The sequence below is a fragment of the Thalassospira profundimaris genome (genome assembly GCF_003326755.1).
Taxonomy (GTDB): Bacteria; Pseudomonadota; Alphaproteobacteria; order Rhodospirillales; family Thalassospiraceae; genus Thalassospira; species Thalassospira profundimaris_B.
In genome coordinates, this window is the sequence record NZ_JPWH01000001.1 from 1 (window position 1) to 115,343 (window position 115,343).

Sequence of the window (115,343 nt, forward strand, 5' to 3'; positions counted from 1 at the left end):
GGAACACCCTTATTGGCATCCGTGCTTTCATTCACCGATTTCTGTTCACCGTGCTCAAGCCCAAAGCTGGGCGCGTCATTGCGCGGCTCGATATTCACCGTCACCGTTTTCGGCGTGGTATCAAACCCGTCCCGGCTGTCCTGCACCGAGAAGGTGAAAGCCGTCACCGCATCGCCATTGACATTTTCCGCCGGGCTGTACACCAGCTTGCCCGATGTAATATCGGCAACCGAAACCACCGTGCCTGCTGTGATCGCCGTGCCATTCAGCTTCAGCGTGCCACTGGCTGGCAGGGTATCAATCCGCACCGCCTTGAAGCTGTCGGTTTCTCCGCCGGGCTGGCTGTAATTGAAGTCCGTTACCTTCAGGGCATAGTCGGTATCTTCCGGCGTCGTCACCGTTTGATCCGCGCCCAGCGGCGGGTCGTTCTTTTCAACAACCGTGATCTTGGAGACCAGCGTTGCGGTCAACGGGTTCGGTCCCCCGGCATCCACATCGCCACTGCCCACTTTGGCAGCCTGCACGTTATTGCCATCACTCAGCGTCGTGGTGATGGTGCGTTCGCCGCCGGTAAAGGTATCCGATGTGGTGCTGTAACGAATGGCATCCAGGATCTGGTTGACCTCGGCGACCGTGGTGTCTTTATCGAGCGTGATGACAAGATTGCTGCCATCGGCACCGCCGCTCTGCGTCACACCGGTGGGCAGGGCGGAACTGTCTATCGTCAGCTGTTCGCTGCTATCGGCACTGCCAATCGATACCGTGATCGTCCCGGCCCCGAAGGTGCCATTGGTCAGCGCCTCCGTGGTCGACAGGTCAATATCGGCAATACTGGCACCGGTAATGATCGCTGTTGCCGGAACACCCTTATTGGCATCCGTGCTTTCATCAACCGAGGTTGTAACCGCCTTGGTGGTATCGAATGTAGGGGCATCGTTCTGCGGGGTGACATTGACGGTCAGATCGCTTGATGATGTCGCATCCAGACCGCGTGAGTCACGAACCGTAAAGGTAAATTTTGCCTTTGCATCACCGTTGTCATTGGCAACAGGTTCATACACCAGTTTGCCCGCATTGATATCGGCATAGCTGACAAATTGCGGCGTCGTGATGGCAGTACCATCAAGTTTTAACGTCCCCGCACCGGTAATGCTGTTAATGGTGACACCGCCCAGCGTATCGGTTTCCCCCCCCGGTTGGGTATATTTGAAATCCGCTGGCTTGATGACATAGGACGTGTCTTCCTTGGTGGTGACAGTATTGTCTGAGGAAGCAGGCGGATCATTCTTTTCGACAATCGTGATTTTGGAAACCAGATCCACCGACAGCGGGTTTGGCCCCCCGGCGTTACCCCCCGCCTGCGCATTACCGCCATCTGTCGAGCTGTGACCATCGCTGAGCGTGGTTGTAATCACCCGCTCGCCCGAAGCCGTATCCGACGTGCTGGCATATTTGATCGCATTCAAAATCGCGTTGACCTGTGCACGTGTCGTGTCCGCATCCAGCGTAATGACAAGGGCATTGCCATTATTGCCCCCTGTCACCGTCACACCGTCGGGCCGGTCGCCTGCCGCAAGGGTCAATTGGTCGGTACTGGTCGCACTACCGACAGAAACCGTAATTTTGCCCGCGCCAAAAATGTCGCCATCAAGCCCGCCGGTTGTTGACAGGTCAATATCACCGATATTGGCACCGGTGATGATCGCCACCGGCGAGGTGCCGGTATTGGCTGCGGTGCTTTCATCCACACTGGTTTCAATGCCTGTTGTATCATTGAAAGTCGGCGCGTCATTGAGCGGCGTGATATTCACCGTCATGGTATTGGACGAGGTCGCATACCCGTCGCGGCTGTCCTGTACCGTAAAGGTGAAGCTGGTCGCCGCATCGCCATTGACGTTTTCCGCCGGACGGAAAACCAGCTTTTTATCCGCAATGTCGCTGGCAGAAATAACATCATTGACCGACACAGCCTGCAGGGTCCCGCCGCTGTCTTTCAGATACAGCGTGCCCTTGCCCGATGCGGGCAGACTGTCAATCCGCACTGCCTTGAACGTATCGGTTTCGTCGCCCGGCTGGCTGTAATCAAAGTCTGCCACCTTGACGATATAATCGGTATCTTCGGGTGTTGTGACCGTCTTGTCCCCGCCAATCGGCGGATCGTTGACTTCGGTAATGGTGACGGTCGCGTTCAGCACGGCCTCAAGCGCGGACGGGCCGCCTGCAGTATTGCCGTTGGTCTGTTCGTTATTCCCATCATTAATGGTAAATTTGACCGTGCGATCACCGCTCAGGACGTCAGAATTTGTATGGTAGCGCAGATTTTCCATCAGGGTCTGGACTTCGGCGGCCGTGGTGTCGGCATCCAGGCTGAAGACCAGTTTGTGATCCCCCACCGTGTCGCTGGGCGTAATCGGATTCCCCGCAGCATCGACAACCGTAACGCCATCGGGCAGCGTATAGGTACCCTGGAAGGTGAGATATTCCTTGGTCGAGGCGGAGGCGCCAATAATTTCAACCGTCAGTGTGCCCTTGCCAAATTTCGGAAGGTCATCGGCTGTCGAAAGGCCATCGGTTGTTGAAAGGTCAATATCGCTCAGGGTAACACCGGAAACGATCTGAACCGGATCCGTCCCTGTATCGCTGGTTGAACTTTCGGTTGAGCTTGCCGTGGTATCGGTTGCCGTCAATACCGGCGCATCATTTTGCGGATCAACCGTAATCTGCATGGTGCCGGTTTCCGATTCGCGAATGGTGGTATCGGTGGCGTGGCCCTTGTCCCAGACGCTATAATTAAAACTGGTTGCTGCGTCGGACTGGTTCAGGTTGGTTTCGGAACGATAAATCAGCTTGCCTGCCGCAATGTCATCGGCTGATACATCAAGCGGGTCGTTTACATCGTCAACTTTGGTAAAAGTCCCATCCCCGTCCGCATCATAATACAGGCTGCCTTTGTTACTATCGGGCAGGGATTTTATCGTGATTTTATTCAGTTCGGTATCAAGAGTGCTTTCATCGCCCGTCTGGCTGAAATTGAAATCACCCACCTTGAAAACATAATCAATGTCTTCCTTTGCCGTGACAGCGGGCGTGCCGGAAATGCTGGGCGGGTCGTTCTGTTCCGTCACCTCGACCGTGGCAGTGATTGTCGCCATCTTGCGTGATGCCCCGGCATCGCCCCCACTTTGGATATTGCCGTGCTGACTGCTGGCCTGGGCGTCATAGAGCTTGACCGAAATATTGCGGGTACCAGAGACAATATCGCCAGTGGACTGATATTTGATCGCCTCGACAATGGCTTTCACCTGTTCAAGCGTCGCGCTGTCCGTCAGGTTAATTTTAAGATCCGTGCCATTTGTGCCGCCCGTTATCGTATCGATCCCGTCCATAGTCGCGACCGACAGAACCTCGCCACTTTGCGCCGAGGTCAGATGAACGACAATCTGGCCTTTACCAAAGATATTGGCATCAAGCCCGCCTGTCGTTGCAAGGTCCACATCTCCAATGGTGACATTATCAAGGATCGTGGTTGCCTCTGTTCCCTCGCCCAGAACATCGCTTTCGGTAATGCTGTGCGATGTGGTACCGGCTGAAATGGTCGGCGTATCGTTGGTGGGATCAACGGTAATGGTGATGGTGCGGGTCGTGATCAGTTCTGCCGACGAACCATCGGCATAAGCGTAATCGCCGGGATTAACCGTCGCATTATCCGTATCACCCGTCAAAGAGCCCGGACGCAAACCGGAATTACCCTCATCATTCACCGCAACGGTCAGGGTAATATCGCCGTTAAAGTTTGAATTGCTGCCTGTGTCACCGGTGGCAGCAGGGGCTTTTACAGTGATGTCCTTGATCAGGCTGTTCAGTTCGGCTTCGGTAAAGCCCGTCAAGACAATGGATTTATTGTCATCGGCAAAATCAACCGTTTTGCCGCCGGATGTATCATTCCCGCTATAAGACCCGATTTTGGTGAATGTGCCGTTTGACAGCGTCAAAGTCACAGACATCTTACCGCCAAGGTCATCAACATCATTGATGTTCAAATTGGCATTGCCGCTATCAACCTTGATAACGCCGTTGCTTTCAGGAACGTGGAAATCCGTTCCCGTGACTTTGGCCGGGGTGTTATAGGCGGTCAGGAAAACATCACGGGTGACAGCGGCAACGTTATACTGGAACCGGGTCTCCGAGATATCGGTTGCGTAAGGGTCAATCTCGGTCGCGTCGATATTGGGGGCAGAAGCATAGGGGATTTGATTAGGGTTCGGCCCGCCATTGGCCATGTCGGTATCTTCAAGCGTGCCGTTTGCACCGGGCATCCGGTCATCAACAATCACCTGGACCTTATAGGTTTTGTTCTGTTCGCCGAAATCGCCGAAATTGACCTGAAGCCCCTTGAGGTAATTATTGATATCCGCCTTCGTGCCCGAAATGCGCAAGGCTGAACCATTACCGTCATAGGTGTCATCAACCGTCACATTGCCACTGCTACTGATCACAATGTTCTGGCTGCCGGTCGTATAATCACTTTGCGCAAGCGGGCTGCCATTGGGGGCAAGGATGCGCACGGTCACGACAAAGGCATCTTGGCCAGCACCGCCATTAAGGTCAATATCGTCAATCACAAAGCCGTTGTCAGCATCGCCAAAGGTGTAGGTATCGTTATTGACAACATCAATGCGGCCCGTTGTGCCATTGGTAATGGTCGGCGCATCGTTGACGGATTTTACCGTGATATAGACCGTCGTGCTGGCCGTTTGCGCATCACCACCCGAATTGCCCTGGTCATCGACACCAATGCTAAGAACATCGGCACCGACATAGTTCTGATTCCCGGCATAGGATAGCTGGTCCATGATGCCATTAATCGCATCGACCGAGCCGGTCAGAACCACGGTGTCGCTGTTATTACCCGAAATCGCCACCTTGCCCGGGGCGGAAAATGACAGCGTGCCATGAACAACCGACAGCGTTACCTTGACATCCTTGCCAAAGGCATCGGCATCGCCAATACGAATGTCGGGCATGGTTTTGGTGGTATCTTCATAGGTAATGCGCGCATCGCCCGGATCGGGAACATCAATCGTCGGGGGTGTATTTTCAAGGGAAGAGCGCAACAGGATCGACGTTTTAACAATGTTATGGGCATCATTGATGGTCGAACCATCCTGGTTGACCGTTGCATTATCGGCGCCATTGGCACCCGTTGTCAGCGCGCCGCTGCTATCGCGCAAACGGTCATCCACACTGACATCGACGGTATAGGTCGTATCATGGTCGCCATTGGGCAGAATGACTTTCATCCCGTCCAGGGCGGCCTGAACGTCGGCCAGTTTGCCCTGAAAGGTGATAGACCCTGTGCTGGCATCGTCCGAGGTTACGGTAATGCCGGTCGTCGTATCAAGGCGCAAATCCCCCGAAGAGCTCAGATCGACAGCATTGTCATCCTTGTCCTTCAGCAAAACCGTTACAGAAACGAAATCCGTTTCACCAGGACTGTCAACGACCACCAGATCGGGATCACCAACGGTGAATTTGCCGTTCATATCAAAGGTATTGGTGCCATAGACATCGTAATCGGCACCCGCCCGCGAGATGGTGGGAATATCGTTGGCATATTGGTTCGCCGGAACGACAATATCGAACTGCGAGGCTGCCTTGGTGCCGCCCACAGTCCAGGTATGGTCGCTGACACTGTCAGAAACGATATATTTGAAATTATCGGCCCGAACTTCCGACCCGTTATGAATATAGGTCAGTCGGCCCGCATCAATATCGGCCTGGCTAAAGACAGAGCCAACCCCCAGGCGTTTGCCATTCAGATAAAGCGTGCCCGACGTCACATTTGACGTGATGCGATATTGCAGGGTGTCTGGCGTATTGTCCGGATCCACCGACACAAGATAGCTGTCATTGATCGTGCCGCTACCGCCTTCGGCAACTTCCAGCACCTCGTTGACCGTGGTGCGGCCATTTGCCTCTGTATGTGTATCGGCAGCAGCATTTTCATCGGAAATCGGCGCATCATTGAGCGGTGCGATGGTAAATGTGACCGTGGCGGTATTGGAAATATTGTTCGCCGCCGGTTCACCGGCACTTTGTTTGATGCCATCGGCATCATGCAGATCATCGCGCACGCGATACTGGAAACTGTCGGTGAAATTTTCCGTTCCATCGTGAATGTAGCGCAGTTTTGATGTGTTTTTATCGCCGGTCAGAAGCGACTTGGACAGCCAGTCCCCTGCCGAAACATCCACCCAGTTCCCGTCACCATCCTTGTATTGCAGGGTGCCGTTATCGGGCAGGTCAACAACCTGAAAATACAAATCATCCGTAACGGCTTCGCCCTTTGGCTCGTCAAATTCGTTTGCCGTATCCACATCCGCCATTTTCATGGTGTCCGAGGTGATTGTCACCGTCGCACCCTCGCCAATGGTCGGAACAGCCCCGCCCGATGCGGTCGGGGCATCATTTACCGGAATGGCGGTAATGGTAAATGTTCCCTTGGCACGACTATCGGCCAGATCGCCCGTACCAATCGAGATTGAAAAATTGAAGCTACCGTGATGGATTTCACCCCCGTCATGGGTGAATTGCAACAAACCGTTATTGATATCGGCCTGGGTGAAGGAATCATACACACCCAAAACCTTGCCATCGAGATACAGCGTACCATTCGTCGGCAGCACGGTCAGGCGGTAAACCGTGGCTTCTGGCGGCACGGTATATGTAGATGACCCCTGGGTCATTTTCAGGGTGTAGGACAGATTTTCGCTGGTAATGGTCGCCGTGTCTTTGTCGGTCCCGCCACGCTGGCCGTCGCCTTCATATACCTCGATACCGCTATTGACCGAACTTTGATCAATCACCACCGGATCCCCGCTGGGCGGAGTGTCGGGATCATAACTGCCCTGAATTTGCAAATGGAAGGTATTGGTGGCAATGCTGCCATCTGCGGGGTCAACCACACCACCGGCCTGACCGGCATTGTTAAACACACGGGTATGGGAATCCGTTACCTGAAAATCAAAGCTGTCGGCGGTAAAGTTCGTTCCCGCCGTTGTACCATCAGAATCGGTCACTGCCTTGGTCTGGACATAGGTCACCTTGCCCGCATCCAGATCGGCCTGGGTGAAGGTACTGTTAACCGTCATCAGATTGCCATTCAGGCGCAATTCCCCATAGGTCGGCAGGGACGTCAGACGATAAATGATTTCGGTGCCGTCGCTGGTATCATCAACATCGGAAACATGCAGGAAATTGCGTGTGATAACCGTTGAAACACCAGCCTGCACCGTTGCCGGTTTATTGGTATCAAGCACCGAATGGTCATCATTGGCAATCACGTCAATCTGGACGGTTTTTGTCGTTGTCAGTTCATGACCGGCCCCCGGTTCACCGCCCTTGTCGGTCACTTTCAGGGTAAATTCCGGCTTTGTGCCGTCCGGCTCCGTGCCGTTATGGGCGAATTTCAGGGTTTTGAATTCGGCCATCGTCAGGGTCATGGAGGATGCCGTGATTTCCTCGCCGCTACCAACCTGTCCGTCTCCGTTTGCATCCAAAAACAGGGTGCCAAGGCCGTGGGTGTTGATATTGGAAATTTCGATGGTCAGATTGCCGCTGTCGCTGGCATCCGCATCGGCAATCGTGATTTGTCCGCCAATATCGGCCGCATCGGTTTTGGTGCCGGGATTGTTATAAACATCCTCGGTGCCCTGGCCTTCATAAACACTTGGCGTGCCCTCAATCGTCGGCGCATGATTAACTGCCGCCACCAGATTCCAACTGATCTGTTTTTCAGCCGAAACATGGTTGCTATCCGGGTCTGACGCGCTCTGCTTAACTCCGTCTGCCGCTTTCAAATCATCACGGACAATGAATTTGAAACTGTCCGTGCTGGCACCGGTATCGGTATTCACATAGCGCAGCTTGGTCGAACCACCACTGTTTGTCAGCAAATCGGCCGACAGCCAGTCGGTTCCATCCACATCCACCCAGTTTGAACTGTCACCATCATAATATTGCAGTTTCCCGCCATCAGGCAGATCTGTCACCTTGAAGAACAGGTCATCCTTGCTGGCTTCGGGGTTGTTGTCCGGCTCGCCGCTTTCATTGGCAACATCGGCATCGTCCATGCCAAAGGCGCTTTTGATCACGCCAACCGTTGCCCCCCGGGTCACATTGCCCAGCGTCCCCCCCGTCGCGGTCGGAGCATCGTTCGTTGCGGTTGCCCGCAGGGCAAAACTGCCATCAACCACCTTTGTTGTGCCAACGGAAATGGTAAAATCAAAACTGCCCTGATGGATTTCCCCACCATTATGGACAAAAACCACCCGGCCATTGTCAATGTCATCCTGGGTGAAGGAATCAAAACGGCTATCCAGGGCCTTGCCATCCAGATAAAGGGTGCCGTTGGTCGGAAGTTCGCTGATGCGATACACCGTGGCATTGGCCGGAACCGTATATTCCGATCCATCCTGGGTATATTTCAACTGATAGGAAAGCTCGCCATTGGTCAGCGTATGGGTATCCCCATCGCTGCCGCCCATAACACCGTCCCCTTCGGTCACATCAATTCCGTTATTGGTTGACGTAACCACAGTTGCCGGTTCGCTGGGCTGCGCATCGCCGCCATCCCCGGCAAAATCACCCTGAATTTCGATATTGAAGGTATTGACCGCAATTTCGTGGTTATTATTCGGGTCAACCACACCGCCTTCAGCCCCGTCCTTGTTAAAGACACGCTGCTCGGAATCAAACACCTTGAAATTGAAGCTATCGGCGGTAAAGGCCGTGCCATCCGCCTTGGCATCGGGGTCATCCACGCCGCGATTTTGCACATAAATCAGCTTTCCGGCCGCAAGATCGTCCTGGCTGAAACGGTCGCCCACCGTCAGGCGCACACCATCCAGGCGCAATTCTCCGTGATCGGGCAGATCGGTCACTTCGTAAACCAGTTGCGCACCATTGATGGTGTCGACGTCCGACACGCTCAGATAGGATGTATCAATTACAAAAGATTCACCCGCATCGATTTGAGCCGTGCGATTGGTATCGAGCGACGAATAATCATCGTTGGCCTGAATATCGATCACGATATTTTTGCTGGTCGAAAGCGCCTTGTCTGTCCCGAATCCCCCCCCGCTATCGGTTACGGTGACAGTAAAGGACGGGTCCGTCGCATCCGTGGGCTCTGCCCCGTCATGGATGAATTTCAGCGTCTTGAACTCGGCAATTGTCAGGTCGCTGGTATCACCGGTAATTTCGGTGTCGCCCGTCCCAAAATAACCATCGCCATCCGCATCGAGAAACAGGGTTCCGACCCCGTGGGTATCAACATTGGTGAGCGATACCGTCAAACGCGACTCATCATCATAGCTGTCAAAGTCGGCAATGGTGATCTGGCCGCCAATGTCCGCAGCCTGGGTTTTGGTGGTATTATCGTTATAGAGGTTTTCACTGCCCTGGCCTTCAAAGGCCTTGGGGTTGCCCGTAATCGTCGGGGCATGGTTATCGACCGATGTAATGGTCAGATTAACGCTGGCCGTGCCCGAAACATGGTTGGCCCCCGGGTCACTCACGCCAGAGCGAACATCGTCACTATCGGTATTGCTGTCATCCCTGAAATCATCACGGACGCGATAATCGAAACTGTCGCTGGAAACCGCCTCAACTGTTTGTACATAGCGAATGCCGGTCGTATTGGCGTCCCCCGTCAACAACTTGGCCGAAATCCAGTCGCCGGTCTGAATATCAATCCAGTTGCCATTGCTGCGATATTGTAGCGTGCCGTTTTCCGGCAATGACGTGATCTGGATATACAAATCATCGGGCTGGGCTTCATCATTGGCATCTGCCGGTTCACCCGGTTCATTCGACGTATCAACATCATTCATGCCCAGGGCCGATGTGGTCAGGCCCACTGCCCCGCCTTCGGCAACGGTGGCCGTCCCGCCTGAAACCGTCGGGGCATCATTGGTGGCAATGGCGCGCAGGGAAAAGGTCGTTTTGACGATTTCCGTCACACCCACCGACAGGGAAAACCCAAAGCTGCTTTGATGATTTTCACTGCCGTCATGGACAAAAACCACCTTGTTGGCATCAATATCGGCCTGGGTAAAAGAATCAAAAACATGCAGTTCGACATCGTTCAGATAGAGCTTGCCATTGGTCGGAAGATCGGTCAGACGGTAAAGGGTATCACTTGCGGCGATATCATAGGTGTTGCCGCTGTCGGTCGCCTGTAAAATGTAATTCAGCATCGACGAGGTGATCGTTCCGGTATCCACCCCGCCCTTCACACCGTCTTCTTCCGTCACCTCGAGCCCGCTATTGACCGGGGTTCCCTTGATGGTCACGTCGCCATCCGGAGTTTGCCCGCCATCGCCCGTCCAGTCCCCCGTAATGCGGAAATCAAACTGGTTTGTCTTGATATCCCCCGTTGCCGGGTCCACCACACCGCCTTCGGCACCGGGGGCGTTATAGGATCGCAATTGTGAATCACGGACTTCAAAGCTAAAGCCGTCGGCAACATAGTTTTCGCCGGAAACCCGGTCCGCTGCCGTGACCTTTGCTGTCTGGAAAAACGTCACCCGGCCTTGATCCAGGTCGTCCTGGCTAAAACGGTCGCCAACAGCCAGAATGACACCATTCAGACGCAATTCGCCATAGGTCGGCAAAGCCGTGATCTTGTAAACAAGCTGTTTGCCGCCACTGGTGTCATCAACATCCGTTACCTTGAGATTGGCCGAGGACAAAACCGTCACCACGCCGGCATCCACGGTTTGCGGGCTGTTGGTGTCTATTTCAGGATTATCATCATTGCCGATCACACCAATGGTGATGGTCTTGCTGACAGTCAGCTTGGCCGCATCCCCGGCACCGCCACCGCCATCGGTAACGGTAATTTTAAAGGTGGGGTTATTGCCGTCCGGTTCGGTCCCGTTATGGGCAAATTTCAATTTGCCAAGATCCGCACCAGCAATGGTAACAGACCCGGTAATCACCTGGTCTTTGGACGAATCAAAAATGCCATCGCCATCGGTGTCGATAAACAGGGTTCCGTGGCCCTGATTATCCACATCGGAAATGGTGATGGACAGATTTGCAAGATCATCAGAACTATCGGCATCACCGCCGGAAATGGTTAAAAGCGACCCGATATCGGCTGCCTGTGTCACCGTGCCGGGCGCATTATAAACCGCTTCGGTACCCTGTCCTTCATATACCGTCGGGCTGCCATCAACTGTCGGAGCCTGGTTAACCGGCGCGATATTAACGGCAATATCAAACGGGCCAACATTGCCACTGCCGCCCCCGTCATTCACGGTAACTTTAAAAAGATCACTGTCATTATTACCGACGATAATGTCGGTGCCGTCATGCTGATAGCTCAGCTTGCCATCCATCACATCCTTGAGCGAAAAGGTACTGCCAACCAGCAGGTTATGCCCGTTCAGCTTCAGCACCCCGTCACTCGGAAGGGACGTAACCTGGAAAACTTCCTGGCTGGCCGTTTGACTGACGCCCAGTTCAGGATCGACAAGATTGAAAATATCCTGACCAATCGTCACAGATCCGCCTTCATCCACCGAAATCGGTGATGGCGAAAGATCCGGCGCATCGTTTACCGGCGAAAAGGCAACATCAATACTGTCACTAACCGCCGTTGTCGTGCCGTCACCGACCGTCAGTTTGACCTTTGCCAAACCGTTAAAGTTTTCCGATGGTGTCAGCACCATGTCGTTCAGGGCAGCATTGATCGCATCCTGCTTACCAGTCAGGGTGATTGTATTGCTGTTGTCGCCAGTAACGGAATCCAGCCCCGAAATATCATTCAGCTTGATCGCGCCGGTCGGGTTGGCGGAGCCATCCTCGACCGTGATTGTCACCGTTAGCGTATCACCAACGTTATTTTCATCATGGTCAATATCGCTTACCGAAATGCCGCTCAGGGTCACATCGGTATCTTCAACGCCGTCAACCGCCTGGGTGCCATCCATTCCGCTGATGGTCGGCTGATGGCCGGTCACAGGGTCTACCGGATCGGCCAGCAATTGCGAAATCGAATGCAGGGCGGATGAATCAGCGGGCAGGGCAGCCGTAATGTGGCCGGTGGCATATTCCAGATCCCAGTCACCACCAAGCTCGCCATTCCCCGTGACGTCATCGGAGGCGGCAATATCAGCCCCCGTCAGATGGGAAAATGTATCGACAAACTGTTTGCCGCTTTCGTCTTTCGCAATATTACAGCCATAAAGCAAAATATCGGCTCCCGCCGATAAATGACTGCTCCAGGCTGAAATCTCCGCACCTGTCTCACCGGCAAGTGCGGCCGTGTCAATATGGTCCGAGCCCAGGGTGAAACTACCATCCCCCCCATGCGAGATGATGTGCAAACCGGCAACATCATTGCCCGAAGCCAGGGCGTCGGCAATGGCCTTGGCACCAGATTCATCACTATCCACAATCAGGGTATCCGCCTTGCCTTGCAGGCTGGCGGCAAAATCCTGCGCACCCTCAACACGGCTGTCGATAACCACCAGCACTCGGCCGGTACCGGTTTCCGGGGTCAGGTTGGCAATCACGGCATCAAATTGCGACGCAGCATCCGACGAAGCGCCGGAATCCTTTTGCGCGTCAGACTGGTGTTTCGTTTCTGCCTGGTCATGATGGCTGACTTCAGATGCAACAGTTGCGACCGCCGCCGCATCGAGAAGAACGCGCGGTTCCAAGGCTGAAAAATACAGCTTCGTCATGATTTATTACCCTGATGGCCCGTCTATACGGAAGGATATGTAATTTACTATAGTTAGGTTTAGACCCTAATCATCTATAGTCAGAACCGCGCATCAGTTGGCAAGGCAATTTTCAAATGACTAAAAACAGAAAACAGTCAATACGCAATAATTAACAAAAATTAATACTATACTTGCGAATTAGAAAAGAATCTTTCTCCCGCCATCGCTTTTTTAATTCTTTGTGGAATTTCAATACTCTTTCCCCGATCACCAATCCCATCCTCAAGAAGGGTATTTCAGATAAACAAACATTATAAAAACTGGATATTCAAAATCTGACATTTTCTGACCTGGTAAAAACATCCCTCAATCAGTCGCCCAAAAGCCCTCAAACCATATCCGTATTTATCCGAATCTCTCTATCAATCGAATGTCTTTTACATAATCAGAACATATCCCAAAGGTTGTGCAGTTAATTAAAAGGTCTCATTTAAAACGGGATACAAACGGGAAATACTCTTTATATTAGATAAATATTCTTTTTAATTGCGGGTACCGCTTTATCATTATGGAAACTTTTGGTTGCTCTTTAATAACAAATAAAAACCAGTAGTTAATTTTACTTCCTCCCCTCAAATCGCGATAAAATGGTATCGCCTTCCCATTGACAGGTTCCTAAAAGACCCCCCGACTAAACGGGTTTGTCGATCTGTTACCGGAAAATCTTTCAATAAGTCACCCGCTTGCTCCGGGCAGTTTTCACATCACTTTTCCGTTCATGACTTGACCCGGACAGGGAAACAGGCGTAAGAGAGTCACGCAATCGCAAGTCAGTTGCAATTGCGTTATTCTATTGGCTGTCCAGCCCTCTTGCATCTTCCCTTCGCAAGTACCTTCAGGTTCCACCATGTCCAAATTCCCTGCCGTCGTCTTTGCCATGCTGATGGGTAGTGTCGTAACTACCGTGGCCCATGCCGCCCCCCAAACCATCGATATGGTGATCAAGGATCACAAATTTAACCCTGCCGAAATTACCATTCCTGCCAATACACCGGTCGTTTTGCAGGTCAAAAATGCCGATCACGCGGTCGAGGAATTTGACAGCCATGATCTGCGCCGCGAAAAAATCATCGCGCCGGGCATGACCGCCAAAATCAAACTCGATGGCCTTGCGCCGGGCGTTTACAGCTTTATGGGGGAATTTCATTCCAGCACGGCGCAAGGCAAGGTCCATGTCAAATAAAGGCCTGGTCAACGTCATCTGCCCGCAAAGCCCCTGGGCCCCTGATCTCCTGCCGCCTCTTTCATCCTTCTTTCTGATGCCATAACCGGGATTGATCCCATGACTGCCGCCCTGATCATTGTTTTTCGTGAAGTTCTCGAAGCCGCGCTGATTGTCGGCATTGTGCTGGCTGCCGTAAATGGTGTACGCGGTGCCAAGGCCTGGATTGCTGCCGGTATTGCCGGTGGGGTCGCCGGTGCGACGATGGTCGCCTATTTCGCCGGGGCCATTGCCGGGGCACTTGCCGGATACGGGCAGGAAATTTTCAATGCCAGCATTTTGCTGGTCGCTGTCCTGATGCTGGGCTGGCACAACGCCTGGATGTCGGTACATGGCCGGGAGATGGCAGTGGAAATGCGCGATGCCGGCAACGCCGTGCGCGATGGCAAAAAATCCCTGTCCGCGCTGGCAATTGTTGTCGGCGTTGCCGTGCTGCGCGAAGGTTCGGAAATTGTTTTGTTCCTGTATGGTCTGGCAACGGCCGATGGTGGCCTTTCCAGCACCCTGCTGGGCGGTGCCATTGGCCTTGGTGCCGGGGTTATTGTCGGGGCGGGGCTTTATTTGGGCCTGTTGCGCATTCCCACCCGTTACCTGTTTTCCGTCACCAGCATCATGATCACGCTGCTGGCCGCAGGCATGGCGGCGCAGGCGATGAATTTCCTCTCAGCGGCCGATATTGTCAATCTGGGTCCCGTCCTGTGGGACAGCTCGTGGCTGTTAAGCCAGGAAAGTCTGGCGGGCAAAACCCTGCATACCCTGGTAGGGTACATGGACAGGCCCACCCTGCTGCAAATCGTGGTTTACATCGGCACGGTCCTGGCAATCACCCTTGCCAGCAAAACCACACGGCGCTTGGCAAATCGCCGCCCGGCACGGGGGCAAAATCAGGCAAGTGCCGCCGAATAACCGGGATCGTACAAAAAAGGCGAGGCCAGAAGCCACCGCCTTTTTAAGCCTGCTGGTCATTCATACCGAACGGCCCGGCATTGATCATAACACCGCCCTAATGCAGGACAGCGACATTCTCGGAACCAAATTCCCCATCCCCGGCCATTGGCATCACAGTGCCCAGGCTCTGGATCATGCCGTCTGGCGTGATCCTGGCCTGTGCCACAACAATGCGCCCCATCACCGACATCCCTTTTTCCTGGCGCAAAACACCCTGCTGGTTTGACAGAACTTCCAGTCCGGCCTTTTTCAGCCAGTCGGCAATAATATCGGGGTGATGGCGAAACCGCTGGCCCGGTCCCAAATCAAACGGGAAAACATCACCTTCTTCCAGCGACATCACCAAAATACCCCCGGCAACCAGGCGCGAACGGATCATGGACAGCACCGCTTCCAGATCCCCCAGATAGTTCAAAACATCCGCCGCAATCACCATACCGTAATGCGCCGTTGCCATATCGGGCATGGCGGTAATGTCGGCTTCGCGCAAATCGCGATAAACACCCTTGGCCCGTGCGCGGTTCAACATGCGGGGCGACAGATCCACCCCGTCAAGCACATCCACCTGCCCGTTAAAAACATCGGCCACCAGCCCAGTGCCACAGCCAAGGTCCAGCACTTCAAGCGGACGCGGTAGATCCGCCATCAGGCTGCGCACCGCCTCATACATCAGTTCTGGTGCCCGATAGGTCAGCCTGTCACGCAAAGCGCGTTCAAAACGCGGCGCATAATCATCAAACAAAGCCCGGACATATTCCGGCGGCAAACGATCGCGCATCGCAACCGCCCCCAACAACATCAACCGGACTTCCGCCCCCATCCGGTCCGTTGCATCGCGCATCAGATACTGGCGATAAGCCTCGATCGCCTGTTCGCCATGACCAGCCTTTTCGTGCAATTCACCTAACGCAAAATAGGCTTCATCCCAATTGTCATCCGCCTCGATCGCCGCACGCGCCACCTCGATTGCAGCTTCATTGTCACCGCGCGCCGCCATCGCCAGCGCAACATCAAGACGCCGACTGGCCAAAAGCCGATCATTACTCATCTATATGAAATCCCGGAAAGTCATCCCGCAGGATGTCGTTAGTACCGGACGCTATATCTGCCTGTTTTCTGATTTTGGCAAGTCAGATTAAAACGTTCACAAACAATGGGTTAGGATAAAATTCGCGGCTATATAGGCAAAATACCCATTATAAATGGCGCAAAACCGCCATTTGCCCGCCGGGCAGGTGAAACCGGCACAAACAGCAAAACAGCCATGCAATTTTGAACCGGAAGATCTTGAATTAAATTATTACATCATAATATAAAGATTAAACGTCTTTTACAAGGAAACCGGAATGGAAAATTTCACCCCATTCACCGCCCTGGCAGGTGGCGCCCTGATCGGTCTGGCCGCCGGGCTTTATATTCTGCTCAATGGCCGCATTGCCGGGATCAGCGGCATCATTGGCGGCATTATCGGGGCCGCGTCTGCACAAAAGGCCGAAAGAATCGCCTTCATTTGCGGGCTGATTGCCGGACCGGTCATTCTCGCCCTGGTGGCAGGCTATCGCCCGGCGATTACGGTTGATGCCAGTTTGCCGGTTTTGCTGCTGGCGGGGTTGCTGGTTGGTTATGGCACCAGCCTGGGCAGCGGCTGCACCAGCGGGCACGGCATTTGCGGGCTGGCCCGGTTTTCGCCCCGGTCCCTGGCTGCAACCCTGGCCTTTATGGCAACCGGCTTTTTAACCACCTTTGTCATGCGCCATCTGATTGGATTTTAACATGCGTATTTTAGGTGCCCTTTTATGCGGTTGTCTGTTCGGGGCCGGTTTAGCCCTGTCAGGCATGATCAACCCGGAAAAAGTTCTGGGATTTCTCGATATTGCCGCCATTCCGGCACATGGCTGGGACCCCAGTCTGATTTTTGTCATGGCCGGGGGACTGATCATCGCCCTGCCGTTTTTTTGGTGGGCAAAATGGCACAATACCGCCCTTTTAGGTGGCAATATCTCCCTCCCCACCAAAAGAACCATCGACCGCCCCCTGATCATCGGTAGTCTGATTTTTGGTGTCGGTTGGGGGTTGGCCGGGTTATGTCCGGGACCCGCCATTTCCGCCCTGTCCTATTTGCAACTTGAACCATTTCTGTTTGTCGTCGCGATGCTGGCTGGCATGATCATCCAACGCCTGTCCAGCCGCCCGTGACACGGGCCCGCAGTCGGCAATCAATTTTCGCACCAGTTGCAAACATGGCAGGTATTCCTGCACATAATCGGCATATATCTTGTCTTTGGAATCCGTCTAGCCTACCTGTAAAGGCACCTCTCGCAGCCTTACAAGGTGGATAATGAAGATCGGCATTCTGGAAACAGGTTTTGTCCCCGACGAAATGCAGGACGAATTCAAAAGCTATCCCGTCATGTTTAAAAAGATGCTCGGTTCTGTCGATCCGTCACTGGAATTTCAAAGCTGGTCCGTTTTGATCGACCAGTTCCCCGATAGCATCCGCGATGCCGATGCCTGGGTCATTACCGGTTCCAAACACGGCGTTTATGAAAACCTGCCCTGGATGATCAGGCTCCAGGCCATGTTGCGTGACATTGTTGCGGCCGACATTCCGGTTTTTGGGGTTTGTTTTGGTCATCAAATTCTGGCCGCTGCCCTGGGCGGCACCGTTGTCAAATCAGACAAAGGCTGGGGGATTGGTGTGCATGAATACAAACTGGCACAAAACACCCCCAAATGGGTTGAAGATGCCCCGGCAACCATGAAACTGAATGCCTTTCACCAGGATCAGGTTGTGAAGCTGCCCGAAACCGCATCGGTTTGGGCCAGTTCGGAATTTTGCCCCTATGCCGGGCTGAATTACGGCGACAGGGCCGCATCGATCCAGCCGCATCCCGAATTTTCGTTTGAATATGAAAATGCCCTGTTGCAAGCCCGCCGTGGTGAACTGATCCCGGAAGATGTGGCCGAAATTGCCGAAGAATCGATGAAAAACCCGGTGGATGGCAACAGTTTCGCCCGATGGATTGTCGCCTTTTTAAAGGGTGAACGCCATATCAGGGCGGCCTGACAGACCCGATAAAACCGGCAAATCGCTGACCGGCTTTTCAAACGGCGACCGGAAATACTCCGGTCGCCGTAACTTTTATCCATTCCAGATCATTCACATCTTTGGCTTCACCCCAACCCCCGATACAGTAGCGACTTCAAACCGTCAAAACAGGCCATGTGATGCGCGAAGCCCCGTCCGCCCGCCCTCCGATCATCGCCAGACTGGCAAATTCCATTCCGTCTTTGCGCCTGTATGCAGGGCTGGTGCTGTTTGCCTATGTTCTGACGCATTTCATCAATCACGGTTTCGGACTTATTTCGCCCGAACTGATGGAAAGCGCGAATGATTTTCTGACATCGGTCTGGAAATTTCTGCCGCTGGAAATTCTGCTGATCACAGCCCTGATCACCCATTTCCTGCTGGCAACCGGGCGGCTTGCAAGGCGGCGCAGCCTGCGCCTGAAACCCAAGGAATGGCTGCAAATTACCCTGGGCCTGTCTATACCGGTTCTGATGTTTCAACACATCCTGGGCACACGCGTCGCCGAAATCGCCTTTAATGTCGAGCCCTTTTACGAACGCGTATTGGTGGATCTTGCGGTATTTCGCCCCGATATTGGTCTTTTGCAGGCCGTGGCATTGCTTGTTGTCTGGATACATGGCTGCATCGGCATTCATTACTGGCTATCGGTCAAACCCTTTTATGGCCGCATCCGGTCGGTGCTGGGGTTTTGTGCCATTGTCATTCCCACCGTCGCCCTGGCGGGCTATCTGGCGGCGGCCAACACCGTGATTGAACGCGCGGCCCTGGGGGGCTCGCCCTATCTGGCCCAAATCATCAGGGAAGCCGGGCGCACCGCGCAATCCTTTGCCTTTTACAGCCGCATGGCAAACAATCTGCTGTTTGTGACCATTGCCCTTGCCTTAAGCCCGTTTGTCGTCCGCCAGATACGCAAAATGATGGATCGGGTGCGAACCACCCCGGCCCTGAAACTGCCCGGAGGCCGAGCCGTGCGGATCATTCAGGGGGCCACCGCGCTTGAAGCCCTGCGCGATGCCAAGGTCCCCATTGCATCCGTATGCGGGGGGCGCGGGCGCTGCACCACATGCCGTTTATATTGCCGGTCCGGCCTGGCGGACCTGCCCGTCCCCAATGCCGTCGAAAGTGCCGCCCTTCGCAGCATCAACGCCCCGGAGGACTGGCGCCTTGCCTGTCAGATCCGACCCACGGCAGATTTGGAAATTACCCCGCTTCTACCTGCCAATGCCTCTGCCAGTGATGGACGGCGCCCGGGCGGCCTGACCGGAAGCGAAAGACAGGTCGTGACGATTTTCACCGATTTGCGCGACTCAACCAAATTGGGCGAAACCAAAATGCCCTATGATGTTTTGTTCATCCTCAACCAGTTTTTTGCTGAAATGACCGAAGCCCTGCACAAAACCGGCGGCCATTATGCCCAGTTTACCGGCGACGGCCTGATGGCGCTGTATGGCCTGGAGGATCGCAATATTCGCATCGCCATCGGCAAGGCCATTCGCGGGGCGGGTGAAATGCTGGCGCGAATCGAAAAACTGAACACCCAGCTTGAATCCGAATTGCCCTTCAAACTGCGCATTGGTCTGGGCATCCATGTTGGCGAGGCCATTGTCGGCGAAATGGGCCCGCCGCGCCGCGAACAGATCAGCGCCATTGGCGACAGCATCAACACAACCGCGCGGCTTGAATCCAAATGCAAGGAACATGGCGTTCCGCTGATCATCTCGCAGGACGTGATCACACGGGGAAAATTGCAAATTCCCGAGGGAACAAAACTGCATCGTGAATCGTTACGGGGAAAAGAACGCGAAATCGCCTATTACGCCCTGGCAACCCTGCCTGTCCTTGCCGGGCAGGCCGAAAAACAGATGGCCTGACTATGACATGGAAGGCTTGCCAGATATGACCGGTCCAGGGCAAAGGCCCGGCAAACACATAAAATCTGCTTGATCATTGCCAATGATACAATGAAGCGAGCCGTTTTTGACGCATGGATGATGTGCTGCAGTGCGGATGGGGCTTGACTATCGCGCCCAAAATAACATGTAATCATAAGGAAAGTGCGTCTTTGGTGCCGGTCTTCCGGGCCAGGACAGAGCAGATGCCGAAAGGATCTGATCCGTTGCACGCTCGCTCAGTCAGAGGAGGTGAAAGTTACCGCCATGTCGCGTATTTCTATGTTTAACAGCCCTCTCCTTCTTGGTTTCGATCAAATCGAACGCGTTCTTGATCAGGTCTCCAAAACCAAGGCAGAAGGGTATCCGCCCTATAATATCGAACAGATTGGCGACAACCATATCCGCATCACGGTTGCGGTTGCCGGTTTTTCCGATGACGATCTTTCGGTCACAACCGAAGACAACCAGTTGATCATTCGGGGCAAGCATCAGGAAGACGAAAGCAACCGCGTTTATATTCATCGGGGCATCGCATCCCGGCAGTTTCAGCGGTCTTTCGTTCTTGCCGAGGGTATTGAAGTCGTTGGTGCCCATCTCGATAACGGTTTGCTGCATATCGATTTGAATCGTCCGGTCCCGGAACCGGTCGTGCGCGAAATCGCCATCAACTCGAACCGTAAAAAAAGTGTTCCATCGCGCACCATTGAAATGCAGATGGATGACGACAGTTCCGAAACGAATAAACAATGAGCCGCAAGGCCAGTAGTGAGGAGTGGTTTAAATGAGCAATCGCATCACAGACCATGAAGACGCAGAAGGCGTCATCCCGGCCGAGCAGGATTTGCATATGCTGTCGTCAGGCGATTTTGCCATGCTGGGCATTCAGGATTTTGCCTATGTTCGCAAAATCGAAAACCCGGAAGAAAACGACGCGGCACGTATTTATGCGGTCTTTACCGCCGATGGTACCCATATCGCATCGTTTGAAAGCTATGCCGTGGCCTATGCCGCCATTCGCCAGCACGATATGGAACCGCGTTCGGTCCATTAATCGGGTCCTTACCCGCATGTGAGGGCCACAAAGCTGCGATTTCATCAATATTCAAAGGCAGCCCCTTGCGTGTAGCAGGGCTGCCTTTTGTATGTCTGCTTCCGCTCGGATTAGCGTGACATCACAATTTTCGTATCACCAAACATAACATCGCGGGTTGTTTGCCGTGCCAGAAATTCATGGGGGAAGCCCGGCTCAATGGCACTCGCTGCAGCCAGGCGATCACACTGCGCCTGGGTTAGAACAACAGCCAGAGCACCAAGGTTTTCCTCAAACTGTGCCTGTGTCCGTGCCCCCACAATCGGAGCAACAATCGCCGAATCCAGCATTGTCCAAGCCAGCGCCACCTGCGATGGCGTTATTCCCGTCTCGCGTGCGACATCACTTACGGCATCTACAATGGCAAGGTTGCGTTCCGTCAATGCGCCATTGGCAATGGCAAAATCGCGGCGCGTGTCATTGTTTCCCGACAATCCAGTTGTCACATCATCCCGCGTGTATTTCCCCGACAGAACCCCACTCGCCAAAGGCGACCAGGGAATGACACCAAGCCCCATCTCGCGCGCCATCGGAATCAGATCACGCTCCACAGTACGCTCAATCAAACTATATTCGATCTGCAAGGCAATCAGCGGCGACCAACCGCGAAGCTCGGTCATGGTCTGCATCCGCGAAACCTGCCAGGCCGGTGTATCGGATATGCCGACATAAAGCACCTTCCCGGCCCGCACCAGATCATCCATCGCGCGAAGCACCTCGTCGACGGGTGTGGTAAAATCCCACGCATGCAAATAAAGCAAATCAATATAATCGGTATTCAACCGGGCAAGGCTCTCTTCAACCGAACGGACCATGCTTTTACGATGATTACCCCCGGAATTAACGTTCCCCCGATCCATCGGAACAGCGTATTTCGTCGAAATCACCAATCGATCACGCTGGCCTTTTGCAAATGCCCCCAGAAACCGCTCTGACGCGCCATCGGTATAGCAATTGGCCGTATCGATAAAATTCCCACCTCGATCCACATACATATCAAAAATACGGCGCGCTTCTCTCTGATCAGCCCCCCAGCCCCAGTCGGTTCCGAAGGTCATTGTGCCAAGTGCGAGTGGCGAAACCCGCAAACCCGAACGCCCCAGCAGGCGATATGTATCAAGTGTCATGCTGTCCGACATGTCATCATCTCCGTTTATCCGTTCAATTTTTGGCTGGCCGGAATGATGAACCGTTCCGATAAAGATAAAAATATCCTATAATTTTCATATATTGTTTAAAAACCAAGGCATAATAAAACCATGAGAGGCCGCGACTTTGCCGAACTAAGAGCCTTTGCCTGCGTCGTTGAACATGGCAGCTTCCGCAGTGCAGCGGCCCATCTTGGCATGTCCGCTTCCGCGATCAGCCAGACCATTCGCAATCTGGAAGAACGGCTAGGTATGCGCCTGCTCCACCGCACCACACGCAGCGTCGCCCCAAGCCAGGCGGGAGAAAGGCTGATGGCGCGGCTTGCACCTGCCATTCATGATTTTGATAACGCGGTTGCCGAACTGACCGAAATGCGCGACACACCTGCAGGATGCGTCAGAATTAACGCCACCCGCGTTGCCGCCATGCACTATCTGGCCCCCAAAATCGCGGCTTTCCTGCAAGACTATCCAGACATCACGCTGGACATTACGCTTGATGAGAAACTGATCGATATCGTCGCCGACGGGTTCGACGCAGGCATACGCTTGGGGGAAAGCCTGGAAAAAAATATGGTTGCAGTTCGGCTGGGTGGCGATATGCGCATGATGGCGGTAGCAGCACCCTCTTACTTCGCACGCGCAGGAATACCGGCAACGCCCCGCGATCTTCGCACTCATCGCTGCTTTAGCTACAGATGGCCAACCAGCGGTCGCCTGTATCGATGGGAATTTGAACGCGGCACCGAAAAACTCGATATTGAGGTAGAAGGCCCCCTCATCACCGATGATCCGGAACTTGGGCTACATGCCGTACTTGAAGGCGCGGGCATCGCCTATCTTTTTGACTATCAGGTTCGCCACTATGTCGAATCAGGGCAACTGACCCACGTTCTGGCCGAATGGTCGCCCCCTTTTCCGGGGTTTTACCTCTATTACCCCAGCCGACGTCATATGGCCCGACCCTTGCGATGTTTCATCGATTTCATCACAAACCGCAACACGGGAGCGGCCCTTCCACCGCTCTCGCGTTAATCGATCCTGGAACAATATATCCACAAATATGCAACCAGCATTAACGGGCCAGAATTTCGGCCGCTTGACGGGTGCGATTGACCGCTGTTGCTACCGACCCGGCCGATTTCTGAATATCGCCAATATTGCGTGAAACCGCCTCGACCGTATCGCGCACGGATTGAATATTTTCCGAAACGCCGTCCGTCACCGCACTTTGTTCCTCTACGGCAGAGGAGATATTGGCAACACTGTCACGCACCATCTCAACCGACCCCCGGATCGTGCCCAGGGCATCGACCACCTCGGTCGTGATTGACTGAATGCCCGAAATTTCCTCGGCAATCTGGTCAGTTGCGCGGGCGGCCTGATTGGCGAGGTTTTTAACCTCGTTGGCAACCACGGCAAACCCTTTACCGGCATCGCCTGCACGGGCCGATTCAATGGTGGCATTCAATGCCAAAAGGTTAATCTGCCCGGCAATATTCTGAATAACCTCGACAATATTGCCCATTGCCGCCACGACCTCGGACATGCGCTGGGTCGAGGAATCGGCGGCGACCGTTTGCTCAAAGACCTGTTCGGTGGCACTGCGCGATTGCGCCATGCTGCGCGAAATTTCGGCAATCGAGGCTGCAAGCTGCTCGGCACTGGCCGCAACGGTATTGACAGTTTCCGACGTATTGGTTGCCGCACAGACAGCATCTGTCGCGGTATTCCCCAACACACCGATATTGGTGTCAATTTCCGAGAAATTGTTATCAATCATCGCCTTGAGCTCGATCAGCAGATTGACCTGCTCCGTCACATCGGTGGCAAATTTAATCACCTTGAAAGGTTTGCCCGCCGGATCAAGGATCGGGTTATAAGATGCCTCGATCCAGACAACCTTGCCATTTTTGCCGATGCGCTTGTATTGCCCCTGCTGATAGGTACCCTGCTTTAACGCCCGCCAGAAATCGGTATATTCGCGCGTGCCTTTCACGCCCACATCAACAAACATGCTGTGATGTTGGCCTTCAATATCCTTGAGGCGATAGTCAAACACATCAAGAAAGTTCTGGTTTGCGGTCAGGATTTTGCCTTCAAGGTCAAATTCAATAAGCGCCTGGGATTTGCTGATGGCGTTAAACACACCTTGCAAAACAGCCCGCTCATTGCGGCGATCGGTAATATCGGTGGCAAATTTAATGACTTTCGCCGGAACACCCCGCCGGTCCAAAACCGGATTGTAGCTGGCCTCCAGCCACACATCCTCTCCCGTCTTCGTGATGCGGCGAAAGGCGGAGCGCTGGAACTCTCCGTCCCGCAACTTTTTCCAGAAATTCCGGTATTCCGGTGTATCACGCTCTTCTTTTGGCACAAAAATGCTATGTGGCTTGCCAACAATCTCGGCAAGCGTATAGCCGGTAATCGACAGAAAATTTTCATTTGCCGTCAATATATGCCCGTCCATCGAAAACTCGATCGTCGCCATCGAAAGCGTCAGGGCGTCCAAGACCTGCGATGCGTCCTGGGCCTTGCTTGATCGGAAAATCTGCGAAAAAACCATATCTGCTCCACCTTATAGATAAGAAGGCCCTATTTACATACAGGATTACCTGCCCATTTTCCCTATACTTACTATATAAAAGTATAGTGGTCGAGTCAAAAAGGTACCGACAGTTGTTTTTTTTGACCTCTTTCTCGCACGCGTTTCAGGAAGGCCAGTCGACGATGTATTTTTCAAGATCGGGATGAGCATCAAGCTCGGAAATCACACGCCCGGATACCGACATTCCCGCTTTGACCGTCGATTTCGGGTCCCCAGTCACCAGGGGATGCCAGTTTGGCAGGTCTTTTCCATCGCGCAACAGCCGGTAAGCACAGCTTGACGGCATCCAGTCGATCTCTTCGATATTTTCATTTGAAAGCTGCACACAGTCGGGCACGTGCTGCTTGCGGTTCGTATAATCGCTGCACTGGCAGCTTTCGCAATCAAGCAGGCGACACGCGACCGACGTATAAAAAAGAACATCGGTGTCTTCGTCCAGCAATTTGTGCAAACAGCATTTGCCGCAGCCATCACACACCGATTCCCATTCGTCTCGCGACATATCCTGAAGACGTTTGGTTTTCCAGAAAGGCAAAGTCATATCAAAATCCAGTCTCAGGCACCGGGCCATCGGCACCTGCGCATTTTCAAAAATAAAGTCTCATATGGAAACCCGATCCGGGGCTTAACAGATCAGATGAAAAAAAGATCCAAACACCGATCCGTTTTGCAGGCCACACGGCCCCAAATCCTGCCCATCAGCGGTTCGCGCCATCAACCATCCCGGCCCGTCGGCCCGGATCGTGCTGGCATAATGGAATTCATGGCCGCGCAAAACCATGCCCGACCTTCCCAGGGGACAATCCTGACTGATTTCTACCTGTCGATAGCCAAGATGCAAGCGTCGCTGCTCAAAACTGGTTTCAAGCGGCAATAAACCAGCCATTTGGTGCCGCTTGCCCGCACCATCCACCAGAATATCCCCCAGCACCATATAGCCACCGCACTCGCCATACACCGGCAGACCGCGCCGGGCGGCATCGCGCAAGGCGGTCATAAACCGGTCCGCTTTTGCCAGATCTGCGGCATGAAGCTCGGGATAACCACCGGGCAGATAAATCGCATCGCAGTGCTGCGCGGGGGCCTGGTTTGCCAGGGGCGAAAAATAGTCGATCCGCGCTCCGGCAGCTTCCCAACCCGCAATCAAATGCGGATAACAAAAGGCAAAGGCCGCATCGCGCGCCACCGCAATATGCCGCCCCAAAGGCGCAATCAGCACCGGCGCATTATCCGATGCGCCATCAAACCACCCGTTCCGGTGCGGGTGATGTGACAACACATCAGATGACGAAGACACAGGCCGGGGCACAGACGTTTGCGGGCTGGCATCGCCCTGTTCTGGTATATTGGCCAGGTTCCGGGCCACAGGCGCGACACCGGCAAGCTGCAAAAACCGGTCCAGGTCAATATCGCGTTCAATGATCGTGCTGGCATGGTCCAGGAAGGCCTCCAGGGCGGGATGTTCACCCGCCTGCACCAGACCCAAATGCCGTTCGGGCAGGGACAAGGCATCCTCACGCATCACGGCCCCAATGATTGGAATATCGGGAATCGCCTGCGCACAGGCCGCCATGATCAAATCGCGATGGCGGGCACTTCCCACCCGGTTCAAAATCACTCCGGCAATGCGCACATCGGCACGAAACCGGACAAACCCCTGAATAATGGCCGCGGCCGATGCCGCCTGTCCGCGCACATCAATCACCAGCACCACCGGCCAGTCCATCAACGCCGCCAAATCGGCCGATGACCCCCCGCCCCCCGCAGCCCCGTCAAACAACCCCATTGCCCCTTCGCACAGCAAAAACCGGCCCCCATCAGGCGGGCCGACATGCCAGTCGGCCAGAGCCTTGATCGCGTGATCAGACATCGCCCACGGATCGAGATTGATGCAGAGCCTGCGGCTTGCCGCCTGCTGAAAGGCAGGATCAATATAATCCGGCCCGGCCTTGGCAGCGACTACCGGCTGCCCGCGATTGGCAAGCGCGCGTAAAATGCCCAGCGTGATAACGGTTTTGCCGCTATTGGAGGCAGGGGCCGCAATCAACAGACCCGGAACGGTTTTATTCCCGGGTTTCGACAACTTTTTCAATGCCTTCGGCAATTTTTTCTGGCGTTTCACCATAATTGAAATGGCGAATATAGGCCCCGTCTTTACCCATCAGGTAAATAAAGGACGAATGATCAACCAGATAACCGTCCGAATCCTTGGGTTCGCCCTCTTCAAAGGCTTTGACATAATAAACCCGATAGGCCTTGGCAGCAGCACTGGTTTGCTCCAGCGTGCCGGTCAGGCCAATCAGGCGCGGGTGAAAATGCGGCACATAATCGGCCATCGCGGCCACCGTATCACGTTCGGGATCCACCGAAATGAATATCGGCTGGACCTGCCGGGCAACATCCTCGGGCAGCAAATCCATCGCATTGGAAATCGCCTGCAATTCGGTCGGGCAGACATCCGGGCAATAGGTATAGCCAAAATAAATCAGCATATATTGCCCGCGAAAATCCTGTTCGGTGCGGGTTTTGCCGGTTTGGTCCACCAGGGTAAACGGGCCGCCAATGGTCGCAACACCCGAACCTTTGGTTTGCCCGCCATTTTCGACCGTAATATCACGGCCCATTTCATAAAGCCGATAGCCAAAACCAAATGACAGCACCAAAATAATGGCGATGATGATGACCCAGACTCTTCTATCCACGTTTCGCCGTCCTTACCTCACTGGGCTTTATTGTCTGCAACCTGATAGCTGCCATACGCAACAGCGCCATTGCCAGGGAAGCGATATTTGCCCGTCATTCAGATCAAGTTCTTTCAACCGGCATATCCTGTTGCCGACAAAATTGCCACCCCCAGCCGGTAAAACCGGCGTGATGGCGATCACGCCATCTGATGCCAGGCCAAAACGGCCAGCACCACGGCATTGGCCACCATCAAACCCCGGCCCACCGGGGTCATGACATTGCGAAATTTACGGGTTGCATATTGCCCGATCCAGCCGGTTGCAAACAACATCGGAATGGTGCCCAGCCCAAAGGCCGCCATCACCATCCCCCCCGTCAGGGCCGATCCCCCTGCCGCCGCCAGCACCAGGGCCCCATATATCAGGCCACAGGGAATAAAGCCCAGCAACAAACCCAGCACATAGCCACGCAAACCAAACGGCGCACTGAAAAACGGCCCCAGCCGTGCCGTTACCTTGCGATTCCACCATTGTGCCAGCCCCGCAGAGGTGCCCGTCGCCCGTGCCGGGCCCCCCGGCAGAACCCCTGCCAGATGCGGCACCAGCCCGGAAATACCATAGACCAGAAAAAACAGGGCCGCGATCCCCAGCAAAACCGGGCCAATCCACCAGACCCGTGCCAAAGCAGAGATGCTGTCGGTAAAGAATCCGGCCAGAACACCCAGGAAAATATATGTCGTTAACCGACCAAAATGATAAGGAAACAGCGCAGCACCCGTCAGACGCCGAAATTCCGACATTTTATCAAGCGGCATTTTTTCCATGCGCGCTGTCACCTGGCTGACCACAAAGGGCCCGCACATCCCGACACAATGGGTGGCACTGCCCACCAGGCCCGCCAGCAATGCCGTCACCATCACACCGCCATCCTGGCGCACCGCCGTACTGCACTGTGCCCAGCCGCTTTCAATAATGCGGATCAGAATTTGCTGTTCGTCCATTGCTCTACCTGCTTGTGGGGCCACGCCCGAGGGTGGCGTAATTGTGCCGGGGCCCACCACAAAGAACAACGATATAGATCAATTGGCCTGCAACAACAAAGCAACCCGTTTATGATGTGCCAGTCGGCCTGCCATCCGGAACAATCAGATCCAAAATCTGGTCCAGGGCAACATGGCGCACCGCATCCACATCATCCTGTGGCGACAGCCAGTTCAGGCGGTCGCGCAAATCAACAACCTTGCCCACAATGCAAATGGCCGGCGGTTCAAGCTGCGAATTGGCAATATCGCGGGCGGCATTTTTCAGAGTCGTAATCAGCAATTGCTGGTGGGGGGTGGTGGCGCGGCTGATCACGGCGACCGGTTCATCTGCCGGGCGGCCATGATCCATCAGGCGGTTGGCAATGCGCTCGATATGCTTCATCGCCATATACATCACCAGAACCTGGGATCCTTCGGCCAGCGACGCCCAGTGGATGTTATCGGGCACATCGCCACTGGCCCCGTGGCCGGTGACAAAGGTAACGGCAGAATTGCAATCCCGGTGGGTTGCGGGAATACCGGCATAGGCCGCCCCGGCAATGCCGGCGGTAATACCGGGCACGACACGAAACGGAATGCCATGTTCCACCAGGGTCAGGCCCTCTTCCCCACCGCGCCCGAACACAAACGGGTCCCCGCCTTTCAGGCGCAAGACACGCAATCCCTGCCGGGCCAGATCCACAAGTTCCAGCGAAATATCATTCTGTTTGGCCGAGGGACGACCGCCACGTTTGCCTGCGTAAATCTGTTTTGTATCGGGCCGCAGCAGGTTCAGAATCCGGTCATCAACCAGTGCGTCATATACCACCACATCGGCCTGCTGCATGGCGTTAACGGCATGCAGGGTCAATAATCCCGGATCGCCCGGCCCGGCACCAACCAGCCAGACCCAGCCTGCTTCAAATACCGGAAAATCAATACCAAGTGCTGTCATGCGCCCAACAAACCCGAATTTCAGAAAAACCCCACCTGCCACATCCGGTTGCGAAACCGAACCATGACGGACATCTTACACAGAAATAGTCATCGTATGGCAACAGATAAATCCAATTTTTTCAGGTATTATTTTAAATATATACAAAATTTAAGTGTTTTTATTGACATCATCCGGCAATGGCCTGTTATTGGCAAACCCGCTAGAATACGGCCGATAATATGGCAGCCCCCAGGATAACAGGAATTCAGCCCACCCCATGACCCGCAAACCCGACGGCCCGCTACGCAAAGGATGGACAACCGGGGCCTGTGCCACCGCGGCCACCCGTGCGGCCTGGCAGGCATTGCTGTCGGGCACCTTTCCCGATCCTGTCGGCATTACCCTGCCGCGCGGTGAAACCCCGCAATTTGCCTTGGTCAAACACGAAACCGGGCCGGGCTGGGCACGGGCAAGTGTCATCAAGGATGCGGGCGATGACCCCGATGTGACCCATCAGGCCGAAATCATTGCCACCCTGCGCCGGGCCAAACCGGGGGCGGGCATTTCGTTTCATGCCGGGGCGGGGGTTGGCACGGTAACAAAACCCGGCCTGCCGCTGCCGGTGGGGGAACCTGCTATCAATCCCAAACCGCGCGAAATGATGGTGGCCCAAATCACGGAACTTGCCGCTTCCTTTGGCGTGGCCCCCGATGTGGAAATTGAAATTTCCATTCCCGGCGGCGAAGATATTGCGCAAAAAACCTGGAATCCCCGCCTGGGCATTATCGGGGGCCTGTCGGTCTTGGGGACCACCGGCATTGTCATTCCGTTTAGCTGTTCGGCCTGGATTCATTCCATTCATCGCGGCATTGATGTGGCGCGCGCTACCGGGCGCGCCCATATCGCCGGTGCCACCGGCAAAACATCGGAAAGTGCCATCCGGGCCTTGTATGACCTGCCCGACGAGGCGCTGATTGATATGGGCGATTTTGTCGGCGGCATGTTAAAATATCTGCGCCGCAACCCGGTTGCCAATGTCACCATCGCCGGGGGATTTGGCAAACTGGTCAAACTGGCACAGGGCCATTTGGACCTGCACAGCAGCCGTTCGCAGGTTGACATGGCAAAACTGGCCCAAACCGCCGCGAATGCCGGGGCGGATGAAACATTATGTACGGCCATTCGCACGGCCAATACAGCGCGCCATGTGCTGGAACTTTGCGCACACGAAAACGTTGATATTGCAGAGATCATCGCCAGGCAGGCCCGCGAAACGGCAATGGCAACCCTTGACGGTGCCAGCGCAATAGAGGTTGTCATTTTTGACCGGCAGGGCAAAATGGTGGGGCGCGCCGGACAGCTTGCGCCGCCTTGCCGCCCCCAGGCACAGACCTGCCACCGGGACTGCTGAGACGGGGCACTGGATTTCAGCCTTATCGCTGTTTAACCGCCGGTAAAGATCCGTCCATTGATGCCAGACATAACCAGACCAAAGGAAACCGCTTGCCGATGTCCGATCCTGACCTGAGACTGAAACATCATCTTTCTCCGCTCAACGTGCTGGTTTTTGGTGGCACCGGTGACGCCAACCAGATCACCAGCGAGCTTCTGGTCAGGTTTGGATCCCATATCCGTTTGCAGCTTTCGATTGCCGGGCGCACCAGTGCGCCCAATTTGCCCGATGGCGTCCCGGTGCGCATTGGCGGTTTTGGCGGGCCGGAAGGCATTGTCAAAAACCTCAAAAAAGAAGGCATCGACCTGGTCATTGATGCCACCCACCCGTTTGCCACCCAAATTTCGGCCCATATTGCCAAGGCCTGCGAACAGGCTGGCACCCCGTGCATTCAGTACCATCGTGCCCCCTGGACACCGACCGAGGGTGATCACTGGATCACGGTGCCCAACCTCAAGGCGGCCGCCCAAAAACTGCCGTCAGTGGGCACACGCGCCCTGATTGCCATTGGTCGCAAGAACCTTCACTATTTCAACAACCTGCAGGATTGCTGGTTGCTGGTCCGCACGATCGAAGCCCCCAAACAGCCCTTTGACCTTGCCAATGGCGAATGGCTATCGGCACGCGGCCCGTTTTCGGCGGACCGCGAACGCGACCTTCTGGAACGCTACGAAATTGATGTTGTCGTCACCAAAAACAGTGGCGGCGAGGCCAGCGAAGGCAAACTGATTGCCGCACGCGAATTGGGCATTCCCGTCATCATGGTTGAACGCCCGCCGCTTCAGGATGTCGATTATGCCAGCACTACCGAAGAGGTCATGCAAAAGGTCGCCCATTACCACACAACCCAGTAAGCATTATTTCCCGGCTGGAAGGCGCCCCGAATCCGGCGTAACCGCCGTTTTTGCCCTGCCGGGATGATGTTTCAGTAAAGTGACATTTCCCCTGAAAAACCGCCGTTTTCGACACTATTTCCGCCGGATTTTATACCCTGAATTGTGGTTGTCCCCCGGCGCGCATCCCCGAACATGAAAATTGGTTAATCTCCTTGCCAGCGTTAATCTGACGCGGAATATTTTCGGGCTGTCATGTCTCTGTGGGCATCAAGAGGGAAAAATAACGGGAGTCCCCTTGTCGCAACATGCCCCTGACACGGCAACAGGGGGAATTTATCCATGTCGATAGAACGGTCAAAATCGCCGCACGATGACACCAACCAGCATATGGGGAACTTGGAATGACTGGTCGTATTGGTCTGCGCGGACGCCTGATGCTTGCCATCGTCCCGATCGCTCTGCTTGCCGCAAGTGCCGCAGGCATCGGCATTTTTTCATTTGAAACCACGCGCCAACAGCAAAAAACCGTCTCGGAAGAGGCAATTCCGGCTCTTGTCACCGCCCAGCAGCTTTATGCCAAAGGCAATTCCCTGACAACGATCGGTCGAATGGTTGCCGCGGCCAACAACGAAAACGCCGTCAAAAAAGCAACCGAAAAGCTTCAGGCCGTCGAAAATGCCATTCATGACGACATTTCCCATTTGTCCGAACTTGGGGTCAATGCCGACATTCTGGGCAATTTTTCCAGTAAAACCGGTCAACTTGGCAAAAACATCCGACGTCTCAGTGAAACGCGCCTGACGCTGTTCAGCCTCGGCACACAGTTGAACGAGCGCGCACAGGAAAATGCCAGTGCGGCCGCCGCCATCGAAAAACTTGCCAATAATCTGGGCATGAATGCCGCGATGAATCTGAATGACAATGCAAGTTCGCTCTATGCCTTGATCGGCGACCCGGCGCAAACCTCGCTTGCATCGGACAAGCTTAATGACCTGCTGGATGTCAATGCGATCAATATGCAGAACATGAGCGAACTGCGCGCCAACGCCTTCCAGATTCCGGCAACCGGCGACCAGATTCTGGCAACAACCAACAGCGAAGACCTGGATCGCATCAAATTTCAGGCTGACCCGATGCTGGTGCAATTGCAAAAAGGCATTGAACGCATCAGCGACAAGGCCGAAAAAACCAACGGTCAGAAGCAGTTTGACATCATTCGTGCAAACCTGAACCCCAATGCCGACCACAACCTGTTTGACCTGCAACACCAGCGCCTGGAAACCGGTGCCGAACTTGACAATATTCTCGATCAGAACAACAGCATTTCGGTCGATATCGCCCAAAGCGCCCAGCAGGTGCTCGAGCAAATGCAGGATAAAATCGACACCGCCAACCACGCTGTTGAAGGCACCATCGAGGCATCCCGAACCGTGATGATCGCCGTTATCATTGCTGTTATTGTCATCTCCGGCCTCATCCTGTGGTTTTACGTCCAGCGCAACCTTTTGCGCCGTCTGATCGGCCTGAACAGGGCCATGACACGTCTTGCCAGCGGCGATCTCGAAACACCAGTTCTTGACAAGGGACACGATGAAATCGCCGATATGGCCGTTGCGGTTGAAACCTTGCGCGAAAACGGCCTTGAAGCCCGGCGTCTGCGCGCGGAAAACAAAGAAGCCGAACAGCGCGCCGAACAATTGCGCCGCCAGACCCTGCTGGAAATGGCAGACGGGTTTGAAGCCACCATCAATGCCCTGGTGGCCGAACTGGTCAGGGCTGCGGGCGACATGGGCGACACCATGAGCAAAATGGCCGACAATGCCGGTAATAACGTCAGCCGGGCGATGGAAGTCACCAATGCCTCGCAGGAGGCCTCGCGCAATGTCAGTGCCGTCTCCTCGGCCACCGAACAGCTTTCGGCGTCGGTGCGCGAAATTGAACGCCAGATCGTCAAGGCCGAGGAAATTTCGCAAAATGCCGTCGGTCAGGCCCGGCGCTCCGATGAAACCGTGCGCCAAATGTCGGAAACCGCCTCTCGCATTGGCGAAGTCATTAACCTGATCACCAATATTGCCGATCAAACCAACCTTTTGGCATTAAATGCCACCATCGAGGCCGCCCGGGCCGGTGACGCCGGCAAAGGCTTTGCCGTTGTGGCAGGCGAAGTGAAAAACCTTGCCACCCAGACCCAGCGCGCGACCGACGATATTGGCCGCCAGATCGAAGAAATGCGTAACGTCAGCAACGATGCCGTTGAAATGATCTCCGCAATCGCGCATACCATTGGCGAAATGGATGTGATTTCGGCCTCGATCGGGGTGGCAATGCGCCAGCAGGGTGCGGCAACCGGCGAAATTGCAACGGGTTCCGAGGAAGCCGCAAATGGTGTGCGCCATATGTCGAGCAATATGGAAAGCGTTTCGCAAACCGCCAGCACGGTGCAAAACCTTGCCAGCCATGCCCGTGACATTGCCGCAGAGCTGCTGCGCAAAACGCAGAACCTGCAACTTGAGGCCAATAATTTTGTCAGCCGGGTTCGCGCCGACTGACATGCAAAAAGAAGCCGGACTGGTTTGCATTTGATGCCTGGTTTGCCCCAGCCCGGTTCGGCTTTGCCCTTTGGCGCAATCCAAAGGGCACCTACAACAAACCCCCGCCGGTTCTTCAAAACCGGCGGGGGTTTGTTTTGACATGGCGATCAACAGGTAATGTCGCGGGCCTTAACCCGCATAGCCAAACATGCGTGGCAACCACAAAACAATCGACGGAATAAGCGTCATTGCCAGAAGGGCCAGCAGCAGCACAAAAATAAACGGCCAGATTTCGCGGATAATATCGCGCAGCGGAATACCCGTAACCCCGTTAAGCACAAACAGCACCACCCCGTAAGGCGGTGTCACCAGGCCAATCATGATATTGACCGTCACCACCACACCAAAATGCACCAGATCAATGCCCAGCATTTTGGCAGCCGGCAAAAACAGCGGCACCACAATCAAAAGCAGAGTCGTGGCATCAAACAGGCAGCCCAAAAGCAGGATCAGAACATTGACACCCAGCAGGAAAACAATGGGCGACATTTCCAGCCCGGCCAGTGCGCCTGCCACCATCGAAGGCACGTTTTCGCTGGCAACCAGGTAATTCAGCACCAGGGCCGAGGCAATGATCAACCCGACAACCGAGGTTGAGCGCGCCCCATCCAGGACCAGCTTGTAAAAGTCTTTCCAGGTCAATGAACGATAGAAAACCACCGACAATATCAGGGCATAAACCGCGGCAACCGCCGCCGCCTCGGTCGGGGTGGTCACACCGCCATAAATGCCATAGAGCAAAATCACCGGCAGCATCAGGGCCGGGAAGGCCCGCATGGTCAGGCGCGGAATTTCGCGAACCGGTACCGCCTCGTCACGCGGGAAATTGCGGCGGCGCGCTGTAATGGCATTCAGAATCATTAACACCAGTGCCAACAAAAGCCCCGGCACAATCCCGCCCAAAAACAGATAACCGATCGAGGTATCGGAAATCAGCGCATAGAGGATCATGGGAATGGACGGCGGAATGATCGGACCGATCACGCTTGAGGCGGCCGTCAAGGCGGCGGCATAGCCCGGCAGATAACGGTTATTGCGACACATCAGGTCAATGATCACACGGCCAATACCGGCGGCATCGGCAATCGCAGAGCCCGACATGCCCGAAAAAATCAGGCTCGCCATCACATTGACATGGGCAAGACCACCCCGCATGCGGCCGACAATGGCAACACAGAAATTCAGCAACCGGTCGCTGATCGTTCCGGCATTCATGAAATTGGCCGCCAGAATGAACAACGGCACCGCCAGCAGGACATAACTGTTAAACAGGCCATTGAGCGCCTGCTCCGCCACCAGCCCCACATCCTGCCCGGTCATGAAAAGATAGGCAATGGAACTGGCCAGGGCCGCAAGTGAAATGGGCATACCAATGGCGCCCAGCAGCAAAAAGCCACCCAGGCTAAGCGTAAAGGCCAGGCTCATGGCTGTTCCCTTTGTTCTTCTTCGTCCCCGGCAATGGCCGCGACTTCATCCTGCCAGCGGCGAGTCAACAGCCGATACAGCGACACGACAGACCGAATAACCACCGCAATAATGAAAACCGGGAAAATCGCATAGATATAATTCAGCGGAATGCGCGTGACCGGGGCCTTTTCGATATGCATGAACTGCACATAATCAATAATCACCGGCAGACCGGCAGCAAAGGCTGCGCCAATGCAAAAAATGCCCAAAATCGCCATCACCCGTTTCTGGCGCGGACTGGCAACCAGAAACAGCATGTTGAACGACACATGTTCGCTATCGCGCAACAGGAAGGCAGATGTCCAGAACACCAGCCAGATATACAGAATAACGCAGACTTCCACCGTCCAGCCCAAGGGGGCATTCAGGACATAGCGGGAAAAAATCTGCACAAGAAAGGTTGCGAACATCACGATGAACAATGTCACCGCGATGCCCTCGCAACCTTTTTTCATCATGGATCCGAATGATCGCACAACTTGGCTCACTTAACTGCGTTGATACGCTCGACAATGCCTTTCGGCCAGTCTTTGGCAAAATCGGAATTCAGGTAGTCCTGCTGTACTTTCTTGCGGAAAGCCTCAACATCAGGTTTGTAAACCTTCAGGCCCTGTTCCTTGAAAAAGTCGATCAGCTTTTCCTCGTCTTCGATGCGATGAACATTATTGTAAAGTGTTGCCACTTCCGCCGCATCATGCACGATTTTCTGCTGTTGTTCGCTCAGTTCGTCATAGGTGCTTTTGGCCATCGACAGGAACACGGCATCCACCAGATGACTGGTCAGCACAATCTGATTGGTCACTTCATAGAATTTCGCGGCCTTGACAGTCGGCAGCGGGTTATCCTGCCCGTCGATCGTGCCGGTCTGAAGGCCGGTATAAACTTCGCCAAAGGCCAGCGGGGTGGCATTGGCACCCAGGGCATTGCCCAGGAACAGCCAGGCATCGGAACCAGGCATGCGCAGCTTCACACCGGCAAGGTCAGCCGGGGTTTCGATTTTCTTGTCGCCGCGCAAATCAAGCTGGCGGGTACCAAGATAACCGACATCGAGAATTTCGATATTCATGTCATCGGCGACCATCTTGTAAAATTCTTTACCGATGTCGCTGTGGAAAACATGGCGCTGATGGTCCGGATCGCGAATCAGATACCCCGCCGTGAAAACCGACCAGGCCGGAATCTGCTTGGCAATATCCTGGGCCGAAATCATTGCCATATCAAGGTTGCCGCGCTGCATGGCGGCAGGCTCGGTCCCCTGTTTGAACAGGCTGGCATTCAGGTGAATTTCAACATCAAACTGGCCCGGTGCGTTCTTTTCCAGCTCGTCTTTAAACACGGTCAGCATTTTGGCATGCCAGTCGCTTTCAACCGCCGGGGTCGAGATGCGCAATTTGATCGGATCCGCCATTGCCGATGTAGCCACACCGGAAAAAGCCAGAATCGCCGCCGCCGCAATACCGGCTGTGTATTTGGGTAGATGTTTGAACATTTATGGTCCTCCCGTGGACTAGTTACCTGATCTGTCTCGATTATTGTTCTTTTTGGATGGCGACCGGCGGAAAATCAACCAGGTTTGTCACGCCAACAAACATATTGTATAACTAACATGTTAGTGATAAACAACACTTAAATCCTCCAATATCAAACACTATTTCAGGCCGTCGCCTGACAGGAACACACCATGACTTTTGACGCCACCCAACCCTTTGGTATCTCTGCGGCTCTGACCACGCCCTTTACATCTGCGGGCAATATCGACCATGCCCTGCTGGTTGCCCACGTAAAGAACGTGCTGGCAAAGGGATGCAACTCTGTCACGCTGGGCGGCACCACCGGCGAAGGCCCGTCTCTTTCGCAGGAAGAAAAGGTTGCGGCCCACAATGCCATCACGGCAGCAGGTGTTCCGGCACAAAAAATCGTTTTTGCGATTCTCGAATCCGCCCTGCCCAATGCCGTGGCCCATGCCCGTCAGGCCGCCGATCTGGGCAGCACCCATATTTTGCTGGCCCCGCCCTTCTATTTCAAAGGCGTTGCCGATAACGGCCAGCTTGTCTGGTTCCGCAAAATGCTGACGGAAATCGCACCAAGCGGCCTGAAAGTGATTCTCTATCACATTCCGCAAGTAACGGCCGCGCCCGTCACCCCCGATATGGTGGCCGAACTGAAAAAAGACTTCCCGGCCATGATTTGCGGTGTGAAGGATTCGGCAGGCCAGTGGGAAAACACCGAAGAGCTTTTGAAGCGCTTTCCCGACCTTGATATTCTCATTGGCGATGAACGCCTGCTCGCACGTGGTGTTGCCTTGGGGGGAGCTGGTGCCATCAGTGGTGTTGCCAATTTCCGCCCCGACCTTTTGACCGATATTATGGCCCAAAAACCGGACGATCCCCGGGTAACGGATCTGGTAAATGCCCTGCTTGAATATCCGGTCACACCGGCGGTCAAGGCGCTGGTCGGTCATCTCGATCAGGAACAATCCTGGCGTGAAGCACGTGCCCCCCTTGCCGGTTTAACGCCAGAGCAGTATCAAGCCCTGACAAAACGTTACAACGACCTGTTCGCATCGCCAGAGAGGTAAGAATATGACAGAAGCCGCCCGGCCCCGAGGAGAACGCAGCCTTCGCAGCCGCGCCTATGACAGCTTTACCGAGCGGCTTCTGGCCCGCGACATTCTGCCCGGGCAGTTTCTGTCGCAGCGTGAACTGGTGGAAATTACCGGCATGCCGCTGGGTGCTATTCGCGAACTCGTGCCCCGGCTGGAGGCCGACGGCCTGATCACCACCGTGCCCCAGCGCGGCATGCAGGTGGCCCATATTGACCTTGATCTGGTGCGCAATGCCTTTCAGCTCCGCATGTTTCTGGAGCTGGAGGCCGCGGCCCTTTTTGCTATCAATGCCACCGATGACATGATTGCAAACATTCGCGAAGCCCACGAAGCCGTGCTGCGCGATGCCGAAAAAGGCATCACGCCGGACCTTCTGGAACACGCACAGGCCGTGGACTGGTCCCTGCATGACTGCATCATCGATTCGCTCAATAACGCCATCATTTCCAATGTTTACCGGGTCAATTCGGTTAAAATCCGCCTGATCCGCCAGGAACGGTTCCGTCTGAACGAAAAACTTCTCACGACCGTCATGAATGACCATCTCGAAATCATTACCGGCTTTGAAGCCCGCGACCCGGACCGCGCCGTCACCGCCCTGCGCAACCACCTGGAAAATGCCCGCGGCCGCGCCCTTGGTCTGGGGGAGATGTGACCAACTATGCCTTTGGAATTTTAAGCTTTTGCCAGACAAAAACACCCCGCTACCTTGTTGTAGCGGGGTGTTTCATTTTTTCTATCACCTCACAACGGAATGCTAGGCCAAATCGCGCCAGCACTCCGTCCGGTGAAAGCACGCTCAGGTGAAACGGCGGAACTCGCCGCTTTTGCGCGGCGGACGGAAGCGTTTCAGATAGGACGGTGCGACGGTTTCAAGGCAGTTCGGCACAATCCCCATATCGGCAAAGGTTTTGGCATCATCCGATACAACATTATCGGTCTTGAGCAAACGGACCTGATCGGGTGTTAGTGGCGGTTTGGGCAGGAACTGCATGAAAAACGCCATGATGGAGGCCAGCCAGAATGGCACCGGCAGCAGGCAAACGCGCTGACGGGTCAGTTCGCGCATGTCATCAAGGATCTGACGGAAGCTGTATTTTTCCGGTCCACCCAGTTCAAAGGTTTCACCCGCCAGGGCTTTATCCTCGACCGCCTTGAAAAAGGCATCGGCAACATCGCCCACATAAACCGGCTGGAATTTCGGCCCGCCGTCGCCAAAGAAATCAACCGAACCTTTGCCCAGGTCAACTTCGGGCAGGGCGGGCGTGCCAACAACCGGAATAACCGGCAGGATACGGGCCATTGCGGCAAACTTGTTCAGGAAGTCATCTTCCGGGCCAAAAATGACCGACGGACGGAAAATAACCGCGTCGGGGAATGCCGAACGCACCGCCTTTTCACCAGCAAGTTTCGAGGTGGCATAAAGCGAATGAGGGTTTTTGTTCGCGCCCAGGGCGGACATGTGAACCAGCGTTTTGACACCGGCTTCCTTTGCGGCCTCGGCAATGTTTTTTGCCGCCACAACGTGCATGTTCATGAAGCTGCGCGAACCGCGCTCATATAAAATGCCGATCAGATTGATCACCGCTTCGGCACCGTCAACAGAGCGGCGAATCGCCTCCGGGTCGCTTACATCGCAATGCACCGGGACCATCTGGCCGAGATAGCCCATCGGCTTGAGCTTTTTGGTCCGTTCAAAATAGCGGGTCGGTACACGGACGGTATAACCGGCTTCCAGCAGGCGCTTGACGATATAGCGCCCGACAAAGCCGCTGCCGCCAAATACAGTGATGATACGACGATCCATTTTAAATTCTCTCCTCGTCGGCCTCTCTCGGGTCCGCACTGATGGCGCGCCAGGGGATGGCTGCCCGATCCGGGAATGGAAACCGTCATGATTGCGCGGTTCCCTTTGATACATCTGTTAAAGGGTTATATACGACGCAAAAGCCCCGTCAACAATGTGGTTTTGTCAATTTTCGCCGGTAATGCCTTTGCTTTTACGCAAAATATCATCCAAAAGCGTCTGCAACCCGGCCTGATAATCGCGGTAACACAGCTCGACACCCAGTTCACGCTTGATCTTGCTGTTATCCACCCGTTTGTTATCCTCATAAAAACTGGCCGCCATCGGGCTTAGGGTGGCGGTTTCAAAGGGTTCCTCCACCGGCGGGTCAAGGCCCAAAAGACCACAGGCATAGGCGATCACGTCCTGGGGCGGGGCGGCATCATCATCACATACATTATAGGCCGCACCGGCATGGGGCCGGGCGATGGCGGCCAAAACCGTGCGGGCAATATCCTCGACATGGATGCGTGAAAAAACCTGCCCTTCCTTGACAATCCGGCGCGCCCGACCCGACCGCACGGTTTCCAGCGCATTGCGCCCCGGCCCGTAAATACCGGCCAGACGAAAGGACTGCACACACAAATCATGACGCTGGCCCAAATCAAACCATGCCTTTTCCGCTGCCACCCGGCGACGCCCGCGCTTGCCAGAGGGCAAAAGGTCGTCATCTTCATCCACCACACCGCCATTGCGGTCGCCATAAACTCCGGTTGTGGATAAATAGCCAATCCAGGTTTGTGCCGGTAATGCGGCCAGATCGGCCCGGTGATGGGCCAAAACCGGGTCGCCATACCCGCCCGGCGGGGTTGATACCAGCACATGTGTTACCCCCTGCAGGGCCTTGGCAATATTTGCCACAGGCATGTCATTATCAAACTGATACGGGGTAATGCCTTCGGCCCGAAGAGCGTCGAACTTGTCGGGGCTGCGGGTGGTTCCGGCAATGTCCCAGCCCTCGGCCCTTAATTTTCGCGCCACCAGACGGGCGCTAAAGCCGGTACCAAAACAGAAAAGCGTGTTGGGCATATGAAATTCAGCCTTGTTGCGTGCGGCGGGGTCAAATTTGATGTCGCACAGTAGGGTTTTTCCACGGTGATTTGAAGGAGACTCTTTTTAAACCGGCAAAGTCATCGCGGCATCGGGCCTTCATGGCACGGCTTTAAAATCAAAATATTTGGCAAAAGTCAGCTGCCGGGGGAACACAATCATCATGTTGCCGTTTTCATTCCGTGGGATGCTGGCAAATCGGCTATCATCAACAGGCTGATTTATGCCCCCAACTGCCACGAACCATAATGAGGATTCCATGCCCGGACGTATCGTTTCATCTTTTTCCGGCCTGCGCCGACTGTCCCTGCTTACAGCCGTGAGTGCCGGAATGATCGGGGCCTTTACCGGAAGCCTTGTTCTCGCCCCCGGTGTGGCGCAGGCGCAAAACCAGTCCGATGTCATTCCGCAAACCGATGCCGCCCACGAATATGCCGCATGCCTCAAACTGGCACGCCTCAAACCAAAGGATGGCTATGACAGTGCCAGCCAGTGGGCCCAAATGGGCGGTGGTGAACCGGCCGAACATTGCGCAGCCGTCGCCCTGATCGGGCTTGGCAACTATACCGAGGCGGCGACCAAACTTGATGACATGGCCGATAACAGCAAATCCAGCCCCGATATTGTCGCCGGTTTTCTGGCCCAGGCCGCACAGGCCTGGACGATGGTCAATAACCTGCAATTTGCCTGGCGCGACCAGACCCGCGCCCTGAAACTGGTCGATAAAGACCCCAGCCTGTGGGTAGACCGGGCCGTTACCCTGGGCATGGCCGGACAATATTGGGAAGCGATTGACGATTTGAACAAGGCGCTGGACCTTGACCCCAAAAATGTCGATGCCCTGGTTTATCGCGGCAGTGCGTGGCGGGCGCTTAAAACCTATGACCTTGCCCGGGCAGATATTGACCGCGCCCTTGAATTGCAGCCCAACCATTTGCAGGCCCATCTTGAAAGCGGCAACCTTTACCGCATTGCTGGCAACAACAAAGCCGCCCGCAAGGACTGGCTGGCCGTGATTGAACTGGGCGATGGCACACCGGCGGCCAAGGCCGCACGCGACAATATCGAAAAAATGGATGTAGATTCAGAAAACGGTAACGACAAGAAGATGGAAGAAAGCCCCAAGAAGAACTAAGGTGCCTTCCGGTTGAGAGGCCAGCCCCGTCCCTTCGCGATTTTGGGGCTGGCATTTCACTCACCCGGAAACATCCGGTTTGATGATTTTATGACTGCATCGGGGGATAGGATGCGCCGTTCTTTTTGTTCTGCTGTAATTGCCCTGGCGATCGGGGCGGCGTTTGGAAGTCATGCCGCTCAGGCGCGTGATCAGATTCGCATTGTCGGGTCATCGACACTTTATCCCCTGACCGCCAGGGTGGCCGAATATTACGGCAAAACCACCGGAAAACCGGCCCCGGTTGTGGAAAGCACCGGGTCGGGCGGCGGTTTCAAGCTGTTTTGTGGCGGCATTGGCGAAACATTTCCCGATATTGTTGATGCCTCCCGCCCGATTACCGGCAGCGAACGCGCCGTCTGTGCCGCCAATTCCGTGCGCAATATTTCCGAAATCCGCATTGGATATGATGGCATTGTCCTGATCGGCTCGCGCGAGGCACCTGCGATGAAACTCAGCCCGCGTCAGCTTTATCTCGCCCTTGCCCGCACCGTGCCGGTTCAAGGGGCGAGTGTGCCCAACCCCTATCAAAAATGGTCAGATATCGACCCCAACCTGCCCGACCTTGCCATTCGCGTCTATGGCCCGCCGCCCACATCGGGCACCCGCGACCTTTTGGGTCAGCTTTTGATGGATCGTGGCTGTCGTACCTTTGCCGATATTGCGGCAATGGAAAGTGCCGAGCCCGACAGCTTCCGTCTGTTATGCCGCACCATGCGCGAAGACGGCGCCTATATCGAGGCCGGTGAAAACGACCGGCTTTTGATCAGCAAGCTGGAAAAAGACCCGACATCTTATGCGATCATGGGTTTTAACAACCTGGAACGGAACGCAAATACCCTGCAGGGTATTCCCATTGGTGGTGTGACACCAACATATGAAACCATCCTTGATGGCAGCTATCCGGGCTCCCGCCCGCTGTTTTTGTATGTCAAGGATGACCACCGCCAGCTTGTGCCTGAACTGGCATCCTTTGTTGCCACCTATGTTTCCGATGACATGATCGGCGAGGACGGACTTCTGGTGGATAATGGCCTGGTGCCACTGCCCGATCGCGAACGCAAGGATGCCCTGGCCGACGCGCAGAAGTTTCTGCCGGCCAAACCCTGATCAGCGGATTGTTCAATCCGTTATGACCGCACGAGCAAACAGGCCCTGCATTCTCATGACAGGGCCTGTTTTACGATCAGACAGACATCAAGCACCGATAAACCGGCCTTACGCCGGGCGCTGCGCCACCCAAACCTGATTGGCCGCGTAACGCGGGGGTTCCTGCCTGAATCCTGAATATTCCGAAATCGAAATAAAACCGCATAATTCCAGCATCAGGGCCATTTCTGCCCGATGCACCCAGCGCATCGAATGCCAGTTATCCTCCCGATGGCGCACCGTACCATCGGGCGCAATTTCCTCGAACCGCCAATGTTCGCAAAATTGCTGGGTTAGGGGGGTGTTGGTACGTTCCATCGCCGTGATGCGCAAGCGGCTATCCGTCGCGCCCATACCTGCAGGCATGGGAAATAACGGCAATTGCACAATTTCCGCATCTCCTTCGGGCAGGCAATAGCGCAAATCAGGATCGATCAAATCAAACACCAGCCTTCCGCCGGGTTTTAAATGGGCAAAGGCCCGCGACAGGGCCGCACGCTGCCCGCTTGCCGTGGTGACTTCCTGTAATCCGCGAAAGGGAATAATCACCAGGGCAAATGATCGGCCCAGGTCAAAATCGCACATATCGGCCTGATGCCAGGTTACATCGGGGTAGTTACGGCGGGCCTGGGCCAGCATCGCCGCGGAAAGATCAAGCCCCTCCACCGCAATGCCCTGGCGGGCAATATCACCGGCAATCCGCCCGGTACCGCAGCCCAGCTCCAGCACCGGCCCGCCGGTTTCAAGCGCCCAGTCGCGGTAAAATGGCAGCGGATCATCAAACAGTTTGCGGTCCAGTTCGGCCCGCAAATCGTAACTGGCAACATTCAGCCCGCCTTCAGGGTAAAACCCGTTATCGTCAGGCTGGACCGGGGATGTCATTCAAAATCCAGGTCGGCATAATGCGATGCAGGCGGAAACACCGCCTGTTTATCGGCCAGAATATCGCGCATCGACGGGCGGCTTTTGATGCGCATATACCATTCCTTGGCCGCTTCATGGCGCGACCATTTAATGTCGCCCATATAATCGATTACCGAAATTTGCGCAGCAGCGGCAATGTCGGCCATTGTCATATGGTCCCCCGCCAGCCATTTACGCCGTTCAAACAGCCAGCCCAAATAATCCAGATGATGGCCGATATTGACGCGACCGGCGCGCAGGCAACCGGTATCCGGGGTTGATCCGGGCGCAAAAAAACGCTTGAGGAACTTTTCCCCCAGCAGGTTTTCCGTGACTTCCTGATTGAACTTGCCATCAAACCACGCCACCAGACGCCGGATCTCCGCACGCTCGACCGGGGTTTTTCCCATCAGCGGTTCGTCGTTATACACTTCATCAAGATATTCACAAATCACGGTCGAGTCTGAAATGATGGTGCCATCTTCTTCCTGCAAAACAGGCACCATACCCGCCGGATTCATGCGCAGGAATTCTTCACGCCGTTCCCATACCGGCTCAGCAACCAGTTGAAAATCCAGTTTCTTTTCCGCAAGAACCAGACGGACCTTGCGCGAGAACGGAGACAGCCAGAAATGATATAATTGACGCATGGTCAGACAGTTACCGATCAGGACTAAAAAGGTGACAATTCACGGTGTTTGACCCGGTTTGGGACCGTTTTGCAATAGTTTTAAAAAACATGTCGCGGGGGGGAATGTAAAGCCATCGCTGGCCCGAACACCCATGCCGTTTAAACATGCCCGCGCATTATGCCGTTAAAACGTTAACAAAACGAATTAAATCATCGGATTATTGCGTGTTTTTGCCAGTTCCCATAAAGCATCAAGATCCAGGCATTGCTCCAGATGATACGCCAAGCCATCCAGTATTGTCTCAATCCCGGCTTCAAAGGCGACATTCTGGTCCCATGTCCCCTGCCCGCCAATCGCGGCCAGATAAGCCCGGCGGAAATCATCGCTGGCAAACAGGCCATGCAAATAGCATCCCATCACCCGGCCCTGCCCGCCAATCGCCCCATCCGCTTCGTCATTGCCGGGTATGGCAACCCAGCCCGCCTTGCGGTCCGGCCCGGTGGTGTGCCCCATATGAATTTCATAACCCGTCAGGGCCGTACCATCCGCTACCGGACACAGGGCATGGCCCACCACCCGCGCCTGGCTTTGGCGCAGGGTTTTGCGCCCTTCCATCACGGTTTGCACATCGAGCAGGCCCAGGCCCGCCTCTTCACCCGGTTCGCCCTCAACCCCGTCCGGGTCGCAAATGCGCGTGCCCAGCATTTGATACCCGCCGCAAATCCCCATCACATGGCCGCCATTGCGCCAATGGGCAATAATATCGCTATCCCACCCTTGCGCCTTTAAAAACCGCAAATCCGCCAGCGTCGATTTACTGCCAGGCAACACCACCAAATCACAGCCCGCCGGTATGACCTCGCCGGGCTTAACCAGCATCAAATCAATGCCCGGTTCGGCCAGCAGGGGGTCAAGGTCATCAAAATTGGCAATCTGCGGATAATGCGGCACCGCCACGCGAAGCAGGGGTTGCGCTGTTAATCCTTCCCGCTTGCTTCCCCCAACATCGCCCGTATCCCCGGCATTCCTGCCCGTTACCGGGCGACGCAGGGATTTACGGTAACGTTCCGCCTGGCCCAATGCCACGCCATCTTCGGGCGGCAGCTTTGCCGCATCCGGCCAAAACGTTGCGATACCAAAACTTTTAAGGCCGGTATGATCCTCGATAATCTCCAACGCCGATTCAAACAGCGATACATCACCGCGAAACTTGTTGATCACATAGCCCTTCAGCCACTGCCGGTCGCTTTCAGACAGCAGGTTATGTGTCCCCACGATCGAGGCAATCACCCCGCCCCGGTCAATATCACCCACCAGCACAACCGGCATTTGGGTGGCTTCGGCAAAGCCCATATTGGCAATGTCGGCGGCGCGCAAATTCACTTCTGCCGGTGACCCCGCCCCTTCGACGATAACAAGGTCGGCATCGGCCGCAATGATATCAAAACTTTCAATCACGCGCGGCAGAAGGTCGCGTTTCAGGCGGTAATAATCGCGCGCTTTGGCACTGGTCAGGACCTGGCCCTGCACCACCACCTGCGCACCAATTTCACTTTGCGGCTTTAACAGAACCGGGTTCATATGCACCGTGGTTTCCACCCCGGCGGCCCGCGCCTGCAAGGCCTGCGCCCGGCCAATTTCGCCGCCATCGGCCGTGACGGCGGCGTTATTGGACATATTTTGCGGTTTAAACGGGCGCACCCGCAGGCCACGGCGGGCAAATGCCCGGCACAGGCCCGCCACCAGAAGCGATTTTCCCACATCCGACCCGGTGCCCTGCAACATCAGGGCCGGGGTGCTATTGCCCGCCGGTCCATTCATTATAAAACCGAAACTTTCCTTGCCTGTCGGGCCTTACACCCGAAAATCAAAATTCAACGCCGATCTGCGCCTTGATCCCCTGCTCACGGAACGGGTGCTTCACCAGCGTCATTTCCGTCACCAGATCGGCCGCTTCAATCAGTTTATCAGGCGCATTGCGGCCGGTAATCACCACATGCTGATCGGGCAGCTTTTCCACTAGCGCTGCCAGCACATCATCAAGCGGCAAAAAATCATAGCGCAAAACGATGTTCAGCTCGTCGAGAATAACCATCGAAAAGGACGGATCGCGCATCATTTCGCAGGCTTTTTCCCAGGCCTGACGGGCCAGGGCAATATCCTGGGCGCGATTTTGTGTTTCCCAGGTGAAGCCTGCCCCCATCGCGTGGAAATCGCACAGGTCGGGAAATTTCGCCAGTAATTTGGCCTCGCCGGTTTCCCAGCCACCCTTGATAAACTGGACCACGCCCACCTTCATATCATGGCCAACACAGCGCATCGCCATGCCAAAGGCCGAGGATGATTTGCCTTTGCCCTTGCCGGTATGAACAATAACCAGACCTTTTTTGTCGATCTTTGCCGCCATCATTTTGTCGCGCGCCGCCTTGATTTTCTTCATTTTTTCATCATGGCGGGCATTTTGCGCATCAAGTTCGCTGGTCGTGGCCGGGCTTTCGGTCTGATCGGTCATTGGTTTCCCATCCTTGCTAAGCTTCGGGCTTTAGTGCCGCATTGAAGGGTGCCAAACTCGGCCAAAGCCCGGTGACAATCAAGAAGGATTGTCAATTTTCAGGGCCGATGCCGGCAATAATTTCAGCACCATGTCTCTGCCCGTATCCACACTATCCCCCGTCCCCACCAAAATAAAAATGGTGCGCCACACCATATGGCACACCATTTTTCAAATCCGGTTTCATGGCCTTTAAGGCCAAGCCTGCGCAAAGACCGACGGTTGCCTAAAACACCCATCAAAACCTTTGGCCTGTCACAGTACCGGGAGGATGAACCATGACAGGTTACCAAAAGGCCAGCAAACGCGCGTCGCCGTACCCATCACCGTAAACCCAATGCAAAAGCCCCGGTGCGAAACACCCAACCCGGCATGGCCTAGCGCGAGGCAACACCAAGGTCGGAAACCACCAGATCAGCCCATTTGGCGGGTTCACGCATGTCGGTATTGGCCAGTTCGGGGCGGCGCATGCGGGCCTTGTTAAACAGTTGCAACCGATCACCCGGCGACATTTGCCGCAACCGAACCAGCGCCTTTGCCATCACTGCATTTGGCGTATTGGCAGGCATGGAAAAGCTGTGTTCAACCAGTTCAAGCCGCCGTTCGGCCCAGTTGCGGCTGGCAACCACATCATCGATCAATGCCCGCAGGTCGCGCACCACGGGGAATGTTTTTTGCCGGATATGGGCCAGCGATACTGTCGCCTGCCAGACGGGTGTTTCCACCCCCTGCAAATAGCGCCAGTAAATCCGCTCGCGGGATTTGATATGCTGGTTATCAGGAAGGGGAAAATGGCGGCCCAGCTCGTTCAGGCCATCGCGGAACTGTTTCTGGCTGACCGGTTCGTGGCATTTGCCAAAATGTTCACGCAAGGCCAGCACCGCCCCAATCGCACCGCGTGCCGGACGCATGGTGCCCTTGCCGTGCAAATCATCGCGCAGCCATTGGGGCACATCCTGCCCGGTTAAAAGGAAATCGATAATATCCGCATGTCCGCCATGTGCGGGGGGCGGTGTTTGCGCATAATGGGGCAAACGAACCTGTTTCAAAGTCTCCATCGCGGCCTCCTGCCTTGGGCCTGGCGCATTTTAACCGGCTGTGTTCGCCGCTGCGTCCTGGCCCCTAATGGGGTGACTCTTCGCCCAACCATGGGTTAATAAACTATTAACGCATAAATCACCCATTTCGGAAACGTTAAAGTTTACCGAAAGGTTCCGAAAAACCACTTTTTGTGATCAGCACTCCACCCGCCACAACATAAAGTATTTCAGGATTGTTTCTAAATCGATCCGATTTGGCAGCCCCGATGCCCATTATTGCGCTGTGGTTGACATGGGGCCTGCAAAGACAGGCAAATGACCTGCCCATACGTGTCTTTCACGCTGGAGAATGCAGGGCAACGCCATCCCCTGCCGACCGATGCATGGGAAGCTAGCGGCACAAGGCAGCAGGCAGGCCACGTATTCTCAAAAAACGCAGCCGCGCCCCTCTCCCGTCTCACATGGCGTCATCAGGTGTGGAGGTTTTACCGGCAGTTCTCGATATGGCCCGACAGGTCATAATCGGCCAGAACACCAATAAATCCCTGCTGGCTGATATCGGCGCACATCTTTTTCAGGCTGGCCCCATCTTCGCGATATTCCACGGCAAAGACAGGTTTGTTCTGGTTTCGATATGGGCTGAAATCTTCGAGAAAGCCGTCGCGCCAGGCGGATTCCAGCAGGGCGAAATCCATCTCATCCACCAGATCACCAACCAGGTCAGGGGCGTTTTTCTGGCCAATGGAAAGGCCGCGCTGATGGGCCTGTTCGGTTAACCAGCGCAAATAGGCAAGCTGGTCATCGCGCGAAATATCAAACCCGGTTTCATTGTCATAACCATCAATATTATCAGGCTCGACCGCCAGAAAACCCTTGCTGGCGCACAGATCCAGCCTTGCTTCGATGATCTGGTTAAAGGCCCAATACTGGCTGATATCCAGCCAGCGTTCCCCATCCCAGCCATCATAGGCCGCACCAATCACGTCTTCGGGGAAATCCGAAGCATCATCGCGCCAGTCTTCAAACGCCCCGACATTGACATAACAAACCGGGTAAAGCCCCTGTTTGCGCCATTTTGCAACCTGGCTTGCCGGGGTATCAAACAGGTCGCTATCAACCACCCGGCTGCCTTTGGCCGGGGTCACATCCCCCTGCAACTGCCAGTAAAAGGCCCCATTGGGCACGGCCTGCCATGTGCCAGCGGCGTTTTTTTCACCGGCCTGTGAAGGGGTAACATTCAGACACAGCAGCATCACGGCCCCGGCCATAATACCCTTGCGCATCAACAGCTTCATACCATTATCGACCAATTGGGTCATGTGAACTGCGCGCATTGATATTCTCCATCAAGTCTGCCGTAACACTGTTGCGCCGTGGTTGCCACAGGCCACGGTCAATCGCCTCGGCCAGGCGGTCGCGAATGTCCTTCAGGGCATCGGGGTTATGGTCGGCAATAAAATCGCGCACCGTGTCATCGCCCAGATAGGCATCATAAACCAGATCAAAATGATGGTCGGCAACACAGCGCGCTGTCGCGGCAAAGGCAAACAGGTAATCCACCGTTGCCGCCATTTCAAACGCACCCTTATAGCCATGCCGCATCACACCGCTAATCCATTTGGGGTTCACCACACGGGCCCGCACCACACGGGCGATTTCTTCGTTCAGGGTGCGGATTTTCGGGCTTTCGGGGCGGGAATGGTCGTTATGATATATCACCGGCTGCTGGCCTGAAAGATGCCTTACCGCCGATGTCATTCCGCCCTCGAACTGATAATAGTCATCGGAATCGAGCAGGTCATGTTCGCGGTTATCCTGGTTATGGACAATCGCATCCACCGCACCCAACCGCGTTTCAAAAACCCGGCGCGCCTGTGTGCCGCTGGCCCCATTGCCATAGGCATAACTGCCCCAGGCAAGGTAGGCATTGGCAAGGTCGGCTTCATCTTCCCACAGTTTTTCATCAATCATGGCCTGCAACCCGGCCCCATAAGCCCCAGGTTTGGAACCAAACACCCGAAAGGCCGCCATTTCACCGGCCTGTTCGGCTGCCATGCCATCGGCACACAAGCGCTCGGTTTCATCACGCACCCGCGCCGCAATCGGGTTCATGTCGGCCGGTTCATCTTCCAGCGCGGCCACCGCACGCACGGCACTGTCAAACAAATCAATCAGGCCGGGGAAGGCATCGCGGAAGAAGCCGGAAATGCGCAGGGTAATATCAATGCGCGGCCGACCCAACAGCGACAGAGGCAAAACCTCAAACCCCGTCACCCGGCGTGAGGCAGAATCCCATGTTGGCTTAACCCCCATCAGGGCCATTGCCTGGGCAATATCATCGCCGCCGGTGCGCATATTACTGGTTCCCCAGACCGAAAGACCCAGGGCCGACGGCCATTCGCCATGTTCCTGCACATGGCGTTCCAGCAGCAATTCCGCCGATTTCCAGCCAAGATGCCAGGCCGCCGGTGTGGGCACGGTGCGGGTATCGACCGAATAAAAATTACGTCCGGTGGGTAATACATCGGGCCGCCCCCGGGTTGGTGCACCCGATGGCCCCGGTTCAACAAACTGCCCGGCAAGGCCGCGTAAAATGCCAGCAAGCTCGGCCGTACCACATTGCGTTATCGTCGGGCGCAGGGACGTTTCGATATCGCAAAGAACATCCTGTGTATGCTGCCAGCTTTCACCCGCCTGCTTTTCACCCGCTACCAGGTCATAGGCCAGCACTTCTAGGCGTTCCACCGTGTCGCCCAATGTGCGCCAGGGGCCACATTGCCCGTCATAGGCGCAAAGAACGGCAGGCTTTGGCCCGTACCAAGCATCGCCCATGATGCAATCCAGCGGATCAAACGCCATCTCGCCGGTTAGTTCCGGCATCAGGTCGCGCACCAGCGCACGCTGCAGGGAGGCGGTTTTGCCGCGATCAACCCCACGGGGCAACCGCGCCAGTGCTATCAAAAGGTCGGTCAACAGGCGGCCTTCGGGGGCCTCGCCAAAAATATGCAAACCATCGCGGATCTGAAGTTCCTTCAGCTCGCACAGATAGTTATCAAGTTTCGCCAGTGCGCTTTCTTCATCTTCGCCGGTTTCAATACCACAATCGCGGTCCAGCCCAATGCGCACCGCCAGTTCCAGAATATCGCGTTTCAGCAGGGCCAAACGGCGCGGGTCAACGGCGGCGGCATCGTAATATTCATCAACCAGGGCCTCCATATCCTTTAGCGGGCCATAGCTTTCGGCACGGGTTAAGGGGGGCGTCAGATGGTCGATAATCACGGCCTGCGCCCGGCGTTTGGCCTGCGTACCTTCGCCGGGATCATTGACGATAAAGGGGTAAAGATGCGGGGTGGGGCCAAAAACCGCTTCGGGAAAGCAGGCATCGGACAAAGCAAGCGATTTGCCGGGCAGCCATTCCATATTGCCATGCTTGCCAAAATGGATAATCGCATGGGCATCAAAGCTGTGACGCAGCCAGATATAAAAGGCGAAATAATTGTGCGGCGGCACCAGATCGGGCGAATGATAGCTTTCAAGCGGATCAATATTATAGCCGCGCGCGGGCTGCAAACCGACCACCACATTGCCCATCGGCACAATCGACAGGGCAAAGCCGCCTTTATCGGTACGATAAAACGGGTCACTTTCCGGCGTGCCCCAGCGATCGCTTACCTGATCACGAATGGCCACGGGCAGGGCGTCAAAGGCCGCCTTATAATCCGCCAGTGGCAGGGTGATGCGAATATCGCGCTGATCAAGGGTACCAAAATCATTGGTCGGGCCGGATTTGACCTGATCAATCAGGGCATCGCCATTTGCGGGCAGGCTGGCAATGTCATAGCCCGCCGCCTGCATGGCCTTTAGCGTGGTGATCATGCCTGCCGGGGTATCAAGGCCAACACCATTGCCCAAACGCGCATCGCGATTGGGATAGTTCGCCATCACCATCGCCACCCGTTTTTGCGGGGCCGGGGTTTGGCGCAGACGCACCCAGTTTGCCGCCAGTTGCGCAACAAAATCCACCCGGTTCGGCACCGGGATATATTTGACCAGATCAATCTCGGTCAGCACATCCCGCCCGGCGGAACCCTTAAAGGATATCGCACGCGAAAAGATGCGGCCATCGACCTCGGGCAGGGCGACATTCATGGCGATATCACGCGCGGCCAACCCGTTTACGCCATCGTGCCAGGCGCTTTCACTCCCGCCTGACAATACCACCTGCATCACCGGGGCATCCACGGCATCAAACGGGCTTTCGCCGCGCAGGGCACCGGGCACAGCCAGGGCAAAGCCGGTGGTATTTAAAATCAAATCACATTGTGTTTCCGCCAGCCAGTCTGCCACCAGGGCAGCGGCCACCGGGTCCTTCAGGCTGGAAACAAAAACGGGCAGGGCGTTAAGGCCGGACCGTGCCAGCGACGTAATCACGGCATCAATCACATCCAGATTACCCGCCTGGATCAGCGCGCGGTAAAAAACCACCGCCACCACCGGCTTGCCAGCCTGCCAAACACCGGCAAGGTCGGGCAGGGCCGCATTGCTTTTACCCGACCAGTAAAGCCCGGCCTTGACCAGCGGGGCAGGCGGTTGCCAATGCCATTGGATGCCGGGATCAGCATTATCCGGTTCCGCATCGATGTATTCATAAACATATCGCAACAAATTTTCGGCATTGCCCGGCCCGCCTTCAACCAGATAGCGCCAAACCTGTTGCCATGCCTGGCCTTTCACAGTCGAAAGCGACAGCAATTCGGCATCGGGCTGGTCATCGCCGGGCAGCAGCAGCAGCGGAATATCGCGTTCGCGCGCCAGTGCGACGAATTGTTCAATGCCATATTCCCAATAGCCGCGCCCGCCCAGCACCCGCACAATGATGAAACGGGCATGGGACACCACATCATCGATATAAAGATCGACCGACATGTTATGCCCAAGCTGCAACAGGCTGGCGAGGCGCAGCGACGGCACCTTGCCGGGAAATTCGGCATTCAGGTGCCCCTGTGCCGTTGCCAGACAGGCCAGTTCGGATTCCGCTGCCGAGAGAATAACAACATCACCGGGGCTTTGGCCCAAATCAACGGCCTCGCTGCCATCGGTGATCATTCCCGGCTGTGCGGCAAGTAAGTGCATGAATTCGGCCTGTCTGCAAAGGGATGGGCATTAAATTATCTGGCCCAAAAACAGCGGCAGCGCATGATCACTGCCGCAATTTTCGGGCACAAAGGCAGCATGCCTGAAGCATTAAGGCTGCTGCCTTGCAGGGTTTAAGCGGATCAGGCCGCCAGAATGGCGCTGGTAATTGCCTGCTGGTCCATATCATGCAGGCCAATCACCACCAGACGCGACTGGCGGGTTTCGTTTTCCTGCCACGGGCGGTCAAAATAGCGCTGGAAACGTTCACCAACACCCTGCACCACATGGCGCATCGGCTTGCCCGGCACATGGACAAACCCCTTGATGCGCAAAACGTCAAATTCCCGCACCACATTGATCAGGCGCTTTTCAAGGGCGGCAGGGTCCGTGACATCATCAAGCGTGACAACAAAGCTTTCAAAATCGTCGTGGTCATGCTCATGGCCGTCATCATGATGGGACGGGCGGCTATCAAGGTCATCCTCGGCGGCGGCCCCCAGACCGAGCAGCACGGCATTTTCAATGCGCGCATGTTCGGTCGCAATGATTTTGACCGACGGGCGTTTCAGCTCCGCCCGTATATCGGCCTCGACCCTGCTTTTTTCATCGCTGGTCAGAAGGTCGGTTTTGTTTAAAACCACCATATCGGCGCAATGAAGCTGTTCTTCAAACAGTTCTTCAAGCGGGCTTTCGTGATCCAGGTTTTCATCGGCCTCGCGCAGGGCCTGCACTGCATCATGGTCATGGGCAAACAGGCCATCACGCAGGGCGGCAGCATCAAGCACGGCAACAACGCCATCGACCGTCACACGCGAACGGATTTCCGGCCAGTTAAAGGCCTTTACCAGCGGTTTGGGCAGGGCAAGGCCAGAAGTTTCGATAACGATATGATCAGGCGGAGTATCGCGATCCAGCAGCTTTTGCATGGTCGGTACAAAGTCATCGGCCACGGTGCAACAGATGCAGCCATTGGCAAGTTCCAGAACATCTTCTTCGGCACAGCCTTCAATGCCGCAGCCATTGATGACTTCCATATCCACGCCAACATCACCAAATTCATTGATAATCAGGGCGATACGCTTGCCACCGGCATTTTCCAGCATATTGCGGATCATGGTGGTTTTACCGGCCCCCAAAAAGCCGGTAATCACGGTTGCGGGAATTTTACCCAAATGCGCCATTATCTTTAAATCCTTGAAAAACCGGGTATCACATACCGGATTGAAATTACTTAACACTCATTGGAATGCCCACAACCACCAGCGTCACCTGACGCGAAAGTGCGGCAATGCGCTGATGCAGGCGCCCGGCATGGTCGCGAAAGGCCCGCGCCATTGCGTTTTCCGGCACAATACCAAAGCCAACCTCGTTTGAGACCAGCAAAACCGGCAAAGCCAGCCGGGGCAAAAGCGCACAAAGGCGCTCGATCTCGGCCTCGATATCATGCTCGCCGATCATAAGGTTGGTCAGCCACAGGGTCAGGCAATCAACCAGAACCGGACCTTCGCTTTGCTGATCAAGGCGTTCAAGCACACCGCACAAATCATGCGGTTCCTCGATCGTGGCCCAAAGCGGGCCGCGGCGCTGTTTATGATGGGCAATACGATCGGCCATTTCATCGTCCCAGGCGCGTCCGGTGGCAATATAGGTGCCCCCGCCTGCGGCAATGACCATATCCTCGGCAAATTTGCTTTTGCCGGAACGCGCCCCCCCCAATATCAGGTGAACGCCATTTTCAATAACCTTTGGGGCCATCGCCCGTTCCTTGCGCTATGGTCTCCACCCGAGACCCGGTTGCAATTGATGCAGTCCCAAAAGACCCACATCACCACTGGCAGGTTTCCTGGCTTCGGGCATGTCGGTCATTTCCCTTCCCAAAGGGGGGTGTCCCATCCTTCAGTGGGTGGCAGGCTGTCTGCCACAAATGACCCATCCCGTTACAGTTGCGGGGGCAGCACCGGTTTTGCACCGGTTTCCCGTTTCCAGTCGGCGACGCGACACTAGCGTAAAACAGTCCCGATTAGAAGGCCCCGCGTCGCCCTCGCCGTTCCCCCATTGCGGGAACAGGCCAAAATTCGCGGCCGCAAGAGTTGTTTCTACCATTAATTTCAGCATCTTGGGTCTTTTGTTGAAAGAACTGGAAATCTGCCTGGCCGTCTTGGCAAAGGCCGCTCTTCATCCAGCGTTAAAATGCCGAAGCTCCGCAGTTTTCAAGGCATCAAACGGCAGCGAAACCATATCCATCAACCTTAAGCAAAGGAGCAAAGACGTAAAGAGTAAGGCCTACCTAGACGAAAGGTCAGTATTTGTAAGAATTGATATGTTGAGAAGACCCACTCTTTCGGGAAACATGGGGACAACAAGAACAAACGGAATGCCAGTGCCGATATTGTAACACCGGGAAAACCCGGGGATCCAAGACACGAGCAATTCGCGCCAACCCTCATTCCATACAAAACCAGAACTGTTTGTCCCAATGGCTATAGAACATTACGTCAACAAGATTCGCACCCGCGAAGATGTCATATGGCAAACCACATCACGTCGTGACATGTGGACCAAGCTGCTTGACCGGCTTCAGATGGATGCCCCCCATTTTTTCCGTTTTCTGGAACAGTATGCAGAAGGCGATGACCTCATTTTGCGGCGACGGCAGGTACGCGCCCTGTATCAGGCTGATGCCGAAATGGGGATGGTTGCCGCCATCATGTGGGCGCATGCACGCGGCATTCGCGTCAATGCGTTATCGCTTCTGGTGCGCGATCTGCCTGCCCTGGTCAAACTGTTTGACCGGGACAGTTTCGATGACAAATCGCTCACGCATTTGCTGGGTCAGCCGGGCATTTCCATTCCGACGGCCAGCAAAATGCTCTCGGCCTGTGGCAAGCAGTTTGACAATATCCCCGCCGCCATTCTTGATGATACCATTTCGGTTGCCATCGAAAGCTCGGAATTTGCCAAAAACTTCCCCCACACCAACACGTTACGTGGCAAGGCCCGCAGCCGTCCGCTCGATTATTACAAAGCCTATCTGGACGATCTCAATGCGCTTGCCATCCGGCATGGCATTTCCCACGACACGCTGGATCACTTTTTTGCCGAATTCTCAAGCTACGACGAACCGGTCGTCAGCAGAAAATCCGCCTAACTCCTGTCCAACTCCTGGCTGGCAGATCCCCTGTCTCAAAGACGGTACGTCAATATAACTCTTTTAATTCTGGTTAAAGCGCAGATTAACCCCGCCAATCCGCCAACCGGGATTTTCAGGCGCGTCCAGATAATCAATGCGCGTCAGTCCCAAAGGCGCAATATCAAAGGCCAGTGCCGCAGTGGGTGCCAGCCCCAAAACATGTGCCAAAATGGCCCGAATGGGGCCACCATGCAAAACCGCCACAATATCCTGTCCGGCATGGACCTGATTTAACAGGTTAAATGCCGTCACAACCCTGTCAGCCAGTTGGCAAAAACTTTCGCCGCCCGGCGGCACGGCATTGGCATAATCATCCCAGAACAAACGGGCCTTACCGGCAGGAATGTCGGACCATAACTGTCCTTCCCAGTCGCCAAAATCCTGTTCCGCAAATTCCGGCATCTTCCTGATTGCGGTTTCATCACGGTCCTTAGCAGGCGCATCCCGCCCGCGCACAACAGTGTCAGCTTCGTTACCTGCAACAGGACGCTGGTCCTGCAATTGACGAACGGTTTCAACACTGCGCACAAGCGGGCTGGCAATATAAACCGGGTTTTTTGGCAGGGTTTCTGCCAACCGCGTCAATGCCGGTTTGTCCTCAAACACAGCAGGCAGGTCGGTTCGGCCATAAATCACGCTGCCCGGATTATCAACCGGCGCATGGCGCACAAGCCACCAGCGTGTGACGGCAAAAAGGCTCATGCCAGCCCCCCGTGCAAAACGGATAATAACGCGATCGCAACAAAAATCTCTGTCACGATCTGACAACATCCCAGCACATCCCCGCTATGTCCGCCAATTTGCCAGCGGGCCAACAAACCCACCACAAAACAGGCCAGAACCATTGCCAGCACGGACGCCAGCATCATCACCGGCCCGGCCAAAAGCAGGGTAAGAAGAATACATAACAGGGCTGCCACCAAAAACGGCACAACAGCCGGACGACCGGCCCCACGCCCCAAACCGTCTTCGCGGGCCGGGGACAAAAACAGCATGATAACCGGCATGGACAGACGCGAAAACAGTGCCACAACCAGCAGCAGCATCATGAAAACGCCGCTCTCAATGGCCTGTTGGAGCACAAAAAACCGCGCGGCAAAGGCAATAACCAAGGCGACAACGCCATAACTGCCTATCCTGCTGTCGCGCATGATGGCAAGTTTGCGCTCTCGCGTCACGCCGCCACCAAATCCATCCGCGCAATCGGCCAGGCCATCCTCGTGCAGCGCCCCGGTCAACCCGACCAGGGCCATCAGGGCAAAAACCGCCGCCAGACCGGTATTGCCGGTCAGCCCCAAAACCGCCTGGGCGGGAAGAACCGCCATCCCGGCCAGCAGGATTCCCACCAGCGGCCAGCACCAGACCGACCGGGCGATCAGGCCCGACTGAAATTCAAGCCGGGCAGGCCAGGGAATGCGCGACAGCAACATCAGGGCACGACCGAAATCCGCCACAAGGCGCTCCATATTGGTCAGGTCTGCCGCGCGCGCATCCTCAACGGATTCCGGGGCCTTTCGGGCGTCTGACGCATCGGCATCCTGCACTGTTCCGGCAGGATCAATCTGGTCAGAATGCGGGCGGGAAGAAAAAGGCTGATCTGATGACACCGGCATTTTCCGATTTTCAAACTGGCAATTTGACTGGGGGAAGACTAATCATGGTGCGCAACAATGCCAAGCACCATTACCCAGCCCAGGTGTTTCCTGTCCCCCGGAGACTTTTGATGTTCGATCCCAAACACCCGCCGCAAAACCTTGATGACATCCGCGCCCTGATGGCAGAGCTGCCAAAAGCCGATGAAACCGCCCGTGAAGCCGTCATCGCCCGGGAACCGCACCTCACCAAGCCAGAAGGATCGCTGGGACGGCTCGAGGAAATCAGCCTGTGGCTGGCGGAATGGCAGGGGAACCCCCGCCCCCGCGCCAGTCGCCCGCGTGTGACCATTTTTGCTGGCAGTCACGGAGTGTGCGATCAGGGGGTTTCCGCCTTTCCGGCCAGTGTGAACCAGCAAATGGTGGAAAATTTCATCAATGGCGGGGCGGCCATTAACCAGATTTGCAAGGCAGTCGATGCCGAATTGCGGGTGATGGAAGTCGCCCTTGAAATTCCCACCAATGATTTCAGCCGCGAAGCCGCCATGCTCGATGAAGACTGCGCCGAAGCAATGGCCTTTGGCATGAGCGCGGTTGAAACCGGGCTGGATGTTTTTGTCCCCGGTGAAATGGGCATTGGCAACACCACCGCGGCAGCGGCCATTTCGCATGCGCTGTTTGGTGGCACACCCGAGGACTGGACGGGCCGGGGAACCGGCATTGATGACAGCACCCTTGCCCTTAAAACCCGGGTGGTCGGCGATGCGGTGATTTTACATCGCAACCAGATGCGCGACGGGCTGGACGTGCTGCGTTGCGTTGGCGGGCGTGAAATTGCCGCAATGGCCGGTGCCATTCTGGCAGCCCGCCTGCAACGCGTGCCTGTTGTGCTCGATGGCTATGTTTCCTGTGCTGCTGCGGCCATCCTGCATCATATCCGCCACGATGCGCTGGATCATTGCCTGGTCGGGCATCTCTCCTCGGAACCGGGACATCGTAATCTGGTTGAAAAACTGGGTAAAAAACCGCTGCTGGATTTCAATATGCGCCTTGGCGAAGGGTCGGGCGCGGCCCTGACACTGCCCCTTCTGCGCGCGGCTGCCGCCTGTCATAACGATATGGCAACGTTTGAGACAGCCCATGTCAGCAAACGCGAAGAAGACTGATTAAGCAACGGGCCCGAAACCCGACACCCTTTGCCGATTCAGATACACAAACACCGCCTGATCCTTTCGGGCGGTGTTTGTATTTCGGGTGAGAGTCCCACATTATGTGTCAGGAAATTGGACCGTTACTTTTTTGCCCGGGCATATTCATTCAGCAAATGTTCAACATAACGGCCCTGGAACATGGTGATATTGACGGAATGGCCAAAATCAATCGCGCTCTGGTCATCACACCGGCACATGATCACCCGTGTATCGCCTGCCACCTTGATCGCCTCGCGAATTTCATCCACCTTTTCATCGGGCAGATCTTTCATCTCGGGCGACCACATCATCTTGATCGTATCAAGGCCCAGTTTGTTGCGATTGATGTAAGGCAGGGATAAATGACTGATGCCATCAATACTGATGCGATAACCGCGATCCCGGCAAAAATCACGGGCGAAGAAAAACTGCCCCAGATCGGCAAAAATATCGATCTTTTGCAGTTCCAGCACAATTGTCCCGCGCTGGCCCGCCTTGACATTGCTGTCAAAGGTTAAAAATTCCGGCGACAGCAGGGTGGAAACATTCAGATTGATGCTGACTGACCCCGAAACACTGGTATCGTTGGTGCGTGACAGCAAAGCCAGCATCCGGCGGTCAAGAATTTCCGTCAAATGCTGAAACAGCCAGCGATTGGACGTCACATTGATGTCAGGCAGCAGGGTGTGCTGCAAATCGCGGATCGAAATGAACAATTCGTGGAAAACCGGGGTTGGTTGGGCCCCGCCCACCACGGCACAAATCGCCTGGCGGCGCATCAAATTCGACAAATCGGCACGGCGCAGGGCCTCATCGATCCGGCCCAGAATTTTCGGCGTTAAAGGCGCACCATCCTCGTTTGAGTCCGGCGCATCATTATGACGCCTGGCCGCCTGGCTAACAGTCTTTTCCCGCGTGGCGTTACTGCGCACAAGACGCTGGGTTAAATGCAGAAAATCCTTATATTGCTTATCGACATCAAAAAAATCGGTAAAGCTGGCCGGCGCACCATCGGAATCCACCCCGTCCGCCAGCAGCGGGTCATCGTTAAACAGGAATTTCAACCGAAAAAGGGCCGCGTTGACTTCATCAACGTATTTTTGTTCAAAAATAAAAATAATATCCTGATTGGTCAGAACAAACAAACGCCCCACCACCATGGGCACCAGTTCCTCGAACGCGGTCAGGCAGGTGCGAATATGATGTTCCCGGCGATTGTAGCTCTGCAATTTGGAAATATGCACATGCACGGCACCCACACCCTGTCGCCGACGTTCCAGACGCCGGACATAATCAACCAGAAACGCCTCGGGAGAGGGGAGTGAATTATCAGACATATGAACCCGGTTGTTTGTGCATTTGATCCGAAAATACGGAATCCGAAACAGTATAAATCCTTATCGTTAACAGCATATGTATCCAACCCCGCAAAATTGTCGAATAGTTTCTTAATCTCGTCGACAATCCCGACATAGCCACAAAGACAGGTCGTCTCACCGGAAAGGATCTATTTGCATCAAGGCCGGCTTGCGGCCTGATAAGCAATAGCCACAATGAAACCAAAGTGCTAGTTTCGCCGCGATCATGATCTTTTTGCCCTGAGAGGTGTAAAATCGGATCACACCCGGACAAGACCGGGACCTGGTCTTACCCAATGGCTGCCACCTGCAATTTCAAGATACGAGCCGGAAATGGACATAAACACATTCTTTGATGCCGAGTTTGACGAGCATTTCGACCTGGTCAACAAAACGCGCGAAGCAACACGCGACCCGTTTATCAAGCTGGTTGATCTGTGTGAAAATGCCCTGAATGCTGGCAACAAGCTGCTGTTTTTCGGCAATGGCGGATCGGCAGGGGATGCACAGCATATCGCAACCGAATTCACGGTCCGATATGTCCATAACCGTCGTGCCTTACCCGCCATTGCGCTAACCACCGACAGTTCGGCGCTAACCGCAATCGGCAATGATTTCGGCTTTGATCATTTGTTTGAACGCCAGGTAGAGGCACTTGGCAAACCGGGTGACGTCGCGATTGGCATTTCCACATCGGGCAACAGCAAAAATGTTAATCTGGCGCTTGAAAAAGCCCGTGAAATGGGCCTGATTGCCACCGGCTGGACCGGTCGTTCCGGCGGGGATATGGCCGCCCTGTGTGACCCTGTGATGATCGTTCCCAGCCAGACCACGGCCCGCATCCAGGAAATGCACATCATGCTGGGCCAAATGCTGGTCGGTATGCTGGAATACCGTTTGGGTCTTCGCGATTAAACAAGCCCAGTACGATACCAAATCCTGATTAAAGACGACAACCGATACCGGAAGTACCTTCATGACCGATCTAAGCCATCTTGCCCGTCTGGTTGAAGAGCTGGGAAATGCCAAAATCCTGTGTATTGGCGATGTTATGCTTGATCGGTTTGTCTATGGGTCGGTCACGCGCATATCCCCCGAAGCCCCCATTCCCGTTATTCGCGTACAGCGCGAAAGTGCGATGCTGGGCGGGGCAGGCAACGTGGTGCGCAATGCAACGGCACTGGGCGCCTCGGTCAAGTTTCTCTCGATGGTGGGCGATGATCTGCCCGGCCGCGAAGTCATGGAATATGTCGCCAGTGACGAACGGGTCGAACCCTATATCCAGATCGAACGCAACCGCCCCACCACGATTAAAACCCGCTTCATTGCTGGTGGACAGCAATTATTACGATCAGATAACGAAACCACATCCCCGCCTGCCGAAACCACCCTTGTCCATATTGGCGACCTGGCCGCGCAACTGACCCCGGATGTCAATGCCGTGGTCCTGTCCGATTACGGCAAGGGGCTGGTAAACAGCCACTTGATCCGCGCGACGATTGATGCCGCCCGGGCGGCAGGCAAAACCGTGATTGTTGACCCGAAGGGCAATGACTATAGCCGGTATCGCGGCGCAACCCTGGTCACTCCCAACCGGGCGGAGGCCGAAGCTGCCACCGGCATTGCCGTTAATAATGACGAGGATGCCATTCGCGCCGCCCGCCACATTATTGAAAATTGCGGCATTGAAAATGTCCTGCTGACCCGCAGCCAGGATGGCATGACGCTGGTTCCAGCCAGTGGCGACGCCATCCATCTGCCCACCGAAGCGCGCGAAGTTTATGACGTATCAGGCGCGGGCGATACCGTGGTTGCCTGCCTTGCCGCCAGCATCGCCGCCGGCAGCACCATTACCGATGCCGCCCGCATTGCCAATGTCGCAGCGGGCATTGTCGTGGGTAAAATCGGTACGGCGGTTGTGTATCCCGATGAGTTGATCACGCTTTTGCATCATCATGACCTGATGATTGGCGAAGCCAAGCTGATGAAGCTGGATCGCATGGTGGACCGTGTTGAACGCTGGCGGCGCAAGGGATACAAGGTCGGCTTTACCAATGGCTGTTTTGATCTGCTCCATCCCGGCCATATCAGCCTGTTACAACAGGCCCGTTCGCAATGCGACCGGCTGGTGATTGGTCTGAATTCCGATGCCTCGGTCAAACGGCTGAAGGGCGAAACCCGCCCGGTGCAGTCCGAGGCCGCCCGTGCCGCCGTTTTGGGGTCGCTGGAAACCGTTAGCGGTGTGGTGATCTTCGATGAAGATACCCCGATTGAGGTGATTTCCGCGCTGAAGCCCGATATTCTGGTCAAGGGTGCTGATTACACCATCGATACCGTGGTCGGGGCCGATATTGTCCAGGGATATGGCGGCAAAGTGTTTTTGGCCCAGTTGGCCGACGGTTTTTCCACCACCTCGACCATTGCCCGGATGAACAAAAAGCCCGACTGACAGATTTATTTCGATTTCAAATCAAAAATCGGAGGCGGGTTCCGGCCAGGGCTGGATACTCAGGTGCGGCCAGATTTTACGCCAGCGATCGGTTTTCTGGCGGTAAATGGCCGCCACGGGCAAAACCGGGTTGGGCACCACACGGCCCAAAAGCACTTTTTCCAGCCCGAACGGGGCATAAATTTCAAAATCCCCCGTCGGGTGCTGGCGCAATGCAATTGCCGTGGTCTGGTAGGCAAAGCGGTCAATACCATCGCTGGCACGGTAAACATCGCCATAGGCAAAACCGAATTTCGGTTCATACCAGATGGGCACCCGGGCCTGATTGCGCATCTCTACGCGTACCGGCACATCATCAAACAGGGCCGTTACCTGTTTGATCACGCGATCTTCAGCCTCAAATCCCGTATCGGGATCGAAATAAAACAGGTCGTAATCATCAATATGGGCTGTTGGGTCATAACCTGCCTGAATATTCCAGATGGTTTGCGCCAGACATCCGGCTGTTAACCACCAGTCATTCAGCCCGAAATGCGCCATTCGGTCTAAAATCACCTGAATATGGAGGTTTTTGCGCACCATCGACACAAATCTGCGCGCATCGCTGTCCGTCGCTGCATTTTCAGGGCTGATCGCAATGTCATATGAACCGGGTTTCATCGCAGGGGCATCCAACGCCTTTTGGTTAACGGTTCACGGCCATCCAGATCAGAACCGGCCACAGGCCATTTAAAAGACAGGACAGGACAAAAACCCGCAAAGCCGCCCGAATATCATCGGGTGTCGCATCGCGCCGACCATTGCCAATATACGGGTCCTGGACAATTTCACTGCCATAGCGGCGCGGCCCGGCCAGGGATAAATCCAGCCCGCCCGCCATTGCCGCCTCCTGCCACCCGGCATTGGGGGATTTGTGCTTGCGCGCATCGCGCCACATGGTGGCCCAGGCCCGCCGCCCGGCGGTAAAGCCCAGCGAAATTACCACTGCCAGGCACACCAGCCCACCCGCCAGCCGGGCGGGAATAAAATTGGCAACATCATCCAGCCTTGCGGCAAACCGCCCGAAATAAAGATAACGCCGATTACGATGGCCGATCATGGAATCCAGGGTATTGATCGCCTTATACAGGCACAGGCCAATTGGCCCGCCAACCGCAAACCAGAAAAGCGGGGCGACAACGCCGTCGGAAAAATTCTCCGAACAGCTTTCAATCGCCGCCCGGCTCACCCCGGCATGGTCCAGGCTGGCCGGGTCGCGCCCGACAATCATGGAAACCGCCTGTCGCCCGGCGGCCAGGCCATCCTGTTCCAGGCAATCGGCCACCACCTGCACATGTTGGTAAAGGCCCTTTTGGGCAATCAGCACACCCAGCAGGAAAATTTCGGCAACAATGCCGCTTGGCGCCCGAAGCGCCCAGAACTGAATGAAACCACCCACCGCACCGGCAACCAGCAAAACAGCCAGCACGGTTAAAACACCGCGCAACAGGCGATCGCCATCGCTGCGATCGACGCGGTTGAGGCGTTTTTCAAAAAAGGCAATCAGCCGTCCGATCCAGACCACCGGATGGGGAATGCGCGAAAACAGCCACGGCATATCGCCCGCAACCGCATCCAGGGCCAAACCCAGAATAATCACGGCAACGCCATAACCATAAATACCCGGTATCGGCAGCAAGAAATCGAAAATCACCTGTTCCATCGCCGCAAGATGCGGCGCTTCCGGGATTGCGTCAATATGACTTTATACATCACACCCTTTGCCGTTATCATAATTTTTCAATATTTTTCATAACTTAGCCACGATCCTGTAACAAACCTGCCCAATCAAAAGTACGATTCGCAAAGCTGCTGCTTGCAATCGGATGTTCAATCAGGGAAAACGTGGGGAACATCTGGCGGCACCATGTCCATCCGGGCAGGTTCAGACCGCATTGGCGAGAGAGAGAAAAAGGAGCAGCCTTTATGTCCCCCAAAGGTGCGATCATGATTTGCGGGCACGGTTCGCGTGACGACCGTGCGGTTTCACAGTTCAACAATATGGTTGAGCAAATGAAACAAACCCATTTCGCCGATTACGATGTTGAAAGCGGTTTTCTGGAATTTGCCCATCCCATTTTGCGCGATGGTTTTGAAAAACTGAAAGCCCGTGGTCACAAAAAAATCTACGCCCTGCCGGGCATGCTGTTTGCCGCGGGACATGTCAAAAATGACCTGCCCAGCGAGGTCAATAATTTTGACCATGAAAACCCCGATATTACGGTAAAATTTGGCCGCGACCTGGCAATTGACCCCAAATTGCTGCGTGCCAGTGCTGACCGTATCGAAGAAGCCCTGGCAACCGCCGATGACAGCATTGAACGCAAGGACACCCTGCTGATGGTGGTGGGGCGTGGCACCAACGACCCCGATGCCAATTCCAATGTTTATAAGGTTGCCCGCATGCTTCAGGAAGGCATGGGATTTGGCCGGGTGGAAGTCAGCTATTCCGGTGTGGCGCATCCGCGGGTCAATGCCGGTCTGCGCGAAGCCATGAAGCTGGGTTATAAACGGGTTGTCGTTTTCCCCTATTTCCTGTTTGTCGGCATTCTGATCGACCGGATTTACAGCCATACCGACGAAGTTGCGGCCGAATTCCCCGATGTCGAATTCATCAAGGCATCGTATCTGGCCGATCATCCGCTGGTGCTGGAAAGCTTTGCCGAACGCCTGGCCGAAATTGATACCGGCGACAACAACATGAACTGTCAGCTTTGCAAATATCGCGAACAGATCATTGGTTATGAAGGCGATGTTGCCACCCCGCAGGTCGGGCATCATCATCATGTGATGGGCATTGGTACCGATGGGCACGGTCATTCCCATGACCACGGACATGGTCATTCGCACGGGCATTCCCACGGTCACAGTCATGGGCATTCTCACGGCCACAGTCATAGTCATGATCATGGACATCATCACCACGATCACGGCCATGACCACGGGCATTCCCATTCACATGGTCACAGCCACGCCCACGATCATGATCACGGCACCACAGAAAAAACCGGCAAATAACCGGACCGAAACCGAGCCTGAAGGGCGGGGTTATGTTTGACTATCTGCGCGATCCGCAGGCCATATACCGGCAAAGTTTCGCCACCATCGAAGCCGAAGCCGACCTCGCCCGTTTTTCTGCCGAATTGCGGCCCGTTGCCATACGCATTATCCATGCCTGTGGCATGGTGGAAATGGCCGAAAATATCACCTTTGGCGGCAATATTGTCCGTGCGGCAACAAAGGCCCTGTTGGCGGGAAAACCGGTTTTAACCGATGCCGAAATGGTGAGAAACGGCATTATTTCCCGCCTGCTTCCGGCCAATAATGCCGTGATATGCCAGTTGAATGACGAAAACATTCCCGCCCTGGCCGCCATGATCGGCACCACCCGCTCCGCCGCAGCGGTCGAAACCTGGACCAATGATATTGACGGGGCGATTGTGGCCATTGGCAATGCGCCAACCGCCCTTTTTCATCTGCTGGACGCCATTCTAAACGGCCATTTGCCCAAACCGGCCCTGATCATCGGCATGCCAGTCGGCTTTGTCGGGGCTGCCGAAAGCAAAGACGCATTGATCGAGCATGCAGGCAAAGCCGGTATTCCCTTTGCCACCCTGCGCGGGCGTTTTGGCGGCAGTGCCGTCACCGCCGCCACGGTAAATGCCCTGGCGCGTATTGCCAAACCGGCGGAAAATGCCGATGGCACTTCCCCGTCCCCCACCAAGACGGAAGGCTGACCCATGCCCGCCAACAGCACCACACCACAAGGCAAAATAACCGTTATTGGCATTGGCGAGGATGGCTTTGCCGGTCTTTCCCCGGCGGCGGCAGACGAAATTAAACAGGCCAAGGTCATTTTTGGCGGCAAACGCCACCTTGCCATGCTGCCGGGTGATATTACCGGGCAGCAGAAAGCCTGGATCACCCCGTTTCAGGATAATATGGCCGAAATTGCCAAGTTACAGAGCCAAAACCCGGTGATTCTCGCCAGTGGCGACCCGATGTTTTTTGGGGTTGGTAACACGCTGACCCATCATTTCGGCTCCGAAAATATAACCGTTTTCCCGGCGCCATCGTCGATCAGCCTGGCCTGTGCCCGCACCGGCTGGGCGCTGGCGGAATGCGATGTGATCACGCTTCATGGCCGCAAGCCGGAAAATTTGCGGGCGCATTTACGCCCGCGAGGCCGCATTATTGCCCTGTCACATGATGGCAGCACACCAGCACTGGTCGCGGTAATGCTCTATGAAGCAGGCTATGGCGACAGCAAGCTAACAATATGCGAAAGACTGGGCGGGGAGCATGAAAAAATCACCACCCAAACCGCCCGCGAATGGCAGCATGATGCCTTAACCCGCCGGGATGATAGCGTCATTGACCCGCTAAATGTGATTCTGATCGACCTGATCGCCGATCAAAAAGCCACCATTTTGCCGCTTGGCCCCGGCCTGCCCGATGATGCCTTTATCCATGATGGCATGATCACGAAATCCGATATCCGCGCCCAAACCCTGGCCTCGCTCGGCGTATGGAAAGGGGCGGTATTGTGGGATTTGGGGGCAGGGTGCGGCAGCATCTCCATTGAATGGATGCGCCTGGGCGGCCAGGCCGTTGCCATCGAACAGGATGGCAATCGCTGCGACATGATCCGCAAAAACGCCACCCGCCTGGGCACACCCGACCTGATCTTGCATCACACCAGCATTTTACAGGCTCTGGAAGCGGCAAGACTGGAAAACAACGCCAAACCGGGCCACTTCCCCTTACCCGATGCCATTTTTATAGGCGGGGGTATTACCACACCCGAACTGATGGAAAAATGCTGGGACCTGTTGCCCGTGCAGGGTCGGCTGGTGGCAAATACCGTTACACTGGAAGGCGAGCAGGAACTGTTTCGGTTTTATAATAAAAATGGCGGCACGCTATCGCGCCTTGCCGTTTCCCGGCTGGCCCCGCGCGGCAGCTTTACCGGCTGGCACAGCCTTGCCCCGGTCACACATTATGTCGGAGTTAAATCATGACCGCGACTGCAGGCAATTCAGCCCCCGTCACGCAAAAAGGTGCTGCCTATGGGCTGGGTATTGGCCCGGGCGAGGCCGACCTGATCACGCTAAAGGCCTATAAGATTTTGCAGGAAGCGGATGTCATTGCCTATCCCGCACTGGAAGACGGTGCCAGCCTGGCCCGGCAGATTGTCGCCCCGCATATGCCAAAAGGTCGCATCGAAATTGCCATTCGCATCCCGATGGGCCCGCCCGCCGATAGCATTTATGATGCCGCCGCCCTGGAAATTGGCGAACATTTGCGCGCCGGGCGCACGGTTGCAGTGCTATGCGAAGGCGACCCGTTTTTTTACGGCAGCTTCATGTATCTGTTTGGCCGCCTGGCCGAGGCCGGCTTCCCCGTGCAAAGCATTCCCGGTGTCAGTTCCATGATGGCCTGTGCCGCCCAGCTTGGCGCGCCGCTTGCCGCGAAAAACGATGTTTTGCAGGTTATTCCCGGCCCCTTGCCTGCCGACCGCCTGAAATCGCAACTGGCCGATACCGATGCCGCCGCTATCATCAAACTGGGCCGGCATTTTGCCAAGGTGCGGCAAATCATTGCCGAACTGGGCCTGACGGACCGGGCGCGCTATATCGAACGCGCCACCCTGGACAGCCAAAAGATGGTCCCGCTGGGCGACTTGCCCGATGATGCCACCGCACCCTATTTTTCAATGATCCTGATCCATCGTCGCGGAGACGCCTGGAAATGACCAGCCCGACAACTTCCCCCCTGCCAACCGACCCGATTGCCCCCATCGCAGTGATATGTTTAACCCAGCGTGCCCTGCCAACGGCAAAGCGCATTACCGCCACCCTGCAAGGGGCCAGCCTGCACGGCTTGCGCACCCGGGTTTCCACCCGCGAGGTGGATGTGGCCTTTGACGATACCATTGCGCATCTGCAACAAACCTTTGCTGCTGACAATGTGATTATCGGAGTGTGTGCCAGCGGCATTCTTATTCGTGCCCTGGCCCCGCTTTTGGCGGGGAAATGGCAGGATGCCGCCGTGATTGCCGTCGATGAAGCCGGTGAAACCTTTATTCCGCTTCTGGGCGGGCATCATGGGGGCAACAAACTGGCCCGCGATCTGGCCGAAAAACTGGGGGCCCGTGCCGCCATTACCACACCGGGCGATGCCGCCCTGGGCCTGGCGCTCGACGAACCACCGGCAGGCTGGAAACTGGCCGACAAGGCCGCCGTCAAGCCCGCCACCGCCGCCCTTTTGGCCGGGGCCAGCGCCAAAATCACCATTGATGCAGGTTCCGCCGCCTGGCTGACCAACAGCGCCATTCCCCAGGATGACAACGGCACCGTTGCCCTGCATGTTACGGCCCGCACCGAAACCGGTATTCTTGCCGATCAGGCTGGCGAACTGGCCCCGGTCACATATCATCCGCCCGTTCTGGCGCTGGGTGTCGGCTGTGAACGCAATTGCGAACCCGGCGAGCTGATAAACCTGGCCGAAAAAACCCTGGCCGATGCCGGGTTAAGTGCCAAGGCCGTTGCCTGTGTCACCTCGATTGACCTGAAGGCCGATGAACCAGCCGTGCACGCCCTGGCCCGGCATTTGGGTGTTCCCGCCCGCTTTTTTACCGCCGAAGAACTGGAAGAACAGGCCCCGCGCCTGCAAACGCCATCGGATATTGTCTTTGCCGAAACCGGCTGCCACGGTGTGGCTGAGGGGGCGGCCCTTGCCAGTGTTGGCAGCGACGGCACATTAATCGTTACGAAACAGAAATCAAAACGCGCCACCTGTGCCATTGGCCTGTCGCCAGCGGATATTTCGCCGCAGAAAACCGGGCGCGGGCAGGGGCGTTTATCGATTGTCGGTATTGGCCCGGGCCAGGCAAGCTGGCGCAGCCCCGAAGCCAGCACCCTGATCGCGCAAGCCAGCGATATTGTCGGCTACCAGATGTATCTGGACCTGCTGGGCGAACTGATCACCGGCAAGGAACTGCATCATTCGGATTTGGGGGCCGAAGAAGCCCGCGCCCGGCATGCCCTGGAACTGGCGGCCGAGGGGCGCGACGTTGCCCTGATCGGGTCGGGTGATGCCGGTATTTATGCGCTGGCAACGCTGGTATTTGAATTGCTCGACCGCGAAGACAAAGCAGCCTGGAACCGGGTGGCTATTCAGGTATCGCCGGGTATTTCGGCCCTGCAGGCCGCAGCCGCACGTATTGGCGCACCCTTGGGCCATGACTTTTGCGCCATTTCCCTGTCCGACCTGCTCACCCCGCGCGAGGATATTTTACGCCGGATCGCCGCTGCAGCGGCAGGCGACTTTGTGATTGCCTTTTATAACCCGGTTTCCAAACGCCGCCGCGATCTGCTGGCAACCGCGCGCGACATGCTGCTGGATAATCGACCTGCCGATACGCCGGTGGTGCTGGGCCGTCAATTGGGCCGCCCGGACCAGGAAATAACGGTCGTTCCGCTATCGAAACTGGAAGTCGATATGGTGGATATGCTGACCACTGTTCTGGTCGGGTCCAGCAACAGCAAGCATATCATCCGCGGCATGGGCGAATGGGTTTATACCCCGCGTGGCTATGCCAAAAAGGGGGCCGATGCCGCCAAGGCCCCTGTCCATAGCAGCCATTCCGCCCAAAGCACGACGACAAAGAAAGACTAAAACATGACGGTTCATTTCATTGGTGCCGGTCCCGGTGCCCCCGACCTGATCACGGTACGCGGTTTACGCCTGATCGAAAAATGCCCGGTCTGTCTTTATGCCGGGTCCCTGGTGCCCGAAGAAATCGTTACCAGTGCGCCAGCCAATGCCCGCGTAATAGATACCGCACCGATGAACCTTGATGAAATCATCGCCGAAATAAAAACTGCACACGATGCCGGGCAGGATGTGGCACGGGTACATTCCGGCGACCCGTCGATTTATGGTGCAATTGCCGAACAGATCCGCCGTCTTGAGGACCTGGGCATCCCCTATGACATCACACCGGGCGTTTCGGCCTATGCTGCTGTCGCTGCCGAAATCGGGGCAGAGCTTACTTTGCCCGATATTTCGCAAACCGTGATTTTAACCCGCACCGCCATGCGGTCTTCCTCTATGCCCGATGGCGAAAGCCTGGCGGAACTGGGTCAATCACGGGCGACACTCGCGGTTCATTTGTCGATTAACAATCTGGCAAATGTGGTGCGCGACCTGACCCCGCATTACGGCGAAGACTGCCCGGTTGTCATTGCCTATCGCGCCACCTGGCCCGATGCGCAATATCTCTATGGCACCCTGGGCGACATCCGCGCCAAGGTCAAAGGCAGCGGCATTACCCGCACCGCCCTGATCATGGTGGGCGAGGTTTTTGGCCGCCGCGATTTCACCGATTCCCGGCTTTACGCCGCTGACCATCACCATGTTCTGCGCCCGAAAAAAACCGCCCCAACGGGATGAGCAACCGTTTTTGCCCAGTATGTTCGCACTTGCAGCATAAATTTTAGTCAACCATCACAATCGCATAAAAATTATTCATTTTCTGGCTGAACAGCCTTGACCACCGCCATATCCGCTGCCTTTAATCTATACGAAGGTCAAAAATGACCCGCAGGAAAGAGGGAATGGCGCATGTTCAACGAGATGGAAATGAACGGTCAGGTGCGCGAACCCTATCGCGCCCTGGTTGACTGGATGGATGCCACCGGACCGGAAATACTGGCCCAAAAGCGACTGGAAGCCGAAACGCTGTTTCGCAAAATCGGCATTACCTTTGCCGTTTATGGCGAGGGGGGCGACCCCGAACGGCTTATTCCGTTTGACCTGATCCCGCGTATTTTTACCGCATCGGAATGGCGCAAGCTTGAACGCGGCGTCAAACAGCGCGCACGCGCCCTTAATACATTTCTCTACGACGTTTACCACAATGCCGAAATCATCCGTGCCGGGGTTGTCCCGGCCGATCTGGTTTATAAAAACGCTGCCTTTGAACCCGCCGTGATTGGCATTGACCCGCCCCGCCGGGTTTACAGCCATATTGTGGGCGTCGATGTTGTGCGCGTGGGACCGGATGAATTTTACGTGCTGGAGGATAATTGCCGCACACCGTCGGGGGTTTCCTATATGCTGGAAAACCGCGAAATCATGATGCGCATGTTCCCCGAACTGTTTTCCAAACTGCGGATCGAGCCGGTCGACAGCTATCCCGACCAGTTGTTGAAAACCCTCAAAAGCATTGCGCCTGCCAAATGCGAGGGCGACCCCAACATTGTCGTGTTAACCCCGGGTGCCATGAACAGCGCCTATTACGAACATTCCTTCCTTGCCGACCAAATGGGCGTGGAACTGGTGGAAGGCCAGGATTTGTTTGTGTCCGAAGGCCGGGTTTACATGCGCACCACACGCGGGCCGGAACGGGTGGATGTGATTTACCGCCGCATCGACGATGCCTTTATTGACCCGCTATGTTTCCGTCCCGATTCGGTGCTGGGTGTTCCCGGGCTGATGAATGTGTATCGCTCTGGCGGTGTTGCCATTTGCTCGGCCCCCGGGGCTGGTGTGGCCGACGACAAGGCAATTTACACCTATGTGCCCGATATGATCCGGTTTTATCTGGGTCAGGAACCGATCCTCAACAATGTGCCAACCTGGAAATGCGCCCGTGCGGACGACCTTAAATATGTTCTGGAACATCTGCCCGAACTGGTGGTGAAGGAAGTTCACGGGTCGGGTGGCTATGGCATGCTGGTCGGCCCGGCATCAACCAAAGAAGAATGCGCCACCTATGCCGAACGCATCAAGGCCAACCCGTCGGATTTCATTGCCCAGCCAACCCTGGCCCTTTCGGCCTGCCCAACCTTTGTTGAAAGCGGCATTGCCCCGCGCCATGTCGATTTCCGTCCGTTCTGCCTGGTCGGTGACGATATTCGCCTGACACCGGGCGGGTTAACCCGCGTTGCCCTGCGGGACGGGTCCCTTGTGGTCAATTCCTCACAGGGTGGCGGGGTCAAGGATACCTGGATCATGGCGGAATAAGGGGGAGGAACAGACATGCTAAGTCGTACTGCTGAAAATCTGTTCTGGCTGTCGCGTTATGTGGAACGGGCCGAAAACATGGCCCGCCTTCTGGAAATGGGCTACCGCATGGCACTCATGCCCGCTGCGGGCAATGGCAACCGCTCGGAATGGCGGTCCGTGCTGTCGGCAGCCGGATGTGCCGAAGGGTTTGATTCCGACAATACCGAGCTTTCCCAGGCAACCGTTTCGGATTACCTGATTTTTAACCGCGACAACCCGTCATCGATTATCAACTGTTTTGAATATGCCCGGGCCAATGCGCGCGCCATGCGCACCGCCATCACCCAGGAAATGTGGGAGGCCCTGAACGGCGCATTGATGGAACTGCGCCGCACGGCCATGCGCAACCTTGCCAAAACCGATCTGCCCGGTTTTATCGACTGGGTCAAAAGCCAGGGCGCACTGTTTCGCGGGGCAACCGATTCCACCATTCTGCGCAATGACGGTTACGATTTTATCCGCCTGGGAACATTCCTTGAACGTGCCGATAACACCGCGCGGCTTCTGGATGTAAAATATTACGTGCTGCTGCCCGAAACCAGCATGGTCGGCGACGGGGTGGATAATTATCAATGGACCACGGTTTTGCGCGCGGCTTCCTCCATGCGGGCCTTTCACTGGGTCTATCGGGACGATTATTCCCCCTGGCGCATCGCCCATTTCCTGATTTTGAACCCGTTCAGCCCCCGGTCCCTGGCACATTGCACGGAAAATATCACCAGCCATCTTGAACGTCTGGCGCGGCAATATGGCCGCCGCCATGCCGTGCACAGCATGGCGGTTGATACTTATGCCATCCTCAATCACGGCGATATGGACGAAATCTTCAGCCGCGGCCTGCACGAATTTCTAAGCGACTGCCTGCAACGCTATCGCGCCCTGTCCGAGGCCATTGCCGAAACCTATTATTTTGGGGGGCAATGACATGCGCCTGACCATCGAACATCGCACCCGTTACCGCTATGCACCAGCGGCACGCTATGTTACCCAAAGCCTGAAACTCACCCCGTCACTCTGTGACAGTCAACGTATTGTGGACTGGTCCGTAAGTGCCGAAAATTGCGCCATCACATCGGAATTCATCGATGGTTACGGCGATACCGTCAGCACCCTGACCTGCAATGGCCCGGCAGACCAGGTGGAAATCATCGTGCGTGGCATGATCGAAACCACCGATACCGCCGGTGTCCTGACCAACCACAAGGAAAAAGCATCCCCACTGGTTTTTTTGCGATCAACCGAAATGACCAAACCCAGCACCGCCATTCGCAAACTGGTCAAAACCGCAACCAAGGCGGTCGGCCCAAAGGCGTCCCTGCTTGAAACGGCCCATGCGCTGGCATCGTCGGTGCGCGACCAGATTGACTATGTGCCGGGCACAACCCATGCCCATACCACCGCAGCCGATGCGCTGGCCGAAGGGCAGGGCGTTTGCCAGGATCATGCCCATGTGCTGATTACAGCGGCACGTATGGTCGATATCCCGGCACGGTATGTCTCGGGCTATCTTTTTGCCGATGCCGAAGGTGTGCCTCATGAAGCCGCCCATGCCTGGGCCGAACTTTACATCAAAGACATTGGCTGGATCGGCTTTGATCCCGCCAACCGGTGTTGCCCGACCGATTTTTATGTTCGGCTGGGGTCTGGACTTGACGCCCGTGACGCCTCACCTATACGGGGTGTACATTCTGGTGGCGCCGACGAGGATTTGGATGTAACCGTAATCGTCGCGCAAGCCCAACAATAACTGGACTCATGATAAAATGACCTACTGCGTGGGCCTGATGCTGGATGAAGGGCTGGTTTTCCTGTCTGACACCCGCACCAATGCAGGCCTTGATAACATTTCACGCTATCGCAAAATGTTTAGCTGGGAAGTTCCCGGTGAACGCGCCATCGTAATGCTGACGGCCGGAAACCTCGCCATCACCCAGGCCGTCGTCAGCCTGTTGCGCGAAGCCATCGAAAACCCCGATACCGCGGAAAATGACAGCATTCTGACCGCTCCAACCATGTTCCGCGTTGCCGAACTGGTGGGCGAAGCCATGCAATCGGTGCAGCATAAATATCACGACACCCTGGAACAACGCAAAGAAAGCTCCGGGGCCAGCATCATTCTGGGCGGGCAGCGGGCCGGCGGGGCGCAACGCCTGTTTCTGATTTACGCGGCAGGCAATTTTATCGAAGCCACCGAGGACACGCCCTATCTGCAAATTGGCGAGCATAAATATGGCAAGCCCATTCTGGACCGGGTGATTACCCAGGAAACCCCGATTGAGGAAGGCGTAAAAGCTGCCCTGTTATCGATGGATTCCACCCTGCGGTCCAATCTGTCAGTCGGGATGCCGCTGGATTTGGCCGTCCTGCCCGAAGGCAAATGCCGGTTTTCCGAACAGCGGCGCATCGAAGCCGAAGATGCCGGGTTCAAGGCCCTCTCCGAGGCCTGGTCCAAAGCCCTGCGTGACGCATTTACCGACATGCCCGACGAACATTACCCACCGCATGATTAAACCGGCCCGAAATAGATAATATTTACGACAAAACCCGCGGATCAAACCAGGTCGGCGGGTTTTCTCTGACAGATTTGCTCCCGCGCGACAGGGCGCAGATAAGGCGCAAATAATAAGCCGCCCCGACTACCTGCCTGTTTTTGCGATCGCGATATGAAGACTCGACAAGGTCGGGCAGACAAATTATCTATAAAATTATGGATCACGATAAAGACACCACGATTACCGGCAAAATCACCCGCCAGCTGGCAGACCGGATTATTGCCGGGCACATCGCACCGGGCACCAAATTAAGACAGGACCACCTGGCCGAGGAATTTGGTGCCAGCCACGTTCCCGTGCGCGAGGCCTTTCGTCGCCTCGAAGCCCAGGGACTGGTGGTCAGCGAACCGCGCCGGGGGGTTCGGGTTGCCAGTTTCGATATTGCCGAAGTACGCGAAGTCGCCGAAATGCGCGCCTCTCTTGAGGTTTTGGCCCTGCGCCATGCCGCCCCGCACCTGACCAGCGCCATTCTGGACGAGGCCGAAGCCATTAATCGTGCCGGGGAAAATGCCGCCGATGTCCGGGCCTGGGAGGAAACCAATCGCGCCTTTCACCGCCTGATCCTGAGCCCGTGTAACATGCCGCGCCTGCTGGCAACAATTGATGATTTGCATGCTGCCAGTGCACGTTTCCTGTTTTCCGGCTTTCGCCTGGAGTGGGAAGCCCCGACCGACCAGGATCATCGCGCCATCCTGAAAGCCCTGCGCGAACGGCAGTTTGATGTCGCCGCCGCCACCCTGGCCCGTCATGTTAAATGGATTGGCAGCAAACCGGGCATCAAACCCCGCCTGCAAAATCGCGCCTGAGCGGCATACCCATCGCCCAAAATCCCGCTCTGATCCCACACCCCGCCCTGTTTTCTGGTTCGGGCCGTTCTGTTCGCATACGATTTTCCAATTTTATAGATAAAAATTATATTTATAAAACAAACAATTAACAGGAACTCGTTTTCCGAAAGCCTCAAAACTGACCCTGTTATCTATTTTTGCATTGATTTCAACCGCCAGCCGCGACGTAATTAATAGATGAGATTCGTATTTTATCTATAATTTTACCTGCCCGCCCTGGAGGATCAGATCATCATGCGAAACACGACTGTCGAACCTGCACAGACCCATCCCCATCCGGCCCCCGGCACACACACACCCCGTTCATCCGGCACAACAGGACTGAAATACGGCCTGATCATGGTGGCGGGTATTGCCGTCCTTACAGCAAGTGCCAAGGTTACACTTCCCTTCTGGCCCGTTCCCATGACCCTGCAAACCCTTGCTGTTATGGCAATTGCGCTAACGGTTGGGCCCCGCCTTGCCTGCGCAACCCTGTTTGGTTATCTGGCAGCGGGGGCGGCGGGCCTGCCGGTTTTTGCCGGAACCCCTGAACGCGGCATTGGCCTTGCCTATATGGTCGGGCCCACGGGCGGCTATATGCTGGGCTATCTGGTGGCCTCCTGGCTGGTTGGCACCTATGCCCGCGGGCGCTCCGTCCTGGCCCGTTTTGGCATCATGATGGCCGCGATGATCCCGGTTTACGGCCTTGGCCTGGCGTGGCTTGCGGTTTATGTACCGCTACACCAGGTTGTCGCCTATGGCTTTAGCCCGTTTATTTTGGGCGACGCCCTGAAAATCGCCCTTGTTGCCCTGGCGAGTGCCGCCTGCGCCCGTTTGGTAAAGCAGACAAACGGGGATCGCGCATCATGAACCATCTTTCGGCACAAAACCCGGCGACGGATCAAACCCTGCGCCATGACTGGACAACAGACGAGATCGAGGCGATTTATCGCCTGCCCCTGCTCGACCTGGTCGGCCGCGCCAACGCGGTGCATCGCGCACATCACAACCCCGACAAGGTGCAAAAGGCCAGCCTGCTCTCGATCAAAACCGGTGGTTGCCCCGAAGATTGCGCCTATTGCCCGCAATCAGCCCATCACCGCGAGGTCAAACTGGCAAAAGAACACCTTATGGACCCCGCCAGCGTCATCGAGATGGCCACACGCGCCAGACAGGCCGGGGCAGAGCGGTTTTGCATGGGGGCGGCCTGGCGGCGCGCGCGCGACGGCGCGGCCTTTGATGCCGTGATTGACATGGTACGTGGTGTGCGCGATTTGGGAATGGAGGCCTGTGTGACGCTCGGCATGCTCGAAACCCGCCATGCCGAACGTTTGGCCGCCGCCGGATTAACCGCCTATAACCACAATCTGGATACCAGCCCGGAATATTACAGCCAGATCATCTCCACCCGCACCTATCAGGACCGCCTTGATACCCTGGCTGCCGTGCGCGGTGCGGGGATCGAGCTGTGTTGTGGTGGCATTATCGGCATGGGCGAAAGCATTCGCGACCGCGCATCCATGCTTCAGGTTCTTGCCGGGTTTGCCCCGCACCCCGAAAGTGTTCCGATTAACGCGCTGGTGCCGGTGGCGGGCACACCACTGGCCCATCAGGCCCCGGTGGATGCGCTTGAACTGGTCCGCATGATTGCAACAGCCCGCATCACCATGCCCAAATCCACGGTGCGCCTGTCAGCCGGGCGTACCAGCCTGAACCGCGAGACGCAAATCATGTGCCTGTTGGCCGGAGCCAATTCGGTGTTTTACGGCGAAAAACTTCTGACAACCCCCAACCCGGAAGAAAACAGCGACAGCGCCCTTTTTGCCGCCCTGGGGCCAATCCCGGCGACAGCGGCCTAAAACATCCACTCCCCCGAACCCTGCGCCCGCCCCGAAATGGCGCAAGGTTCATCCTGGCGAAGGCCACCCCACCGGCCTTCGCCTTTTTCAGGATCAGCACTTCTTACGTCCCAAAACAAAAAACGGCCCCTCAGGATAAAGGAGCCGCCTTTTGAAATTGTTCTGCCCCCCTTAATGGGAATGCAGGCTTTGTGTCACACAGGCCAGGTGCCGTGCCTGCCGGGCTTCGCGGAATGTCAGCAGGCGATAGGCCATGATCTTGAACCCGCTTTCGATCAAAAACCAGACCAGGGCATAGGCCCAGACGATCAGGGCGTATTTCCAGCCAATCGGCGCAATGAACCAGCCATACACCGCCGCCAGAGTGCCGATAATCTGGGTGATTTCGGTGGCGACAAACAGCTTCAGGCTGGGCCAGGGTTTTTTCCAGATCGCACCATCATTGCGTGTCAGGTAAATCGTCAAATGCCCGGCCACCAGCAATTTCAGGAAGATCAGAGTTTGAATCTGGTCTTTGGGAAGCGCGGTATAGCGTTCGGCAATCCACAACAGCAAAAACGATTCACAGACCCCGATCACCCCCAGCAACCCGGCAATGATCAGGGTGCGCGACATGTCCCATTTCACCGGTTTGGGTGAAATCGGCGCATTGTCATAGGCAATCATCATGATCGGGAAGTCATTCAACAGGGCCAGCAGAACAATCATCACCGCAGTGACGGGATAAAAGTTGAACACCAGAATCGAAATCGTCATGAACAGCAACACACGGATCGTCTCGGCAATGCGATAGGTCGCATAGCTTGCCATGCGTTCAAAAATACGGCGCGCTTCCTCGATGGCCGTTGTAATCACCGACAGGCCCGGCGCGGTTAACACCAGGTCGGCTGCGGCCCGGGCGGCATCGGTCGCGCCGCTCACGGCAATGCCGACATCGGCCTGTTTTAAGGCCGGGGCATCATTTACGCCGTCGCCGGTCATGCCGATGATATGACCACGGTCCTGCAATTCCTTGACGATGGCATATTTATGTTCGGGAAACACCCGGGCATAGCCATCGGCCTGCTCGATCGCCGCTGCATTAATCGCCGGTTTGCCGTCGCCAAAGGCCTGATCGGCAGGCAGTATGTTACTGCCCATCCCCAGGGAGGCGGCAATCTGACGGCCAATCGCTTCATGGTCGCCCGTCACCATTTTAATATCCACCCCCATTGCGGCGGCTTCGCGAACGGTTTGGGCGGCATCTTCACGGGGCGGGTCAAATAACGGCAGCAGACCCAGGAACTGCCATTGGTCTTGGTTTGCCTCGGGTGCATCACCTTTCGCCATCACACGCCGGGCCACCCCGATGGTGCGATAGCCACGTGATGCCATGTCATTTACGGCATTTGTCACTTTATAAGATAAAGTATCATCCGGGTTCACCAGTTTTAAAATCACCTGGGGTGCCCCCTTGGCAACCTGCCACTCGCTGGCCCCATCGGCGATTGTCGCTTCGGCCCGCTTGGACACCGGGTCAAAGGGATGAAAGGCCTTTGTTTGCCACAAGGGCGGTATAACCACATCACCAAGGCCGCCCATCACCGCCTGGTCAATGGCATCACCGCCTTCGCTGCGCGAGGCCATTGCCGCCGCCAACAAAAGATCATTGCGGTCCTGTGCGGCCAGAACAACCGGGTCGCCCAATGTCAGGCGGTTTTGCGTCAGGGTGCCGGTTTTATCGGAACATAAAATATCGATCCCGGCCAATTCCTCGATCGCGACAAGGCGCGACACAATGGCTTTCAGGCGGGCCAGTTTTTCCGCCCCCACGGCCATTGTCACCGACAGGACCGCCGGCAACGCCACCGGAATGGCCGCCACTGTCAGGATCAGGGCGAACAGCACCGTTTCAAACCACGGGTCGCCACGATACAGGGCGACCATCAAAATCAGGGCAACCAGCCCCAATGTGGAGAGGATCAGGAAATTGCCGATCCGCAATACCGCCTTTTGGAAATGCGAAACATTCCCGGCATTTTGCACAAGACGGGCAGTTTTGCCGAAATAGGTATTCATGCCCGTTGCCGTAATTTGCGCGGTCATTTCACCCATTTTGGCGATGGAACCGGAATAAACCTCATCGCCGATTTTTTTATCCACCGGCAGGGATTCCCCGGTCAGGGCGGATTGATCCACCGCCAGATAATCCCCATCCACCAGCCGGGCATCAGCGGGAATGATATTGCCCAAACGCAGCGACACAATATCGCCGCACACCAGGTCACGGGCCGGGATGTCGCGCCATTTGCCATCGCGCAATACCCTGGCACTCAGGGCCAATTGGTTTTTCAGGGCGGCAATGGCGTTATCGGCCTTGTATTCCTGCCAAAAACCAACCCCGGCATTAAGCAGCAACATGATCAGGATAATGGCAAAATCCGCCCAATGCTGAACGGCGGCAGATAAAATGGCGGCAACCTCGATCATCCAGGGGATCGGCCCCCAGAAATAGGAGGCCAGCTTCCACCAGACATTGCGGGTCTGTTCGGCAATCACATTGGGGCCATCGCTTTCAAGCCGCCTTTGCGCGGTGGCTGTCTCAAGGCCCTGTTGCAGGCTGGTGGGATTTTCAAGCGGGGTTGCTTCAACCTGTGGCGAAGCCAGGGATGAAGAAGCGGCAGAGGACGAAGGAGAAGGAGAGGAAGAGGAAGAGGAAGAGGAAGAGGAAGAGGAAGTCAGGGTAGATTTTGAGGTCGGGGCAGGGGAGGATGAATTTTGAGAGTGGTGCGCGTGATTGTTGTCCTGCCCATCCAGTTCATGTGACATGGCATGGTTTCCGTAAACAACAGATCGAAAAACAGACTATGCGCCCCGTCTGGCACCCCAACCTTGAGGGAAATCAAAATTTACCGCGAAATTTTAAAATCCAATTGATTAAAAACTTTGCCCATTTTCCTGAAAATAAACCCTTTTACGCCACGACAGATAACACTTCACACTAAAGTGACAGCGAAAATCACCCCCAAAAAGACCAGAACGCCGAAACAGGACCAAGAGCACACAAAACGCCGCAACAGCAAGCCGCATGGGCAGCGGACAGCATGGCCGGGCGGAAGATTTGCTATTTTAATAACTTCAGAAATTACTTTAATTTTTGAACTGCTTTTTAAAGGATAAACCTCCACCTCAAAAAAGAGATATATCATCCTATAATAAAAGTATAAATACACCATACATATGTCTGGATCGGGAGGGATCCAAACCAAATATCATCGCCCTGCAGAAGCATCACAAAACCGGTTTTTTGCAAAACAACCAAGGCCTGTTTTGAGCAACCCCGTTAAATGACACCACTCGCCAAATAGTTCAAAATTTGAACTACTTTGTCAGGAAGCTACCGCAACTGTCTGTTTTGGGGAACTTTCCACAATCACATATGCCGATGACTAATTTTCGCCCGATCAGGGCATTTTCAGGTCAATCGACGGGCAAATTTTGCGGCATGTTTTGCAGGCGGCATGGCTCTGTGTCGCCCCCTCAATAAGACAAAATGGCACAGGCCAATAGCCCCAATGCACAGGGGCATCACAACACAGGGGAGAAGGGAGGATTTATCAGTTGGCTTCGGCTGTTTCGCTGGGCTGATAGATAAAGCCATGCGCCGGATAAATCCGGCCATAGGTGCCAATCGTGTTCATCAGCCGCAATTGGGTCCAGTCATTTTTCGGCGATACGTCCTCGACCGGCTGGCGTAAATGAACCTTGCCCCGGGTGCGCGAATCACTGCCCCAATTGGCCTGGTTCACCAGAATATGGCGCTTGTCCAACACAGCCGACACAACTGCAACATGGCCATATCGCAAACGTTTGGTTTTTTTGAAAGCCAGGACCGAACCCACAACAGGCTTGCTGCCGCGTTTATACTGGTTTCTGGCCTGCGACCACCAGGTCCAGGCATCGCCATAAATTTCAATACCGGAAACGGCCCGTGCATAGGGCACGCATTGCAAAAATTCGTCGGTCGGCGGAAAACTGTTTAAACGGGATGACGGCAGGGAAATATGGGCAACCTGGGTTACGCGGGGATCACGGACATCATCGGCATCACGATTGAAATCTGGCTGGACGGAAACACCGGTCGCACTATTGGCGTTGGAAAAACACCCGGCAAGAACCAAACTGAGACAGACAATCGCAAACTGACGCATCCAACGCCCCCCAAATAACTGCATTCCACCATATCCTGTCGATGTTTAAACAAGTGTTTACACAGTTCCTTTTGCGCCCATCAAAATGACACAAAAAATAAAGTCCGTCCCGTCGCACAGCGTGCCCTGCCGCGCGCCGAATACGGCACAATACCGCCAAAAACAGCGGCGGTTAAAAAGCTCATTACACGGCCTTGCGGGGTGTTGTCGATAGCCAAATGCAATGCCGTTTACAAAGCCCTGCAGCCTTTCTGGCATACATCCCCATGCCGTTGGCCCGCAAAATGGAAACCCGGCCAAACACCTGGAACAAACAGGTCACTTTACGCGTCTGCCCCCAAGCAGCGCAGCATCACAAGCCCTATCACAAACCCTTGAAAAACAGGAAAATCACCAACCAGGAAGGTGCAAAACATTCAGAATCACGATCCCGGAACGGCCCATACGGGACGCCTACGGGACTCATACCGGGACCACACTGGCCCGTTGCAGCGCCCGACAGCCCGTTTTAAAACCGGCATCCCCTCGAACAAAAAATCACCTTGAAACACCATCGACCAACATCATCGCCGGGCAAAACGGAATCGCCTGATAATCCCTTATCTTTGCATGTCAGGCCTGTATCAAAGAATCAGATACCAGAAAACACCGTCTTTCTTGACGGAAGGTGCCTGGCAACGCCATGATTTCCCCACATATAATAAATATAATCATAATCGATGAATAGGACCGGCACGCACGATCAAAAGCCATAAGGCCTGGCAAACAGGCGGCCAGAGAAACCGGACCATATTCCTGCCGCCACGTGCAACAGCACTGTTAGGGAAGGCCGCCCATGACCATTGACTTCAAACAGATCGAGCAGGAACAGTTCGCCATTCACCCGGCGGCTTGTGAATGGACCATGCGCGCCATGAGCGTGCTGCGCAATCGCGTTGACATCAATATCAAACTCTATGGTGAACATGACCATCTTGCCCAGGGCGACATTTTCATGTTCAACCATTTCGCCCGCTTTGAAACATTCATCCCGCAATATCTGATTGCGCTGGAAACCGGGGTCTATTGCCGGTCGGTGGCATCGGCGGAATTTTTTGTCGAAGATAATACATTATCGAAATATTTACGCGCCCTTGGCGGTGTTCCCAATAACTATGGGCGTCTTTTGCCATTTCTGGCAGAAGAAATCCTGCGTGGCGGCAAGGTTGTCATTTTCCCCGAAGGCGGCATGGTCAAGGACCGGCGGGTCATGGCCGATGATTCCCCCTATGTCGGGCGCAAACCCGATTACAGCATCTATTCCCGTTCCGCCCATCAACGCCGCGCCCATCATACCGGGGCAGCGGTGCTGGCACTGGGGCTTGATGGCTTTAAAACCGGTCTGTCCTGGCTGGTCACACATGGCAACCCCGACGAGCTTCTGCGCTGGGCGGATCTGCTCGGCACTTCGGCTGACCAGCTTAAAACCGCAATTGCCAAACCAACCCTGATGTTTCCGGCCAATATCACCTTTCACCCGTTGCGCGTGGACCAAAACCTGCTGGCGCGCGGGGCGGAAATGTTTATGGGCGGTTTAAGCCCCAAAATGGCCGAAGAGCTGATTATTGAAGGCAACCTGATCCTGAAAGAAACCGATATGGATATTCGCCTGGGAGATCCGGTTTATCCGCATGAGCGGTTTAACTGGCTGGACCAGCGATTATTGGCGCGCATGGTGCGCCATGCCAAAACCCTGGATGATCTGTTCCGCCCGGCCAAAGACCTGCCGCGCCTGAGCGACCGGGTGATCCAGAATACCCTGACCCGCCATGTGCATCCGCTGCGCGACCAGTGCATGGCGGTGATGTATTCCAATATCACGCTGAATGTCAGCCACCTTGCCGCCCGCCTGATGAAAATGATGCTGGCCGATGGCGAAACCGAAGTCGATATCGACCGGTTTGACAAAACCATCTATCTGGCGATCAAAAATGTGCAAAAAGCCACCAATGTGCACCTGCATCGCGGTATTTTAAACCCGGCGGCCTATATCGGTATTTTTGACCATAAATGCCCGCAAATCCGCCAGTTTATTGACAGTGCCGTGCAGCTTGGCCTGATCGAACGGCGCGACGGCAAATATTGTTTCCTGCCCAAATTGCAGGCCGAAGCCGGGTTTGACCAGATCCGCATGGATAACCCCGTCATGGTCTATGCCAATGAAATGGCCCCGATCCAGGCCGCATGGGATGCCCTGAAGGCCGCGCGCAAACAGATTGGCAAAATAAAACCCGCCGAATTTGCCCGCCTGCGATTTGATGATGAAATGCGGGCCTGGCAATGGAACTGGCAAAAATTCCATCGTCCACAATTTGCCGCGATTAATGACCAGGAAACAGCCACATTGTCGGGCGCACCCTATCTGCATTTGCCCGAACCATCGCACCACAGCAAAACCGGGATTTTGGTGGTGCATGGCTTTTTGGCATCGCCAGCGGAATTGCGCAATGTGGGCGACCGTCTGGCAGAACAGGGCCATGCCGTGCTGGGCGTGCGTTTGGCCGGGCACGGCACATCCCCCCATGATTTGCAAACACGAAGCTGGCAGGACTGGCTGGCATCGGTTCAGCGGGGATATGACATTCTCTCGGCCTTTTGCGAACAGGTGGTGATTGTCGGTTTTTCGACCGGCTCAACGCTTAGTGCCATTTTTGCCGCCAACCATCCGCCCCGCCTGGCCGGGCTTGTTATGGCCAGCACGCCGCTGAAGTTCCGCAATCGCAACCTGATGTTCGTGCCCTTGCTCTATGGTGCCAACAAATTGATGGGCTGGGTGCCCAGTGCCAGCGAAATGCTGGGTTTTCGCCCCAATCAGTCCGAACATCCCGAAATCAATTACCGGCATATTCCGATTAACGGGCTATATCATTTGCGCCGTGCTGTTGCCGAAATGAACAGCAAACTGGCCCATATCGATACCCCGGTGCTGGTGTTGCAGGCTGATGGCGATCAGGTCGTGGACCCGGCCAGCGCCAATATGATTGCGCGCCGGTTAACCGGCACCCACAACAAAACCGTTAAAATGCTGCCTGCTGACCGGCACGGTATTTTAAACGAAGACCTTGCCGGGGCGGTTGACCTGGTGATGGAATTTGTTGCCAAAGCAGACAAGACGGACCTGCCCGTTTCAGACTCGCTTTCTAACAGGGCCGATAGAGCGGCATCGCCTGCGGCCCCGATCGAAACCATCAAGCGCGTTGAGCCAACACCCCCGGCCACTGCCGAGTCACCCGAAACGGCCCAAGCTGCCAGGGCGCATGATACCCATGATACCGCCGTCGCAACACTCAGCGCCCGGGACAAAAGCCGGGCAATCCTGGCCCGCGCCGGATTTAGCAAACTGGGGACCAAAAAGCACACAGAGCCAAAACAGACCCTGCCGACAGAATCGGTTGAAAAACCCGCAAACCTTAACCCGGTACAGCCGGAATAGCCTGTTTCAAATCAGCGGTATGTTATTGAAAGGCCGCGATGGTCTGAGCTACTTCGGACATCCTGATAAGAATGTTCAGGGTTTAGCTATGCCGTCATCAGTGCAATACTGATCCAACAGGTATGTGTGGTTACGACAGCCCTATGCGGCGGCAACAATTTCAATCTCTACCAACCATTCAGGCTTCAATGTCTGAACGACAATCGCCGTGGTGGGAACACGTCTTTCTCCCAGAGCCTGAAGTCGGGCATCCTGATTGGGCTGAACAAAAGTGACGTCCGATAAATAGCTTGTGACGCGCACGATGTTTTCCGTCGTCATATCCGCCTCGGCAAGAATGCGCCGAATATTGGACCATATCAGCGACAATTGATCGTCAAGACCGTCAGGGGCCGTGCCATCAATATCAAGCCCCATTGTGCCGCTTACAAACAAAAAACGGGCAGCACCCGTTACTTCCATCGCATGTACATAATCGGGGGTGGCGGGATAGATGTCATTCCGGGGGTTCTTTGGTGTCATCTTCATATTGAATCTCCTTTTGTAAAAATATAAAATCACGAAATAATTTTCTGCAAAATTGGATTTTCTCGAATGAATAAAGAAACAGAAGATGTTCAGCGGAATGAAAGGCCGACACGCGCGCTGGATGCTTTTGACCGAAAAATATTAAGGTCACTTGTCGAGGATGCCCGCCTGTCCTATGCGGAAATGGGCGAAGCCGCCGGACTCTCCGCCCCGGCCGTGCATGAGCGTGTCAAAAGGCTTCGGGCATCCGGTGCGCTAAAAGGCATGCAGGCAACGCTAGACGGCGCACAGGTTGGCAAACCGTTTCTTGCCTTTGTCCATGTCGATGCGGATGGGTGGGGAAAAAGCCAGCGCATGATCCGGCTAAAGGAATTTCCCGAGGTCGAGGAAATGCACTCGGTCGCCGGGGATACCTGTGTGATCCTGAAGGTCAGAACCGCCAGCGCACATGCAATGGAACAATTTCTGTCTCAGTTATATGTTCTACCGGGCGTAAGAGGCACCAAAAGCTATGTCGTTCTATCGACTTATCTTGAACGACCGGTTCAGGCCGATGTCACCCATGACTGGCCGCAGGTGCCGCTGCCTCCTGAATAAGTATGCTTGCAAACCTTAACCCGGTACAGCCGGAATAACCTGTTTCAAATCAGGTTCGTTATGCAAAAAAGTGATCTGGAGAGAGCCTGAAATTTCGCTATCATCAGGGATCGAAGCCACATCCGTGCCGGGATCCCGGCGGGTGGACTCTTCGATCATCAGTCCGCATTCCCGCAATGTGGCGCAAAAACCCGGCAGATCGCGGGCTGTCAGGGTAAAACGGATCGTCGTCATTTTATTTGAATAAAAATGGGCGTCATCGACCCAGCCATGCGCCAGGGTCAGGGCATCCTGAACCTGGCGGATAACAAGATGACGATCCCGGGAAGTCATGGCTTGAAAAACAGGGCGATGGCGTCTCACAATATCACCTGGCAGGATGGGGAAAGAACACCTTCATGATAATCCTGGATCCGAAACACCACAATATTCATGTAAATTTTATCCGCCAAAGCAGTAATGCCACGAACACAATTTGGCGAACGGACCCGGCACTTTACCCCCCAAAACACCCCTTATGGGGGGTAAAATACAGCCTGTTCCCCCGTCACAGGCAAGCTGACGGAAAGGAGGCCCGGTGACTGATGGCAGCCCGAAACCAGTTGCGCATGCAACAGGCCCGGAATCTGCCCTGCCCGCCGGCAAATAGAAAAATGCAGCCTGAGTGATCAATCAGTGGACGGCATAGCGGTTATTTCACCAAAACCTTTTCAAATCCGCTCGCCATCATGCCCGGTTCAAATTCGATGATTTCATAACGGGCAAGACCTTTCCTCCGAAAGGGATCGCAATTCAGGTAATCCTCCAGCTTTTCGCGCGTGCACCGGGCCAAAATAATGCCGCCATCGCGCGGTTTTTTGCGCCCCGATGCAACAAAGGCACCACTCTCGTAACAGTGCTTGAGCCATTCAACATGGTTCGCCAGTTCCGCGTCGATTTCACGAAGATCGACAAGGTAGGTCAAGTTGACAATGAACATTCAATCCGTCATCCGGTTTCACATATACAGGCCCGGTCGTGCCTTCCCTTTGGCCTGCAAATAACGACCACTTCCCAAAAGCAGCCGCGCTGATGTTCCCCAACGTCAGTTTTTGTGTCTGGTGCGCCATCTAACGGCGCATATAGGAACGTTTTTTGTTTTGACAGTTTGTTATCTGTTTTAGTCAACAGGCTCGCCCAGTTCACGCAGGGCGCGTTCAAAACGCTCGGCATGCTGTTTTTCCACCCGGCCAAGGGTTTCAAACCAGGCGGCAATATCCTCCAGGCCCTCTTCACGGGCAATACGTGCCATTTCCGGATAGGAATTCACACCCTCGTCCCGTTCGGCCTGCAAGGCCGCGCGCAAATTGCTGCGGCTGTCGCCAAAGGGCAGGCCCGTTTGCGGATCACCACACTGTTCCAAAAATTCCAGATGCCCGAAGGCATGGCCGGTTTCGGCCTCGGCGGCACTGCGAAACAGTTCGGCAAGCCGGGTTTGGCCTTCAATATCCGCCTGCTGGGCAAAATAAAGATACCGCCGGTTTCCTGCCGCTTCGGCAGCAAAGGCGGAACGCAGGTTTTGCTCGGTACGTGTTCCCTTTAGCGCCACATGGGCCCCCTGTTTCTTATATGTCGAGATATGAAAAAAGGACGGCACGCGATCACCCGCATTGCCGCCCTTCTATGTGTTTCAATATCGGTGCGCGTCAAGAACCAAAGGGGCGTTTGGCAACGCGCCGGTTGGTTTTCATACCCCTGTCACAGCAGCGGCCATATTTACGCAAGCCCAATGACCGTTACAAACGGCACAATGGCAGCAGTTGAGCAGCGGCTTTACATCAGGGATGAAAACCCGGCTTAAGTGCAGTTGCAGCAAAACTCACGCCGCAGCGTGGCGTTCCTGCTGGCGGCGCAAACGGAAGACCAGATCTACCGAAGACAGCTCTGTCCCGCGTGGCATGTTGGGAATACGGGCCAGATGAACCGCATCAGCCGGAATATCCACCAGGCTGCCATCATCCTCGCAATAGAAATGATAATGCGGGGCGACATTGGTGTCGAAATAGGACCGGCCGGAATCAACGATGATTTCACGGATCAAACCGGCATCGGTAAACTGATGCAGGGTATTGTAAACCGTTGCCAGTGAAACCTTCACATGCTGTGCCATTGCCTCGGAATGGAGCTGTTCGGCGGTCACATGACGGTGGCCGGCATCAAACAGGAAACGGGCCAGGGCAAGGCGCTGGCGGGTCGGACGCAGACCGGCTTCTTTAAGGCGGTTCAGTGCATGGGTGTAAGGCCGCTGGATGCTCATAATGATGCCCCTTAACAAAGTTTTTAACCGGCAGTTGAAGGACAACTACCCGTTGATGTCGAGGCTATATTAGACAGAGCTTAAAGTCGTTTTCTTTGATTTTGATCAACTATAATTGTTCTTATGGTCGATTGAAGGACCAATGTCGAAAAAAAAGAGGGCCGGTTGATCACCGGCCCCTCCCGTTTTTCCCGCAACGCAAGGTTGCTTTTGGAAATTCCGCACCCTAGTCACCTGTGGTAATGCGGTCCACCAACTGTTTGACAGTCGGAATGAACCCGTCCGCATAGAACGGATCTTCGGCAAACTTGTAGGCATTGTGCCCGGCAAACATCAGTTCATGTTCGACATTGGCGCCATGCGCAATGTTTTGCAGGGTTTTCTGAATGCAGAAAGACCGGGGATCGGCGCGCTTGCCCGTTGTGCCTTCATGTTGCTGCCAGTTGGAAAACTGGCACTGCGACAGGCACCCCATGCAGTCGATCTGGTCTTTTTTGATTTCCAGCGCACTTTCGGGTGTTACGAAAACCATCGTGTCATCCGGGGTTGGCATGCCTTCGGTATAACCGGCCTCAAGCCAGCCACGCACCTTGTCGGCATCGTCTTCGCGCACATAAATCGGACGGCCACGGCGACCCAGCGGAATGCCCACATGCAAATCGGCTTCCGCTGTCCGCGAATAGCGTACCTGACGGTCCGAACGCTGATGCAGGTCTTCCAGGAAGCTGTTGCGCACCGCCGAGCTGTAAAAGCCGGTCGGGCTGAATTTATGCAGCGAAACGTCACCATCCTTAAGCGTCAGAAGGCGCTTTTTCCATTCATCGGAAATCGGGCTTTCCCGGGTCAGAAGCGGGCGAGTGCCATACTGAAACGCCACCGGGGCCACTTCGGGGTTTTCGATCCAGTCGGCATAGTCGCGCAAATACCAAACCCCGCCAGCCATAATGATCGGCACATTATTCAGACCCACGGAATTCATGAATTCGCGCAGAGCCCGCACCCGCGGGAACGGATCTTCAGGGACCAGCGGGTCTTCGGAATTTGACAGGCCATTATGCCCGCCAGCACGCCACGGATCTTCATACACCACACCGCCCAGCCATTCCGGGACCTTTTTATAGGCCCGTAACCACAGCGCACGGAACGCACGGGCAGACGAGACGATGGGGTAATAATAAATGCCATAGGAGGCAGCAATGGTGGAGACCCGATAGGGCATACCGGCCCCACAGGTCACACCGTGGACCAGCCCCTTGGTTCCTTCCAGAACGCCTTCGAGGATGGCCTCGGCCCCGCCCATTTCCCACAGCACATTCACATGCAGGCGGCCTTCGCCATTGCGGGTTTCATGGGCGATTTGCGCCTGGGCAATACCGCCCTTAATGCCATAGGACACCAGTTCATGATGGCGTTCACCACGGGTTTTGCCTTCATAGCTGACAGGCACAATATTGCCCTCAGCGTCATAGTAATCTGCATTGACGGCAGAAAACGTGCCAATACCACCGGCCGCAGCCCATGCGCCTGAGCTTTGACCTGTCGAAACAGAGATGCCTTTTCCGCCTTCAATCAACGGCAGAACCTCTTTTCCCGACATGACGAGCGGTTTAAGGGCTTTCAAGTTCGTCTCTCCCATTCGGCTTTTCGGACAAGCGGGTTATCCAAGTCGATGCGAGGAGGGGCGGCGTCTGTTGTTGTTATCGCCGCCCGCCCCCGTTTACCTTACATCAGGCTTCAGCAGCATCAAGGTCAGCGCCGGTTTCCTGGTCAACACGCTTCATCGACAATTTGATCTTGCCGCGGTCATCAAAGCCGATAACCTTGACCTTCACCTTGTCGCCTTCCTTGACCACATCGGAAACCTGTTTGACACGTTCCTGTGCCAGTTCCGAAATGTGAACCAGACCATCGCGCGCACCAAAGAAGTTCACGAATGCGCCAAAATCGACAGCCTTAACAACCTTACCTTCATAGATATGGTTCAATTCGGGTTCTGCAACGATCGATTTGATCCAGTCAACGGCCTGCTTGCCTTTTGCGCCATCGGTATGGGCAACGGTGATCGAGCCATCGTCTTCGATATCAACTTTCGCGCCGGTTTCTTCGCAAATTTCACGAATAACCTTGCCGCCAGAACCGATAACGTCACGGATCTTGTCTTTCGGGATCGAGAACTGGGTGATGGTCGGGGCATTGCCCGAAACTTCACCACGGGCTTCCGGCAGGGCCTTGGACATTTCGCCCAGGATATGCAGGCGGCCATCGCGGGCCTGGCCCAGGGCAATCTGCATGATTTCAGGCGTTACCGAGGTGATCTTGATGTCCATCTGCAGCGAGGTGATCCCATGATCGGTCCCGGCCACCTTGAAATCCATGTCGCCAAGGTGGTCTTCGTCGCCCATGATGTCCGAAAGAACGGCGAAATCTTCGCCTTCCTTGATCAGACCCATGGCAATACCGGCAACCGGGCGTGCCAGCGGCACACCGGCATCCATCATCGACAGCGAGGTTGCACAAACCGTTGCCATCGAGGAAGAACCGTTCGATTCGGTCACTTCCGAAACGATACGCACGGTATAGGGGAAGGCTTCCTTGGTCGGCATCAACGGATGAATGGCGCGCCATGCCAGCTTGCCATGACCGATTTCACGACGTCCCGGCGATCCCATACGGCCTGCTTCACCAACCGAATAGGGCGGGAAGTTATAGTGCAGCATGAAGCCTTCACGGTATTCACCATCCAGGGCATCAACGATCTGTTCGTCCTGGCCGGTGCCAAGGGTGGCAACAGCCAGGGCCTGGGTTTCACCACGGGTAAACAGGGCCGAACCATGTGCGCGCGGCAGAACCGAAACTTCACCCATGATCGGGCGCACGTCAGAACCGGTACGACCATCAATACGCTTGCCGGTTTTCAGGATCGCACCGCGAACGATGTCTTTTTCCAGATCCTTGATGATCGAGGAAATCTTGCCTTTCAGGGCATCATCGATTTCTTCGTCTGCCAGCTTGGCAACGATTTCTTCCTTGGCCGCTGCAACCGCGGCGGCACGCTCCTGCTTGACAACATGGCCATAGGCCGCGGTCAGGCTTTCGGTGCCAAGGGCGGCAACTTTTTCGACCAGGGCATCATAGCCTTCCGGCAGACCGGCAATGTCGCGCGGGTCTTTGGCGGCTTCTTCCGCCAGTTCGATGATCAGGTCAATCACCGGCTGGAATTTTTCATGACCGAACTTGACCGCACCCAGCATCACATCTTCGGAAAGTTCCGATGCTTCGGATTCAACCATCATCACGCCGTCACGGGTACCGGCAACCACCAGGTCAAGATCGCTTTCCTTGATGGCTTCGGTTGACGGGTTCAGAAGATATTCGCCGTCTTTATACCCCACACGGGCCGCGCCAATCGGGCCGAGGAACGGCAAACCGGAAATGGTCAGTGCGGCCGAGGTCCCGATCATGGCAACAACATCAGGATCGTTTTCCATGTCGTGCGACAGAACGGTACAAACGATCTGGGTTTCGTTGCGGTATTGCGGGTGGAACAGCGGGCGAACCGGACGGTCGATCAGACGGGAAACCAGGGTTTCCTTTTCCGACGGACGGCCTTCGCGCTTGAAAAAGCCACCCGGAATTTTACCAGCGGCAAATGCCTTTTCCTGGTAATTCACGGTCAGCGGGAAAAAATCGATGTCCGGGCGCGGCGACTTGGCACCGACAGCAGTACACAGAACAACGGTTTCACCATATGTGACCATAACCGCACCATCTGCCTGGCGTGCCACCTTGCCGGTTTCCAGAACCAGCTTGGCATTACCCCACTGCATTTCCTTGCGGACGACATTAAACATATTACTTCCTTCCAAACCTACTTGCGGACCAAGCAACTCTTACACGAGATCCGAACACATTAATTATGAGGCTTTTGCGTCAAGCGACATAATTAATGGGTCCGGACAAACCGGGCGTGTCCAGCCATTCTGGATCTACCCTCCCGTGCATCCGGATCCGCGGGACAATAAAAAACGACGGCGGAGGGATAAACCGCTCCGCCGCACGTCAAAATCAGCGGCGAATACCGAGACGCGCGATGATCGCTTCGTAACGTTCGGTATTTTTGCGCTGCAGGTATTTCAGCAACCGGCGGCGCTGACCAACCATCATCAGAAGACCACGACGGCTGTGGAAGTCGTGGTTATGTTCTTTCATGTGTTCGGTCAGGTTTTTGATCCGTTCGGTCAGAATGGCAACCTGGACCTCGGGGGAACCGGTGTCGCCTTCTTTCTGGCCAAATTCTTTGATCAGGTCGGTTTTACGTTCAGCAGTAATCGACATCAGGCATCCTTTCGCCTTTAAAGATTAAATACACGCACCGGGCGGATTTCGCCGCCATGAATCTCGGCCAGCGCAACAGCGCGGTCGTTCAGCATGGCACAGACGATCCCGTCCCGGGCGACGGAGGTACCGAGTTCGCTCCGCTTGACCACCGGCAACAGCCCGACAGGCTGCCCGCTGGCAAGACGTTGCGCCTCGACTTCGGTCAGGGCCAGCGCCGGGATGTCGTCCAGCGCGGTCTCGACCGGAAGCAGTTTTTCCATTACCGCCTCGGGATCCATCTCCAGCAGTTCCTGCAGGGGAATGGAATCACCTTCCGCAAACGGCCCCGCCGATGTCCGGCGCAGGGCGGCAATGTGGCCGACAGTGCCAAGGCGCAGCGCAATATCGCGCGCCAGCGACCGCATATATGCCCCTTTGCCCGACATTACATCGAACACGGCATGATCGCGATCAGGCATGTCAACCAGACGAAGATCTTTTATCAAAATCGGACGCGCTTTCAAAACCACGTCTTCATCGCGGCGCGCAAGGTCATAGGCCCGTTTGCCATTCACCTTGATTGCCGAAAATTTTGGCGGCACCTGCTGAATTTCGCCAATGAATTCACCCAGCACGGCCTCGATCTCGTCGCGAGTCGGGCGATGATCCGATGTGGCAGTTACATCGCCTTCGGCATCATCGGTGCTGCGTGATTCCCCGAATTTCAGGGTAACGCGGTAACTTTTACTTCCATCCATGACATAGGCGACGGTTTTTGTCGCCTCGCCAAAGGCAATGGGCAAAACGCCGGTCGCCAGCGGGTCCAGTGTCCCGCCGTGCCCGGCCTTGGCCGCATCAAGCAGACGACGCACCTGGTTAACCACGGTTGAAGACGTGATTTCCAGGGGTTTGTCAACTGCCAGCCAGCCGCTGATTATTTTGCCGCGACGCCGACGCGCCATCAGTCGTCCTCTTTGTCGTAATCATCCGAATCGCTCTCGGATGACAGGTCCTGTGCCACATGCGGGTCGCGCAACAGCTCCCCGATATGATCGGACATATCAAAGCTGGTGTCTTCGACAAATCGCAATGCCGGGACATATTTCATATGCACGCTATTGGCAACATGACTTCGCAAAATACCCTTCTGGCGTTTCAGCGCCTCTAGGGTCGGTTTGGCATCACCACCGCCTAACGGGGTGACGGCCACCATTGCATTGCGCATGTCGGGACTCAGGTCAACCTTGGTCACGGTAATCGGACGACGCGACAATTCCGGGTCGTAAATATCACCGCGCTCAAGCGCATAGGACAGCGCCTGGCGGATTTCCTCCGCCACGCGTAACTGTCGCTGACTGGGGCCTTTGGCTGATTGCTTCGACATATCAGTATCAATCGCGTCTTGCTTAAAGCTCGACTGCGACTTCCTCCTGCTCGAAGCACTCGATCACGTCGCCAACGGCAATGTCATTGTATTTCGCAAAGGACATCCCGCATTCATAACCCTCGCGGACTTCCTTGACTTCGTCCTTGAAGCGACGCAGCGTCGAAAGTTCGCCGGTATGAATGACAACGTTGTCGCGCAGCAGGCGCACGCCCGCACCACGCTTGACCGTGCCTTCGGTAATCATACAACCGGCAATGCGGTTGCCCGAAATGGTGAACACTTCGCGGATCTGCGCATAGCCCAGGAACTTCTCGCGAACTTCCGGCGAGAGCATGCCGCTCAGCATGGCCTTGGTGTCATCGGCAACATCGTAAATGATCGAATAATACCGAATATCGACATTGTCACGGCGGGCCTGTTCACGGGCCTGCTGGTTGGCACGCACGTTAAAGCCGATGATCAGCGCGTTCGAGGCACGGGCCAGGGTCACATCGGATTCGTTGATCCCGCCAACACCGCTGTGAAGGACGCGAACACTGACTTCCTCGTTACCCAGCTTCTGCAGGGTGCCAATAAGAGCCTCGACCGAGCCCTGCACGTCACCCTTGATGACAACCGGCAGTTCCTTAAGGTCGCCATTGCTGGTGAACATGTTTTCAAGCGCCGATTTCTTCATCGCGGCAGCCTGCTGTTCACGAATGCGACGCTGGCGGAAGTCGGAAACTTCACGGGCCTTGGCTTCGCTTTCGACCACAACAAAGTCATCACCGGCAGATGGCACACCGTTAAGGCCGTTAACCTCGACCGGCATCCCCGGAATGGCTTCCTGAACGCGCGTCCCGTGATCGTCGATCAGGGCGCGGACACGGCCCCATTCAGCACCGGTGACAAAGATATCGCCGGTTTTAAGCGTCCCACGCTGCACCAGAACCGTGGCAACCGGGCCACGACCCTTTTCCATACGCGCTTCAACGACGACGCCATCGGCAACGCGGTTCGGGTTGGCTTTCAGGTCCAGCACTTCCGCCTGCAACAGGATGGCTTCCTCAAGGTCGGTCAGTCCCATGCCAGCCTTGGCCGAAACTTCAACCGCCTGCACATCACCGCCCATTTCTTCCACAACAACTTCGTGCTGGAGCAGTTCGGTTTTCACGCGGTTGGCATCGGCACCCGGCTTGTCCATCTTGTTGATGGCAACAATCATCGGTACTTCGGCGGCCTTGGCATGGCTGATGGCTTCGATGGTTTGCGGCATGACGGAATCGTCAGCAGCCACCACCAGAACAACAATGTCCGTGACCTGGGCACCGCGCGAGCGCATTTCGGTAAAGGCGGCGTGGCCCGGCGTATCGATAAAGGTAATTTTGGCACTGTTGGCCATCGTCACCTGATAGGCACCGATATGCTGGGTAATGCCACCGGCTTCGCCGCTAACCACGTCGGTTTTACGCAGCGCATCCAGCAACGAGGTTTTACCGTGGTCAACGTGCCCCATCACGGTCACGACCGGCGGACGGGAAATAAGCTGCTCGTCGGTATCATCGGCAACAACCAGCGCCTCTTCAACGTCGGCATCGGAAACGCGCTTCATGTTGTGGCCGAATTCCTCGACAACAAGCTGGGCGGTATCGGGGTCAAGGCTCTGGTTGATGGTGGCCATAACACCAAGACCCATCAGGCACTTGATCACATCGGCGGCACGTTCGGCCATACGGTTGGCAAGTTCCTGGACCGTAATGGTATCGGGAACAATAACTTCGCGAATAACTTTTTCTTTCGGTTTCTGCTGGCCCTGGTTACGGGCTTTGGCTTTGGCCTGCTGGCGCTTGATCGAGGCCATCGACCGGCGACGACCGCCTTCATCACCACTCATGGCGGTGTTGATCGACAGCTTGCCACGGCGGCGGCTGGTATCTTCGGTCTTGCCACGCGACCCGCGACCGGCAATTTCGGCTTCTTCCGCCCGCTTGCGCGCAGCTGCCGAACGGACTTCTTCCTCGTCCAGTTCCTTGCGGCTTTTGGGCTTGGAAGCAGACGGGGCGGCACGGCGACGTTCTTCGGGTACCAGCGGTTCAGCCGGTGCGCCCGGAATGACTTCTTCCTCAACCTTCTTGCGGGCTTCGGGTTTCGGACGCGGCTGGGCCTTGGTGCGCGGTGCGGACGCATCGCGGGCCGGTTCACTGCCATCATCTGCTGCTTTTTTCGCAGCAGGTGCCTTTGCCGGTTCAGCAGCGGCCTCGGTTTTGGCCTGGGCGGCCTCTGCCTTCGCCTTTTCTTCGGCCTGGCGGGCGGCTTCTTCAGCTTCGGCTTTCTTGCGCGCGGCTTCCTCTTCGGCCTTGCGGGCCGCTTCCTTGCGCGCCTGTTCAGCGGCAGCTTCTTCCTGCTTGCGGCGTTCCTCGGCGGCCATCAGGGCGGCCATACGGGCGGCACGCTCGTTCTGGGTCAGGCTGCCCTGGTCATCATTGCGCGGGCGCTGCGGGGCCGGTTTGGGCTTGTGGCGCTGCGGCGATGCCGGTTTGGACGCGGCTGGCGCAGGCTTCTTGGGTGCCGGGGCCGGGGCCGGTTTGCTTTCCGGTGCCGACGAAGGCGTGCTTGCCGGGGCCGCATTTTCAGCCTTGGCAGCATCATCCTTGTTCACTTCGCGGAAGCGGCCGGATTCGTTCTGTTCAAAAGTACGCTTCTTGCGCACTTCCACGGCCACAGATTTGGACCGTCCGTGCGAGAAGCTTTGGCGCACCTGCCCAGCCTCGACCGTCTTGCGTAATTCAAGCTTCGATCGATTGAGGCTTAGCGGCTTCTTCTCCTGATCGCGATCACTCATAATCCGTCCAACTTCCTCATTTCCTGCGGGATCGGTCGCCTGGCGGCCAATCCTGTTCTTCCGTACGGCGCGGCCTGCCTTCAGGCTGCGCGAAATCCTTCAAGCCGCTCTAGTGCCCGGCTTAGGCGTTGCGCCAGACCACCTGGAGCAACAGCCGCATGTACTGCGTGATCGCGGCCAAAAGCCGCTGCAATCTCGGCAGCATCCAGAACGGAAAAAACCGCTATATCGGCAGCTTTCGCCGCGATACGCGCCTTTCCGTCCGCAGCACCGTCACGTGCCGCCAATATCAGTTCCGCGCCGTCATCTATCTGGGCGCGAACCTTCTCAAACCCGGCGACAGCCTGCCCGGCACGACGCGCCAGAGACAGCAGATCAACGCATTTTTGCGACAGCATTGCTTCAATCCTGTCTGCCAGCGCCGGGTCAATCACGACTTTTTGCCGCGCCGCCCGGGCAAAGGCATTTTTTGCACAGGCGGTATTTACCACATCCCGCGACGGGCACAACCATAATCCCCGTCCGGGCAACCGTTCATCCAGATCGGGAACGACACTGTTATCCGGGCCGATCACAAATCTGATAAGGTCTTCTTTTAACCGGACCTCGCCGGTGACAATGCACCGGCGCTCCGGGAGCTCGCGTTCCTTGCCGCCTTTACGGTGCGACATGGTCCCCTCCGATCAGCGATCAGGCGTCTTCGCCTTCCGCTCCGGCTTCGCCGGTTTCTTCTTCCAGGTCATCAAACCAACCCAGACGACGGCGGGCTTCCATGATCAGTTCATTGGCCTGGTCAAGGGTGATGGTTTCGGCAGAGCCGGCAAATTCAATCAGCTCGTCGCTGGCAAGATCGGCGAAATCTTCAAGATTCTTGACGCCATTTTCGCCAAGCTGAACCGCAACCGCAAGCGAGATTCCCGGGAATTCGACCAGATCATCCTGAACGCCAAGTTCGTCGCGGCGGCCCTGAAGGCGCTCGGCTTCCTCGGCAAGATAGCTCCGCGCACGACCGCGCAGTTCTTCGGCAAGTTCTTCCTCGAAACCTTCGATTTCCGCCAGTTCGGCCAGCGGCACATAACCGACTTCCTCGATCGAGGTAAAGCCTTCAGCCACGAGGAGATGGGCAATCACCTCATCCACGTCAAGGGCCTTGATGAACATTTCAGCGCGCTTGCGGGCTTCTTCCTGGCGACGTTCGCTTTCGTCTTCCTCGGTCAGGATATCAATATCCCACCCGGTCAGCTGGGATGCCAGACGCACATTCTGACCACGACGGCCAATAGCGAGGCTCAACTGATCGTCGGGCACAACCACTTCGATGCGGTTGGCGTCTTCATCAATCACAACCTTGGTGACTTCGGCCGGAGCCAGCGCATTCACCACAAAGGTTGCCGGGTCTTCCGACCACTGGATGATATCGATTTTTTCGCCCTGCAATTCGCCAACAACCGCCTGGACGCGCGACCCGCGCATACCAACGCAAGCCCCGACCGGATCAATCGAGCTGTCCGAGGACTGAACCGAAATCTTGGCGCGCGACCCGGGGTCACGGGCAACCGATTTGATGGTGATAATATTGTCGTAAATTTCCGGCACTTCCTGGGCAAACAGTTTTGCCATGAAAGTCGGATGGGTTCGCGACAGGAAAATCTGCGGGCCGCGCTGTTCACGACGCACATCCAGGATCAGGGCACGCACCCGGTCCCCCTGGCGCATGGTTTCACGCGGGATCAGTTCTTCACGGCGCAAAATGGCTTCGGCCCGGCCCAGATCGACCAGAACATTGCCAAATTCGACACGTTTGACGGCACCATTGATGACTTCGCCAATACGGTCCTGATATTCGTTGAACTGGCGTTCACGTTCGGCATCACGCACCTTTTGCACAATCACCTGTTTGGCGGTTTGTGCAGCGATACGGCCAAAGTCAATCGGCGGCAGCGGATCGATCAGATATTCGCCAAGCTGGATGTTTTCGTCACGAATACGCGCCTGTTCCAGCGACATCTGGGTGAAATCGTTTTCGATGTCATCGGTGACTTCGATAAAACGTGCCAGGCGAATTTCGCCGGTTTTGCGGTCGATATGCGCACGAATGTCATGTTCATGGCCATAACGCGAACGGCCGGCCTTTTGAATGGCCTGCTCCATCGCCCCCAGAACCTCGTCCCGATCAATGCCTTTTTCGCGGGCGACAGCATCAGCGACCTGCAAAAGCTCCGGCCGCGGCATTCCCGAAGTTGCTTCCATATCCAACCTCTATTCTGCGTTGTCGTCAGACCGGCGCGGGCCGGTGACATGCGCGATCAATTCATCTGTCAGCACGAGTTTCGCCTTTGCGATATCGGCCAACGGCAACAATTCGCGTTCGCCGTCCACTATTATGGCGACCGCATCATCTTCGAGTCCATCCAGCTTTCCGCTGAAACGGCGGCGACCGGCAACAGCCACCACCAGTTCGACCTTGGCGTCAAAACCGCGCCAAACATCAAAATCCTTGCGCCGGGTCAGGGGCCGGTCAATTCCCGGCGAACTGACTTCAAGATTGTAAGCACCGGAAATCGGGTCATCGACATCCAGCAATGCCGACACCGTGCGGCTGATTTCAGCGCAATCCTCGACATTGATGGTGCCTTTTCCTTCGGGGCGATCCGCCATAATTTGCAGGATCTGGCTGTCCTTGCCCATCATGGACACACGTACCAGTTCAAACCCCAGTGCCTCTATCGACGGTGCAATAATATCCGCGATCCGCGACAAAAGCGGGTCTTTCAACTGCTGTCCGATCAGTTCAGCCATATAGAATGCCATACCCCAAAATGCACAAAAGAGCGGGCCGGGGCCCACTCTTTGTTACGTTTTACAAAAAGCTTGCGCGCTGTATAACGCCATTTTCCACAGAAATCAAGTCACGATCCTGTCTGTAACGGGCTTTCAACCAAGGGATAACCTGCCCTTGCGCGCTAGGCGGCCAGTCGTTGATCCTCAAGCAGAAGACCGTGAAAAAATGCAAACGCATCATGGGCCCCCTGCATGAATTCCGCTTCTTCGGCTTCATCCAGCTCAAGTTCGTTTAATTGCGCAACAAATTCGCGCCAGTGCCTGCCACGGCCATCGGCATGGCCGCGCAAATGACGGGCCCCAAATGTGTCATCCAGGCCAATATTGCCTGCCGCCTTTAACAAAAAGGCCGCCCCGAGGCTCGACCCTTCACAGACATAAAGCCAGCCCAACCGGCCCGGCCCTTTTTGCGGGGCTGCCATGTGTGCCGCTGACGGCGTGGTATCTTTTGGCCGGGCAACATCAAGATCGGCCAAATCCGCACAAACATCGTCAAACCGGCTGCGCGATGACAGGCCGGGGATCAGATCATTCAAATCCGGCGCCGCATAAAGCGGCTTCATCACCCGGTGAAAGCAATATTGCATTTTGAGAAAGCGGGCATAATTGACCCGGCTGTCAAACGGCTTCATCGCCATGACCATATCGTCAATTTGCTGATGATCATCGCGGGTTGCGGCTTTTACCCGTTCGATCCGGGTCATGGCTTGCGCGCTTGCCCCTTGTGAAGACTGGTTCACATTTGCAGACTGATTGGCATTCATTGTGGCTGGCCCCCTTCATCTCGTCCTGAAAATGGCAGGTCTGCACATTGTGTGCATGTCCCTTTGAATCTGAAACGAACCAGCCCTGCCCATATCTGACATTCGCACAAAATAAATCGGCATGGCGTTATTCCTCACGAAAGGCGCGGGCGAACTGGTCGGCCAGCGGTTTTAGGAAATAACTGAGTGCAGAGCGTTCGCCCGTGGCAATAAAGGTTTCCACCGGCATACCGGGCATCAGCGGATGATCGCCAAGCCGCGCCAACTCGCCCGGTGTGATGTGCATCCGTACCGGATAGAAATTTTCACCCGTTACCTCGTCACGCGACAAATCGGCTGCGACAAAATCCACCTGACCGGCCAGTTCCGGCGTGGTCCGGCGGTTAAAGGCGGTAAAGCGCAACATCGCCTTTTGCCCCGGATGGATCTGGTCCACATCCTGCGGGCGGGTGCGAACCTCGACCACCAGCGCATCCTGATCCGGCACAATGCCCATAATCTTTTCGCCCGCGGCAATCACCCCGCCTTCACTATGCACCTGCATTTGATAAATCGTGCCCGCATAAGGGGCGCGAATGTCGGTGCGCTGCAACTGGTCCACCAGGGCAATTTGCCGTTGCCGTAGTTCGGCCAATTGGCGTTCCACATCCGAAAGATCGGTCAAAACTTCGGTACGCCGATCCCGTTCCAATTGCAAAATGGCCATTTCGGTTTCGGCGATTTGGGTTTGAATCGCGGCAATTTCGGATGTCAGCTCGCCATGCTGCCCCTCAAGACGGGCCTTTTCACGGCGCAAGGCCGCCACACGGGTCACGGGCACCAATTGCTTGGCAAACAGCATTTCCAGCCCGGAAAGCTCGTCCGCAATATGGCGGCCTTGTTCAATATTGGCCGTTTTCTGTGCTTTAAGGCCGCCAATCCGTTCTTCCAGTTGCAAGCGTTTTTGCTGCAATTGCTGTTTTTCGCCATTCAGGCTGTTTTTGCGGGCCTCAAACAGGCGCGTTTGCGCATGGATCAAATCGGCAATATCGGGCTGATCGCGCCGGGATGCCAAAACAGCGGGCACGACCGGCACATCCTGTTCATCACGTTCCGCCAACAGGCGCATATGGCGCGCCGTCAACGCATCAATCTGGCTTTCGACAATGCCAAGGCTGGCCCTGGCCCGTGTATCATCCAGCCGCACCAGCATATCCCCGGCCTGCACATGATCACCATTGCGGACATATATCTGTCCAACAATGCCGCCATCCGGATGCTGGACAACCTTGGCATTGCTTTCCACGACAATCTTGCCGTTTGCCACCACCGCGCCGGACAGATCCGCCAGCATCAGCCATGCCATAAACAGGGCAAATAACGCCAAAATTGATCCGGCACCAAAGAGCATATGCCGCCGCAGCGAATATAGGGCCAGGCTTGGTTTATCCCCGTATGGCCGCGCCAGACCCGGCATGCCGGCAACGGGCTGCGTCCCCGCAACTGCCCCGGCGGAAGCGATCATGCGTTTAAACGGATGAATCATGCGCTTTCTCCGACCTGGCGCAGGGTTTTGCGCAAAATGTCATCGCGGCTGCCAAAGGCAACCTGCTGACCGTTCTGGATCACGGTGGCGTAATTGACACAGGCCAGAATATGCGGCCGATGGGCAATCATCACCACGATCGCGCCGCGTTCCCGCAAGGCGACCACCGCCTTGATCAGGGCCTGTTCGCCATCGGCATCCAGGCTGGCATTGGGTTCGTCAAGCACCACCAGAAACGGATCATCAAACAGGGCCCGGGCCAGACCAATCCGCTGGCGCTGCCCGCCCGAGAGCACAATGCCGCCCGCGCCGATTTGTGTGTCATAGCCATTGGGAAAGGACTGGATCAGGTCATGCACCCCGGCCATTTTGGCTGCGGCAATCACCTTTTGCGCATCGGGCCGGGCGGCGAGGCGGGCAATATTGCGCGCAATCGTATCCTCGAACAATTCCACGTCCTGTGGCAGATAACCCACATGCCGCCCCAGATCATCGCGCGACCAGTGCGACAGTTCCGCCCCGTCAAGGCGGATGGTCCCCTGCAAACAGTGACCAATACCGACAAGGGCACGGGCGAGCGTTGATTTTCCTGACCCGCTGGGGCCAATCACGCCCAGGCCATCTCCGGCCTTAAGCTCCAGCCTTGTCACCTTCAATAAAACACGCCCCGTCCCGCTGCCGGTTCTGATACCGGTTTTACCAGCCGGTCGGGCCGACCGCACCGATGGCGCATGCACAGCCAGAGTTTGTACGGTCAAACTTTCGCACGGGGCGGGCAGGGACAGGCGGGGTTGATCCCCCCCGGCGGAAAAGGCGGTTGTGTCCCTGAGTATTTTACCAATCCTGCGATAGGCCTGCCGGGCAGAAACAAATCCGCGCCAATTGCCAATCGCCTGTTCCACCGGCGACAGGGCGCGTGCCGTCAGGATCGAGGCTGCCACCATCGCCCCGGGCGAGACTTCCTGCAAAATCGCCAGATACGCCCCCAGCGCCAGCACCCCCGACTGCATGGCAAGGCGAATGACCTTTATATAGGCGGTAAAGGTCGAGGTGACGTCGCCAGCGGCGGTGTTGGTTTGCAAATAGCGGTCATTGACCATTGCCCAGCGGCCCAGAAACGCCGGGACCATCCCCATAGCGCGCAACACCTCGGCATTGCGGCGCCCGGCTTCCAGCAACAGGCTGCGCCGGGCGGATTGATGATTCAGCCGTTTGACATGACGGCGGGAGAGGATTTCGCTGATCAGGGTCAGGCCGATCAACACCGCCCCACCGGCCAGGGCCAGCACACCCAGCCAGGGATGCAATAAAAACACAATCCCCATAAAAAGCGGCATCCAGGGCAGGTCGCAAATTGCCACCGGCCCGGCACTGCCGACAAACTGGCGGATCTGGTCGAGATCATGCACCGGCCGTGCCTCGGAGCCCGGATGATCCAGCGGATTGCTCAGGGCATGTCGCAAAACATCCGGCCCAGTCTCTTCATCCACACGCCAGCCGATCCGCACCAGCATCCGGGCACGCAAGGCATCGGCCGTGCCCAAAAACAGATACAGCACCAAAACCAGAATGGTCAGCGCCAAAAGAGTGGGCATGCTTTGGCTGGCCAGCACCCGGTCATAGACCTGAAGCATGAAAAGCGGGCCGGTCAGCATCAGAATATTGGAAACGCCACTGAGCGCGGCAACACAATAAAAGGCGCGCCGCAGCGACGCCATGACCCGCGCCAGAGATGACCCGGACGACCCGGACGAACCGGCAGCCCCGGACAAACCTGATGCGCCGGATGCCCCGACAGATGGGGCAGCGGAATAGGAGGAGGGGGAATAGGCAGCGGTGCTGGCACGCCAAAGCATGACTATTGGTGTTCCCGTGATTTGCCGGTAAGGTAAGGGTGGGTGTCGCCCATTTTGCCGTGCGCGACACCCGAGCAGACCATACGCCCGTTCCGTGATGAGCCGTCGCGGAACGGGTTTTATTTTGCCTTAGACAAAATCATTCTGGTCAATGGTTGCAAAATCAACGCCCGCCAGGGTCACGGTACCATTGGCATGGGTGATGACGGTGTGGCTGGAATCACCGCTGATGGTGACATCATTGTAATCCAGCCCGATCTGGTCGCTGCCATTTTCAAAATCGGTGATCGTGTCATCGCCAAAGCTGGCACTGGCATCGAATTCAAAAACGTCTGCACCGCCATTGCCGGTCAAAACGTCATCACCCGACCAGCCTTCAATCACATCAGCCCCGGCACTGCCGTTAATGGCAACACCCTGGGATGCAAAAATGTTGTCCAGGCTGTCGGTCGAACCGCCGCGCAAGTCAGCCAACACATCATTGGTGTCTGAATTTCCAAGATTGAGCCCGGAAATATCAACCGAAGAATCAGTGTATTCAGCAAGGCCCGTTGAACTGTCCACACTAAGCGTTTCGCCAAATGATACGGAATCGAGATTCCCAGAAACGGTGTGATTCATGAAGTTGTAACTGAATTCGCCGGTACCTGTTTCAGCAATAAAACCACCCGTATAGCTGCTGGCACTATCCTGATCATCAAGGGTGAATTGCTCACCTGTAAACGGCGTAGCGCCCCCGCGAAACTGGCAATAATTGCCAGAACCGGCAGAAAAGTTGGTATTAAAGTCATTCAGAGCGGCCTGCAGATCAACACCATTACCCGAAGAATCTGCCGTCAGATCAATTTGAATAGCCATTACTAACTCCTGTGATATGTGCTTCCCATCATCGGGAAGTAATAATGATTATGATTATCATTATTTTGGAGTCAACAGAAAATATCGTTTTATTTCAAATACTTAATTAAAAAAGCACTAAGCAGTCGGCGACATATCTGTCGCCGACTTGATGGATACCCAATCTGGAAACCTTCAGAAATTTCCGCTTAAACTCACTGTGATGGTCCGACCTGGAGCCGGAACATAGCCACCTGTTGCGTAAGCCTCATCTGTCAAATTGTTCACGGAAAATCCCACACTCACCGCTTTGTCGACTTCATAGCTGCCGTAAAGATCATACGTCCGATAACGGTAGAAAATTCCGTTATCGACAGTGGTTGAGGATTCCGAAATATTACGCGACGGATAAACAAAGGTAGCGCGAGCCCCCAACACCAGATCTTCATCAAACAGGCGAACACCACCATCAACCGTGAATTTGCGTTTGGGCAAGGTGTAGACTGTCGAAATGCCCTGAATATTTCCGTAGCCCTGCGTATAAACTTGGGTCCCTGCCGGAAAATTCAAAGGAAAAATGACCGGATTGTAATCGCCAACCATATCTGTATCTGCCTGGGAGAAAGTCCCGCCGATGTAAAAAGTCCGGGCATCGTAAGAAGCTTCAATTTCGGTACCAGTAATATCAACCGGATCATACAGATTTACAAAAGCTTCCGCTTGCTCTGAAACACAAAATCCGAAATTGCACCCTGGCGTAGGCTGGTAAACCTGCCCCAAAACCACATAATTATCGATCCGCGTATGATATCGGGCAATTCTGGCGCGAAATCCGTCCTGCTTAAACAAAACATTGTCATACTTGAAATTGATACCAACTTCACGCGTGACAGATTCTTCAGCTTTAAGATTGTTGTTTGGAAGAAATGCAATTGGCACGCCAGCAACATGTGAGCCTTTAATCATACTTTCCATGATTGAAGGCGGACGCATGTTTTCCCGATAACTTCCATAAAACTGGATACCGTCGATCGGTGTTACAGCCAGCCGGGCAGAGGGAGAAACCTTTTGACCATTCATATCAATGTCAACCGGCGTACCACCCGTGTCACAGTTTTGATCTGCTACCGGTGTAAAAAAGCCGGTTTTACACCAATAAGACGTACCCCTTAGCTGATAACGATCAAACCGAAGCCCAGCCGTCAGCTCGAAGATACCATTATAGTCAAATGTCGCATTTCCAAACGACCCATAAACATCACGGCGACCACTTGGTGTTGAACCCTCGAGTTCATAAGCAGCCCCATTCGCCTGATTTCCTATAGACTCGGAAGACGTTTCCGCTTCATCGCGAAATGCTTCAACACCATAATCGAATGTAACATTGCTGTTCTCAAGTCCCGGATTATCCGGATAGACCCGGCTGGTATTTTCTGCATCAAACCCATAAGTATCAACACGATACAGTGTTTGATACGCCTTCGTATTGCTTCTCGGCGGACGATATTGGTTATTTTGGGTCCGCGTCCACCAGACGCTGCTTTTAAGATCAACAATTTCGGAATCAGGATTCCAGTGATGTTTCGCTGTTACAGTATGCGTCTCGACATCATTGAAATCATTATAGATATTGTTTGCGTCTGTCGTTTTGCCAAAGCTGCTGGTAAAACCAACATATCCAAGATTTAAATCCTGTTCCTCGTTGAAATGAATATTGGCCTTTACCAACCCGGAAGTCTGACGTTGATAAGTATAAGCCTCATGCCCATTATCGGCTGATACGGTTGTTGGGGTCCCGCCACTATCAAAGGTGGTATAAAGGGCAGGATTATTTGTGCCTCCCTTATAATCACCAACCACTTTCCGACTTACGGCTGCCGCCATGTCAAATTTTGGGGAAAATCGCATCCCGGCGGAAATATCACCGGCAAAATTATACTCGTTTGTCCCGCGACGGATATCATATTTGCCCCCCCATTTTTCGTCGGCATCAAGAATATCGTCGGTATTCAAGGTACGCATGGTAACGATACCGCCAGAGGTTCCGGCACCGCCAACCCCTGACAAATCGGTTTTTTCCACAACAACATCTGCCAATAAGGCCGTATCAACATACGCCGAGTTGGAAATGCCGTGACCAGACTGGTTGTAATTCTGTCGTGCACCATCAATATTCATGTTGACCCGGCCTTGATCCTGCTGTCCTCGCACATTAATCGACAGCCCGGGAACCTGTTGATTTCCATCAACCTTTACACCAGCCAGGGGTTCAAAAATATCTCCTGCCGTTCGGCCTGGAACTTTACGCATTTGTTCTCGCGTAATGACACTTGTTGACCCTGGTGTTTCATAAACCCAGTCAGGATTTCCCATATATCCCGGTTCATTCATTGTTCGTGCCGAAATAACCACCGGCGCAGTCATGACGGCAGAAGATGACTGATCCATCTGGTCAGTCTGATGCGCCACAATCGACACCGTATGTGAATCCAGCACCTGCCATGTCAGGCCGCTACCACCTAATAAACGATCCAGCGCCTGGCGCGCCGTCATGTCACCGGCAAAGGCAGCCGTCAGGCGATTGGTCGGCAGGCTGCCATCAACCACCACATCAATGCCGGTGATTTTTGAATATTCCACCAGCGCCAGAGCGAGCTTTTGGGCCGGAATATCAAAACGGTACGATTGATCCAGGGTACCACTTTGTGCCAGTTCATCCCTCGCAGGACGGGCATCTGCCCCCACATCGGTCCCCGCCAGTGCCCCCTGCGGGATAAATGCCAGCAAACATCCGCAAAGCGCGGTCGCAGCAAGCGTTTGCGCCAAATCGCTGCGTCTTCGTCCCAATGTCATGTCCCCTGACACCAACGTCCGGCAGATCCCCACGGATAGTCCATTTATGCGTCTCCTAAATATGCAAATGCTTCGCATTATCTTTGTCTATCCATTATGACGAACTGAAACGTCAGATATCCGAAAGGAGGGGAAACATTTTTTGCAAATAATTTTTATTATCAAAACAGAAAGGCAAAAAGGAGGACAAGGAACAGTTCTGTCGAAGGAGCAGGAGCAAGCCAGCAAGACGGGCAATGCCAAAAACGGATGAAGAAAGGATCGTAAAAACCTGCTTATTGGGCCCAAAGACCCCAGCCACAGCGCATCATGCGGCACGTAAAATGGTCAGATAGCGGCCGATCTGATCAACCTCGACATTCAGCGCCTTGCCCATCAACGGTAAAATATCGGCTGTACGGTCAAGATTAACCACCAGCGTCACAGGGCGCTTTTTAAGCTGTTCGCCCAGCACGATGATTTTCCCCGGTTGCCAGCGTTGTAAAACAGTTGCCACATGGGCCAGCGGATCTCCGACAAAAACCAGCTTCCCCTGCCGCCAGGCCAGCCGAACAGCCAGATCCACCGGACGTGGCATCCCCATATCGCCCGGTGCAAAAGACATGGCCTGGCCCGGCAAAATGCTGTGATGACCGGCATTTAGGGTCACATCCAGCGACCCGTTCGCGGCGATCACGTCCCCACCCGCATCATAATGGGAAATGTCAAACCGGGCTGCTTCACGCGGCCGGGTGACAAGACCCGCCGCCTGAACAAAGAAGCCCGGCTGACGACCATCATGTTCAATAAAAACCTCGCCCTCATGAAGGGCAAGGCCGGTCTGCCCAAACTGGTTTTGCACCAGCGACAGCGATGTCTGACTGGCCAGTTCGGCCTGAATACCCGGCATGACGGTTATGTTGCGCCTCTCCCCCCTGGAAGCGGCAAAATCGGCAAAGGGATGATGGGGAATGATCCTGCCATACCAGCCTGCGGCCCCAACCAGACCAACCGCCAGCCCCGCCCCCAAAAAGGCCCTTCGGCCAAGGGTCCGTGCTGGTTCCGACATATCCAGGCTGGAGGTGCCAGCCCAAAGACGTTCGATGTCAAGAAAAGCCTGGCGATGGGTTTCATCGGCTTCAATCCAGCGGGCAAATGCCTGCCGGTCCTGATCCGTTTCCGCCCCGTCCAGCAGCAGGGCAAACCAGTAAATTGCCTGCTCGGAGACATCATCTGCCGGTGGATTTTCAAAGATCGCGTTGCTTCGTTCCATCATGCGTCTGTCCCAACTGCACAACAAACCCGCACATAAAGCAGGGCTTTTTCTTATGACGAAGCAGCCACGACAATATCCGAGGGGAATTTCAGTTTTTTTCGTCGATTTTGGTTTGATCGCGCAGCAGTGTTAAGGCACGCACCATCCGGCTAAAGGCCGTTTGTGGCGGAATACCAAGTTTCTCGCCAATTTCGGCATAGGTTTTGCCTTCAAGACGGGCCAGAACAAAAACCTCGCGGGTGGATGCTGGCAATTTGTTAATTGCACTCTGCAATCGGCGTAATTCCTGCCGGGACCAAACGATCTGGTCCGGCAAAGGGCTGTCACTGGCGACATATTCGAGGCTTTTTTCCGCATCCGGCACGAATTTCAAAATCCGTTCGCGGCGAAAATGGTCAACAACCAGATTTTGCGCCGTGCGATACAAATAGGATTGCGCATATTTCACGTCGGGCAGGGACGGCGTTGCCACAACCCGCAAAAATGTATCCTGCACGATGTCATCGGCGGTGTACCAGGCCAGTTTCCGCTTCTGAACAAAATGCCGCAATCGCGCGTGATACGTGCGAAAAAGCTGATTGATATCCCACTGAGTCACGAACCTGACCTTCTGAAACGCAGCCGTCCATTATCTGTCGCTTTGCGACAACGGGACGGACAATGTCATGTTGGTGTTACAGCAGGAATATCGCATATGAAAATCATTCTCAATAAAATTTTACATCAATGTATCGATGAATGCTGCCTTCTGACATCATGAAAAAGGCCCTTCGAGCATGCGAAGAGCCTTGAATTGATGGTTTTCTGCCACCGTTATCAGCTACGGGCTTTCCGGCGAAACCGCAAATAGTTGCACTTTTTACCCTGGCGCAATGCCTTTTGCTCATAGCGGGTTTTTACCCAGTCTTCCGGCGGATTGCGCCAGTCATCCGGGCTTTCGGCCAGCCATTCAAAATCCGGATGATTATGCAGGTGCTGGAGCGTCCAGGAAATATACTGCATATCATCGCTGGCCACCCGAAACTCGCCGCCATCCTTGATCAAGCGTGCCAGCAACGCCAGATTTTTCGGACCGACAAAGCGCCGTTCGGCATGGCGCTTTTTCGGCCACGGATCGGGGAACAGCAAAAACACCCGGGCAAAGCAGGCATCCTGCAACTTATAGAGCAGCGGGCGGGAATCATCGGGCACGATGCGCACATTTTCCAAATTCCGCTCGCTGATATGGCGGACCATGCTGCTGACCCCATCCATATAGGGTTCACAGCCGATAATACCGATATCCGGGTTGGCTTCGGCCTGCCCGGCCAAATGTTCACCGCCACCAAACCCGATTTCCAGCCACACTTCCCGGCGATCGGGCGCAAAATAGCTGCGCGGATCAATTCCGGCCTGGTCGGGATAATCGATGGTCAGTTTGGGCAACAGTTCATCCATCAGAACTTTGCGCGACGCCTTGGGCGCACGGCTGCCACGGCGGCCATAAAAATTGGGGCGGTCTGGGGTCGGAATGGGTCTGTTGCTACGCATGGTTTTTCTGGCAATTTTAAAGGCGAAACGGGCGGGTTTAAAAACCCCCCGCCTCATAACATGTCTGGCGATTTTGGCAAATCACCAATCACCTATCGATGGTCACTGGCACCATCAGGCACCAAATGCCGATTTAAGATCACCCACCAGGTCGGTTTTCTCCCACGAGAAGAAACCGCCATCACGCGGCTGGCGGCCAAAATGACCATAAGCCGAGGTCGGCGTATAGATCGGCGCGCAAAGGTTCAGATGTTCGCGAATGCCGCGCGGGCTCAGATCCATCAATTCGCGCAGGACCTTGCCCAGCCTGATTTCGTCAACTTCACCTGTTTGATGGGTGTTGACATACAGCGCCAGCGGCTTGGAAACACCAATGGCATAAGCCACCTGAATGGTGCATTTACCAGCCAGACCCGCAGCAACCACGTTTTTCGCGAGGTAACGCGCGGCATAAGCAGCCGAACGGTCCACCTTCGTCGGGTCCTTGCCCGAGAATGCGCCGCCGCCATGCGGTGCCGCACCGCCATAGGTATCGACAATGATTTTACGACCGGTCAGGCCCGCATCACCATCCGGTCCGCCAATCACGAAACGGCCCGTCGGGTTGATGTAAATTTCGTCCTGGGAGGGCAGCCAGCCGTCCGGCAGGGCGGCTTCGATATAAGGCAGTACGGCTGCACGAACCTCGTCCTGGCTGACACCATCATTATGCTGGGTCGAAACCACAACCGAGGTTGCACCAACCGGTTTGCCGTCAATATAGCGCAACGTGACCTGGCTTTTGGCATCCGGGCCAAAAATGGCCGATGCGCCAGAATGGCGATCTTCTGCCATGCGACGCAGGATCCGGTGCGAAAACTGGATCGGAGCGGGCATCAATTCGTCGGTTTCATCGCAGGCATAGCCAAACATGATACCCTGGTCGCCCGCGCCAAGGTCCTTGTTGTCCTTGGAATCAACGCCCTGGGCAATATCGACAGACTGTTCATGCACATGGCAGGAAATATCAGCCGTTTTCCAGCTAAAACCTTCCTGTTCATATCCAATGGCGCGAATGGCTTCGCGCGCGGCTTCGATCATGGTTTCATCATTGGCAACGCTTGCCGGACCACGAACTTCACCCGCCAGGACCACACGGTTGGTCGTCGCCAGGGTTTCAACAGCCACGCGGGCATCCGGGTCAGCGGCCAAAAAGGCATCAACAATCGAGTCGGAAATACGATCGCAAACCTTGTCCGGATGACCCTCAGACACGGATTCGCTCGTGAACAGATATTCTTTATGAGACATATAAACCTTCTCCGGTGAAAAGGGAGTTTCCAAAAAACTGGACCGGAGGGCCGCGATACGAACGTATCGTTCAGCGCCCACTTAGCCTTTTTTTGCGTGGTGGCAAGCGGTCCAAATCCGTCCACGTCATCGGGTTGTCATATCCCAAATGGAAACATGACCCAAGCATTTTAAGACTGATGACGGAAAATAGTTATGAATTTGCCCCTGTCAGGTGACAAATGAAACAATCTGGCCTGGCAAAACCACAAAAGCGCATCCGGCAAAAAAGACCGGATGCGCCCAGTTCAAAGTGCTAAATATCGCCAGGTCTTTCTGTGCGACAGGCAGGCTTATTTGCTCTCGCCTTCATCGGCCGAATGCAGAACACCCATTGCCTTGACCAGTTCAAAAACGCGTTTGCGCTGAACCGGATCCACAATACGGTAATAAGCCCGCACCAGTTCCAGCGTTTCACGACGATTCATCGGATCATTGTCAAACGGATCCGGGCTTTCCGACATTTCACGGCGTTCATGCACCGATTTTGCCGAAATCTCGTCAGGCATATCATCAAAAAAGAATGAAACCGGGACTTCAAGCACACGCGACAGATCATACAGGCGCGACGCACCTACACGGTTGGCACCACGTTCGTATTTTTGCACCTGCTGAAATGTCAGGCCAATCGCTTCACCCAGCTTTTCCTGGCTCATACCTAAAAGAGTACGCCGCAACCGCACCCGGGAACCCACGTGAATATCCACCGGATTTGGTTTGCCATTGGCCGTGCGACCACGGCCACGACCACGCGTATTCTTTACAATCATCACACTGTCATCCTTCGGCGACATCGTCTTGTCCTTCTCACACTCCGACCTGCCGCCCTGTTCTTATGGGGGACACTTTTTGGGCGGTCCGGTAAATTATTTTTTCGTCCCAGGAGATTTTCTAACCTGTTGATATCCCAATACGAGAACGAAAATCAGGATTACAATACCGTAAAATGGTATATTGCGCCACAAATAATATACGGTGGTATGGTTTTTCCCCACCAAAAGTGGGGAAACCAAAATGCCCTTTTTCGTCAAGGGCAGTTCTTTTTGGAAGCGACCATAAGAATCAAAGACAGCCGATACACCCGTATAGGCCGCCCGCACCAGCGGCAAACCTTCTTCAACCGCGCGAAACCGGGCTGCCGCCAGATGCTGATAGGGGCCGGCACTGTGTCCGAACCAGCCATCATTGGTGACATTCAACAGCCATTCCGGGCGGTCCTGATCATCGGTTACGGCACCAGGAAAAATAATTTCATAACATATTAGCGGAGAAAAAGGCGGTAAATTATTTACATGCAAGGTTGCCGGCCCCGGCCCCGCAGAAAAATCCGTTCGTCCGGCTGTTAATTTGGGAAATGGCAGGATGGACCGGAACGGCACATATTCGCCAAATGGCACCAGATGAAACTTGTCAAAACTGGCAACAATATCACCCAGACCATCTATGACCTCGACAGAATTCCAAACCTGGAATTCCCGGCTTTTACGCGGGAAAGTTCTTGGTGCTCCCGTAATCAGAACATCCTTTGCGCCCAAAATACCGGCGATCAATGCCCGACGTGTCGGATCGGTTTCAAGAAAAAAAGTCGCCGCCGTTTCCGGCCAGATCACAATGCGTTGCCGACTGGCCGGAAGATTATCCGGACGCCGCGACATTGCCAGCAATTCACGAAAATGGACATCCTCAAGCGATTTTTCCCATTTTTCCGATTGTGGAATATTGGGCTGAACCACCTGCAAAACCGGGGCATTTGACGGGGCGTCGGCAAGTTCAGTTGCCACATCAGGCACGCCGGAAAGACGGATTGCCCCGCCCCCCCACAAAAGCACCGCAATCAACACGCCCGCAACCGCGCAAAACCGCCCGCTACGTCCGACAACCCACAAAGAGGGCAGGGTTGCAAACAGGGCGGTCACGGCACTTAGCCCATAAATGCCAAC

90 protein-coding genes and 1 riboswitch (1 of these 91 running past the window's edge) are annotated in these 115,343 nt (G+C 55.3%); of the genes, 35 read left to right on the forward strand and 55 right to left on the reverse strand.

The annotated features are described in order from the left end of the window. A partial coding sequence (locus TH25_RS00005) for a cadherin-like domain-containing protein (protein ID WP_114086395.1) occupies positions 1–12,755 on the reverse strand: 12,755 nt, incomplete at its 3' end. Between the two features lie 889 nt (positions 12,756–13,644). Here TH25_RS00005 and TH25_RS00010 point away from each other — a divergent pair. Then, the gene (locus tag TH25_RS00010) at positions 13,645–13,980 is read left to right on the forward strand and encodes a cupredoxin domain-containing protein (protein ID WP_114086396.1); all 336 of its coding nucleotides are present in this window, start codon (positions 13,645–13,647) and stop codon (positions 13,978–13,980) included. A 99-nt stretch (positions 13,981–14,079) separates the two neighbouring features. Then, positions 14,080–14,925 (forward strand): FTR1 family iron permease, encoded by an 846-nt coding sequence (locus tag TH25_RS00015; protein ID WP_114086397.1) that lies wholly within the window; start codon positions 14,080–14,082, stop codon positions 14,923–14,925. A 97-nt stretch (positions 14,926–15,022) separates the two neighbouring features. On the opposite strand, the gene TH25_RS00020 is transcribed toward TH25_RS00015, so the two are convergent. After that, complete coding sequence (locus TH25_RS00020; protein ID WP_114086398.1) at positions 15,023–16,015, reverse strand: class I SAM-dependent DNA methyltransferase; 993 nt, start codon at positions 16,013–16,015, stop codon at positions 15,023–15,025. A 298-nt stretch (positions 16,016–16,313) separates the two neighbouring features. On the opposite strand from TH25_RS00020, the gene TH25_RS00025 reads away from it, so the two are divergent. The 6 genes from TH25_RS00025 to TH25_RS00050 all read left to right on the forward strand — a co-directional run bounded on the left by TH25_RS00025 (position 16,314) and on the right by TH25_RS00050 (position 21,001). Continuing rightward, entirely contained in the window at positions 16,314–16,739 is a 426-nt protein-coding gene (locus tag TH25_RS00025) for a YeeE/YedE family protein (RefSeq protein WP_114086399.1), read from the forward strand. 1 nt (position 16,740) lies between these two features. Continuing rightward, complete coding sequence (locus TH25_RS00030; RefSeq protein WP_114086400.1) at positions 16,741–17,163, forward strand: DUF6691 family protein; 423 nt, start codon at positions 16,741–16,743, stop codon at positions 17,161–17,163. Positions 17,164–17,305: 142 nt separating this feature from the next. Further along, a complete protein-coding gene (locus TH25_RS00035; RefSeq protein WP_114086401.1) occupies positions 17,306–18,034 on the forward strand; it encodes a glutamine amidotransferase-related protein in 729 nt (242 codons plus the stop codon). A gap of 161 nt (positions 18,035–18,195) precedes the next feature. Then, positions 18,196–19,929, forward strand: a complete 1,734-nt coding sequence (locus TH25_RS00040; RefSeq protein ID WP_114086402.1) for an adenylate/guanylate cyclase domain-containing protein — start codon at positions 18,196–18,198, stop codon at positions 19,927–19,929. 285 nt (positions 19,930–20,214) lie between these two features. Beyond that, positions 20,215–20,700, forward strand: coding sequence for an Hsp20 family protein (locus tag TH25_RS00045; RefSeq protein WP_114086901.1), 486 nt, complete (start codon positions 20,215–20,217; stop codon positions 20,698–20,700). Positions 20,701–20,731: 31 nt separating this feature from the next. Continuing rightward, positions 20,732–21,001, forward strand: a complete 270-nt coding sequence (locus tag TH25_RS00050; protein ID WP_114086403.1) for a DUF1150 family protein — start codon at positions 20,732–20,734, stop codon at positions 20,999–21,001. 110 nt (positions 21,002–21,111) lie between these two features. Here the strand turns inward: TH25_RS00050 and TH25_RS00055 are convergent, their stop codons facing one another. After that, complete coding sequence (locus TH25_RS00055) at positions 21,112–22,179, reverse strand: aldo/keto reductase (RefSeq protein WP_114086404.1); 1,068 nt, start codon at positions 22,177–22,179, stop codon at positions 21,112–21,114. A gap of 120 nt (positions 22,180–22,299) precedes the next feature. Here TH25_RS00055 and TH25_RS00060 point away from each other — a divergent pair, with 120 nt between their 5' ends. Then, complete coding sequence (locus tag TH25_RS00060; protein WP_114086405.1) at positions 22,300–23,223, forward strand: LysR family transcriptional regulator; 924 nt, start codon at positions 22,300–22,302, stop codon at positions 23,221–23,223. A 40-nt stretch (positions 23,224–23,263) separates the two neighbouring features. On the opposite strand, the gene TH25_RS00065 is transcribed toward TH25_RS00060, so the two are convergent. The 6 genes from TH25_RS00065 to cobA all read right to left on the reverse strand — a co-directional run bounded on the left by TH25_RS00065 (position 23,264) and on the right by cobA (position 29,457). Further along, positions 23,264–24,754: a methyl-accepting chemotaxis protein gene (locus TH25_RS00065; RefSeq protein WP_114086406.1), complete on the reverse strand. Its 1,491-nt coding sequence runs from the start codon at positions 24,752–24,754 to the stop codon at positions 23,264–23,266. A gap of 145 nt (positions 24,755–24,899) precedes the next feature. Beyond that, complete coding sequence (locus TH25_RS00070) at positions 24,900–25,337, reverse strand: YcgN family cysteine cluster protein (RefSeq protein WP_114086902.1); 438 nt, start codon at positions 25,335–25,337, stop codon at positions 24,900–24,902. An 84-nt stretch (positions 25,338–25,421) separates the two neighbouring features. Further along, on the reverse strand, positions 25,422–26,879 hold the full coding sequence (locus TH25_RS00075; protein ID WP_258548956.1) for a cobyrinic acid a,c-diamide synthase CobB: 1,458 nt from the start codon (positions 26,877–26,879) through the stop codon (positions 25,422–25,424). Beyond that, positions 26,860–27,498, reverse strand: coding sequence for an SCO family protein (locus TH25_RS00080; protein WP_258548957.1), 639 nt, complete (start codon positions 27,496–27,498; stop codon positions 26,860–26,862). Before TH25_RS00080 ends, TH25_RS00075 begins: the two co-directional genes overlap by 20 nt. Positions 27,499–27,677: 179 nt before the next feature. Beyond that, complete coding sequence (locus tag TH25_RS00085) at positions 27,678–28,481, reverse strand: sulfite exporter TauE/SafE family protein (RefSeq protein ID WP_114086408.1); 804 nt, start codon at positions 28,479–28,481, stop codon at positions 27,678–27,680. 109 nt (positions 28,482–28,590) lie between these two features. Continuing rightward, positions 28,591–29,457, reverse strand: coding sequence for a uroporphyrinogen-III C-methyltransferase (gene cobA, locus TH25_RS00090; RefSeq protein ID WP_114086904.1), 867 nt, complete (start codon positions 29,455–29,457; stop codon positions 28,591–28,593). Between the two features lie 259 nt (positions 29,458–29,716). Here cobA and TH25_RS00095 point away from each other — a divergent pair, with 259 nt between their 5' ends. From TH25_RS00095 to TH25_RS00105, 3 genes are all read left to right on the forward strand, one after another. Continuing rightward, a complete protein-coding gene (locus tag TH25_RS00095; protein ID WP_114086409.1) occupies positions 29,717–30,850 on the forward strand; it encodes a cobalt-precorrin-5B (C(1))-methyltransferase in 1,134 nt (377 codons plus the stop codon). Positions 30,851–30,948: 98 nt separating this feature from the next. Then, the gene (locus TH25_RS00100) at positions 30,949–31,746 is read left to right on the forward strand and encodes a cobalt-precorrin-6A reductase (RefSeq protein ID WP_114086410.1); all 798 of its coding nucleotides are present in this window, start codon (positions 30,949–30,951) and stop codon (positions 31,744–31,746) included. Positions 31,747–32,129: 383 nt separating this feature from the next. Continuing rightward, positions 32,130–34,277, forward strand: coding sequence for a methyl-accepting chemotaxis protein (locus TH25_RS00105; protein ID WP_114086411.1), 2,148 nt, complete (start codon positions 32,130–32,132; stop codon positions 34,275–34,277). Positions 34,278–34,448: 171 nt separating this feature from the next. Here the strand turns inward: TH25_RS00105 and TH25_RS00110 are convergent, their stop codons facing one another. From TH25_RS00110 to TH25_RS00120, 3 genes are read right to left on the reverse strand one after another with little or no spacing between them, the layout of a single operon-like run. Beyond that, positions 34,449–35,744, reverse strand: coding sequence for a TRAP transporter large permease (locus TH25_RS00110; RefSeq protein WP_114086412.1), 1,296 nt, complete (start codon positions 35,742–35,744; stop codon positions 34,449–34,451). Further along, positions 35,741–36,214 (reverse strand): TRAP transporter small permease, encoded by a 474-nt coding sequence (locus TH25_RS00115; protein WP_181847303.1) that lies wholly within the window; start codon positions 36,212–36,214, stop codon positions 35,741–35,743. Before TH25_RS00115 ends, TH25_RS00110 begins: the two co-directional genes overlap by 4 nt. Before the next feature lie 56 nt (positions 36,215–36,270). Continuing rightward, positions 36,271–37,275 (reverse strand): sialic acid TRAP transporter substrate-binding protein SiaP, encoded by a 1,005-nt coding sequence (locus TH25_RS00120; protein ID WP_114086414.1) that lies wholly within the window; start codon positions 37,273–37,275, stop codon positions 36,271–36,273. Positions 37,276–37,467: 192 nt separating this feature from the next. Here TH25_RS00120 and TH25_RS00125 point away from each other — a divergent pair, with 192 nt between their 5' ends. Both TH25_RS00125 and TH25_RS00130 read left to right on the forward strand, forming a co-directional pair. Beyond that, positions 37,468–38,364 (forward strand): dihydrodipicolinate synthase family protein, encoded by an 897-nt coding sequence (locus TH25_RS00125; protein WP_114086415.1) that lies wholly within the window; start codon positions 37,468–37,470, stop codon positions 38,362–38,364. Positions 38,365–38,368: 4 nt separating this feature from the next. Next, positions 38,369–39,046, forward strand: coding sequence for a GntR family transcriptional regulator (locus TH25_RS00130; protein WP_114086416.1), 678 nt, complete (start codon positions 38,369–38,371; stop codon positions 39,044–39,046). 144 nt (positions 39,047–39,190) lie between these two features. Here TH25_RS00130 and TH25_RS00135 read toward each other — a convergent pair whose 3' ends face one another. Both TH25_RS00135 and TH25_RS00140 read right to left on the reverse strand, forming a co-directional pair. Then, positions 39,191–40,198: a complex I NDUFA9 subunit family protein gene (locus TH25_RS00135; protein ID WP_114086417.1), complete on the reverse strand. Its 1,008-nt coding sequence runs from the start codon at positions 40,196–40,198 to the stop codon at positions 39,191–39,193. 165 nt (positions 40,199–40,363) lie between these two features. Continuing rightward, on the reverse strand, positions 40,364–41,266 hold the full coding sequence (locus TH25_RS00140; protein WP_114086418.1) for an SDR family oxidoreductase: 903 nt from the start codon (positions 41,264–41,266) through the stop codon (positions 40,364–40,366). Between the two features lie 280 nt (positions 41,267–41,546). Between TH25_RS00140 and TH25_RS00145 the strand changes: the two genes are divergently transcribed. Together TH25_RS00145 and TH25_RS00150 are read left to right on the forward strand one after the other, a co-directional pair. Then, positions 41,547–42,422: a tetratricopeptide repeat protein gene (locus TH25_RS00145; protein ID WP_114086419.1), complete on the forward strand. Its 876-nt coding sequence runs from the start codon at positions 41,547–41,549 to the stop codon at positions 42,420–42,422. A gap of 111 nt (positions 42,423–42,533) precedes the next feature. Continuing rightward, entirely contained in the window at positions 42,534–43,571 is a 1,038-nt protein-coding gene (locus TH25_RS00150; protein ID WP_114086420.1) for a substrate-binding domain-containing protein, read from the forward strand. A gap of 108 nt (positions 43,572–43,679) precedes the next feature. Here the strand turns inward: TH25_RS00150 and TH25_RS00155 are convergent, their stop codons facing one another. The 9 genes from TH25_RS00155 to cobU all read right to left on the reverse strand — a co-directional run bounded on the left by TH25_RS00155 (position 43,680) and on the right by cobU (position 55,627). Beyond that, a complete protein-coding gene (locus TH25_RS00155; protein WP_114086421.1) occupies positions 43,680–44,492 on the reverse strand; it encodes a class I SAM-dependent methyltransferase in 813 nt (270 codons plus the stop codon). Further along, positions 44,489–45,163, reverse strand: a complete 675-nt coding sequence (locus TH25_RS00160; protein WP_114086422.1) for a glutathione S-transferase family protein — start codon at positions 45,161–45,163, stop codon at positions 44,489–44,491. The genes TH25_RS00155 and TH25_RS00160 overlap by 4 nt, the downstream gene beginning before the upstream one ends. A 186-nt stretch (positions 45,164–45,349) precedes the next feature. Next, positions 45,350–46,966 (reverse strand): cobyric acid synthase, encoded by a 1,617-nt coding sequence (locus tag TH25_RS00165; RefSeq protein WP_258548958.1) that lies wholly within the window; start codon positions 46,964–46,966, stop codon positions 45,350–45,352. A 46-nt stretch (positions 46,967–47,012) separates the two neighbouring features. Further along, positions 47,013–47,657 (reverse strand): cob(I)yrinic acid a,c-diamide adenosyltransferase, encoded by a 645-nt coding sequence (gene cobO / locus TH25_RS00170; RefSeq protein ID WP_114086423.1) that lies wholly within the window; start codon positions 47,655–47,657, stop codon positions 47,013–47,015. Positions 47,658–48,073: 416 nt separating this feature from the next. Next, positions 48,074–48,754, reverse strand: coding sequence for a hypothetical protein (locus TH25_RS00175; RefSeq protein ID WP_101265539.1), 681 nt, complete (start codon positions 48,752–48,754; stop codon positions 48,074–48,076). A gap of 467 nt (positions 48,755–49,221) precedes the next feature. Beyond that, on the reverse strand, positions 49,222–50,070 hold the full coding sequence (locus TH25_RS00180; RefSeq protein ID WP_258548959.1) for an endo alpha-1,4 polygalactosaminidase: 849 nt from the start codon (positions 50,068–50,070) through the stop codon (positions 49,222–49,224). Next, positions 50,036–53,869, reverse strand: a complete 3,834-nt coding sequence (cobN, locus tag TH25_RS00185) for a cobaltochelatase subunit CobN (protein WP_114086424.1) — start codon at positions 53,867–53,869, stop codon at positions 50,036–50,038. Before cobN ends, TH25_RS00180 begins: the two co-directional genes overlap by 35 nt. A 143-nt stretch (positions 53,870–54,012) precedes the next feature. After that, positions 54,013–55,053 carry a cobalamin biosynthesis protein CobW gene (gene cobW, locus TH25_RS00190; protein WP_114086425.1) on the reverse strand — a complete coding sequence of 347 codons (1,041 nt, stop codon included), beginning with the start codon at positions 55,051–55,053 and terminating at the stop codon, positions 54,013–54,015. Positions 55,054–55,099: 46 nt separating this feature from the next. After that, a complete protein-coding gene (gene cobU, locus TH25_RS00195; protein ID WP_114086426.1) occupies positions 55,100–55,627 on the reverse strand; it encodes a bifunctional adenosylcobinamide kinase/adenosylcobinamide-phosphate guanylyltransferase in 528 nt (175 codons plus the stop codon). Positions 55,628–55,688: 61 nt separating this feature from the next. Continuing rightward, positions 55,689–55,892: riboswitch (cobalamin riboswitch) on the reverse strand. Between the two features lie 456 nt (positions 55,893–56,348). Between cobU and TH25_RS00200 the strand changes: the two genes are divergently transcribed. Further along, a complete protein-coding gene (locus tag TH25_RS00200; protein ID WP_114086427.1) occupies positions 56,349–57,020 on the forward strand; it encodes a hypothetical protein in 672 nt (223 codons plus the stop codon). A 63-nt stretch (positions 57,021–57,083) separates the two neighbouring features. Here the strand turns inward: TH25_RS00200 and TH25_RS00205 are convergent, their stop codons facing one another. Both TH25_RS00205 and cobS read right to left on the reverse strand, forming a co-directional pair. Continuing rightward, positions 57,084–57,764 carry a histidine phosphatase family protein gene (locus TH25_RS00205; RefSeq protein ID WP_181847304.1) on the reverse strand — a complete coding sequence of 227 codons (681 nt, stop codon included), beginning with the start codon at positions 57,762–57,764 and terminating at the stop codon, positions 57,084–57,086. Further along, the gene (gene cobS / locus TH25_RS00210; RefSeq protein WP_258548960.1) at positions 57,761–58,669 is read right to left on the reverse strand and encodes an adenosylcobinamide-GDP ribazoletransferase; all 909 of its coding nucleotides are present in this window, start codon (positions 58,667–58,669) and stop codon (positions 57,761–57,763) included. Before cobS ends, TH25_RS00205 begins: the two co-directional genes overlap by 4 nt. A 116-nt stretch (positions 58,670–58,785) precedes the next feature. Between cobS and cobT the strand changes: the two genes are divergently transcribed. Further along, on the forward strand, positions 58,786–59,820 hold the full coding sequence (cobT, locus tag TH25_RS00215; RefSeq protein WP_114086430.1) for a nicotinate-nucleotide--dimethylbenzimidazole phosphoribosyltransferase: 1,035 nt from the start codon (positions 58,786–58,788) through the stop codon (positions 59,818–59,820). Positions 59,821–59,945: 125 nt separating this feature from the next. Here the strand turns inward: cobT and TH25_RS00220 are convergent, their stop codons facing one another. Next, positions 59,946–61,181, reverse strand: coding sequence for a hypothetical protein (locus TH25_RS00220; protein ID WP_114086431.1), 1,236 nt, complete (start codon positions 61,179–61,181; stop codon positions 59,946–59,948). Positions 61,182–61,535: 354 nt separating this feature from the next. Between TH25_RS00220 and TH25_RS00225 the strand changes: the two genes are divergently transcribed. Both TH25_RS00225 and rfaE1 read left to right on the forward strand, forming a co-directional pair. Continuing rightward, entirely contained in the window at positions 61,536–62,117 is a 582-nt protein-coding gene (locus tag TH25_RS00225) for a D-sedoheptulose 7-phosphate isomerase (RefSeq protein WP_114086432.1), read from the forward strand. 61 nt (positions 62,118–62,178) lie between these two features. Beyond that, positions 62,179–63,651: a D-glycero-beta-D-manno-heptose-7-phosphate kinase gene (gene rfaE1, locus TH25_RS00230; RefSeq protein WP_114086433.1), complete on the forward strand. Its 1,473-nt coding sequence runs from the start codon at positions 62,179–62,181 to the stop codon at positions 63,649–63,651. A 21-nt stretch (positions 63,652–63,672) separates the two neighbouring features. On the opposite strand, the gene TH25_RS00235 is transcribed toward rfaE1, so the two are convergent. Together TH25_RS00235 and cbiB are read right to left on the reverse strand one after the other, a co-directional pair. Then, a complete protein-coding gene (locus TH25_RS00235) occupies positions 63,673–64,311 on the reverse strand; it encodes a nucleotidyltransferase family protein (protein WP_114086434.1) in 639 nt (212 codons plus the stop codon). 25 nt (positions 64,312–64,336) lie between these two features. Continuing rightward, on the reverse strand, positions 64,337–65,353 hold the full coding sequence (gene cbiB, locus TH25_RS00240) for an adenosylcobinamide-phosphate synthase CbiB (protein ID WP_114086435.1): 1,017 nt from the start codon (positions 65,351–65,353) through the stop codon (positions 64,337–64,339). Positions 65,354–65,616: 263 nt separating this feature from the next. On the opposite strand from cbiB, the gene TH25_RS00245 reads away from it, so the two are divergent. From TH25_RS00245 to bioB, 13 genes are all read left to right on the forward strand, one after another. Then, a complete protein-coding gene (locus TH25_RS00245) occupies positions 65,617–66,708 on the forward strand; it encodes a sirohydrochlorin chelatase (protein ID WP_114086436.1) in 1,092 nt (363 codons plus the stop codon). A 32-nt stretch (positions 66,709–66,740) separates the two neighbouring features. Further along, positions 66,741–67,427, forward strand: a complete 687-nt coding sequence (locus tag TH25_RS00250; protein WP_114086437.1) for a precorrin-8X methylmutase — start codon at positions 66,741–66,743, stop codon at positions 67,425–67,427. A 3-nt stretch (positions 67,428–67,430) separates the two neighbouring features. After that, on the forward strand, positions 67,431–68,711 hold the full coding sequence (gene cbiE / locus TH25_RS00255; protein WP_114086438.1) for a precorrin-6y C5,15-methyltransferase (decarboxylating) subunit CbiE: 1,281 nt from the start codon (positions 67,431–67,433) through the stop codon (positions 68,709–68,711). Continuing rightward, positions 68,708–69,445: a precorrin-2 C(20)-methyltransferase gene (gene cobI / locus TH25_RS00260; protein ID WP_114086439.1), complete on the forward strand. Its 738-nt coding sequence runs from the start codon at positions 68,708–68,710 to the stop codon at positions 69,443–69,445. Before cbiE ends, cobI begins: the two co-directional genes overlap by 4 nt. Further along, positions 69,442–71,370, forward strand: a complete 1,929-nt coding sequence (cobJ, locus tag TH25_RS00265) for a precorrin-3B C(17)-methyltransferase (protein ID WP_114086440.1) — start codon at positions 69,442–69,444, stop codon at positions 71,368–71,370. The genes cobI and cobJ overlap by 4 nt, the downstream gene beginning before the upstream one ends. Before the next feature lie 3 nt (positions 71,371–71,373). Continuing rightward, entirely contained in the window at positions 71,374–72,147 is a 774-nt protein-coding gene (gene cobM / locus TH25_RS00270) for a precorrin-4 C(11)-methyltransferase (protein WP_114086441.1), read from the forward strand. Between the two features lie 171 nt (positions 72,148–72,318). Further along, entirely contained in the window at positions 72,319–73,722 is a 1,404-nt protein-coding gene (locus TH25_RS00275; RefSeq protein ID WP_114086442.1) for a circularly permuted type 2 ATP-grasp protein, read from the forward strand. Between the two features lie 15 nt (positions 73,723–73,737). Further along, complete coding sequence (locus tag TH25_RS00280) at positions 73,738–74,688, forward strand: alpha-E domain-containing protein (RefSeq protein WP_114086443.1); 951 nt, start codon at positions 73,738–73,740, stop codon at positions 74,686–74,688. Position 74,689: 1 nt separating this feature from the next. Further along, a complete protein-coding gene (locus tag TH25_RS00285; protein WP_114086444.1) occupies positions 74,690–75,511 on the forward strand; it encodes a transglutaminase family protein in 822 nt (273 codons plus the stop codon). A 16-nt stretch (positions 75,512–75,527) separates the two neighbouring features. Continuing rightward, positions 75,528–76,274 carry a proteasome-type protease gene (locus tag TH25_RS00290; protein ID WP_114086445.1) on the forward strand — a complete coding sequence of 249 codons (747 nt, stop codon included), beginning with the start codon at positions 75,528–75,530 and terminating at the stop codon, positions 76,272–76,274. Positions 76,275–76,471: 197 nt separating this feature from the next. Beyond that, entirely contained in the window at positions 76,472–77,122 is a 651-nt protein-coding gene (locus tag TH25_RS00295) for a GntR family transcriptional regulator (RefSeq protein ID WP_114086446.1), read from the forward strand. Positions 77,123–77,398: 276 nt separating this feature from the next. Further along, complete coding sequence (locus tag TH25_RS00300; protein WP_114086447.1) at positions 77,399–78,016, forward strand: biotin transporter BioY; 618 nt, start codon at positions 77,399–77,401, stop codon at positions 78,014–78,016. Continuing rightward, positions 78,013–79,005, forward strand: coding sequence for a biotin synthase BioB (gene bioB, locus TH25_RS00305; protein ID WP_114086448.1), 993 nt, complete (start codon positions 78,013–78,015; stop codon positions 79,003–79,005). The genes TH25_RS00300 and bioB overlap by 4 nt, the downstream gene beginning before the upstream one ends. A gap of 171 nt (positions 79,006–79,176) precedes the next feature. Here the strand turns inward: bioB and TH25_RS00310 are convergent, their stop codons facing one another. Further along, positions 79,177–81,813 carry a plasma-membrane proton-efflux P-type ATPase gene (locus tag TH25_RS00310; RefSeq protein ID WP_114086449.1) on the reverse strand — a complete coding sequence of 879 codons (2,637 nt, stop codon included), beginning with the start codon at positions 81,811–81,813 and terminating at the stop codon, positions 79,177–79,179. Between the two features lie 788 nt (positions 81,814–82,601). Further along, positions 82,602–83,195 (reverse strand): CHAP domain-containing protein, encoded by a 594-nt coding sequence (locus TH25_RS00315; protein ID WP_114086907.1) that lies wholly within the window; start codon positions 83,193–83,195, stop codon positions 82,602–82,604. Positions 83,196–84,030: 835 nt separating this feature from the next. Between TH25_RS00315 and TH25_RS00320 the strand changes: the two genes are divergently transcribed. Further along, positions 84,031–86,667, forward strand: a complete 2,637-nt coding sequence (locus TH25_RS00320) for an alpha/beta fold hydrolase (RefSeq protein WP_114086450.1) — start codon at positions 84,031–84,033, stop codon at positions 86,665–86,667. Between the two features lie 141 nt (positions 86,668–86,808). On the opposite strand, the gene TH25_RS00325 is transcribed toward TH25_RS00320, so the two are convergent. Further along, positions 86,809–87,195, reverse strand: coding sequence for a RidA family protein (locus tag TH25_RS00325; protein ID WP_114086451.1), 387 nt, complete (start codon positions 87,193–87,195; stop codon positions 86,809–86,811). 66 nt (positions 87,196–87,261) lie between these two features. On the opposite strand from TH25_RS00325, the gene TH25_RS00330 reads away from it, so the two are divergent. Beyond that, positions 87,262–87,792 (forward strand): Lrp/AsnC family transcriptional regulator, encoded by a 531-nt coding sequence (locus tag TH25_RS00330; RefSeq protein WP_114086452.1) that lies wholly within the window; start codon positions 87,262–87,264, stop codon positions 87,790–87,792. 15 nt (positions 87,793–87,807) lie between these two features. Here the strand turns inward: TH25_RS00330 and TH25_RS00335 are convergent, their stop codons facing one another. From TH25_RS00335 to lnt, 24 genes are all read right to left on the reverse strand, one after another. Beyond that, positions 87,808–88,125 carry a hypothetical protein gene (locus TH25_RS00335; RefSeq protein ID WP_147252958.1) on the reverse strand — a complete coding sequence of 106 codons (318 nt, stop codon included), beginning with the start codon at positions 88,123–88,125 and terminating at the stop codon, positions 87,808–87,810. A 358-nt stretch (positions 88,126–88,483) separates the two neighbouring features. Next, positions 88,484–88,771 carry a YciI family protein gene (locus TH25_RS00340; protein WP_114086454.1) on the reverse strand — a complete coding sequence of 96 codons (288 nt, stop codon included), beginning with the start codon at positions 88,769–88,771 and terminating at the stop codon, positions 88,484–88,486. 180 nt (positions 88,772–88,951) lie between these two features. Next, the gene (locus TH25_RS00345; protein ID WP_114086908.1) at positions 88,952–89,380 is read right to left on the reverse strand and encodes a rubrerythrin family protein; all 429 of its coding nucleotides are present in this window, start codon (positions 89,378–89,380) and stop codon (positions 88,952–88,954) included. 270 nt (positions 89,381–89,650) lie between these two features. Beyond that, entirely contained in the window at positions 89,651–90,088 is a 438-nt protein-coding gene (gene irrA, locus TH25_RS00350; protein WP_114086455.1) for an iron response transcriptional regulator IrrA, read from the reverse strand. A gap of 226 nt (positions 90,089–90,314) precedes the next feature. Then, a complete protein-coding gene (locus tag TH25_RS00355) occupies positions 90,315–91,709 on the reverse strand; it encodes an NAD(P)H-dependent flavin oxidoreductase (RefSeq protein WP_114086456.1) in 1,395 nt (464 codons plus the stop codon). 106 nt (positions 91,710–91,815) lie between these two features. Continuing rightward, the gene (gene pnp, locus TH25_RS00360) at positions 91,816–93,939 is read right to left on the reverse strand and encodes a polyribonucleotide nucleotidyltransferase (RefSeq protein ID WP_114086457.1); all 2,124 of its coding nucleotides are present in this window, start codon (positions 93,937–93,939) and stop codon (positions 91,816–91,818) included. A 214-nt stretch (positions 93,940–94,153) separates the two neighbouring features. Next, a complete protein-coding gene (rpsO, locus tag TH25_RS00365; RefSeq protein ID WP_114086458.1) occupies positions 94,154–94,423 on the reverse strand; it encodes a 30S ribosomal protein S15 in 270 nt (89 codons plus the stop codon). A 17-nt stretch (positions 94,424–94,440) separates the two neighbouring features. Then, entirely contained in the window at positions 94,441–95,367 is a 927-nt protein-coding gene (truB, locus tag TH25_RS00370) for a tRNA pseudouridine(55) synthase TruB (RefSeq protein ID WP_114086459.1), read from the reverse strand. Then, positions 95,367–95,789, reverse strand: a complete 423-nt coding sequence (gene rbfA, locus TH25_RS00375; protein ID WP_114086460.1) for a 30S ribosome-binding factor RbfA — start codon at positions 95,787–95,789, stop codon at positions 95,367–95,369. The genes truB and rbfA overlap by 1 nt, the downstream gene beginning before the upstream one ends. Before the next feature lie 22 nt (positions 95,790–95,811). Beyond that, on the reverse strand, positions 95,812–98,613 hold the full coding sequence (gene infB, locus TH25_RS00380; RefSeq protein ID WP_114086461.1) for a translation initiation factor IF-2: 2,802 nt from the start codon (positions 98,611–98,613) through the stop codon (positions 95,812–95,814). A gap of 80 nt (positions 98,614–98,693) precedes the next feature. Then, positions 98,694–99,284 carry an RNA-binding protein gene (locus TH25_RS00385; protein ID WP_114086462.1) on the reverse strand — a complete coding sequence of 197 codons (591 nt, stop codon included), beginning with the start codon at positions 99,282–99,284 and terminating at the stop codon, positions 98,694–98,696. A 19-nt stretch (positions 99,285–99,303) separates the two neighbouring features. Next, entirely contained in the window at positions 99,304–100,863 is a 1,560-nt protein-coding gene (nusA, locus tag TH25_RS00390) for a transcription termination factor NusA (protein WP_114086463.1), read from the reverse strand. 9 nt (positions 100,864–100,872) lie between these two features. Next, on the reverse strand, positions 100,873–101,412 hold the full coding sequence (rimP, locus tag TH25_RS00395) for a ribosome maturation factor RimP (RefSeq protein ID WP_114086464.1): 540 nt from the start codon (positions 101,410–101,412) through the stop codon (positions 100,873–100,875). 164 nt (positions 101,413–101,576) lie between these two features. Next, positions 101,577–102,218, reverse strand: coding sequence for a biliverdin-producing heme oxygenase (locus TH25_RS00400; RefSeq protein ID WP_258548961.1), 642 nt, complete (start codon positions 102,216–102,218; stop codon positions 101,577–101,579). A 127-nt stretch (positions 102,219–102,345) separates the two neighbouring features. Then, the gene (locus tag TH25_RS00405; protein WP_258548962.1) at positions 102,346–103,743 is read right to left on the reverse strand and encodes an HlyD family type I secretion periplasmic adaptor subunit; all 1,398 of its coding nucleotides are present in this window, start codon (positions 103,741–103,743) and stop codon (positions 102,346–102,348) included. After that, positions 103,740–105,599 carry a type I secretion system permease/ATPase gene (locus tag TH25_RS00410; RefSeq protein ID WP_258548963.1) on the reverse strand — a complete coding sequence of 620 codons (1,860 nt, stop codon included), beginning with the start codon at positions 105,597–105,599 and terminating at the stop codon, positions 103,740–103,742. The genes TH25_RS00405 and TH25_RS00410 overlap by 4 nt, the downstream gene beginning before the upstream one ends. A 129-nt stretch (positions 105,600–105,728) precedes the next feature. Next, the gene (locus TH25_RS00415; RefSeq protein WP_114086466.1) at positions 105,729–106,457 is read right to left on the reverse strand and encodes a heme acquisition protein HasA; all 729 of its coding nucleotides are present in this window, start codon (positions 106,455–106,457) and stop codon (positions 105,729–105,731) included. Positions 106,458–106,631: 174 nt separating this feature from the next. Then, on the reverse strand, positions 106,632–109,289 hold the full coding sequence (locus tag TH25_RS00420; protein ID WP_114086467.1) for a TonB-dependent receptor: 2,658 nt from the start codon (positions 109,287–109,289) through the stop codon (positions 106,632–106,634). 307 nt (positions 109,290–109,596) lie between these two features. Continuing rightward, the gene (locus tag TH25_RS00430) at positions 109,597–110,544 is read right to left on the reverse strand and encodes a FecR family protein (RefSeq protein ID WP_114086469.1); all 948 of its coding nucleotides are present in this window, start codon (positions 110,542–110,544) and stop codon (positions 109,597–109,599) included. Between the two features lie 88 nt (positions 110,545–110,632). Beyond that, positions 110,633–111,142, reverse strand: coding sequence for an RNA polymerase sigma factor (locus tag TH25_RS00435; RefSeq protein ID WP_258548964.1), 510 nt, complete (start codon positions 111,140–111,142; stop codon positions 110,633–110,635). Between the two features lie 218 nt (positions 111,143–111,360). Then, positions 111,361–112,074, reverse strand: coding sequence for a tRNA (guanosine(46)-N7)-methyltransferase TrmB (trmB, locus tag TH25_RS00440; protein WP_114086912.1), 714 nt, complete (start codon positions 112,072–112,074; stop codon positions 111,361–111,363). A gap of 114 nt (positions 112,075–112,188) precedes the next feature. After that, on the reverse strand, positions 112,189–113,364 hold the full coding sequence (gene metK, locus TH25_RS00445) for a methionine adenosyltransferase (protein WP_114086470.1): 1,176 nt from the start codon (positions 113,362–113,364) through the stop codon (positions 112,189–112,191). Positions 113,365–113,696: 332 nt separating this feature from the next. Next, entirely contained in the window at positions 113,697–114,197 is a 501-nt protein-coding gene (locus TH25_RS00450) for a helix-turn-helix domain-containing protein (RefSeq protein WP_404969407.1), read from the reverse strand. Between the two features lie 72 nt (positions 114,198–114,269). After that, positions 114,270–115,343 carry the 3' portion of an apolipoprotein N-acyltransferase gene (gene lnt / locus TH25_RS00455; protein WP_114086471.1) on the reverse strand. The gene runs 510 nt beyond the window's last position, so the window shows 1,074 of its 1,584 coding nt (coding positions 511–1,584); the start codon falls outside the window, past its right edge; it ends in the stop codon at positions 114,270–114,272.

Excerpts from the sequence above, each read along its gene's own strand:
- TH25_RS00010 (WP_114086396.1), top strand. The coding sequence starts at position 13,645 with ATGTCCAAATTCCCTGCCGTCGTCTTTGCCATGCTGATGGGTAGTGTC.
- TH25_RS00015 (WP_114086397.1), top strand. The coding sequence starts at position 14,080 with ATGACTGCCGCCCTGATCATTGTTTTTCGTGAAGTTCTCGAAGCCGCG.
- TH25_RS00020 (WP_114086398.1), bottom strand. The coding sequence starts at position 16,015 with ATGAGTAATGATCGGCTTTTGGCCAGTCGGCGTCTTGATGTTGCGCTG.
- TH25_RS00025 (WP_114086399.1), top strand. The coding sequence starts at position 16,314 with ATGGAAAATTTCACCCCATTCACCGCCCTGGCAGGTGGCGCCCTGATC.
- TH25_RS00030 (WP_114086400.1), top strand. The coding sequence starts at position 16,741 with ATGCGTATTTTAGGTGCCCTTTTATGCGGTTGTCTGTTCGGGGCCGGT.
- TH25_RS00035 (WP_114086401.1), top strand. The coding sequence starts at position 17,306 with ATGAAGATCGGCATTCTGGAAACAGGTTTTGTCCCCGACGAAATGCAG.
- TH25_RS00040 (WP_114086402.1), top strand. The coding sequence starts at position 18,196 with ATGCGCGAAGCCCCGTCCGCCCGCCCTCCGATCATCGCCAGACTGGCA.
- TH25_RS00045 (WP_114086901.1), top strand. The coding sequence starts at position 20,215 with ATGTCGCGTATTTCTATGTTTAACAGCCCTCTCCTTCTTGGTTTCGAT.
- TH25_RS00050 (WP_114086403.1), top strand. The coding sequence starts at position 20,732 with ATGAGCAATCGCATCACAGACCATGAAGACGCAGAAGGCGTCATCCCG.
- TH25_RS00055 (WP_114086404.1), bottom strand. The coding sequence starts at position 22,179 with ATGTCGGACAGCATGACACTTGATACATATCGCCTGCTGGGGCGTTCG.
- TH25_RS00060 (WP_114086405.1), top strand. The coding sequence starts at position 22,300 with ATGAGAGGCCGCGACTTTGCCGAACTAAGAGCCTTTGCCTGCGTCGTT.
- TH25_RS00065 (WP_114086406.1), bottom strand. The coding sequence starts at position 24,754 with ATGGTTTTTTCGCAGATTTTCCGATCAAGCAAGGCCCAGGACGCATCG.
- TH25_RS00070 (WP_114086902.1), bottom strand. The coding sequence starts at position 25,337 with ATGACTTTGCCTTTCTGGAAAACCAAACGTCTTCAGGATATGTCGCGA.
- TH25_RS00085 (WP_114086408.1), bottom strand. The coding sequence starts at position 28,481 with ATGGACGAACAGCAAATTCTGATCCGCATTATTGAAAGCGGCTGGGCA.
- cobA (WP_114086904.1), bottom strand. The coding sequence starts at position 29,457 with ATGACAGCACTTGGTATTGATTTTCCGGTATTTGAAGCAGGCTGGGTC.
- TH25_RS00095 (WP_114086409.1), top strand. The coding sequence starts at position 29,717 with ATGACCCGCAAACCCGACGGCCCGCTACGCAAAGGATGGACAACCGGG.
- TH25_RS00100 (WP_114086410.1), top strand. The coding sequence starts at position 30,949 with ATGTCCGATCCTGACCTGAGACTGAAACATCATCTTTCTCCGCTCAAC.
- TH25_RS00105 (WP_114086411.1), top strand. The coding sequence starts at position 32,130 with ATGACTGGTCGTATTGGTCTGCGCGGACGCCTGATGCTTGCCATCGTC.
- TH25_RS00110 (WP_114086412.1), bottom strand. The coding sequence starts at position 35,744 with ATGAGCCTGGCCTTTACGCTTAGCCTGGGTGGCTTTTTGCTGCTGGGC.
- TH25_RS00120 (WP_114086414.1), bottom strand. The coding sequence starts at position 37,275 with ATGTTCAAACATCTACCCAAATACACAGCCGGTATTGCGGCGGCGGCG.
- TH25_RS00125 (WP_114086415.1), top strand. The coding sequence starts at position 37,468 with ATGACTTTTGACGCCACCCAACCCTTTGGTATCTCTGCGGCTCTGACC.
- TH25_RS00130 (WP_114086416.1), top strand. The coding sequence starts at position 38,369 with ATGACAGAAGCCGCCCGGCCCCGAGGAGAACGCAGCCTTCGCAGCCGC.
- TH25_RS00135 (WP_114086417.1), bottom strand. The coding sequence starts at position 40,198 with ATGGATCGTCGTATCATCACTGTATTTGGCGGCAGCGGCTTTGTCGGG.
- TH25_RS00140 (WP_114086418.1), bottom strand. The coding sequence starts at position 41,266 with ATGCCCAACACGCTTTTCTGTTTTGGTACCGGCTTTAGCGCCCGTCTG.
- TH25_RS00145 (WP_114086419.1), top strand. The coding sequence starts at position 41,547 with ATGCCCGGACGTATCGTTTCATCTTTTTCCGGCCTGCGCCGACTGTCC.
- TH25_RS00150 (WP_114086420.1), top strand. The coding sequence starts at position 42,534 with ATGCGCCGTTCTTTTTGTTCTGCTGTAATTGCCCTGGCGATCGGGGCG.
- TH25_RS00155 (WP_114086421.1), bottom strand. The coding sequence starts at position 44,492 with ATGACATCCCCGGTCCAGCCTGACGATAACGGGTTTTACCCTGAAGGC.
- TH25_RS00160 (WP_114086422.1), bottom strand. The coding sequence starts at position 45,163 with ATGCGTCAATTATATCATTTCTGGCTGTCTCCGTTCTCGCGCAAGGTC.
- TH25_RS00165 (WP_258548958.1), bottom strand. The coding sequence starts at position 46,966 with ATGAATGGACCGGCGGGCAATAGCACCCCGGCCCTGATGTTGCAGGGC.
- cobO (WP_114086423.1), bottom strand. The coding sequence starts at position 47,657 with ATGACCGATCAGACCGAAAGCCCGGCCACGACCAGCGAACTTGATGCG.
- TH25_RS00175 (WP_101265539.1), bottom strand. The coding sequence starts at position 48,754 with ATGGAGACTTTGAAACAGGTTCGTTTGCCCCATTATGCGCAAACACCG.
- TH25_RS00180 (WP_258548959.1), bottom strand. The coding sequence starts at position 50,070 with ATGCGCGCAGTTCACATGACCCAATTGGTCGATAATGGTATGAAGCTG.
- cobN (WP_114086424.1), bottom strand. The coding sequence starts at position 53,869 with ATGCACTTACTTGCCGCACAGCCGGGAATGATCACCGATGGCAGCGAG.
- cobW (WP_114086425.1), bottom strand. The coding sequence starts at position 55,053 with ATGGCGCATTTGGGTAAAATTCCCGCAACCGTGATTACCGGCTTTTTG.
- cobU (WP_114086426.1), bottom strand. The coding sequence starts at position 55,627 with ATGGCCCCAAAGGTTATTGAAAATGGCGTTCACCTGATATTGGGGGGG.
- TH25_RS00200 (WP_114086427.1), top strand. The coding sequence starts at position 56,349 with ATGGCTATAGAACATTACGTCAACAAGATTCGCACCCGCGAAGATGTC.
- TH25_RS00205 (WP_181847304.1), bottom strand. The coding sequence starts at position 57,764 with ATGAGCCTTTTTGCCGTCACACGCTGGTGGCTTGTGCGCCATGCGCCG.
- cobT (WP_114086430.1), top strand. The coding sequence starts at position 58,786 with ATGTTCGATCCCAAACACCCGCCGCAAAACCTTGATGACATCCGCGCC.
- TH25_RS00220 (WP_114086431.1), bottom strand. The coding sequence starts at position 61,181 with ATGTCTGATAATTCACTCCCCTCTCCCGAGGCGTTTCTGGTTGATTAT.
- TH25_RS00225 (WP_114086432.1), top strand. The coding sequence starts at position 61,536 with ATGGACATAAACACATTCTTTGATGCCGAGTTTGACGAGCATTTCGAC.
- rfaE1 (WP_114086433.1), top strand. The coding sequence starts at position 62,179 with ATGACCGATCTAAGCCATCTTGCCCGTCTGGTTGAAGAGCTGGGAAAT.
- TH25_RS00235 (WP_114086434.1), bottom strand. The coding sequence starts at position 64,311 with ATGAAACCCGGTTCATATGACATTGCGATCAGCCCTGAAAATGCAGCG.
- cbiB (WP_114086435.1), bottom strand. The coding sequence starts at position 65,353 with ATGGAACAGGTGATTTTCGATTTCTTGCTGCCGATACCGGGTATTTAT.
- TH25_RS00245 (WP_114086436.1), top strand. The coding sequence starts at position 65,617 with ATGTCCCCCAAAGGTGCGATCATGATTTGCGGGCACGGTTCGCGTGAC.
- TH25_RS00250 (WP_114086437.1), top strand. The coding sequence starts at position 66,741 with ATGTTTGACTATCTGCGCGATCCGCAGGCCATATACCGGCAAAGTTTC.
- cbiE (WP_114086438.1), top strand. The coding sequence starts at position 67,431 with ATGCCCGCCAACAGCACCACACCACAAGGCAAAATAACCGTTATTGGC.
- cobI (WP_114086439.1), top strand. The coding sequence starts at position 68,708 with ATGACCGCGACTGCAGGCAATTCAGCCCCCGTCACGCAAAAAGGTGCT.
- cobJ (WP_114086440.1), top strand. The coding sequence starts at position 69,442 with ATGACCAGCCCGACAACTTCCCCCCTGCCAACCGACCCGATTGCCCCC.
- cobM (WP_114086441.1), top strand. The coding sequence starts at position 71,374 with ATGACGGTTCATTTCATTGGTGCCGGTCCCGGTGCCCCCGACCTGATC.
- TH25_RS00275 (WP_114086442.1), top strand. The coding sequence starts at position 72,319 with ATGTTCAACGAGATGGAAATGAACGGTCAGGTGCGCGAACCCTATCGC.
- TH25_RS00280 (WP_114086443.1), top strand. The coding sequence starts at position 73,738 with ATGCTAAGTCGTACTGCTGAAAATCTGTTCTGGCTGTCGCGTTATGTG.
- TH25_RS00285 (WP_114086444.1), top strand. The coding sequence starts at position 74,690 with ATGCGCCTGACCATCGAACATCGCACCCGTTACCGCTATGCACCAGCG.
- TH25_RS00290 (WP_114086445.1), top strand. The coding sequence starts at position 75,528 with ATGACCTACTGCGTGGGCCTGATGCTGGATGAAGGGCTGGTTTTCCTG.
- TH25_RS00295 (WP_114086446.1), top strand. The coding sequence starts at position 76,472 with ATGGATCACGATAAAGACACCACGATTACCGGCAAAATCACCCGCCAG.
- TH25_RS00300 (WP_114086447.1), top strand. The coding sequence starts at position 77,399 with ATGCGAAACACGACTGTCGAACCTGCACAGACCCATCCCCATCCGGCC.
- bioB (WP_114086448.1), top strand. The coding sequence starts at position 78,013 with ATGAACCATCTTTCGGCACAAAACCCGGCGACGGATCAAACCCTGCGC.
- TH25_RS00310 (WP_114086449.1), bottom strand. The coding sequence starts at position 81,813 with ATGTCACATGAACTGGATGGGCAGGACAACAATCACGCGCACCACTCT.
- TH25_RS00315 (WP_114086907.1), bottom strand. The coding sequence starts at position 83,195 with ATGCGTCAGTTTGCGATTGTCTGTCTCAGTTTGGTTCTTGCCGGGTGT.
- TH25_RS00320 (WP_114086450.1), top strand. The coding sequence starts at position 84,031 with ATGACCATTGACTTCAAACAGATCGAGCAGGAACAGTTCGCCATTCAC.
- TH25_RS00325 (WP_114086451.1), bottom strand. The coding sequence starts at position 87,195 with ATGAAGATGACACCAAAGAACCCCCGGAATGACATCTATCCCGCCACC.
- TH25_RS00330 (WP_114086452.1), top strand. The coding sequence starts at position 87,262 with ATGAATAAAGAAACAGAAGATGTTCAGCGGAATGAAAGGCCGACACGC.
- TH25_RS00335 (WP_147252958.1), bottom strand. The coding sequence starts at position 88,125 with ATGACTTCCCGGGATCGTCATCTTGTTATCCGCCAGGTTCAGGATGCC.
- TH25_RS00340 (WP_114086454.1), bottom strand. The coding sequence starts at position 88,771 with ATGTTCATTGTCAACTTGACCTACCTTGTCGATCTTCGTGAAATCGAC.
- irrA (WP_114086455.1), bottom strand. The coding sequence starts at position 90,088 with ATGAGCATCCAGCGGCCTTACACCCATGCACTGAACCGCCTTAAAGAA.
- pnp (WP_114086457.1), bottom strand. The coding sequence starts at position 93,939 with ATGTTTAATGTCGTCCGCAAGGAAATGCAGTGGGGTAATGCCAAGCTG.
- rpsO (WP_114086458.1), bottom strand. The coding sequence starts at position 94,423 with ATGTCGATTACTGCTGAACGTAAAACCGACCTGATCAAAGAATTTGGC.
- truB (WP_114086459.1), bottom strand. The coding sequence starts at position 95,367 with ATGGCGCGTCGGCGTCGCGGCAAAATAATCAGCGGCTGGCTGGCAGTT.
- rbfA (WP_114086460.1), bottom strand. The coding sequence starts at position 95,789 with ATGTCGAAGCAATCAGCCAAAGGCCCCAGTCAGCGACAGTTACGCGTG.
- infB (WP_114086461.1), bottom strand. The coding sequence starts at position 98,613 with ATGAGTGATCGCGATCAGGAGAAGAAGCCGCTAAGCCTCAATCGATCG.
- TH25_RS00385 (WP_114086462.1), bottom strand. The coding sequence starts at position 99,284 with ATGTCGCACCGTAAAGGCGGCAAGGAACGCGAGCTCCCGGAGCGCCGG.
- nusA (WP_114086463.1), bottom strand. The coding sequence starts at position 100,863 with ATGGAAGCAACTTCGGGAATGCCGCGGCCGGAGCTTTTGCAGGTCGCT.
- rimP (WP_114086464.1), bottom strand. The coding sequence starts at position 101,412 with ATGGCTGAACTGATCGGACAGCAGTTGAAAGACCCGCTTTTGTCGCGG.
- TH25_RS00400 (WP_258548961.1), bottom strand. The coding sequence starts at position 102,218 with ATGAATGCCAATCAGTCTGCAAATGTGAACCAGTCTTCACAAGGGGCA.
- TH25_RS00405 (WP_258548962.1), bottom strand. The coding sequence starts at position 103,743 with ATGATTCATCCGTTTAAACGCATGATCGCTTCCGCCGGGGCAGTTGCG.
- TH25_RS00410 (WP_258548963.1), bottom strand. The coding sequence starts at position 105,599 with ATGCTTTGGCGTGCCAGCACCGCTGCCTATTCCCCCTCCTCCTATTCC.
- TH25_RS00415 (WP_114086466.1), bottom strand. The coding sequence starts at position 106,457 with ATGGCTATTCAAATTGATCTGACGGCAGATTCTTCGGGTAATGGTGTT.
- TH25_RS00420 (WP_114086467.1), bottom strand. The coding sequence starts at position 109,289 with ATGACATTGGGACGAAGACGCAGCGATTTGGCGCAAACGCTTGCTGCG.
- TH25_RS00430 (WP_114086469.1), bottom strand. The coding sequence starts at position 110,544 with ATGATGGAACGAAGCAACGCGATCTTTGAAAATCCACCGGCAGATGAT.
- trmB (WP_114086912.1), bottom strand. The coding sequence starts at position 112,074 with ATGCGTAGCAACAGACCCATTCCGACCCCAGACCGCCCCAATTTTTAT.
- metK (WP_114086470.1), bottom strand. The coding sequence starts at position 113,364 with ATGTCTCATAAAGAATATCTGTTCACGAGCGAATCCGTGTCTGAGGGT.
- TH25_RS00450 (WP_404969407.1), bottom strand. The coding sequence starts at position 114,197 with ATGTCGCCGAAGGATGACAGTGTGATGATTGTAAAGAATACGCGTGGT.